Consider the following 112460-nt stretch of genomic DNA (forward strand, 5'->3'; position numbering starts at 1 on the left):
CATCCTCAACGCAATCGCCAAAAAAGATCCAGCGTTCCAAAGCTGATCCACGGTTGCTTGACCCGAGGGCCTCTGTCCACGTGCAGGAAACCCGGGTTTCGGGGCGCCCAGGCCGGCCCTCGGGTCAAGCCCGAGGGCAGCGAAGTGCTTGCGTGGGCAACAAAAATCAATCCAGGAAGGTCCAAAGTAAACACTCCCCGTCCTGTGGGAGAGGGTTCTCCCCGCGCAGAGGGTGCCTGTATCAGGCGGCGGGGTCCTTGCCCTTATAGGTGGCGGGGAAGGTGAAGAAGTGCGAGGGAATCTGCACGTCCTTTTCGACGTCGTAGAGCGAGAAGGTCAGCTCCGAGCCATTGGGCTCGATGAGGCTCCACTGCGCCAGGTCCTTGGTGTCGGTATCGAAGATCAGCGAGACCTGCACCGTGCCGGCCACGGTATTGTCGATCACCGTGATGCTGAGATAGCCGTCGCTGGTGGTGACGTCGAGCACATTGGCGTTGAGCAGGTCGATCTGCTCGCCGAGGAACTGCCGCAGCGGAATGGAATCCTGCGGATAGGCGTAATAGGTCTCCTCGCGCCGGTCGATCACATAGAAGCCGCGGCCGATCGAGACGATCTCCTCGCGGCTGGGCGGGGCGTAGCGGAAGGCGATCTTGTTGGGCCGCTCGAGGAAGAACGTGCCCTCGGTGCGCCCGCCCTGGGTGTCGATCTGCAGGAACCGCCCCACCATGGAGCGGATGGCCGAGTTGTGGGCGTTGATCTGGGCGATGAGCTGCTGCTCCTCCGGCGTCAGCGCCCGGTCGAGCGACAGCGCCGGCAAGGCGGGCGTCAGGGCGGCGGCAAGGCCGAGCAGCAATGCGTGGCGGCGAATCATCGGCGGCGTTCCTCGCTTCTTTCTGGCCTAAATCTAGCCTAGGCGGGAATTGCGGCAAGAGCTGGAAGGTTCCGTCCCGGCCGGCCTCACCATTGCGCGAGCCGGGGCCGGAGGGCCCCGGACGCCTCAATAGCCGTCGGCATTGTCCCCCACGAGGATTTCGCGCTTGCCCGCATGGTTGGCGGGGCTGATGACGCCCTCGGCCTCCATGCGCTCGATCAGCGTCGCCGCCTTGTTGTAGCCCACGCCCAGGCGCCGCTGCACATAGGAGGTGGAGGCCTTCTTGTCGGTGAGCACGATGTGCACCGCCTTGTCGTAGAGCTCGTCGCCCGAGCCCCCGCCATAGCCCTCGCCGGCATCGGCGCCGAACTCGCCGCCTTCATCGCCCTCCTCGGTGACCGATTCGAGATAGTCGGGCGCACCCTGGCTCTTGAGATGGGTCACCACCGCCTCGACCTCGGCGTCGGAGACGAAGGCGCCGTGCAGCCGCTTGGTGCGCCCGCCCGAGGCCATGTAGAGCATGTCGCCATTGCCCAGCAGCTGCTCGGCCCCCTGCTCGCCCAGAATGGTGCGGCTGTCGATCTTGGAGGTCACCATGAAGGAAATGCGGGTGGGGAAATTGGCCTTTATGGTGCCGGTGATGACGTCGACCGAGGGCCGCTGGGTGGCGGTGACCATGTGGATGCCGGCCGCCCGCGCCATCTGCGCCAGGCGCTGGATGGCCCCCTCGATATCCTTGCCGGCCACCATCATCAGGTCGGCCATCTCATCGACGATGATGACGATATAGGGCAAGGGCTCGAGATCGAATTCCTCGCTCTCGAAGATCGCCTCGCCGGTTTCGCGGTCAAAGCCGGTCTGCACCGTGCGGGTGATGGTCTTGCCCTCGGCGGCGGCCTCGGTGACGCGCTGGTTGAAGCCGTCGATATTGCGCACGCCGATCTTGCTCATCTTGCGATAGCGGTCCTCCATCTCCCGGACCGCCCATTTGAGCGCCACCACCGCCTTTTGCGGATCGGTGACCACCGGGGTCAGCAGGTGCGGGATGCCGTCATAGATCGACAGTTCCAGCATTTTGGGGTCGATCATGATCATGCGGCACTGCTCGGGCGTCATCTGGTAGAGCAGCGAGAGGATGAAGGTGTTGATGCCCACCGACTTGCCCGAGCCGGTGGTGCCGGCGATCAGCAGATGCGGCATGCGCGCCAGGTCGGCGATGACCGGCTCCCCGCCAATGGTCTTGCCTAGGCAGATGGGCAGCTTGCCCTTCATCTTCTCGAAGTCGGACGAGGCCAGCATTTCGCGGAAATAGACGGTCTCGCGGCTCTTGTTGGGCAGTTCGATGCCGATGGCGTTGCGGCCCGGCACCACCGCCACGCGGGCCGAGATGGCGCTCATCGAGCGGGCGATGTCGTCGGCCAGCGAGATGACGCGGCTCGATTTGATGCCCGGGGCGGGCTCGAGCTCGAACAGCGTCACCACCGGTCCGGGACGCACATTGATGATGTCGCCCTTGACGCCGAAATCCTGCAGCACCGCTTCGAGCTGGCGGGCCATTTCCTCCAGCCTTTCGGGCGCGTGCTCGGGCGAGGGGCCGGTGCGGCGCGGCTCGGAGAGCAGGCTCAGCTCGGGCAGCTCGAACCCCGCCGGCTCGTCCAGCAGCGAGCCCTGCGCCTCGCGGAAGACGCGCTGGCCCGGGGCCGGGCGCGGCGCCGGCGCCGTCACCCGCGGCGCGGCATGGTCGACCGGATGGAAGCGCGAATCGCCGCGCTGGGTGCGGGGGGGCTGGCGCACGTCCGGGGTGAAGGGGATGTCGTCGTCCTCGTCGGGATAGTCGATGGCGGTGTCGTCATAGCCGGCCTCCTCCACGCCGCGCGGCGCCGGGGCGAAGGACGGCTCGACCGGCACATGGATGCGCCGCTGCGGCGCCATCGGCGGCGCGGCGCTCTCATGGGTGGGAGCGCCGTCGAGGCTGGGTTCGGCGAAGCGCTCCTCGTGCTCGGCTTCCCGGCGTGCCAGATAGTCGGCGCGGGCCCGGCGGAAGGCGGTGCGCAGGGAATAGCCGGCATGCACCAGCGCCCCCAGCGCCACCTCGACGAGCGGATTGGGCTCGCGCTCGTCCGCCGGCTCCCCGCCCGCGGCCTCCCGGCGGCCGGCGGCGGTTTTTGGCGGGCCGGCCGGCACGGCGGTGCCCAGGCCCATGGCGATCCAGAGCAGCGCCAGCGCGGGCGCGGCCAGGATGATGGCGAACAGCGTCGAGGTGACCGGCTGCGGGTCGTCCCCGGCGATGAGGGCGGCGAGATTGGCGAACAGCATGCCCGCCAGCCCGCCCAGCCCGGTCGGCAGCGGCCAGCTTGCCGGCATGGCGATGAAGGCGAAGACGCCGGCGAACAGCACGGTGGCGCCGAGCCAGCACAGCAGCCGCAGCCCGGTGCGGCTCACCCGGAAGCGGCGCGCCATCGCCCAGCCCCACAGCACCGGCGGCACCGCCATGACCAGGCCGGCGAGGCCGAGGAACTGGAACGCCAGGTCGGCGATGACCGCGCCGGGATAGCCCAGCCAGTTGGCGGGGGATTTTTCCGTGGCCAGCGACAGCGAGGGGTCGTCCACCGACCAGGAGGCCAGCGACACCAGCAGCACCGCGCACAGGCCCAGCAGCAGCATGCCCGCGAGGCGCAGCGGGATGCGGATGGCGATGGCGGGCGGAGGAACCGGCGCGGAGGCTCGGCGCCCCGGGCTGCGGCCGGCGCGGCTGGGCACGGGACGGACTTCGTCGAGCACGGGAACAGGATGGCTGGACATGGATACGCATACTCGTTGCCGGCCCGCAAACCATCAGACGGGGCCGAAGTGCCGCCATGCTAGCCCGGTGTGGTTAATCGGGTGCTAACCATGGGGCAGGTGGCGGCCGGCGCGCGGCCGCCCGCCACCGGCGCGGTCAGTTATAGGCGCGCTCGCCATGGGTGGTGAGATCGAGCCCGTCGCTCTCGCCCGCGGGGGCGATGCGGGCGCCGCCGAACAGCGCCTTGACGATCATCATGGCGATGAAGGCCACCACGCCCGACCACAGGATCGCCACCAGCACCGCCAGTAGCTGGATCAGCAGTTGCGCATCGAGGGCGTAGCCCGCCTCCCCGAAGCCGCCCAGCGCAGGATGGGCGACGATGGCGGTGCCCAGCGCGCCCACGATGCCGCCTACGCCGTGGATGCCGAAGACGTCGAGGCTGTCGTCATAGCCGAGCAGGGGCCGCAGCGACACCACCGCCCACAGGCAGACGATTCCGGCGATGGCGCCCAGCCCGATCGCCCCGATAGTGCCGGAGAAGCCGGCGGCCGGGGTGATGGCGACGAGGCCCGCGACGGCGCCGGAAAAGGCGCCCAGCGCCGAGGCGTGGCCGCGGGCGATCCTCTCGGCCAGCGCCCAGGCCAGGGCCGCCGCGGCCGGGGCGGTGATGGTGTTGAGGAAGGCCTGGGCGGCGGCGCCGTCGGCGGCGAGGGCCGAGCCGGCATTGAAGCCGAACCAGCCCACCCAGAGCAGGCAGGCGCCGACGAAGACGAAGACCAGGTTGTGCGGCGCGATCGGCTCCCTGAGATAGCCCAGGCGCGGCCCCAGCACGATGGCGGCCACCAGCGCCGCGACGCCGGAATTGATGTGCACCACCGTGCCCCCGGCGAAGTCGAGCGCGCCCATGGTGAACAGCAGCCCCGCCTCCGACCAGACCATATGGGCGATGGGCAGGTAGGAGAAGGTGAACCAGATGGCGAGGAAAGCCAGCACCGCGCCGAATTTCATCCGCTCGGCGATGCCCCCCACCACCAGGGTGGCGGTGATGCAGGCGAAGGTGAGCTGGAAGCAGACGAAGACCAGCTCGGGCAGGTTCCCGGCGATGGCGTCGGGGCCGACCGCGCCCAGGAAGAGATTGGAGAAATCCCCGATAAAGGCGGACAGCCCCCCCGCCGCCGGGCCGGAAAAGGCCAGCGAATAACCATAGGCGACCCAGAGCAGGGCGATCAGGCAGAACCCGGCGAACACCTGGGTGAGGACGGAGAGGATGTTCTTGGCGCGGACCAGCCCGCCATAGAACAGGGCCAGCCCCGGTATGGTCATCAGGATGACGAGGATGGTGGAGACCAGCATCCAGGCGGTGTCGCCGCTGTCGATGGCGGCAGGGATCGGCCCGGCGCCGGGCAGGACAATGTCGAGGGGAGGGGTTTCCTGGCCGAAGGCCGGCAGCAGGGGCAGCAGGAAGGCCAGCGCGGCGCTCCTTGGAAGTGTTGCGATCTTCATCTCGTGTTTCTCCTGGGGATGCCTGGAGCATCGGACCGGAAACCGCACGCGCGGTTTTCAGGGCGTCCGATGCGCAAGCAATGGGCTAAAGCGCCGAAAGGCCGGTCTCGCCGGTGCGGATGCGGGTGATGGCCAAAAGCTCGAGCACGAAAACCTTGCCGTCGCCGATGCGCCCGGTATGGGCAGCATCCCTGATGGCCGTGGCGACCTGGTCGACGAGTTCGTCGTCGAGGGCGATCTCGAGCTTGAGCTTGGGCAGGAAATGCACCGCATATTCGGTGCCGCGATAGATTTCCGAATGGCCCTTCTGCCGCCCGTAACCCTTCACCTCGGTGACGGTCATGCCGTGCACGTCGAGCGAATTGAGCGCCTGCCGGACCTCCTCGAGCCGGGATGGCTTGATGATGGCAACCACGAGTTTCATGTGACCCCCTTTGGCGCCGCGATGGCGCATTGTGGATGCAGGAGAGGACTCAAGCGCCGTGCCAGACCGGGGCGCGAGAAAAACCACTTGTTTTTCAAGGGATTGGCAGGGCGCCGCCGGACGGCGTTCGCGGGATGGTCAGGTTTTGCCTAATTCATCGCCATCTGGGTCGGCCTGTGGTCAAATTTTATGCATTGCACCGATGGCCCGCCTTGCGGCGTCCGGCGCCCTTGCCTCGGCGCCGCCATCGGCCGAAAATGGGCCGGACGACAGGAGCGACGCATGACCGGGCCAGGCGAGCAGAGATATGACGTGATCATCGTTGGCGCCGGCCCGGTGGGGCTGACGCTGGCGCTGGCGCTGGTGCGTTCGGCGCCCCAGCTCGCCGTGGCACTGGTCGACCGGCGCAGGCTCAGCGTGCCGCGCGACAACCGCGCCTCGGCCATCGCCGCCGGCGTGCGCCGCGTGTTCGAGGCGCTGGGCGTCTGGGACGAGATGGCCGGCCGGGCGCAGCCGATCACCGCGATGCGCATCACCGATTCGGGCCGGGCGGATCTGGCCCGTCCCGTCTTCCTGCAATTCGACGGCGACGTGGCTCCGAGCGAGCCCTTCGCCCATATGGTGCCCAACCAGGCCAGCGGCGCGGCCCTGCTCGCCGCCGCCGAAGGGGCCATCACCGTGGTGGCGCCGGCGGAAATCGCCGCCTGGAGCGGGGAGGGGGCGCGGGCGCGTCTCACCCTGGCCGATGGCGTGGTGCTGGCGGCGCCGCTCGTCGTCGCCGCCGATGGCGCCCGCTCCGGGCTGCGCCAGCGCGCCGGCATCGGCACCATCGGCCATGACTATCGCCAGACCGGGCTGGTCGCCACCATCGGGCACGAGCTGGCCCATGAAGGGGTGGCCTATGAGCATTTCCGCCCCGCCGGCCCCTTTGCCAGCCTGCCGCTGCCGGGCAATCGCTCGTCCCTCGTCTGGACCGAGGCCGATGCGGACGCGCCGCGCTTTCTCGCCATGGGCGCCGAACAGCTCGCCGGCGAGATCGAGGCGGTCATGGGCTCCTCGCTCGGCGCCGTCACGGTGGAGGACGAGCTGATGAGCTTTCCGCTGCGCCTGCAACTGGCCCGCAGCTTCATCGGCCCCCGGCTGGCGCTGGTGGGGGATGCGGCCCATGTCATCCATCCCATCGCCGGGCAGGGGCTCAATCTGGGCCTCAAGGACGTGGCGGCTTTGGCCGAAGTGGTGGTGGAGGCCATGCGGCTGGGGCTCGACCACGGCGCCGCCGACACCCTCCGGCGCTACCAGGCCTGGCGCCGGTTCGACACCGCCTCCATGGCCATGGTCACCGACGGGATGAACCGGCTGTTCTCCAACGACATCGCCCCGATCAGAGCCCTGCGCGATTTCGGCCTCGGCCTCGTGGACCGCTCCGGCCCGATCAAATCCGCCCTGATCCGCACCGCCTCCGGCTTCGACGGCCACGGCCCCCGCCTGCTGAGCGGCCTGCCGATCTAGAGCGGATCAGCGCTTTCTTGCTCCCCTCCCCCTTGAGGGGAGGGGTCGGGGGTGGGGGTCCTTCGGTGCTCCGCTAAACTCACCCCCTCCCCAACCCTCCCCCTTGAGGGGGAGTGTTTACTTTGGACGCTTCTGGTTCGATCGTTGTTGTCCACACCAACGCTGTGCTGCCCTCGGGCTCGACCCGAGGGCCGGCCTGGGCGTCCCGAAACCCGGATTTCCTGCACGTGGACAGAGGCCCTCGGGTCACGCCCGAGGGCAGCCCCGTGTGGGGGATAAATTGTGCCAGCAGTCCGAAATGAACACTTCCTCCCCTCAGGGGGGAGGGGAACGCAACAGCGACCATTGCTTCATCAGGCTCATATGCAGTTCCCCTCCCCTTGAGGGGAAAGGAGCGCCTGCGCCGGAATGAGCCGGTGCAAGCGGCCCCGCCCCCTTTTCCTCTCCTTTCGCCGCGGAGCGGACGAATCCGGCATTGCCGTGCTTGCGCAGCGCCGCCCAAACCCGTTATGTGCCTTCAGGTGTACCCACCAGTACGGCGAGGAGTGTTTTCCCACATGGCCACCCATTCCCTTTTCCTTCTGCCCGGCGACGGCATCGGCACCGAGATCATGCTCGAGGTGGAAAAACTCGTCGCCTGGACCAATGCGGAAGGGCTGACCGATTTCTCCACCGATCGGGGGCTGGCCGGCGGCAGCGCCTATGACGCCCATGGCGTGGCCATCACCGACGAGGACGTGGAGAAGGCCAAGGCGGCCGATGCGGTGATCTTCGGGGCGGTGGGCGGCCCCAAATGGGACGACGTGCCCTATGAGCAGCGTCCCGAGGCGGCCTTGCTGCGCCTGCGCAAGGAGCTCGCCGTCTTCGCCAATCTGCGGCCCGCCATCTGCTATCCGGCGCTGGCCGAGGCCTCCTCGCTCAAGCGCGAGCTGGTGGAGGGGCTCGACATCCTCATCGTGCGCGAATTGACCGGCGGGGTCTATTTCGGCGAGCCCAAGACCATCACCGATCTGGGCAACGGCCAGAAGCGCGCCATCGATACCCAGGTCTATGAGAGCTACGAGATCGACCGCATCGCCCGCGTCGCCTTCGACCTCGCCCGCACCCGCCGCGGGCTGGTGCATTCGGCCGACAAGAAGAACGTCATGAAGTCCGGCGTGCTCTGGGACGAGGTGGTCAAGGGCGTGGCCGCCGACTATCCCGATGTCGAGCTGCACCACATCCTGGCCGACAACGCCGCCATGCAGTTGGTGCGCACCCCCAAGCAGTTCGACGTCATGGTCACCGACAATCTGTTCGGCGACATTCTCTCGGACGTCGCGGCCATGCTCACCGGCTCGCTGGGCATGCTGCCCTCCGCCTCGCTCGGCGCGCCCGATCCGGCCACCGGCAAGCGCAAGGCGTTTTACGAGCCGGTGCACGGCTCGGCCCCCGACATCGCCGGCCAGGGCATCGCCAATCCCATCGCCATGATCGCTTCCTTCGCCATGGCGCTGCGCTATTCGTTCAACCTGCTCGAGCTGGCCGACAGGGTCGAAGCCGCCATCGCCGCCGTCCTCGCCGACGGCCTGCGCACCGGCGACATCGCCCAGGACAACCGCAAGACCGTCGGCACCGAGGAAATGGGCGCCGCCATCCTCGCCAGGCTCAAGGCCTGAGACGAGCCCTCCACGTCCACTGTGTCATTCCCGCATGCGCGGGAATGACCCGGTGGGAGAGCCAGCCCGAGCCGGTGCGGATGTGAAGCCAATTCAGGCCAGCCGGCCCCCCCGGGCGGGCGCAACGCCGGCCGCCCGCAAGGGGAACCGGCGAACCCTTCACCTCCACGATGTCATTCCCGCGCATGCGGGAATCCCTGTTCAATTGCAGAAAAGGAAACGGAGATTCCCGCATGCGCGGGAATGACCCGGTGGGAGAGCCAGCCCGAGGCGGTGCGGATGTGAAACCAATCCAGGCCAGCCGATCCCCCCGGCCGGTGCAACGCCGCCGCCCCTCCCCACCCCCGCCGAAATGCGCTAAAGACCCGCCATCCATTCGCTGAAAGCCCCTCCGGTGCGGCCCCCATCCGTTTTCCTTCCCGTTTTTCTCATTACTCTGGGCATGGCCGCCACCCAGACCGGGGCGAGCTTTGCCAAGATGCTGTTTCCGCTGGTGGGGGCCAACGGCGCCACCGCCCTGCGGCTGGTGCTGGCGGCGCTGGTGCTGATGGCGGTGTTCCGCCCCTGGCGGTATCGTCTGGACCGGGGCCAGTGGCGCGCCGTGCTGCTCTATGGCGGCGCCATGGGGGCGATGAACCTGTTCTTTTACGCGGCGCTCGAGCATATCCCGCTCGGCATCGCCGTGGCGCTGGAATTCACCGGCCCGCTGGCCGTGGCCCTGTTCGGGGCGCGGCGGCCCCTGGACGTGCTCTGGATCGTCCTGGCGTTGGGGGGCTTTGCGCTGCTGCTGCCCTGGGGGCCGGCGGAGGGCGCCATCTCGCCGCTCGGCGTGGTGCTGGCGCTGTGCGCCGGGGCCTGCTGGGCCGGCTATATCGTCTTCGGCCAGCGCGCCGGCACCGGCGGGGGGCCGCATATCGCGGCGCTGGGGGTGGGCATGGCGGCGCTGCTGGCCCTGCCGTTCGGGCTTGCCGGGGCCGGGACCGCCCTCCTCGATCCCGCCATCCTGCCGCTGGGCCTCGCCGTGGCGCTGCTCTCGAGCGCCATTCCCTATGCGCTCGACATGGTGGCGCTGCCCCATGTTCCGGCGCGGCTGTTCGGCATATTGATGAGCGGCCAGCCCGCTTTCGCGGCGCTTTCGGGCCTGCTCATCCTGCATGAAACCCTCGCCGCCTTCCATGTCGCGGGCATTGCCGCCATCATCGCCGCCTCCATCGGCGCGACCCTCACCATCGCCCGCAGCAGCGGGCCGCCGGTGGCGTGACCGCCGCCGGTTCCGCGCCGATCCGTCTTGGCATCGGCCCGGGCGCGCTTCATAGTCCCCGCCTCGCTTCGGAGGAGATATCCATGCTCTATGCCATTTTGTGCTATAATGACGAAAAGGAGGTCGCCGCCTGGACCTTGGAGGAGGACGAGGCCTGCATGGCGCGGCTGGGCGAGGTTCAGGCCGGGATGAGCGCGGAAGGCCGGCTGGGCCCGGTGGTGCGCCTGTGGAACACCGACGAGGCCATGACCCTGCGCAAGACCGGCGGCGATCCGGTGGTGCTGGACGGGCCCTTCGCCGAAACCAAGGAGCAGTTCCTCGGTTTTTACGTGGCCGATTGCGCTTCCATGGACGAGGCGCTCGATTTTGCGCACAAGCTGGCGGCGGCCAATCCCGGCAGCGGCGCTTACGAAATCCGACCCCTGCGCTATTTCGGCGACAACCGGCTGAAGCCGGCCTGACGTGCAGCGCGCGCGCCTTCGTGCAGCCCCTTTTGCTAACGATGTGCTGACATTGGCGCCGGGGTCGCTAAAGCGGGGCGCTAAAGGACGAGATTGTCGATCAGCCGCGTCGTGCCCAGCCGGGCGGCGACCGCCACCAGCGCCCCGCGTCCGCCCACCGTGGTGATGGCCCCGAGGCTTTCGGGGTCGCGCACCTCGAAATAGTCCGGCACGATCCGCTCGGATTTCGCCAGCACGGCCAGGCCGACCGCCGCGAGCCTGCCGGCGTCGTGCTCCCCGGCCCGATAGGCCGCCTCCACCGCCTTAAGCCCTTGATGGATAAGGGGAGCGGCGGCGCGATCGGCCGGCGCGAGATAGGCGTTGCGCGAGCTGAGGGCCAGCCCGTCCGCCTCGCGCACGATGGGGGCGCGCCGGATCTCCACCGGCAGGTCGAGATCGCGCACCATGCGCTCGATCACCGCGCATTGCTGGGCGTCCTTCTGCCCGAACACCGCCAGATGTGGCGCGACGAGGTTGAACAGCTTGAGCACCACCGTGGCCACGCCCCGGAAATGCCCCGGCCGCCCCTCGCCGCACAAAGGCAGCGAAACCATTGATTCTTCTACGAAAGTCGAGGCGCCTTCGGGATACATTTCCGCGACCGATGGCAGGAACAGCGCCGCCACGCCGGCCTGTTCGAGCTTGTCCACATCCGCCTCGATGGGGCGGGGGTAGCGCTCGAGATCCTCGTTGGGGCCGAATTGCAGCGGGTTGACGAAGATGGAAGCGATCACCGTGTCGCTGTGCCGCCCTGCCTCTTCCACGAGGCTCATATGGCCGGCATGGAGCGCTCCCATGGTCGGCACGAAGCCCAGCCGCCGTCCGGGGGGCAGCGCCGCGCGCCAGGCGCGAAGAGAGGATTTATCCCGCAAAATCAATGTCATGCGATGAGGTTCCAGATCTGGCGGGCGATATCCTGCTTGCTGCCCAGCGCCAGTTCGTGCCGGTCGCCCCGCGCCGAGAGCAGCACGCCGGCATTGGTCTTGACGGCAAAGCCGGTCGCGCCCCCGGCCCCGAGCCGGGCCACCTGGTTGGCGAACAGATAGTCCAGTTTCTTGGCCTCGAGCTTGCCGCGCCCATGGGCCTCGACCTCGTCGGTTTCCGCCGCAAAGCCCAGGAACCACTGGTCCGTCGCCGCATCGCGCAGGGTGGCCAGGACATCGGCGGAGGGCACCAGGTCGAGCGTCGCGGCTTCGGTGCTGCGCTTGAGCTTGCCCGCGACGGGAGCCGCCACGGCGTAATCCATCACCGCCGCCGTGGCCACAACCCCTTGTGCCAGCGGCAGTTTTTCGAGCGCCGCCGCCGCCATCTCCTCGGCGGTCCGCACCTCGACGAGATGCAGGCGCTCCTCGGCGCCGCGCGGGGCGACGGGGCGGACCACGCCCTTGTCGAGGCCCAGCACATAGTCCACCACCGCGCCGCGCCGCAGCGCTTCCTCGGCCATGGCCGCGCCCATGCGGCCGGTCGAGTGGTTGGTGATATAGCGCACGGCGTCGATGGGGGTGGTGGTCGGGCCGGCGGTGATGAGGATGCGGCGGCCCGCCAGGTCGGCGCTTGCCGGCATGAGCGCCGCTTCGATCGCTGCCGCCAGCGCCGGGACCGGCGCCAGCCTGCCCATGCCCACTTCGCCGCAGGCCAGCAGCCCCGAGGCGGGCGGCACCAGCTGCGCGCCGCGCTCCAGCAGCGTTGCAAGGTGCTGCTGCACAATGGGTTTTTCCCACATCACCGTATTCATCGCTGGCGCGATGAGCAGTGGTGCGGTGGTCGCCAGCGCCACGGTGGAAGGTAGGTCGTCGGCCAGGCCCAGCGCCAGCCGCGCCAGCATGTTGGCGCTGGCCGGGGCGAAGACCATGAGGTCCGCCCAGCGCGCCAGCTCGATATGCTCCGTGCCCGAGACCCCCGGGCCGAACAGCGCCGAGAGCGCCGGGCGGCCGCTCAGCGTCTCCAGCACCAGCGGGCTGACGAACTGGCCGGCGCTGGCGGTCAGGATGCATTGCGCCTGGTGCCCGGCCTTGCCCAGTTCGGACACCAGGTCGGCGATCTTGTAGGCCGAGATCGAGCCCGATATGGCGATGAGGATATTGGCCATTTTCACTCGGCCCGGCGCGGCAGTGTGATGGGCTGGCGCGCTGCCTTGGTCTCGGCGACATAGTCGCCCACCGCCTGGCGGATGATGGCGGCGACGTCGGCCCGGGGCCTGGCAAAGGCCGGCGGCTTGCTGGTGTTGAGCCCGATGAGATCGTTGACCACCAGCACCTGGCCGGCGCAATCCTTGCCCGAGCCGATGCCGATGGTGGGAATGGACAGCGAGCGGGTGATTTCGGCCGCCAGCGCCGGCTCGACGCATTCCAGCACGATGGCGAAGGCGCCGGCTGCCTCCAATGCCTTTGCTTCCTCGCGCAGCCGCGCCGCCGAGGCGTCGTCCTTGCCATGCATGTAATAGCCGCCCATCTGGTGCACCGCCTGCGGCGTCAGCCCGATATGGGCCATGACCGCGATGCCATGGGCGGTGAGCCGCTCCACGGTCGGTGCCATGGCGAGGCCTCCTTCGAGCTTGACCGCCTCGACCCCGGTTTCCTTGAGGATACGCATGGCGTTGCGCAGGGTCGCGTCGGGATCGGTCACCGAGCCGAAGGGCATGTCGCAGACGATCAGGGCCCGGCCGGAGCCGCGTTTCACCGCCGCGGCGTGGCGGATCATGTCGTCCAGCGTCACCGGCAGGGTGGTGTCATATCCTAAAACGACATTGCCCAGGCTGTCGCCCACCAGGATCATGTCCACCCCGGCCATCTCGACCAGCGCCGCGGTCACGGCGTCATAGGCGGTCAGCATGGCGATGGCTTCGCCCTGCTGGCGCATCAGGGCGATGTCGCGCGTGGTCCGGCGCTTGCCGGGAATCTGGGCTGACATGGCACGTCCTCCAACCCGGCCGGATCCGAGTTGTCCGGCTCGCGGTGGAGATAGGGCAAAGCACCGGCCGATGCCACCCCTTCATTGGTGCCATGGGGAAGGCCGGCCCGTCAGGACCGGGGTTCGGCCAGCCGCTGCCCGCTCGCGGGATCGAAAAAATGCGGCGCCCGGCCACCCAGGCCAATGGTGACCTGCTGTCCGACCACGCTGTCGAGACGTATCCGGTCGATGACGACGATTTGCGAGCCGCCGATATCGATGAACAGATGCTGCTCGGCGCCCATGGGGTCGATCTGCACCACGGTGCCGGCCAGCCCCGTATCGGCGAGGACGAAATCTTCGGGACGGACGCCCAGTTCGAGCGGCCGGCCGGCATGGGCGGCCGCCTCGGGCGGCAGGGGCAGGGTCCCTGCACCGGTCCGGAACCGTGTCCGGTCCGCTTCGGCCACCACCTCGCCGCCGATCAGGTTCATGGCGGGAGAGCCGATGAAGGTGGCGACGAAACGGTTGGCCGGCCTTTCATAAAGCTCCTGGGGCGTTCCGAGCTGCTCCAGCACGCCGCCATGCATGACGGCGATGCGGTCGGCCATGGTCATGGCCTCGACCTGGTCGTGCGTCACATAGACGATGGTGCTGCCCAGTCGCCGATGCAGTTGCTTGATCTCGGAGCGCATGGTGACGCGCAGCTTGGCGTCGAGATTGGACAGGGGCTCGTCGAACAGGAACACCTTGGGATCGCGCACGATGGCGCGGCCCATGGCGACGCGCTGGCGCTGGCCGCCCGAGAGCTGGCGCGGATAGCGCCCGAGCAGGTCGGTGAGGCCGAGGATTTCGGCGGCCTTGCGGACGGCGGCCTCCCGCTCGGCGCGCGAAGCACGCTTGAGTTCGAGCGAGAAGCCCATGTTCCGCGCCACCGTCATATGCGGATAGAGCGCGTAGTTCTGAAACACCATGGCGACGTCCCGCCCCTTGGGCGGACGGTCGGTCACGTCCTCGTCGCCGATGCGGATGCGGCCGCCGGAAATGCCTTCGAGCCCGGCAATCGAGCGCAGCAGCGTGGATTTTCCGCAGCCCGAAGGCCCCACGAGGACGAGGAACTCCCCGTCCTCGATGGCGATGTCGATATTCTTGAGAACTTCGACATCGCCGAAGAACTTGCGGACGGCATCGATATGAACCTTCGCCATGGCGTTTCTCCGGTTTCGATCAGGCGACGGCGAGCAGCTTGCCGGGCTCGGCCCAGAACGGCGCGTAGCAGAGCGGCGTCGAGGACAGCGGCAGGATGCAGTCCTTGAGCGGCACGCCGATCACGTCGCGCATGAAATCCCGGCGGGCCTGCATGCGGGCATAGACCTCGGGGTGCTTGCGGGCGATTTCGGCCCGCAGCGCCTCGTCGGCGATGACGACGCCATCCTCGCAATTGAGCGCTTCGCCGCCGCCCATGGGAGCGGGAATGATATCGACCTGGAACGCCATGCCCGATCTGATGACCTCGTCGGAGTCCGGGCGGACCGGCGTGTTCATCCATTCGTCGTGGCTGATGAGGTGGCCCGGATTGAGCGCGGGCCGCAGTCCGGCGGGCGCCAGCGCCGCCGCGACGGCGCCGAACAGCGTCTTGCCGGAGACGCCGATATCGGCGGTCTCGTACCAGGTCCGCAAGCCGTCGAAATAGGTGCTCGCCTTTTTGAGGAAGGCCTCGTCCCGGTCGGTCATCAGCCCGGCACGGCACGACAGGCCGCCCCAATAACCGACGGCGGTGGTGACGCCCTCGCCCTCGCCGATCCGGCGGGCCGACGGGCTGCGCAGGCCGATGACCATGTCGGGGGCGGCGGCAGCGGACATCATCACGTGGCAATTGAGCGGCTCGCCGGCATAGCCCATCAGCGCCGCGGCTTCGAATTCGCTCATGCCGGGCTTGGTGCCCTGCATGATGCGCCAGACGGCGGCCGAGCTGCGGGCCGAACCCCATTCGAGCTGGGCGATCTCGTCGGCATCGACGATGGCGCGCAACCCGTCCACCGGGTTCATCAGGATCGGCGTCGCATCGGAGATCGTGCCATTGTCCCCGATCGCGGCGCGCAGGCTGTCCACGACGAAGGAAGGCACGAAGAAGCTGGGGGCGCTGCCGCTCCATTCATTGCTGTCGAGATATTTCCAACCGGCGAGGGCCACCGACTGCCCGGCGGCGACGCCGCACTCGCGCAGCACGGCGCTCAGATCCGCCGCCCTGCTGCGATCCTGCCCCATGAGGCTGAAACACTGGGTCAGCACGCCGCGCGTCTGCGGCAGGCGGGAAACCGGCACGTAATCGATGCTTTCATTGCCGGTGAGAATAAGGCGCTCGCCCTTGCGGCCGAGCAGCAGCAGCGCTTCCTCGAAACGCGGCTCGAAGCCGGTGAGGAAGGCGATATTGGCCAGATGCTCCCTGTCGGCATAAACGACCACCCAATCGCTGCCGGCGCGCTCGGTCAGGGCCGTCACGCGCGCTTCATAGGTGGCGGCAGGCACCACAGGCCGCGCCTCGGGCACACCGAACTGGGGAACGGTGATGTCTTTGAGGACTACAGTCATATCGAACCTTTTTCAAAAGAGAGACGAGGGAGAGGATCAGCCGGCATAGCTCGAGGCCTCCGGCGTCCAGGGGAAGTCGGGATCTGCGGGCAGGGCAGGCCGGGTGACATGGCGCCAGTCCCTGTTTTCGAGGTCGAGCGATACCGTGCCTTCGCTCAGCAGCAGGATGTGACGCCGGGCCACATCCTCGAGGCGAGGATGCAGATAGCCCAGCTTTAGCACGAATACCGTGAAGGCGGACCTGTCCAGGCCCATGGAGTCGAAATGCTCGGGCGTGGTGATGCCGATGGGGCGGGCGTGGAAGGTGGCGACGACGGTGCCGAAGCGGATGGCGACCCAGGCCGCCTCGACGCTGCGATAGGGCTGGAAGCCGGACAGCCGCAATTCCTCTCCGCCCCCGACGATCACGCCGGTTACGGTTTTTTTCGTGCCGGGCCGGCTGATGTGCTCCTGGCCCAGCGTCACCTCGATGTGCGCGCCGGTGCCGGCCGCCAGCGCCGCCTGCACCAGTTCTGGCGCGGTGATGCCGGCCACTACGGCATGAGGCGGATCGGAAAGCGCGAGCAGGGCCTGCAGCACGCCCGTCTGGTCGCCGGGGGCGCCGGCGGTGGTGTTGTCGCCCGAATCGCTGACGAAGACCGGCCCCTCGGTCGCCGCGGCGGCCCGCTGCAGGCCATCGGTCACCGTCGCGGTCTCCATGCGCAGGACGAAATCATGCCGCCTTGCCCAGATATCCCGGGCCAGGTCCCGGGCGCCGCGTTCCGCCAGCGCCGAATCGCCGTCGCTGGTGACGATGGCGGTCATGCCGCCCCAGGGCACGTCGTTGAAGGCGAAGCCGACGAGGATATTGGCTTCCATGATCCCCTCGCGGGCGTCGTAATCGGGCAGGCTCGCATAGAGGCCGGCCCCCGGCTCGGTGGTGGTGACGGCGGCTTCCCCGGCGATGAGGATCGGAATCCGTACCGCGACGGTGCGGGGGGCGAGCCCCTCGCGCAACACGCGCAGCAACTGGTCGGCGGCGCGGTAGCCCGTCTCCCGGTCGTCGCGATGGGGCGCGGTGCGCAGGGCACTGATGACGGTCGCCAGTTCGAGGAAACGCTGGCTCATATGGCCGTGCAGGTCGAGCGAGGCGGCCAGCGGGATTTCTGGGCCCACCGCCTCGCGCACCGCTTCGAGGAAATCCGCGTCCGGATGGATGTCGAGGCCGTCTACTTCGAGCGCGCCGTGATTGGCGACGACGACGCCATCGAACGGGCCGTATTGCCGCAGCAGGTCGATGGTTTCCCGGCGCAGCGCGGCGTAGTTGTCCGCCGTCAGCGAGCCGCCCGGCAACGCGGTGGACCACATCAGGGGCACGGGCTGTATGCCGGCCTCCTCGTCCAGCCGCTGCAATATGCCCCGGATCATCCACAGATCGCCCTCGACCATTTGCTGGCCGCGATAGATCTGCATGTCCGCCTGCTCGGTCTTGAGCGGCGAGCCGATCAGGCACTCCACGGACAGGCCGACGATGGCGATTCTCAAACTGGTCATGAGGATGTTCCTGGAATAGAGGCGTTCACCACGGGAAGGGCCCGTCGCCATTGAGTTGGGAAAGCCCCTGCAGCGCGACGGCCAGCGGCCCGCGCGAATGCGGTTTCTGGGACAATTCCGAAATGAGAATGGTGCAATGCTCGAGCGCTTCGGGCAGGGCGTGGCGCCGCAGCACGCGTTCGGCCGGCGGCATCAGATGCGGCGCCAGCACGGCGAGCCCTCCCCCGATGACGATATTGGGCGGGTTGAGCAGATTGATGAAATTGGACAGGGCGAGGCCCAGTATCTCGCCGGCCTCGTCCAGCACGCCCAGGGCTCCCTCGACGCCTTCATCCGCCATGGCCTTCATTTCCACGAAGGATCCGGCGACCAGCCCCGAGCCACGGAAGCTGTCGCGTAGCGCGGGGCCGGAGATATAGGCCGAGAGACACCCGCCATCGCCGCATTGGCAGATGCGCCCATGCGGTACGATCTTGGTGTGCCCGATCTCGCCGGCGATGCCCAGCGATCCGGCATAGATCGCGCCTTCCAGATAGAGCGCGCCGCCGACGCCGGAATGGGAATCGATGAACACGTAATCATAGACGTCGACGCAGCAGCCGAAGAGCCTTTCGGCAAGCCCGGCACCCCGCGCGTCATTGTCGACCCAGACGGGCTGGCCCAGCCGGGTGGACAATTCCCCGGCAACGTCGAGCGACCCCCAGCGGAAGTTGGATGAGGAGATCAGCCTGCCACTGCGATCGACCAGGCCCGGAAGGCAGGCCCCGACGCTGCGGACCTGCTCGAGCGAATGGCCCGCCGCCGCGAGATGCGCCGCCACGGCGCCGGCCACGCCGTCGCCGAAATCCGCCTCGCTGCGGATGGGGGAATGCTCGCTGACATGCAGGGGCTCGCCGTCGAGGCCGGCAGACATCACCACCAGCCGCTCCGGATCGATGTCGATGCCGAGCATCAGGCCGGCATCGCTGTTGAGCACGAAGCCTTCGGAGGGGCGGCCGCGCCCCTTGCGGACCTCGCCCGGCTCGCGGCGGAGCAGGCCGAGATCGTCGAACTGCTTGATGATCGCCGAGATCGTGGACTTGTCGATGCCGGTGCGGTCGCCGATCTCGCGCTGGGAAATCCCGCTATGCAGCCGGATGGCGTGAAAAATCTCGATGGAATTGGCCCGCCTCAGCACTGACGAATGCGAGCCGGCGACGCCCCTGCTGTCTCTTATCATTTTAATCCGATGATCGCATTAATATGGCCAGGCTAGGGTTTTTCATGTGAACTGTAACAGGCATAATCTTACGAAGATCAAGATCGGTTTCTAGTACCCATATTAATTTACTGCGCTCGTTCAGAAAATATATTAAATATACAAGGAAAGTGAGGTCGCAGGCGATGGGAATGTATTGTTTTCCTATAGAAATGCGGGCCATCTGAATTTCACAAGCGCCATATACACTGTGTATTCTTGGTTGTCCGGCCCTCTGCCCTTTGGTGTATTGACTTTTTTCGAAGTGCATAGCTATATTTTTTCCTAGGATCAGAAAAAAATGATCCCAAGTCAAGGGAGATTTATCGATGAGGAAATTCGGAGTTGCGCTGGCGTTGTCGGGGCTGATGGTCTCGAGCGCCCACGCCCAGGACGCCAGCCAGGTCTGGCACTATTGGGGCGGCGGCGCCGAGCTCGCGGCCGTCGAGGCTTTGCTGGCCGTTGCCAATGAACAGTCCCCGCAAACGCCCATCGTCGGGCAGGACTTCCCCGGCAACGCCATCGAGCTGCGCCGGCAATTGCAGACGGCGCTGCTGGGCGGGACGCCGCCGGCCGCCTATCAGAGCTCCATGGGTTACGAGCTCAAGACCTTCGCCGATGCCGAGCAGCTGCGCGACATTTCTGCACTCTGGGATGAATTCGGCGGCGACCGGATCTTTCCCGTCGGCCTGCAGCGGGTAATGAAGGTGGACGGCGTCCCCTATGCGGTGCCGCTGAACATGCATTCGATCAGCAACATCTTCTACAACAAGGCGCTGGTGGACGAACTCGGCATTGCCTTGCCCACCACGTTCGAGGAATTGCAGGCCGCCTGCGAAGCGATCGAGGCAGCCGGCAAGGGGTGCCTGGCCAATGCAGGCGGGCCGTTCTGGAGCCTTTACAATTTTTACGTGCCCCTGATCGCGGCCATCGGGCCGGAGGGCTATTTCGAACTCGGCTCGGGCGACATGTCCTTCGACAGCGACGGGTTCCGCGCGGCTTTGGCCAATTTCCGCGACAGCTACGCCAACCACTATATCGACAACTGGTCGGGCAAGAGCTGGCCGCAGGGCGCCGATGACGTCGTCGCCGGCCGGGCAGTCTTCTACCAGATGGGCGATTGGGCCTCGGGCTACTTCAAGGATGTCGGCCTGACGCCGGGCGAGGATTACGACTTCTTCCCCGCGCCGGGCGTGGGCGGTGCGGTCGTCATCCAGGTGGACGCCATCGCTACCCCCAACGGCACCGAGGTTTCCAACGCCGCCGCCGATGCACTGCTGCGGGCCGCCGCCAGCCCTGCGGGGCAGGCCGCCTTCAACCGGCACAAGGGTTCGGTCGCCGCCAATCTGGAAACCCCTACCGACATTTATGACGAGATCGGCGAGAAGACCTATCAGACCATGATGACGGCGGAAGCGAACGGGGCGGTGCTGCCCAATCTCTTCTTCCTGCTGCCGACCGAGCTCGGCTCCGAACTGGGCGTCCAGATCGAGCGCTTCGCCGCCGACCCATCCGACCAGATCATGGAATCGGTCGTCTCGACGCTGGAGAATCTGCGTCTCGAGGCAAAGGACCAGAACCTGTTCGTGACCTGGTAAGACCCACGGCCTCCCGCGTGGGTCCATCGGCGGCCGCCCCTTCGGGCGACCGCCAGCTCGCCGGCTCCGAAGCCGGCTCCTGTCTATTGGAGCGACCGAATGGCGAACAATACCGCGGCACCTTGGCAAAAAGGCTCGGCACTGGTCTATGCGCTCTTCCTGGCCCTGCCGGTGGGGCTGTTCTGCCTGTTCTACATCTATCCGGTACTGGAGACCTTCGTTTTGGCGTTCCAGCGCTGGGACGGGCTTTCGCCCCGGCGCGTCGATGTCGGGCTGGGTAATTTCATGGCGCTGCTGCGCGATGGCCGCTTTCACCATTCGCTCCTCAACAATTTGCGCTGGCTGGTGTTCTACGTGCTGGCCCCGACCGGGCTGGGCCTGGCGCTGGCGCTGCTGGCCAATTCCTTGCTGTTCGGACGGGGGCTCGCCAAATTCGTCTACTTCCTGCCCTATACGCTGCCGCCCGTGGCCGTGGCCGCCATCTGGCGCTGGCTCTACGAGCCCAGCGCCGGGCTGATCACGCGCGTTCTCGATGAAATCGGCTTGGGCTTTCTGGCGCAGAACTGGATCGGCGATCCGGCCATCGTCACCTATTCACTGATGGTCTCGGCCGCCTGGTGGTCGGTCGGCTTTTCCTTCATCGTCTTTTTCGCCGGCCTGCAGAACCTGCCGCGCGAATGCCTGGAGGCGGCGCGTATCGACGGCGCCAGCTCCTGGCAGACCTTCACCAAGGTGACTTTTCCCCTTCTCTGGCCCTCGACCGCCGTTGCCCTGGGCATGTCGAGCGTCGATGCCATGCGCCTGTTCGACATCGTCTGGGCGATGACCGCCGGCGGTCCCGCCTATGCTTCCGACGTGCTGGCGACGCAGATGTTCGACGTGGCTTTCGGCCGGCTGAAAATGGGCGAGGCGAGCGCGATCGCGGTATGCATGCTGTTCGTCTCGGCTGCGGTGATCCTGCCGTTCATCGTCTATATGGCCCGCCGGGTCGAGGAGGCTTCCAATGACCAGTGATCGCGCTTCGTATTTGCGGCACGGGCTGGCCCTGCTGATCGGCCTCCTGATGGCGGTGCCCATCCTGGTGGCGATCAACACCTCTCTGAAGACGCCGGCCGAGGTGCTCGACGTGCTTTCGCTGCCCGCCGCGCCCACTTTCGACAATTACGCGGAAGCCTGGCGCCGGCTGGGGGCGACCTTCGCCAACAGCCTGATGATCACCGTTCCGGGCGTGGCGCTTTCGGTGCTGGTGGGCGCCATAGCCGCCTATCCGCTGGCGCAGATCCGGGGCCGGGTCGGCTTCGTGATCTACATGTTCCTGCTCACCGGCATGCTGGTGCCCTATCAGATCGTGCAGATCCCGCTGTTTTCGCTCATGCGCAATCTGGGGCTCTACAACAGCATTCCGGGCATGTGGCTGGTTCATGTCGCCTATGGCGTGCCGATCTGCACGTTTTTCCTGCGTAATTTCTTCGCCTCGGTGCCTCGCTCCATGTTCGAGGCGGCGCTGCTCGACGGATGCGGCCACGGCCAGTATTTCTTCAAGGTGCTGCTGCCTGCCTCGGGATCGGGGCTGGCCGCCCTCAACGTCATCCAGAGCCGCGCCATCTGGAACGACCTGCTGTTCGCCATGACGTTGACCAATAATGACAGCGCCCGGCCGGTGACCGTCGCCCTCAACGCGCTCACCAGCGGGTTTCAGGTGCAGCACGGGACGCTCATGGCCGCCACCATCATCACCATCGGCCCGATTCTCCTGGCCTATTTGCTGTTCCAGCGCGCCTTCGTTGCCGGAGTCCTGGGTGGAAGCTCGAAATGACCGGGACGCCGAACGGTTTTTGGCGGTGGCGACTTCGGCGAACGACGCCGGCATGATAGGGGATCGATAACGGGACCCCGCATTTCCAGGTTAGCTCAATTGACCGCCACGGCCGATGCATCGGCAAGCAGCATCGCAGGAAAAACCACGCTTTCGATCATCGTTGCGGTGAGCGTCTGCCACCTCATCAACGATGTGATGCAGTCGCTGCTTTCGGCGATCTATCCCATCCTCAAGGATAATTACGGGCTCGACTATGTACAGATCGGGCTGCTCACGCTGACCTTCCAGTTCGTCGCCTCGCTGCTGCAGCCGGCGATCGGCATGTACACCGACAAGCGGCCGCTGCCCTATTCCCTGCCGGTCGGCATGGCGTCGAGCCTGGTGGGCCTCATCATCCTGGGGTTTGCGCAGAGCTATTGGCTGCTGTTGGTCGGCTCCGCCTTTGTCGGGCTGGGGTCGGCGGTCTTCCATCCTGAATCGAGCCGGGTGGCGCGGCTGGCCTCGGGCGGGCGGCACGGGTTGGCGCAATCGCTGTTCCAGGTCGGGGGCAATGTCGGCTCGGCCATCGGCCCGCTCATGGCCGCCTTCATCGTGCTACGGCTCGGCCAGTGGAGCGTCAGCCTGTTTGCGGTGGGATCGCTGATCGGTATTTTCATCCTCTGGCGGGTCGGGCGCTGGTATGCCGAACACCGGCGGGCCAATGCAGGCAGGGCGCCGGCCAGCACCACCCTCATCTTCGACAAGCGCACCACACTGATCGCGCTCGCCGTCCTGACCGTACTCACCCTCACCAAGAATGCCTATACGGCCAGCTTTTCGAGCTATTACACTTTCTACCTGATCGACAAATTCCAGGTCGCGGTTCAGGACGCGCAATTGCTGCTTTTCGTGTTCCTGGGCGCCTCCGCTCTGGGGGTGTTTCTGGGCGGCCCGATCGGCGACCGGTTCGGCGCCAAATTCGTGATCTGGTTCTCGATCCTGGGCGTCCTGCCCTTCACGCTGGCGCTGCCCTATGCCGACCTTAACTGGACGGTGATCCTCACCATCCTCATCGGGCTCATCTTCTCCTCGGCCTTCTCGGCTATCGTGGTCTTCGCCCAGGAGTTGATGCCGGGCCGGATCGGCATGATCGCCGGCATCTTCTTCGGCTTCGCCTTCGGGGCCGGCGGCATCGCCGCGGCGGCGCTCGGGGCGCTCGCCGACACGACCAGCATCGAATACGTCTTCTGGCTGTGCTCGTTCCTGCCCCTGGCAGGACTGCTGACCATCTTCCTGCCCGACATGGGCAAGATAAGGTAGGCAGGCCGGCGATCCGGCTGGTTCAGCGGATCGCCATGCCCTGGGCGTCGAACAGATGCACCTTCTGGGGATCGACATAGACTTCGATGGTGGCGCCCAGCTCGACGCCGCGCTGGCCTTCGAGCACCATGGTCAGGGCCTGGCCGTCCCCGGCGGTGGCGTAAACCACCGTCTGCCCGCCCAGGTTTTCCACCAGATCGACCCGCACATCGGCGAATTTGAGACCTGATCCTCCCACGATGGTGATGTGCTCGGGCCTGATGCCCAGCGTCACGGCGCCGGCGACGTCGCGATCCAGCGACAGGCTGTTGCCGCCGCTGCGCAGCGCGCCATTCTCCTCGGTGACGGTGAGGAAATTCATCTTGGGCGACCCGATGAAGCCGGCCACGAACAGATTGTTGGGGGTGTTGTAGAGCTCCAGCGGCGCGCCGGCCTGCTCGATGATGCCGTTGCGCAGCACCACGATCTTGTCGGCCATGGTCATGGCCTCTACCTGATCGTGGGTCACGTAGATCATGGTGTTCCCCAGATCGTTGTGCAGTTTGGCGATCTCGACCCGCATGGCCACGCGCAGCTCGGCGTCGAGATTGGACAACGGCTCGTCGAAGAGGAAGATCTTGGGCTCGCGCACGATGGCACGGCCGATGGCGACACGCTGGCGCTGGCCGCCCGAAAGCTGCTTGGGCTTGCGCTTGAGCAGCGGCTCGATCTTGAGGATTTCGGCGGCCCGTTGCACGCGGGTCGCGATCTCGGCCCGGGGCATGCGCGCCGTTTCGAGCCCGAAGGCCAGGTTCTGGTAGACGTTCATATGCGGGTAGAGCGCATAGGACTGGAACACCATGGCGATGCCGCGCTTTGCCGCCGGCACCTCGTTCATGCGCTGACCGTCGATCAGCAGGTCGCCCCCGGTGATCGGCTCAAGCCCGGCAATCATGCGCAAAAGCGTGGACTTGCCGCAGCCGGAAGGGCCGACGAAGACGGTGAAATCCCCCGGCTCGATGGTCAGGTCCACCCCGTGGATGACCGGAACGTCGCCATAGGCCTTGTGAATCTGCCGCAGTTCAATGCTGGTCGCCATGGATTTGGTCTCCTGCTGCTTACCGGAATTCGACCGGAACCCAGCTCTGGTAGAGCGGGTGGTCCGGACCGAGCGGCAGCACGACTTCGGTATGGGTGGAGGAGGAGTGGTAGAAGGCCGTCACCAGTTCCAGGGCGCGGCGGGAATCGGCGCTGGTCACCGGCAACTCGCCCTTGCCGTTGATGGCGTCGTGGAAGCGGGCCATCTGGGTCTGGAAACGCGAGGGCACGTGGCGCCAATTGGCCAGCAGCTTGTCGATCCTGGCCTTGATCTCGTCATTGCGCGGCAGGATTTTCCACAATTCCCGGCCGGGATTGTAAGGGGAATGGTCGCTTTCGATGGTGACGTTCTCGAATTGGAGCCGGATGCGGGTGATCTCGTCCACCGAACCCAGGGTCGCGGTCAGGCTGGCCAGCGCTCCGCTCCGCATTTCGAGCGAGGCCGAGATGGTGTCCTCCACCTCGATGGGGTTCACGCGTGTCGCTACCCGGCCGAAGATCCGGGCGACATCGCCCATCAGATAGGTGAAGATATCGTGCGGGTGGATGGCGTGGCCCATCAGCACGCCGCCCAGCTCGGTCTTCCATTTGCCGCGCCAGGGCACGGCGTAATAGGGCGCTTCGCGGCGCCACATGGTTTCCACCGTGCCGCAATAGGGTTTCCCGGCAATGCCCGCGTCGATGATGGTCTTGGCTTGTTCGATGCCGTCGCCGAACCGGTACTGGAATACCGGCATCAGCAGCCCCTTGGCGCTCTTTTCCAGCGCCATGATGGCATCGACTTCCTCGAGCGAGCCGACCAGAGGCTTTTCGCATACCACATGCTTGCCGGCACGCAGTGCCTCGGTGACCATGGCGTAGTGGACGCCCGGCGGGGTGCAGATATCGATGACGTCGATATCGTCCATGGCGAGCAGGTCGTCGAAATCGACCACGCGGCGCTCGACGCCGAATTCCTCGCCGAGCCGGTCGAGGCGGGCCTCATCGAGATCGCATAGCGCCACGACCCGGAACTTGTCGGTATTGGGCAGATAGCCTTCGACGATATGGCTGCGGCCGATGCCGCAGCCGACCACGGCGACATTCAGCACCCGGCTCATTGCTGCCACTCCGTGCCCTTTTCGGCCATGGCCTGCGCCGTCAGCGCCATCTTCATGGCATTGTAGCAGCGCTCCTGCGGCATGGCCGTTTCGGTGCGATTGCGCACGTCATCGAGAAACTGCCGCCCGAAAGGCATGTCGACCGCCGAGCAATCGACATGCCGCACGCCCTTCTTGTCCACGAGGAAGAGGTGGTTTTCGCCGGGGCGGCCGGCGATATCGACATATTTCCGCAGTTCGATATAGCCCTCGGTGCCCAGAATGGTCAGGCGCCCATCGCCCCAGGTCGGCAGGCCTTCGGGCGTGAACCAGTCGACGCGGACATAGCCGGTGGTCCGTTCTGTGCGGATATGGGCGTCGCCCACATCCTGCAGGCCCGGCCGGTGGGGGTTGCCGCGATTATGAACGCTGGCGGAGACCACCTCGCCGTCCATCGCATCCGAGAAGAACAGGAATTGCTCGAACTGGTGGCTGGCAATGTCGCACAGGATGCCGCCATAGCGGTTGCGGGTGAAGAACCAGTCCGGGCGATTGTTGAGGCGCAGCGAATGGGGGCCGAGGCCCACCGTGTTGACCACCTGGCCGATGGCTCCCTTGGCGATGAGATTGCCGGCCTCGACCGCCGCCGGAACCTCGAAATGCTCGGAATAGAGCACCGAGAAGATGCGCCCGGTCTCCTGCTGCACCCGCTTGATCTCGTCGAGCTGGGCGAAGGTGGTCATGCCGGGTTTGTCGGTGAGGACGTCCTTGCCGTGGCGCATCGCCTCGAGCGCGATCGCGGCCCGGTCGCCGGGAATAGCGGCGGTAACGACGATGGCGATGGACGGGTCCTCGAGGATGGCGCGCGGATCGGCGAGGCGCTTGGCCTCGGGATAGCGCTCGGCGAAGACCTTTGCCAGGTCGTCTTCCGGTGCGTGGAAGGCCACGAACCGGGCGCCGGCGCGCTTGAGGCAGTCCACCTGGCCATAGATATGGGCGTGGTTGATGCCGATGGCGGCGAAGTTCAACTCGGACATGGCGTTAACGTTTCATACCGGTGGTGGCGATCCCCTCGATCAGCAGGCGCTGGAAGATGAGGAAGAACAGGAAGATGGGGACGATCGACAGGACGCTCATGGCGAACAGGCCGCCATAATCGCTTTGCGCGGTCGAATCGACGAAGGTCCGGAGGCCCAGCATCACCGTGTAGTTCTGCATCCGGTTGAGATAGATCAGCGGGGCGAAGAAATCGTCCCAGGTCCAGATGAAGGTGAAGATCGCCGTCGTGACCAGGGCCGGGATGCTGAGCGGCAGCATGATCTTCCAGTAGATGCGCCAGGGCGAGCAGCCGTCCATCATCGCCGCCTCGTCCAGTTCGCGCGGTATGCCGCGGAAGAACTGCACCATGAGGAAAATGAAGAAGGCGTCGACGGCGAGGAATTTGGGCACTACCAGCGGCAGGAAGGTGTCGATCCAGCCCAATTCGCGGAACAGCACATATTGGGGGATGAGGACGACATGATAGGGCAGCATCAGCGTCATCAGCATCATGGCGAACCAGAAATTGCGGCCCCTGAAGCGGAGGCGCGCAAAGGCGTAGGCAGCCATGGAGCAGGTGATCAGATTCCCCATCACCGAGAGAAAGGCGATGATGAAGGAGTTGACGAAGAAGACCGAGAAGCTGACCCGCAGCCCGTTCCAGCCGCGGAAATAGGAGTCGATGCTCCACTCGAAGCTCGGCCAGATGCCCGAACTGAAAATCTGGTTCTCTGGCTTGAACGAGGCCGCCAGCAGCCAGAGCAGCGGATAGAGCATTAGGATGGAGGCGCCGATCAGCGCCGCATGCGCCAGGATCGAGAGCACCCGCCGGCGGGTCCGGGCGGCCTGGTCGCCCTCCTGGCCGGTCACCACGGTCAGCCGGTGCACATCAGTCGTCATAATGCACCCAATATTTCGAGGTCAGGAATGAGAAGGCGGTGAAGCAGGCGATCAGCGCCAGGAGGAACCAGGCCAGCGCCGAGGCATAGCCCATGCGGAAGAAGCTGAACGCCTCGTTGTAGAGATAGAGCGTGTAGAACAGCGTCGAGTTGATCGGCCCGCCCGTGCCCGCCGAGATGATGAAGGCCGGGGTGAAGCTCTTGAAGGCGTCGATGGTCTGGATGACCAGGTTGAAGAACACCACCGGGGTAAGCAGGGGCAGGGTGATTTTCCAGAACTGCCGCCAGCGCGAGGCGCCGTCGAGCGAGGCGGCCTCGTACATGTCCTGGGGGATCTGCCGCAGGCCCGCCAGGAAGATGATCATGGGCGAGCCGAACTGCCAGACCGACAGGACGATCAGCGTCCAGAGCGAATAATTGGGGTTGGACAGCCAGCTTGGCGCGGTCATGCCGGTCAGCGAATCCGGCCCGAATATGCCGATATAGGTCAGGAACTGGTTGACCAGCCCGTTGCCGGCGAAAATTTGGCGCCACAGGATGGCGATGGCCACCGACGCGCCGAGCAGGGAGGGCAGGTAGAACAGCGCCCGGTAGAGCGGCAGGCCCTTCATGCCGCGATTGAGCATCAGCGCGACGCAGAGCGCGAAGGCAAGCTTGAGCGGCACCGAGAACAGTACGAAGAAGAAGGTGACCCGCATCGCCGCCGCGAAGCGCGGATCGTTGGTGAACATGCGCACGTAATTGTCGGCGCCAGTCCATTGCGGGGGGGTGAGCAGGTCGAAATTGGTGAAGCTGAGATAGAGCGAATACAGGATCGGCCCGATGGTCAGGCCGAAAAAGCCGATGAACCAGGGCACGAGGAACATGTAGCCGGGGGCGTGGTTGGACCACGCCCGCGACCAGATCGAGCCGGTGGCGGCGCGCCCGCCGGGGGCGGCACCCTCTGCAAGACGCGCCGTCATCGGGGTCAGCTCGCGGCGCGCGCGAGGATGGCCTGCGCTTCTTCCACGAAGTACCGTCCGGCATCTTCGGGCGACCGGGCGCCGAAGGCCACTTCCTGGGCGATCACGCGCAGCAGCGAGACGTCGATCTCGCCGGCCGCATTGGGCGGAGAGGGCGGCAGCGGCCCGAGCAGGTCGCCGAGATTGGCCACGAAGTTGAGCGCGATCTGATCCTGCTCGCTCAATTCCGGGGTGATCGCTTCGCGCACGCCGGCCGAGCATGGAATGCCCCGCTCGACGCCGAGAATGCGGCCCGCCTCGATGTCGTTGACGAAGTAGCTGAGGAAGGCGGCGGCCTCTTCCTTGTGGGCGGAGGAGGATGCCATCGACCAGAACTGGCTCGGCTTGCGGTAATGCCCGCCACCCACGCCCGGCGCCAGGCGCGGATAGGAGGTGATGGTCAGGTTGTCGGGGTTGATCGACTGGTGGATGATGAGCTGGTTGGAGTTGGTCGGCATCAGCGCCGACTTCTGCAGCGCCACCGCCGAAACTTCCGGCGCCCCGGTATCGAGGGCGTCGTCCTCGGCGCTGATGATGTAGCCGGCCTGGCGGAAGTCGTTCCACATGGTGAACCAATCGACCATGTCGTCCACATCGGGACCGAGCTGGCCGTCGGCGGTATAGAGCGCCTTGCCGCGCTGGCGGATCCAGTTGTCGAGCATCGGCTCGACACGGGAGCCGTCGGCGAAGGCGCGCATGCCGCCGCGGATATTGGCCTCCTTGAAGGCCTCGCCATAGCGCTCGATATCGGCATAGGTCCAGCTCAGATCGGGCGGCTCGATGCCGGCTTCCTCGAAGGCGGCGGTATTGACCAGGGTGGCCACCGAATTGGCGCCCAGGCTCAGCCCGTAGAGCTGGCCGTTGACGCGCCCGCCCTCGATCTGGTCCTCGTCGAAATCGTCGAGGTTCAGCACACCGGATTCGACGAATTCATCGAGCGGCACGATGGCATTGCGGGTGGCGTATTCGACGATGAAGCGATAATCCATCTGGTAGATGTCCGGCGCATTGCCGCCCGCCACCTGTGTCGCCAGGCGCGTCCAATAGTCGTCCCAGGCGAGGAATTCGCCCTGCAGCGGCGGTGCGCCGGTGGTTTCGGAATAGAGGTCGGCAACCCCCAGCGTACGGTCGGCACGGGCCTGGCCGCCCCACCAGAACAGGCGCAATCCGGCGGATTGCGCGCGGGCAGGGCCGAGCCCGAAGGCGCCGGCGGCCAGCAATGCCGAAGAACCCATCAGGAACTGACGGCGTCCGAATCGAAGTGTCATGCGTATTTCCTCCCATGAACAGTTGCCGTTCCGCTTGGCGGAACCGGAAGAGCCTAGCGACCTCCCCGTCGCTAAATCACCAACTGGTTACTACGTTAAGCCCTCTGATGAGCTTGTCAATCATCCAAGGCCTCGCGCGCCGCGCGGTGAGCGACAAATTTTTGCTCCCGCGCATAACCCGCCGGTCACGCCCCTTACCATACAAGAACTGCCGGCGGCAATAATCTTGTATGGAAGTTCTGAGGACACCCGGAGGCCGGCTTCCTGCCACCGGTTTCCGGCGGAAATCAGCCGGCTCCGATGCCACAAGCGCTCCTTGGCCACGATAAGGGAGTGTCTGGGCCAGGTTCGCTCGACAGGAGAGTGGCGTAAAAAAAGCAATTGGAAAACTACGAATTTTCGCCAATATTATAGATACAATCTATATCTGAACTAAGAGAGGATCGATGGACAAGCTGCTGACCCAGTTCCTCGCCATTGCCGATGCCGGCTCGTTCAGTCGCGCGGCCACGGCGCTGTTCATCACCCAGCCGACGCTGAGCTTCAATATGCGCAAGCTGGAGGAAACCATCGGCGCACCGCTATTGGAGCGCTCCTCCCGCGGCGTGCGGCTGACGCGCTATGGCGAGACGCTTTACGAAAATGCCAAGCTGATGCGCCGGCTCTACACCAATTCGCTCAGCGCCATCGCCGACCAGCAGCGCGGTACCGAGCGGGGCCTGTCCATCGGCTCGGGCTATTCCTGGTGGAACTTGTTCCTGCGAGACATGGTGATCGCCTATCAGGACGAATTTCCCGGCTCGCCGGTGCAGGCGAGCCTGGGCAACCAGCTTCGCCTTATGGACCAGATGCTCTCGGGGGACATTTCGCTGTTCCTCGCTCACGAGATCGACGGGCTCAGCCCCTCCATCGGGTGCGATTTCGTGCCGATCACGCGCGTCTACAATGCCTTTTTCGTCCGCGCGGATCATCCCCTGCTCGGGGCGCCGCGCAGCCATGCGCAGATCGACCTTTATCCGCGCATCGACAGCTCGCTGACCGAGAGCCGGCACGAGCGCTTCTTCGACCAGTCCCGGCGGCGCAAGCGGGTGGAAACCGTGTTCGACGGTCGCCATTCCGCCTTTTGCAGCAATTCTCTGGCGGCCTGCATAGACTATGCGCTGGCGACCGAGGCGGTGCTGGCGCACACCCATGTGATCCGTGACGATTTCGTCCGGCGCGGCCTTTACGAGGTCGAACAGGCCGACGCCCCGCGGCAATCCGTCGCTGGCATCTATGTGCTCAAGGAAAGGCGCGGGGAAGAACGCATCGAGGACCTGATCGAGCGCATCGTCACCGCCGCCCGCACCGTGCTGCCGCCTTGGCCTCCGAGCGAAAATACGCCCGCGGACGAGCAAAACCTCTCCCCAGCGCTACCGTAACATGTTAGTGCTGCGTCATGCAGCAAGCCCTCTCCACCTCCGTCCAGCCCAAGGCGCCGTCCCCCGACCGGCTCGCCGCGGGCGAACGCGTCGCCGCCCGGCTCCGTGACCAGATCCGTGGCGCCATCCACACCGATCCGCTGATGACCTATGCCTGGAGCGGCGATGCCAGCTCTTACCGGCTGATCCCGGCCGTGGTGGTCTTCGTCAACAGCGAGGATGAGGTGCGCGCCGTGTTCCGGGCCGCCCGCGCCGAGAGCCTGCCGGTCACCTTCCGGGCGGCGGGAACCTCGCTGTCGGGCCAGGCGGTGACCGACGGGGTGCTGGCAGTGCTGGGCGATGGCTGGCGCAAGCTCCACATCCACCCCGGGGCCGACCAGATCACCCTGGGCCCGGCCATCATCGTGGCCGAAGCCAACCGGGCGCTGAAACCCTTCGACCGCAAGATCGGGCCCGATCCGGCCAGCCAGGCCACCTGCAAGATCGGCGGTGTAGTCAACAACAATTCCTCCGGCATGTGCTGCGGGGTGGCGCAGAACACCTATCATACCATGGCCCGGCTACGGCTGGTGCTGACCGACGGCACCATGCTCGACAGCGGCGACGAGGAGAGCCGCGCCGCGTTCCGCGCCAGCCATTCGGCCATGCTCGAGGAGCTGCATCGCCTGCATCACGAGATCATGGCGGACGAGGAACTGACGGCGCTGATCCGAAAGAAATACCGGATCAAGAACACGGTGGGCTATTCGCTCAACGCGCTGGTCGACCATCACGACCCGCTCGACATCCTCGTTCGTCTCATCGTCGGCTCGGAGGGCACGCTCGGCTTCGTCTCCGAGGTGACCTACAATACCGTGCCCGAGCACCCGTTCAAATCTACCGCGCTGGTGCCTTTCCCCGATCCACAGGCGGCGGGCCGGGCCATCATCGAGATGGCCAATGGCGGCATCCAGGTCACCACCGGGGTGACCGCCGCCGAATATATCGAGCGCCGGGCCCTGGCCACGGTCGAGCATCTGGCGCCCATGGCGCCGCTCCTGCCCTGGTTGACCGAGAATTCCCCGGCCGTGCTCATCGACGTCACCGCCCCCGACGCGCAGACGCTTGCCGCGGAAGTGGCCAAGGCCGAAGCCCTGCTCGCCCGGCACGGCGCCGCCCATGTCGATTTTTCCACCGACGAGGCCCGCAGCCACGCCTTGTGGGATATCCGCAAGGGGTTTTTCGCCTCGGCCGGCGCCGCCCGCCCCCAAGGCAGCACCATGCTGACCGAGGACGTCGCCGCGCCCATCGAGCGGCTCGCCGATTTCGTCGTCGAGCTGCGCGCCATGCTGGACGAGCACGGCTATGAGGATGCGGTGATCTTCGGCCATGCCCTGGCTGGCAACCTGCATTTCCAGATGGGCGACGATTTCTCCCAGCCCCATTCGGCGGCCAAGTTCGACGCCTTCTCGCGTGCTCTGTCCGAACTGGTCTCGGTGCGCTATGGCGGCTCGCTCAAGGCCGAGCACGGCACCGGCCGCGCCATCGCTCCCTTTGTCGAGGCGGAATGGGGCGCCAAGGCCTATGCGATCATGCATCGCATCAAGGCCATCTTCGATCCCGAGGGATTGCTCAATCCTGGCGTCCTGCTCAACCCGGACCCCTTCGTGCACGTCAAGGATCTTAAGCTCATGCCCCAGGCGGACGAGCTGATCGATCTGTGCATCGAATGCGGCTTCTGCGAACCGGCCTGTCCCAGCCACCATATGACGTTGACGCCGCGCCAGCGCATCGCCGTCACCCGCGAGCGGGCGCGGCTGCGCGCCACCGGAGAGGACCCGGCGCGGCTGGCCCGCTTCGAGGCGGATTTCCAATATGCCGGCATGGACACCTGCGCGGTGTGCAATCTGTGTTCGCTGCGTTGCCCGGTGGGCATCGAGACCGGCACCATGATCCTGGGCGAGCGGGCGCGGCGACGCGGCGGCGTCGCCCATTCGGTGGCGCGCTTCGCCGCCGATCATCGCGGCGCGGTGGAATCGATGATGCGCGGCGGGGTTGGCCTGGCCGAAACCGCCCGCACCGTTTTGCCGGGCCCGGCCATGGAAGCGGTCACCGAAACCGCAAGGCGGCTGAGCGGCGGCCGGGTGCCACGGATTTCTAGGGTCCTGCATCGCGGTCCCGGCGCACCGCGCCTTCGCGAGGACCGGCAGGACCCGCGCCGGACCGGCTTTCCGGTGCCCATCGCGCAAAGCGGGCGCGCCCCCATCGTCTATTTCCCCGCCTGCCCCAGCCGCATGTTCGGCGCGCCGAAGACCAGTCACGGCCTGTTGCCGACGCCCGATGCCATGGTGGCGCTGCTCGAGCGAGCCGGTTTTGACGTGCGCATTCCCGACCAGCTCAACGGCCAGTGCTGCGGCCAGCCTTTCCTGTCCAAGGGGTTCCCGGAAGAGGCCGTCAAGGTGGGCGACGCTCTGAGGCAGGAGCTTTCGGCACTCAGCGAAAACGGCCGGCTTTCCGTCGTCACCGACGCCTCGACCTGTGCCAAGCATTTGCCGGAATTTCCCGGCGACGCCGTGGTTGCCGATTCTGCGGAATTCCTGCTCACCCATGTGCTGCCCAAGCTGACGATCACGCAGAAGCTGCCAGTGGTGGCGGTGCATCACAACTGCTCGGCGCAGCGCCTCGCCGAACAGCCGGCGACCGAGGCGGTCGCGGGCGCCTGCGCCGAAAGGATCGCGGTGCTGACCTCGATCACCTGTTGCGGCTATGCTGGGGACAAGGGGCTGTTCGTTCCCGAGCTCAACGCCCATGCCACGCGGCGGGTCGGCAACGATATTCCCGAGGGGTGCGAACTGGGCGTCTCCACCGTTTCCACCTGCGCCTCGGGCCTGACCGAGCATGCAGGCCTGCCCTTTGTGGGCCTTGCCAGCCTGCTCGAATGGGCAAGCCGGTAAGAGCACAGGATTTCGGGCGCATCCAGGCCGGATGCGCCCCTTCCTTCGCCATTGTCCGGTTGTCCGGCGTGAGTCGCCCGAATGAGCCGGGTGGCTTCAGCGTGTGGCGGCGCTACTCTGCTGCCTGCTTTTCGATGGCGCTGCGCTGGTCGGTGATGGCCAGCGGCTCGGGCGGCGTGTCGCCGCGCTGGCGGCGGATGCGCAGGCGCTTGATGCGGCGGCTGTCGGCCGCCAGCACCTCGAATTCGAAACCATCCAGACCATTGATGCGCTCGCCGCGTTTGGGCACGTGCCCGGCAAGGTCGAAGACCAGTCCGCCGATCGTGTCCACTTCCTCGGCATGGGCACCGGGATCGAAATCGGGGCCGATCAGCGCCTGCACTTCTTCGAGCTCGGCGCGGGCGCTGGCGACATAGGTGTCCTCGCCGACCTTGCGGATCAGCGCCACCTCGGCCTCGTCGTGCTCATCCTCGATCTCGCCCACCACCGCCTCGAGCAGGTCCTCGATGGTGACGAGCCCGTCGGTGCCGCCATATTCGTCCACCACGATGGCCATATGGGTGCGGCTGGCGCGCATCTGCTGCAGGAGATCGGCGGCCGGCATCACCGTGGGCACGAACATGGCACGGCGCATGATGCCCAGCTTGCCGACCTTCTGCCGGAGCACGGGCGTCAGCAGCCGTACCGGCACTTCTTTTTCTGGATCGGTCACCGGCTCGGTGATCCGGGCCAGGGCGTCCTTGATGTGGATGAAGCCTTTAATGTCGTCCAGTTCGTCGTCATAGACGGGCAGGCGGGAATGGCCCACCTGCCGGAACCGGGCGAGCAGCGCCCCCAGATTGATGCTGGAGGGCACCGCCTTGATGTCGGAGCGCTCCACCATGACGTCTTCCACCGACACCTGGGAGAGCTTGAGCACGTTTTGCAGGATGGCCCGCTCGCTCTCGGAAAAATCCGCGGTCTCGGCGCTGCCGGTTTCCTCCAGCGCCACCTGCAGATCGTCGCGCAGGGATACCGTTCTCAGGCTCAAAAGACCCTTGAGACGGTTCCACAGGCTCGGCCCCCGCGCCGCGGCGGGGGCGGGACTAGAGGGAGGGTCGGGGTTTTCGGCCACCCGCGGGGCGCTGATATCGCTATCGTTCATTCATCTCGCGCCGCGCAACGGCGGCTCTGGTTGTCCATCGGACGAAAAGGCATGCATGATCGGGGTTCGCCCGCCCCGATGTCAATCGGCATAGGGATCATCGATGCCCAGCTCGTGCAATATCTGGGTTTCTAGACCTTCCATTTGAAGGGCCTCTTGCTCATCAAGGTGATCATACCCCAAAATGTGAAGAAAGCCATGCACGATCAGATGGGTGAAATGGTCTTCGAGGCTCTTTCCCAGCTCTTCCGCCTCGCGCTCCAGCGTCTCGCGCGCCAGGGTAATGTCGCCCAGCAGCCCCGCTACCGGCGCAAAAGGCTCGATCTGTGGAAAGCTCAGCACATTGGTCGGCGCCTGTTTTCCGCGCCATTGGGCGTTGAGCCGGGCCTGCTCGTCATCGTCGGTCAGAAGCACCGACAGTTCGGCGGCGCCGGCCAGCCGCGCGCCCGAGCCCTTGAGGGCCGCCAGCACCGCTGCTTCCGCCAGGGCGTCGAAATGGTCCGGCCAGCCTTCCGCATCGTGCAGGACGGCGATCTCGAGCGGCAAGGCGGTCAGTTGGCGTTCCCTTCGGCGGCGTTCTGCCGGGCGAGGCGCCGGACAGCGGCCTGCTCATAGGCCCGGACGATGCGTCCCACAAGGGCGTGGCGCACCACGTCCTTGTCGCCGAAGCGGGAGACATGCACGCCCTCCACGCCATCGAGCAGGCCTACCGCCTCGACGAGCCCCGATCTTTCTCCGCGCGGCAGGTCGACCTGGGTGGGATCGCCGGTGACGATCATCTTGGAATTCTCCCCCAGCCGCGTCAGGAACATCTTCATCTGCATCGAGGTGGTGTTCTGCGCCTCGTCTAGGATGACCACGGCATTGGAGAGCGTGCGCCCACGCATGAAGGCCAGCGGGGCGACCTCGATGATGCCCGAAGTGATGCAGCGCTCGACATTTTCGGGCTTCATCATGTCATAGAGCGCGTCGTAGAGCGGCCGCAGATAGGGGTCGACCTTCTCCTTCATGTCCCCGGGCAGGAAGCCGAGGCGCTCACCGGCCTCGACCGCCGGACGGGAGAGGACGATGCGGTTGATATCGCCGCGCTCGAGCAGCGAGGCGGCGTGGGCTACTGCCAGATAAGTCTTGCCGGTGCCGGCGGGGCCGATGCCGAAGACCAGTTCGCTACGCTCCATGGCGCGCATATAGGCGTCCTGGGCGGGGGTGCGGGCCAATATGGTGGATTTGCGCGTGGCGATCTGGGCCATGCGCACCTTGCCGCGCCGCTCCAGCGTGGGCAAAGTGAGCTGGCTGTCCTCGGTTTCGACCATGCGGATCACCGCATCGACGTCGGCGATATCGGCGGAGCGGCCTTCCTCCAGGCCGGCATAGAGCGATTCGAGTACCCGTCGCGCCTGGTCGATCTTGGAGGCCGCGCCCTTCAGCAGCACGTGATTGCCGCGCGGCGTGGCCGAAACGGAGAGGCGCTGTTCGATGAGGGCGAGGTTCTGGTCGAAATCGCCATAGAGCTGGGCAGCGAGGCGATTGTCTTCAAAAGCGAGTTCGAGTTGCGATGCAAGGGCGTTGTCTGCGGTGGGTGGCAAGTGCCTGCTCAAACTTTCTCGGCTCCGGAAAAGGGTGACGGCGCACCACGCGCCATCCATGCGATAACGACGCTAGGACGATTTGGGTGCCATGTCTGTAGATATTTTGTGACTATTATCCCCGACGCCAAGGCGGCTCCGATGGCGTTCCTTATGCTTCGGCCGCGCTCAAGGTGGGGCTCCATCGGCATTCACTCAGGCGGCCACCGACCCGGCCAGCCGGCCCTCGAGCGAATTGGTGCTGATACCGACGATCTCGACCGGATGGATGGCGCCGATCAGTTCGGCCGGGCCATCGAAATGCACCGCCTGCAGATAGGGCGAGCGTCCGCCCAATTGCCCCGGTTCGCGGCCGGGACGCTCGATCAGCACCGGTAGGGTCCTGCCCACCATCGAGGCGTTGAAGGCCTGCATCTGGCCGGCAACCAGGTCCTGCAGGCGATGCAGGCGCTCGGTCTTGACCGCCTCGTCCACCTGCCCGTCCAAGCTGGCGCCCGGCGTGCCCGGGCGGGTCGAATATTTGAACGAGTAGGCCGAGGCATAGCCCACCTCGCGGATGATCGCGAGCGTGTCCTCGAAATCCGCGTCGGTCTCGCCGGGAAAGCCGACGATGAAATCGCCGGACAACGCCATGTCCGGCCGCGCCGTCCTGATGCGCTCGATCAGCGCCAGGTACTGGGCGCGCGTATGCTTGCGGTTCATGGCCTTGAGGATGCGATCGGAGCCGGATTGCACCGGCAGGTGCAGATAGGGCATCAGCAGGGGCAGGTCGCGATGAGCCGCGATCAGCGCGTCGTCCATGTCGCGGGGGTGGCTGGTGGTGTAGCGCAGCCGTTCGAGCCCGGAAATCTCGGCGAGCAGATGGGCCAGCTCCCCCAGCCCCACGTCGCGGCCGGCGGCGTCGAGGCCGTGATAGGCGTTGACGTTCTGGCCCAGCAGGGTGATTTCCCTGACGCCCGCATCGACGAGGCGCCGCGCTTCGTCCAGCACCTGGGCGACCGGACGGCTCACCTCGGCTCCGCGCGTATAGGGCACGACGCAGAAGGAGCAGAACTTGTCGCAGCCCTCCTGCACGGTGAGGAAGGCGGTCAGCCCCCGCGCCAGCGTGACCTCGCGCCGCGCCGCCGGGAGATGGGCGAACTTGTCTTCCTCGGGGAAGTCGGTGTCCACCACCGCCCGCTTGAGGCTGGGATGCAGATGCCGCCGCGCCGCCGCTTGCTCCAGCATGACGGGCAGGCGATGATAGGCCTGCGGTCCGAACACCAGGTCGACCACCGGGGCCCGGCGGGCGATCTCCTCGCCCTCGGCCTGGGCAACGCAGCCGGCTACCCCGATCATCAGGTCGCCGCCCATGGCGCGTTTTTCGCCCTGCAATTCCTTGAGCCGGCCGAGTTCGGAAAAGACCTTTTCGGACGCCTTCTCGCGGATATGGCAGGTATTGAGCAGCACTAGGTCCGCATCCGCGATCTGCTGGGTCGGCGCGTAGCCGTGCGGGGCCAGGGCGTCGGCCATGCGGTCGCTGTCATAGACGTTCATCTGACAGCCATAGGTTTTGATGAACACCCGCTTGGACGGGGTCTGGGGCTTGGTGTCGATCCGGCTCATGGGCGGCTGTTTAGCAGAGCTTGAAGCGCCGCGCCATGGTCTGCAACCGCTGCGGCGCTGGTGTGTTGTAGCTGCAGCGCCCAACGGTCCGCCGGAACCGGACCGGGCGTGAGCGGTCTTTGGCGCAGCGATCCGTCCAGGCTTGGGCCGGAATCCGGCGGGAGGGATGACGACTATGAGGAGACAGGGATACACGCATTGGGAAGCGGCCGCCTTGCGCGACGGGCGCAAACCCGGCCCCATCGAAGCGCCGGTACAGGTGCGCAATGCGGGGCCGGAGGCGATGGCTACCGATCCGGGGCCTTGGGACAAGGTCGACCAGGCCGTAGACGAAAGCTTTCCGGCCAGTGATGCCGGCGCCAAGTATTGAGTAACGTAACGCTGCTAGGGTGGCGGGAGTTCTGAAGGGAAACGGGGCATGGCGGACGATATGGTCCGAGACGAAGCCGCGCCAGCGGGGCAAGCGCGCGGCCGGCCGGTGGCATTCTATCTGATTGCGCTGATGCTGGCGATCCTCATCCCGGCGCTGGCGGTGGCGCTGGTGCTGCTCAATCGCGCCAACGATGCCCAGCAGGGAGTGCTGAGCGCGCTCACCCACGCCACGGTGCAGGCCATGGGACAGTCGGTAGACCGCGAGATCGCGGGCATGGCCACGACATTGCGCGTGCTCTCCACCACCCAGGCGCTGCATGACGGCGACATGTCGCTGTTCCATCTGCGCTCGCTTGTCGCCCTGGCGGGCACCGGCTCCTATCTCATCGCCGTCGATGACCGGATGCAGCAATTGCTCAATACCAGGGTGGATTACGGCACGCCGCTTGGCCTCACCTCAGACACCGCAACCGCCAGCCGGGCGCTGGAGCGGCGCATGGTGACGGTTTCCCCGCTGTTTTTCGGCCAGACGGCGCGGACCTATGTATTCAATGTCTGGTTGCCGGTGGAGGGGGTCGAGCCGGTGCGGCTGCTGGCGCTGACGCAGAATTCGCGCAACCTCGTGCCGGCCCTGCAATCGCAGCAATTGCCATCCGGCTGGTATGCCGCCCTGGTCGACCCCGACAATATGGTCATCGCCGCGACCGACGCGGAGCTGGAGATCGGCGAGGTGCTGCCGCTCCGCCAGGACGTTCAGCACATCTCCGACACGGAATGGGTACAGGAACGGCTGGAGGGCGAGGCGGTGATCACCGCCGAATGGCGGTCCAGCCTCACCGGCTGGCGGGTCGTCGCCTGGGCCTCGGCGGCGCAGGTGCAGCGGCCCTTGCAGGAATCGGTCGTCCAGCTCGCCGCCTGGGGCATAGTGATCGCCTTGCTGGCTACCGGGGTGGCGCTGCTGATTGCCCAGCGCATCGGCGGCTCGGTCATGGGCCTCAGGCGCGACGCCAAGCGCCTCGGGCGCGGCGAGGCGGTCTATCCGCGCACCTACCCGGTGGTGGAGATCGCCGAGGTGTCGCAGGCCCTGGCCGAAGCCTCCGTGCAGCGCCAGACCGCCGAGCGCGACATTCGCTTTCTGATGCGCGAACTGGCGCACCGCTCCAAGAACCAGATGGCGGTGATCGCCGCCATGGCCAAGCAGACGGCGCGCGGCGCGCCCGACCTGCCGGCCTATGTGGAGGCGTTGGAGCGGCGCATCATGGGTCTTGCACGCTCCACCGACCTGCTGCTGGCCCATGGCCGCGCCGGCGCGAGCCTGCGCGAGCTCATCGAGCATCAGCTAGGGCCCTTCCGCCCGGCCGACGAGGGCCGGGTGCGGCTGGAGGGGCCGGATCTCAGGATCAACCCGCAGGGGGCGCAGATTCTGGGCATGGCGCTACATGAACTGGCCACCAATGCCACGCGTTACGGGGCCTTCGCCGCGCCCGAAGGGCGGCTGGCGCTCACCTGGTCGGCCGATATGGATACGCTTTCCATGCGCTGGCGCGAGACGCTGGGCCGGAAATTGATCGATACCGACCGCTCGGGCTTCGGCACCATCGTGCTGCGCACCATGGTCGGGGGCGCGCTGGGCGCGCAGGTGGACCGGACGGCGCATGAGGATGGGGTGGAGTGGCTGTTCCAGATTCCGTTGACGGCGCTCGACCCGGCCTTTGCCGCCACGCGGCCGGACGAGGAACCGCAAGTCCAATAAATTCTGGCGTTATGACGCGGTTTGCACTATAGCAGCGCCAGCCGGCGCCACGGCCTTGCCATTTCCGGCGCCTGCCCCCGGGCTGGTCCACGTTTCGCTCGAGACGCCGAACCGGCCACGGGTCCAACTTAGTTGCGCTCTCGAGCCGGAAAAGCGGTCCCCGCCTTTCCCGAAGCGCTTCCCGGCCCCACCTGGACGACATCCCGGCTGGGGCGGCCACCATCCTCGTTTTCGAAAGGATATGCCCGATGTCGATTACCGCCGAACGCAAGAGCGAACTCATCAGGGAATACGCCACCAAGGCCAACGATACCGGCTCGCCGGAAGTCCAGGTGGCGATCCTGTCCGAGCGCATTGCCAATCTCACCGAGCACTTCAAGGGCCACAACAAGGACAACCACTCCCGCCGTGGCCTTTTGAAGCTGGTTTCGACCCGCCGCAGCCTTCTCGACTACCTCAAAAGGGTGGACGAGCAGCGTTACCGGACGCTGATCGAAAAGCTCGGTCTGCGCCGCTAAGGCGAGATGTTTTTCCGGCGCGGGGGATACCTTCCGCGCCGGTTGCCCTTTTAGGGCGACAGGCCGGTGTGCCGGAGCATGGCAGGATCATCGGCCTCTTCCGTGGGGAGAGGCTCATCGTCTTGCCCATGTTCTGTCCCGCCAGACATGAACCCGTGCCTGATTTTGAGCCGGCGCGCACATGGAGTGCGATGCCGGTGCGGGCACACCGGAAGAGTTCGCGGGCGTAGCCTCGCCCGCGTTCCCGCTCTCCGGCAGAATGGAAAGACGAACAAATGTCGATCAATTTCGATCACCACAAGGTCGAGCTCAACTGGGGCGGCCAGCCCCTGACGCTCGAGACCGGCAAGATCGCCCGCCAGGCCGATGGCGCCGTGCTCGCCACTTTGGGCGAGACAGTCGTGCTCGCCACCGTGGTCAGCGCCAAGACGCCCAAGCCGGGCCAGGATTTTTTCCCCCTGACCGTCAACTATCAGGAAAAATACTTCGCCGCCGGCAAGATTCCGGGCGGCTATTTCAAGCGCGAAGGCCGCCCCTCCGAGAACGAGACCCTGGTGTCGCGCCTCATCGACCGGCCGATCCGCCCACTCTTTCCCGATGGCTACAAGAACGAAACCCAGGTCATCATCACCGTTCTCCAGCATGACATGGAGAACAATCCCGACGTGCTGGCCATGGTCGCAGCCTCCGCGGCGCTGACCATTTCGGGCGTGCCCTTCATGGGGCCGATCGGGGCGGCCCGCGTCGCCTATATCGACGGCGCATATGTCCTCAACCCCTCGATCGACCGCCGCGCCGACTCCAAGCTCGACCTGGTGATGGCCGGCACCACCGATGCGGTGCTGATGGTGGAATCGGAAGCCAAGGAACTTTCCGAGGAAGTCATGCTGGGCGCCGTCATGTTCGGCCATGCCGAAAGCGCCAAGGTCATCGAGGCCATCATCAAGCTGGCCGAGCTCGCCGCCAAGGAGCCCCGCGATTTCGTCCCGCCCGATTTCTCGGCGCTGGAAAAGGACGTGCTGGACCTGGCCGAGGCTGATCTGCGCGCCGCCTACAAGCTCACTGACAAGCAGCAGCGCTATGCCGCCGTCGACGCCGCCAACGCCAAGGTCAAGGAAGCCTTCGCCGCGCGGATCGAGGCGGGCACCGTCTCCGCCGAGGAGCTGGGCGAGGTCGTCCATGGCCTCCAGGCCAAGATCGTGCGCTGGAACATCCTCGACACCGGCACCCGCATCGACGGGCGCGATCTCAAGACCGTCCGCCCGATCCTGGCGGAAGTGGGCGTGCTGCCACGCACCCACGGCTCGGCCATCTTCACCCGCGGGGAGACCCAGGCGCTGGTGGTGGCGACGCTGGGCACCGGCGAGGACGAGCAGTTCGTCGACAGCCTCGAGGGCACGCGCAAGGAAAATTTCCTCCTGCACTACAACTTCCCGCCCTATTCGGTGGGTGAGGCCGGCCGCATGGGCTCGCCGGGCCGGCGCGAGATCGGTCACGGCAAGCTGGCGTGGCGCGCCATCAACCCGATCCGGCCCTCGGTGGAGGAATTCCCCTACACCATCCGCGTCGTCTCCGAGATCACCGAATCCAACGGCTCGTCCTCGATGGCGACCGTGTGCGGCACCTCGCTGGCGCTGATGGATGCGGGCGTGCCGATGCAGCGACCGGTGGCCGGCATCGCCATGGGCCTGATCATGGAAGGCGAGAAGTTCGCGGTGCTCTCCGACATCCTGGGTGACGAGGATCATTTGGGCGACATGGACTTCAAGGTGGCCGGCACCGAACAGGGCGTCACCTCCTTGCAGATGGACATCAAGATCGCCGGCATCACCGAGCAGATCATGAAGATCGCCCTGGCCCAGGCCAAGGAAGGCCGCGTGCATATCCTGGGCGAGATGGCCAAGGCGCTCTCGGCCAGCCGCGGCGAAGTGGGTGAGTTCGCCCCGCGCATCGAAACGATGAAGATCCCCACCGACAAGATCCGCGACGTGATCGGCACCGGCGGCAAGATCATCCGCGAGATCGTGGAAAAGACCGGCGCCAAGATCAATATCGAGGATGACGGCACCATCAAGATCGCCTCCTCGGACGGCTCCCAGATCGAGGCTGCCATCAAGTGGATCCGCTCGATCACCGACGAGCCGGAAGTGGGTGGCATCTATCAGGGCACCGTGGTCAAGACCGCCGATTTCGGCGCCTTCGTCAACTTCTTCGGTGCCAAGGACGGCCTGGTGCACATCTCCCAGCTTGCCGACCAGCGCGTTGCCAAGACCACCGACGTGGTCAAGGAAGGCGACAAGGTCTGGGTCAAGCTCCTGGGCTTCGACGAGCGCGGCAAGGTCCGCCTGTCGATGAAGGTGCTGGATCAGGAAACTGGCAAGGAAATCGCCCGGGACGGCAAGGAAGACGCGGCCGAATAAGGCGCCGCCGCCTCAAATCCGAAAGGGCCGGGTGCGATCCCGGCCCTTTTTTGTGTGTTGCCAGACCCGGTGTGGAGGTCGTGCAACACTTGCTTCCTCCATCACATTGTGGCGAGGAACTGCCTCATTCGTACCACGTTAAGGATAGCATGGGTAAAACCGTGTGTTATGGCGGGCTTGGTACCGCTCAGCATTTCCCCGTCCCGCCTGCCGAGGTTCGCCTGTTGATTTCCCGCCGCCTGTTCCTGATCGGCCTGTCCGCCACGGCCCTTTCCGCCTGTTCGTCCACGCGCCAGCCCCGAGTGCAGGAGCCGGTGATCGATCCGTACTATCTGCGCATGTACGGTGCGATCCACACCGAGCCCTATCCCATCGCCGCCATGGATCTGCGTCACGTCGATCCGAAGTGGTGGCGCCAGGAGGTGCCCTATTTCACCAATGAGCGCCCCGGTACCCTGGTCGTCGACACGCCCGCCCATTTCCTTTACCTCGTGCTCGAGAACGGTCGCGCCCTGCGCTACGGCATCGGCGTGGGCAAGGACGAGGCGCTGGTGTTCCGCGGCAACGCCACCGTCGGGCGCAAGGCAGAATGGCCGCGCTGGACCCCGACCCGGTCCATGATCGCCCGCGAGCCCGAACGCTATGGCCCCTGGGCCGGCGGCATGCCTCCCGGTCCCGAGAATCCCCTGGGTCCCCGCGCGCTCTATCTCTACAAGAACGGCGCCGACACGCTGTTCCGCATCCACGGCACCACCGAGCCCTATACGATCGGCACCAATGTCTCCTCGGGCTGCATTCGCCTGATGAACCAGGACATTCTCGATCTCTATGCCCGCGTCCCGGTCGGCGCCCGAGTGACGGTGATCAACTGAACCATCAAGGATGATGTTGAAGAGCTTTTTCGAACATCCGCGATGCCTACCACCCTACCAGTGATATTCTATCCCAGTTGATTTTGAAGTGAGTTAAGACCGAGTTGGTCGATCAGGTCCATGCCCGCTGACCAATGCACCGCTTGCCAGCCAAAGGCGCGTGCGGCCATGACATTGGCCTCAGTATCATCAATCAGCACTGTCCGCTTGGGCGGCGTCTCCACCGCAGCGGCGACATATCGGTAAAACTCTTCATCCGGTTTGCGGTAACCGATCGCGGCTGAGTAGAACATTCCGTCCACGTGCCGCTCCAAACCCATCTCCTTCATGAGATAAGTGGCGCGCATATGTTCCTGATTGGTGGCCAGATAGACACGCCGGCCCTGCCTGCGTAGGGCAACGATGGCGGCGAGTACGGAGCGGTCGATGCGGGAATCATTGCGGAACCAGTAATCGATCAGGGTTTCCGCGCTGACCGCCGGCGCTAGGGTTGCCAGCACTTCAGTCAGCTCGGGCAGAAGCGGCTTCCGCCCGGTGACAATGGCTGGCCAGCGCAGTGCGAAGAATTCGCTTTGTAGCCTAGCGAGTGGAATGCCCAGATCACGCTCCAGATCGGTGAACAGGTGCGCCCCGTCCTGCGGCCGTCCCGAGACCAGCACACCGTCAATATCGACTAGGATCGTTTCCATTTCGGCTTCCTTTGCCGGACACTGCTCCACAATAGAGCCTTATGGCGACGAAATGAAAAGGGGCGCGGTCGGTTACCGCGCCCCTGGAATTGCCCTGGCGACAAAGCCTACAGTGACCGCTGCACCGTCTCGACGCGGAAGCATTCGATGACGTCGCCGGCGCGGATGTCCTCGTAATTCTCGAAGGCCATGCCGCATTCCTGGCCGACGGCCACTTCCTTGACCTCGTCCTTGAAGCGCTTGAGCGTCTTGAGCTTGCCTTCGTGGATGACGACGTCGTCGCGCAGCAGGCGCACGCCGGCACCGCGTTCGACGATGCCCTCGGTGACCCGGCAGCCCGCGACCTTGCCGACCTTGGTGATCTGGAACACTTCCAGGATTTCGGCATAGCCGATGAAGGTCTCGCGGCGCTCGGGGGCGAGAAGGCCGCTCATGGCGCCCTTCACGTCATCGATGAGGTCGTAGATGATGTTGTAGTAGCGGATCTCGATGCCGTCGCGGGCGGCCAATTCGGTGGCCTGCTTGTTGGCGCGGACGTTGAAGCCGATGATGATGGCATCGGATGCCGAGGCCAGGGTGACGTCGCTTTCGGTGATGCCGCCCACACCCGAAAAGAGGATCTGGGCCGACACTTCGTCGGTCGAGAGCTTGTTGAGGCTGGCCACGATGGCTTCGACCGAGCCCTGCACGTCGCCCTTGATCACCAGCGGGAACTTGGAGATGCCCGAGGCCTTGAGCTGGTTCATCATCTGCTCGAGGCTGGTGGCGCCGCCCCCGGCGGTCTTCTCGCGGATGGCGCGCTGGCGATATTCGGTCACCTCGCGGGCCCTGGCCTCGGTCTCGACCACCGAGAAGCGGTCGCCGGCGCTGGGCACGCCATTGAAGCCAAGGACTTCCACCGGCACCGAAGGGCCGGCTTCCTTGACCTGTTCGCCCTTGTCGTTGATCAGGGCGCGGACGCGGGCCATTTCGGTGCCCGCCACCACGATGTCGCCGACCTTGAGCGTGCCGCGCTGCACCAGCACGGTCGCCACCGGACCCCGGCCGCGATCGAGCTTGGCTTCGATGACCAGGCCCTCGGCGCGCCCGTCATGGGGCGCCTTGAGCTCGAGCACTTCGGCCTGCAGCAGGATGGTCTCGAGCAGCTTGTCGAGGCCGGCGCCGGTCTTGGCCGCGACTTCCACGTCGAGCACTTCGCCGCCCATGGATTCCACGAACACCTCGTGCTGCAGCAATTCCGTGCGCACCCGGGTGGGGTTGGCCTCGGGCTTGTCCATCTTGGTGATGGCCACGATGATCGGAACCTCTGCCGCCTTGGCGTGCTTGATGGATTCGATGGTCTGGGGCATCACCCCGTCATCGGAGGCCACGACCAGTACCGCGATATCGGTTGCCTGGGCGCCGCGGGCGCGCATGGCGGTGAAAGCCTCGTGGCCCGGCGTGTCGAGGAAGGTGATCCTGCTGCCGTTCTTCTCGACCTGATAGGCGCCGATATGCTGGGTGATGCCGCCCGCTTCCCCCGAAACCACATTGGCTTCGCGGATGGCGTCGAGCAGCGAGGTCTTGCCGTGGTCGACATGGCCCATGATGGTCACGACCGGGGCACGCATCGCCAGGTCCTCGGCCCTGTCGTCGGAGGGAATGTCGAAAAGGCCTTCTTCCACGTCGGCTTCCGAGACGCGCTTGACGGTGTGGCCCAGCTCGATGGCGATGAGCTCGGCCGTGTCGGCGTCGATGACGTCGTTGATCTTGGCCATCTGGCCCTGCGTCATCAGCACCTTGATCACGTCGACGGCGCGCTCGGCCATGCGGTTGGCCAGCTCCTGCACGGTGATCGCCTCGGGGATGGTCACCTCGCGGCTGAGCTTGGGCGCGGCCTGCTGGTTGCGGCCCATCTTCTTGTCGCGGCGGCGGCGCATGGCGGCCAGCGACGGACCGCGATCGCGATCGCTTTCGGTGGTGGCGCTGGCCACGGTCAGGCGGCCGCGCGGAGCCTCGTTGCCGCTACGGCGCGAGGGCCGCTCCGGCTGGGCGCGCGAGGCGCGGCGGGCATTTTCGAGCTCGGCTTCCGTCGTCGGCCGCTGCTGGGGCGCGCCGGTGCGGATGCGGCGGCCATCGGCCTCGCTGGGCGGAGCGGGAGGCACATTGCCGATCGGCGCCATGCCACCGGGGCGGCGGTCGCCGGCAGGGCGGCCCGCAGCGCCGGCCGGACGGCGTTCCCCGGTCGGCCGCGCTCCCGCGGCGCCATCGCGGGTCGCCGGACGTTCGGCGCGCGCCGGGCGACCGGCCTGGCCGGGACGACCGGCAACGACGCGGACGCTGGAAGGGCCGGGATTGCGCTGGCTGGCCGGCACGAATTCCTCGTCCGCGGCTTCCGGTTCGGGAGCGGAGGCGGTTTCCTCCTCGGTGCGACGGGCTTCCTCGGCCTGGCGGCGCTCCTCTTCCTGGCGCGCGGCTTCCTCGCGGATCTGCCGGCGGCGATTGTCTTCCTCGATGCGGCGGGCCTCTTCGGCCGCGAAGCGCTGGCTGTCCTCGGCCTGGCGGGCGCCGGCCTGCGCCAGGGCGCGGCGGCGGGCCTCGGCCTCGGCGGCGCTGAGCCCCAGCGGAGCCCTTGATTGCTGCTGCATGGACCGGCCCTGGCCGGGGCGGCCGCCGGGCGCGCCGGGGCGGCCGGGCTGGGCGCCGGGCTTAGGCACCACGCGCGTCCGCTTTTCCACGACTACGGTAGAGCGCGACGGGCCGCGCGACATCCCGCCGGGCCGATTGCCCAGCCCGGCGCCACCCTTGAGGGTCAGAGTCTTCTTGGCGCCGGTGTCGTCGGAACGCTTGTCGTCGTTGTCAGCCATACTTCCTATCGTCTTTCGTCCTGTTCCGCGGGCAAAGCCACACCCTGCACCGTCGTGCGGTCGGTGTGTTCATCCATCGGTTGGGCGTTGTATCGGGCCAGTCTCATGGCCTTTTCCACCGCCGATTGGGCTGCTGCCCCGGTCGTGAGGGCAGCATGTATCACATTTTCAAGTCCAAGTGCCAAACCCATTTGCGCACTTGCGAGCAATTCGAAATGCGGCACGTCCGGACCGGTCGAACCGGCCTCGCGCCGCGCGTGGTTGAGGGCTCTCAGCGCCCCCAGCATCTTGTTGCGCCCATCCGGGGCGGCGTCGGTCGCGGTCACCAGCGCGATGGCCGTGCCGCTCTCGATGGCACCCCTCACCCGGGTCGCCCCCGAAACGAACTGTCCGGCCTTGCGGGCCATGCCCAGGGCCGAGAGCAGGCGCTGTTCGAGGCGCAGTCGCGTCAGGTCGGCCAAATCCGCCGGCACCGTCACCGGCGCCTTGAGGCTGCGGGCGAAAGCTTTCTTCTTCACCGCCTCCGCCACCGCCTCATGGCTGAGCGTGATCCACACGCCGCGGCCCTCGGCCCGGGCCTCGACATCGGGCACCAGCACGCCGTCGGGTCCTACCACGAAACGCACCAGCGCCTCGACCGGCTTTTCCGTCCGGGTCAAGGCACAGGTCCTTGCCATGTCCGCGCGCCGGGCCAAAGCCGGGTGCTCCCCAGGAAGGCGGTCCTTAGACCGCCTCCTCCTCGGCATGGCCTTCGCCGTCATCTTCGGTCAGCTCCTCGGCGCTGATCCAGCCGGCCCGGATGCGGGCCTGCATGATCATGTCCTCGGCCTCCTCGCGCGAGACGGGGAAGTCCTTGAAAGTGCCGTCATAGCGCCGCGTCTCGCCATCCTTGCGTTCGGTCCAGCCCACCAGGTCGTCGGCGGCACAGCCGGCGAAATCCTCGACGGTCTTGACGCCCTCCCGGCCCAGCGCCGCCAGCATGGCGGCATTGAGCCCGGCAATCTCGTAAAGCTCTTCCTCGACCCCGAGGGCCTGGCGCTCCTCGTCGTATTTGCGGTCGATCTCGGCCAGGTATTCGGCGGCGCGGTTCTGGATCTCGGCGGCGGTTTCCTCGTCGAAGCCTTCGATCGAGGAGATTTCGTCGCTTTCGATATAGGCCAGTTCCTCGACCGAGGAAAAGCCCTCCGAAGCCAATAGCTGGGCAACCATCTCGTCGACGTCAAGGGCCTGCATGAACAGGCCGGAGCGTTCGGTGAACTCCTTCTGGCGGCGTTCGCTCTCTTCCTGCTCGGTCAGGATGTCGATATCCCAGCCGATGAGCTGGCTGGCGAGCCGCACGTTCTGGCCACGCCGGCCGATGGCCAGCGAGAGCTGCTCGTCGGGCACCACCACCTCGATGCGCTCGGCCTGTTCGTCCAGAACCACCTTGGCGACGTCCGCCGGCTGCAGGGCCGAGACCACCAGATCGGCGATATTGTCGGTCCAGGGGATGATGTCGATCTTCTCGCCCTGGAGCTCGGCCACCACCGCCTGCACGCGCGAGCCGCGCATGCCCACGCAGGCGCCCACCGGATCGATGGAGCTGTCGTTGGAAGTGACGGCGATCTTGGCGCGCGAGCCGGGATCGCGGGCGATGGAGCGGATGGTGATGACGCCATCGTAGATTTCCGGCACTTCCTGCATGAACAGCTTGGCCATGAATTGCGGATGGGTGCGCGAGAGGAAGATCTGCGGGCCGCGCTGCTCGCGGCGCACGTCGTAGATATAGGCGCGCACGCGGTCGCCATAGCGGAACAGTTCGCGCGGAATCAGCTCGTCGCGGCGGATGATGGCCTCGCCCCGGCCCAGATCGACGATGACATTGCCGTATTCGACGCGCTTGACGGAACCGTTGACGATCTCCCCGATCCGGCCCTGATATTCCTCATACATGCGGTCGCGCTCGGCGTCGCGCACCTTCTGCACGATGACCTGCTTGGCCGACTGCGCGGCGATGCGGCCAAATTCCATGGGCGGCAGCGGCTCGGTGAGGAAGTCGCCAACCTTGGCCTGGGGCGATTTGGCGCGGGCCAGCTCGAGGCTCACCTGGCGGGAGGGCTCCTCGACGGTCTCGACGATTTCCAGCAGGCGCCACATGCGGGTTTCGCCCGAACGCGGATTGATCTCCACCTTGATTTCGGTCTCGGCGCCATAGCGGCCCTTGGCGGCCTTTTCCATGGCATCCTGCATCGCCTCGATCACCACCATGCGGTCGATGGACTTTTCGCGGGCGACAGCGTCGGCAATCTGCAGCAGCTCAAGGCGGTTCGCGCTAACGGCCATTTCAGTTCGTCTCCTTGGAGTCGTCGTCGGTTTCGGCGTCGGCATATTCGACCGTTTCGGTCTCGTCGTCGTCGATGGGGTGCTGCTCCTGGTCGGCGCGCGCCATGTCCATGAGCCTGTCGGTCATGACCAGCTTGGCCTCGGCGATATTGGCCAGGTCCAGCCGGTGGTTAGGATCGGTCCCGCCCGGAGCGTCGGGCAGGGTGATGGTGACGCTCTCCTCGCCGGTCGCGGCGATCAGGCCGCGAAAGCGTTTGCGGCCATTGATCATGTCGGCCAGCTCCACCTTGGCCTCATGGCCGATGAAGCGCTCGAAATCGCGCCGGCGCACCAGTGGCCGGTCGATGCCGGGCGAGGAGACCTCGAGATGATATTCCCGGTCGATGGGATCTTCCACGTCGAGAACGGGAGAGAGATCCTTGGACAGGGCCTCGCAATCGGCGATGGTGAACCGTCCCTGCCTGTCCTCGGCCATGATCTGCAGGGTGCAGCCGTTTTCCGGCGTGACCTTGACCCGCACCAGCGCGAAACCCAGATCGTTGGCCACCGGCTCGACGATGCGGGCGATGCGGGCCTCGAGGCCCGTTTCCCTGATATAGCGCTTTTCGGTCGGATCGAAAACCATTCACGTCCCGGATAAACAAAAAGAGCGGGGGCCGTTCGCGGCACCCACTCTCGATAAGAGAGCAATGATGTTGGCTTCATATAGACCCCGAAGCCGACCATGGCAAGGGGAGCGGGCGCGGGACCTTCGGTAGACCCTGTCTTTTGCGAAGGCCCTCGGGGTATCAGCCGGCGAGGCTTGCCGGCAGTTCGGGGCCGAGCGGCACGATGCCGGTGGGGTTGAGGGCCCTCACCGAATAATAGCCGGTCTTGATGTGGTCGATATTGACCGTCTCCCGGATCCCCGGAATGGCGAGGATGCGATCGAGATAGCGGCTCAGCCCGGCATAATCGGCGATGCGGCGCAGATTGCACTTGAACAGGTCATGATAGGCGACGTCGAAGCGCACCAGCGTCACGAAGAGCCTGATATCGGCCTCCGTGAAGCGGTCGCCCGCAAGGAAGCTGCGGCCGTCGGCCAGGCGCTCCTCCAATTCGTCGAGCATGGAAAAGACCTCGTGGAAGGCTTCTTCATAGGCGATCTGCGTGGTGGCGAAGCCGGCCCGGTAGACGCCATTGTTGAGGCGCGGATAGATACGGGCGTTGAGCGCATCGATCTGTTCGCGCAGATCGGCGGGATAGAGGTCGACCGTCTCGTCGGCCAGACCCCCGAAACCCGAGTTCATCATCCGCAGAATATCGGCCGACTCGTTGTTGACGATGGTGCCGCGTTTCCTGTCCCAGAGCACCGGTACCGTCGCCCGGCCGGAAATCTCAGGATCGGCGCGCGTATAAAGTTCGTGCAGATAGGTGGCACCATTGACCTCGTCGCGGTTCGCGCCGGGATAGTCGCCGAAGTGCCAGCCCTCGTCGGTCAGGGCCGGTTCCACCACCGAGAGCGAAATGACGTTTTCCAGCTTCTTGAGCTTGCGCCCGATCAGCGTGCGCGAGGCCCAGGGACAGATCAGCGCCACGTAGAGGTGGTAACGATCCGGTTCGGCGGCAAAGCCGCTCTCACCGGTGGGGCCGGCGCTGCCATCGGGCGTCACCCAGTTGCGGAAGCTCGAGGTCTGGCGCACGAAGCCGCCTTTTTCGTCCTTGGCCTGCACTGGCTGCCAGTTGGCCATCCATTTTCCATTGACCAGCATTTCGGTCTCCTCAATGTCTCAGCGTGATGGCGATGCCCCAGGGATCGCGCAGGAGCGTGCCTTCGGCACCGGCCTCGGGCTCCATGCCCGCCTGTCGGGCGCGCGCCACGATAGTCTCGATGTCGGCGGCGTTTCGGGCGATGATCTCTACCGCGTCGAGCCCGGCCATGCCCTCGGGCCGACGCGCGGCGCCGCGGCTGTTCCAGATATTGCCGGCCAGTTGGTGGTGATAACCGCCGCTGCCGTAGAAGCTGGCGCCCGGATAGTCGGCGGCGATGTCGAAGCCCAGGACGTCGCGATAGAAGCGATCCGCCGCCGCCGTGTCGCCGACCTGCAGATGGACATGGCCGATGCTGCCGTTTTCGGGAAAGCCCGCCCAGCCCCCGCTCTGGGCGGCGGCGAGCAGGTCCTGCACGTCGAGCGGCTCGGTGGCCATCCGGATATCGCCTCTGGCATCGCGCCAGCGCGACACGGGACGGTCGGCATAGACTTCGATGCCGTTGCCTTCCGGGTCCGCGAGATAGAAGGCCTCGCTGACGATATGGTCGGACGCGCCCTGAAGCCGTACGCCTCCCTCGGCGATGTAGCGGACCCAATGGGCCAGATCGGCGCGGGTGGGCATGAGGAAGGCGGTGTGGAACAGGCCCGCCTGCCGCCGGTCGCCGGAGACAAGGGCGGGATCGGCCTCGAGGACGAGCAGGGGCGTACGGTCCTGACCCAGCACGGCGCGGCGATCGTCGCGTTCGATTTGGGTCAGCCCCAGAATGCTCCGGTAAAAGCTCGAGACGGCATCGAGATCGCGGACCTTCAGCCGGACCCTGCCGACCCGCAGCGGGGCCGTGCTCATGTCGAAGAAATCGGTGCTATTGGTCATGGTGGTTGCTCCCGGGAAAGAGGCGGCCGCGATCAGGCTCCGCGGCCGTGCGAAATGTCAGGCGCGGTTGCGCTTGAGGGCGAAGGCGCCGTTTCCGAGCAGGGCCTGGGCGATCAGGACGATGGCCCAGAAAGCGGGGAATTCCCAGCCGCCGCCCTGGCTGTCGAAATAGAAACCGGCGGCGCCGTGGGGGGCGTAGATCGAGCCGAGCAGGATCGGCACGAGGGCGAGCGAGGCCCAGCGGGTCCTGACGCCGGCGATCAGCGCGACGCCGCCCACCAGTTCTGCCGCGATGACGAGATAGGCGAGAAAGCCAGGAAAGCCGAGGCTCTCGAAGAAGCCGACCGTGCCGGCGGGCGTGTAGATTACCAGCTTGAGCCAGGCATGGGCGAGAAACAGCCCGCCCGTCGAGACCCGAAGCAGCGTCGCGGCGAGATCGGCACTGGAGACGCCGGTCCCGAGGGCAAAGCGGGCAGCAAGATCCTGAGCCGTATTGCCGGTGCCGAAAGTGGAAATGTTCATGTCCGTTCTCCTGTTGAATGACGCTTGCTTTGCGTTCCGAGGAGAAGATGGATCGGTCGGATGGAAATGATAATCCCACGGAATGGAAGAGGATCGCTTCCACTCCGGAAGCAATCTAGCGCTGCGCTCCGCGATAACGCTCGACGAGGAAGTCGACCAGCACGCGGACCTTGGCGGCCAGATGCCGGCTGTGCGGATAAAGCGCGTGGATCGGATAGGGGGGCGGCTCGAACGCCTCCAACACGCGGCGGACTCGGCCCGCAGCGAGGGCCGAAGCGGCGATGAATTCGGGTATGCAGGCCAGGCCCAGCCCGGCCTCGGCGGCCATCAGGCAGGCTTCGGCATTGGAATAGCGGATGCGGCCTTCGACCTGGGCGCTGGATGGCGCCCCGTAAAGGTCGCGGAAGGGCCAGCGGCCCGGATCCTTGAAATTGGTGTCGATGATGCAGTCGAAGTCCGGCAGGGTATCGGGATGCAGCGGCTCCCCGCTGCGTTCGAGATAGGCCGGCGCGCCCACCACGACGATGCGCGCATCGTGGAATTTTCGTGCGATGACGCTGGAATCGTTGGGATTGCCGACCCTTATGGCCAGGTCGAATCCTTCATCGACGATATTCACCAGCCGATCGGAAAAATTGACATCCAGCTCGATCTCGGGGAATTGCGCCGCGAATTCGTTCAGCGCCGGGGCGAGTTCCACAGTCCCGAAGGTGAGGGGAGCCGTGAGGCGCAGCCGACCTCGCGGCGTATGCGAGGCATCCCGGATCACCGCGTCGAGATTGTCGAACTCCTCCAGAAGCGGGCGCAGGCGGTCGAAATAGGCCTGGCCCGCCTCGGTGGGCGACACGGCGCGGGTGGTGCGGCTGAGAAGGCGCACGCCCAATTCGCTTTCGAGCCGCGACACCAGCTTCGAGGCCTGGCCCGAGCTCGTGCCCTGGCGCCCGGCGGCGGCGGTGAAGCTGCCGGTCTCCATCACCGCCACGAACATCCTGTCCGCTTCCAGCCTGTCCATCCGTCCTCCGGGTGAAGCCCTCGGTTTTCCCGCTTCTAGCATTGCCGCCCCCGGATCGGAACCACGTCGCTCAGCGCGGGCCGGGATCCATCAGCGCGTGGATGCGGTCGGCGCCCATGCGGGCGAGCTTGAGCAGCAGCGCCTTGCGGCGGGCCGGTGCCAGCGGCGTATCGGGACTGTCGCGCAGGATCGCCCCGTCATGCCCGTCGGCGACGATCAACCCCTCGGTGAGGGGAAAGATGGCGGGGTCGAGCTCGGGCGGGCCGGCAAAGAAGAATTTGTCGGAAAACTCCCGGTATTCGGGCCATTTCCGGTCCACCTGGAAATCAATGAGGCTCGACTTGATCTCGACGATCCAGATCTCACCCTTGGGCCCCACGGCCAATATGTCGGCGCGCCGACCATTGGCAAGGGGCACTTCGGCATAGCAGGCCATGTCGTGCCGCTCGCGCAGCATGCGCATGGCCCCACGCTGCACGCGCAGGGCCGTGGCCGATTGCCGGAGATCGACGATGGGCGGCGGCTCCTCAGCCATTGGACCGCGCCGGCGCGGGCTTGGTTGCGGCGGGCGCCGCCGGCTTGTCGGTCCCCAGGGCGAAGCTCGAGGCCCACAGCCCCGCCAGCAGCAGCGGCAGGCACACCAGATAGGAGGCGCGGATATCGATGAATTCGGCCACCAGGCCCAGCAGGGGCGGGGCCAGGAAGAACACCACGAAGCTCACCTGGCCCAGCGCCGCCACATTGACGGCGGACGGTCGGTCGGTGCGCTGCGCCGCCGCCGAGACCGCCAGAGGATAAACCGCCGAGCAGCCCGCCCCCATCAGCGCGAAGCCCAGCAGCGCCAGTTCGGGCAGGGGCGCCACGCCCACCAGCAGCGCGCCCAGGCTGGCCAGGGTCAGCATGACCATGGCGACGTTGCGGGGCCCGTAACGGGTGACGATGGGATCGGCGAACAGCCGCACTGCCGCCATGCAGAAGGCGAACAGCGTCAGCCCCATGCCGCCCACGAAGGGCTCGGAGGAAAACACGTTGCGCATATAGATGGCCGACCAGTCGATCCCGGCGCCCTCGACGAGGAAGGCGGCAAAGCCGATGAGGCAGAGCGGCAGCAGGCCCCGGTGGGGGAAGGCGATGCGATGGCCGCCGGTCTCGTCATGGGCGCGGACCGGCTTGGGCGCGGCGGTGGCGCCGTGGATGAGATAACCGCCGACGAGGACGACGATGGCGGCGATGATCGCCATATGCATCCCCGCCGAGAGCCCCGACTGGCGGATCATGGCGCCGAACAGGGCGGTGACGAAAAAGCCCACGCTCCAGAAGCCGTGGGCGCGGTTCATGTAGCGCTTGCCGCTCTGCACCTCGAGCCGGTCGATCTCGACATTGAGGTTGATTTCCAGCGCCCCCGACAGCAGCCCGACGCAGAACAGCACGCCGAACATGGCCGGCGCGGTAGGCATGTGCGGCACCGTGGCGAACAGCACGGCCGGGCCGAGCGTCGTCACGAAGGCGGTGGCGCGAAAACCGAAGCGTTCGATGAGCGGGGCGCCGAAGGTGAGCGAGATCAGCGAGCCGATCGACATGCCGATCATGGTGAGGCCCAGCTGGCCCTCGCTGACGCCCAGGTGGGTCTGGATGTCGGGGAGCCTCGCCATCAGCGCGCCGGTGGTGAGGGCGAAGAAGAAGAAGCAGGCGTAGACCCGGTGCTGGGAGGCGATCATGGCGCCACCTCCCGCGTGACGGGCCGGGGAGCCAGCATATGGACCGTGGCGAGGCCCAGCAGCACCAGCGGGATGCCGGCTCCGAAGGCCCAGCGTATGCCAAAATGCTCAGCGACATAGCCCAGCAGGGGCGGGCCGAACAGGAAGGCGCTGAAGGAGATTTGGGCCAGCGCCGCCACGTTGATGGCGGCGGGCCGGTCGGTCTGCTGCGCGGCGGCCGACATGGCGAGCGGGAACAGCGCGCTCGAGCCCACCCCCAGCAGCGTAAAGCCCGCATAGGCGGCCCAGCCCCACGGCGCGAACAGGATGATCAGCGTACCGATTCCCAGCACCACGAGCAGGAAGCGGGCGACCAGCACCGGACTGAAGCGCTCGACGAAGCCATCGGCGAAGAACCGCGTCACCGCCATGGAGCCGGCAACGATCGCCACCGCGAAGCCCGACCAGAACGGCTCGGCGACGAACACGTCGCGCATGTAAATCGCCGACCAGTCGATACCCGCGCCCTCCAGCACCATGGCGGGCAGGCAGACCGCCACCAGGCCCAATATGGGCAGGGTGGGCCGCACGAAGCCTGACGGCTTGGCAGTGCTGCTGCCGGCGCGGTGCGGGGCCGGCTGGTATTGCCCCAGCACCGCCAGCGTCGCCAGCAGGACGAGCGGGATCATCAGCGTCAAATGCCATTGCGGCGACACGCCCATCTGGGCCATCAGCGCCCCCATCATGCCGGCGGTGAAAAAGCCCAGGCTCCAGAAGGCGTGCGCGCGGCTCATGATGCGTCGGCCAATGACCTGTTCCACCCGGTCGGCCTCGATATTGATGATGATCTCGATGGCGCCGATGGCGAGTCCCACCGGCACCAGCGCCAGAAAAAGCGTCAGCGGACCCGTGGTCCACATCGCCAGCGCGTAAAGCGCCGAGAGCAGCGGAATGGCGCCCAGCAGCACGCGCCGATAACCCACCGCCTCAAGGAAGCGCCCGACAAAGGTCAGCGAGATCAGCGTGCCGACGGCGGAGCCGATCAGCGCCAGCCCCAGCTGGCCTTCCGCAACGCCCATGGCAGTCTGGATGTCGGGAAGGCGCGGATACATGCTTCCCATGCAGAACGAATAAATGAAGAAGGCCCCGAAGATCTTGATCTGGGGCGGCAGCGCAAGGCCGAATCGCATGGCGGGGAAGAACTCGAAAAAGTCGGACTGGCCTAGGCTAGGCTATTTGCGCCGTCCTGAGAATAGGCTCGGGCCGCGTGTGGAACGGTTTATTGCAACGTTGCATTCCAGTCACATCCGATGTCCGGCATCGCCGCGGAAGAGGGCGGCGTTTTCGTGCATCAACCCGGCAATGCGCTCGGTGACCGCGCGCACGGCCGGCGTATGGCGCTCCTCGTGGTGGCAGACCAGCCATTGCTCGGTTTCGAGTTCGGGCAGTGGCGCGGCCATGCGCGCCAGGCGCGAATCCGCGTCGCCCACGAAGCAGGGGAAGACCGAGATGCCCGCCCCCGCGGCTACCAGTTCGAGCACGCTCATGGCATCGTTGCCGCGTACCGCGATGCGGTCGCCGTGATGGGCGTGGAGCCAGCGGGCCGAATGGGTCTGCCCGTGCTCCCCGGCGACGCCGACAAAGTAGCCGGCCGCCACGCCGTGGACCAGCCGGGGAAGGCAATAGAGCCCATAGGCGACCCGGCCCAGAAGGCGGCCAGCCAGCCATTGCTCGGTGGGACGCTGGTTGCGGATGCCGATATCGGCGTGGCGCCGGCCGATATCGACCTTCTGGCTGGCAGTCACCAGTTCGAGCCCGAACCGGTCCTTCACGGTCCAGAGCCGGTCGATATTTCGGGCGAGGAATGCCGAAGTCCAGGGGCCGGCCGAAACCCGCACCATCCGCTCCCCCAGCGCCCCTTCCTGCCATCGCCTGAGCGAGCGCATGGCCGCCTCCACCTCCTCGGCGCGGGCCAGTAATTCCTCCCCGGCCGGGGTCAGCCGGTAGCCGCTTCGGCTGCGCACGAAAAGCGGCTCGCCCACCTGTCGCTCCAGCGTGGTGACCCGACGGCCCAACGTCGCTGCCGAAAGCCCGGTCGTGGCCGTGGCGGCGCTGAGTCCACCCAGCCGCGCCACATCCAGAAACAGCCGCAGATCGTCCCAGGAAAAATCCATGTTCGACCTAGTTTTTCATTTTTGAAAATCGTGTTGCGTTTCCTCTTATAGCGAAAACCCAGGTCAGTATGCAATTTTTCGGAGCAACAGGCCGGCATGGTCGGCCTTCTCCCAAAGTCATAACGCCGAAACTGAAACGCCAACTGCTGTCTCACGCGGCCGGGCTTTGGGCTCTTTCACAGGAGACGAAAAATGTTCGAAACCATTGGCCGGCGTTTCCGCGCCTGGCGACTATTTTCCGTGACCTATCGCCGGTTGGTCCTGCTGGACGACCGGCTTCTCGCCGATATCGGCGCCGAGCGCGCCGCCATCGCTGAGTTCATCGCGGGGAAGCTGGAAGGTCAGCAGAAGGATTGAGGAGAGACATCATGACCATCACCCCCACATTGGGCTCGGCGTGCTGGACAAGAGGCCGCTGCCCGCCGCCATCATGGCGGAAGATCGAGACGGTGCTGAAACGGGAGCTGGATCCGGTCTAAGCCCTGCGCACCGGCTATTTTCTCCCGTTCCGGGCCTATCGCAGCCAGCCCTGCGGGCGGGGATGCAATTCCATCTGCCCGTCCCTGGTCGCCGCGTCGATGGCGGCGACCTCTTCATCGCTCAGCGTCAGGTTGTTGAGAACGCCCAGATTGTTCTTGAGCTGGTCGAGCGTGCGCACCCCGATCAGCGCCGAGGTCATCTCCTTGCGGCGCAGCACCCAGCTCAGCGCCAACTGCACCATGGACTGGCCGCGGGCCCGGGCGATTTCGGCGAGCCGGTCGACTGCCGTCAACACGCGCGGCTCGATATGGCTGGCGCGCAACGAGCCTTCGGGATTGGCGCCGCGCGTGCCCTCGGTCCTGCCGGAGGAATATTTCCCCGACAGCACGCCCTGGGCCAGGGGCGAAAAGGCGATCATCCCGATGCCCAGCTCGCCGCACGCCTCGATGGTGCCGTCCTTCTCGATCCAGCGATTGATCATGGAATAGCTGGGCTGGTGGATGGTGGTGGCGACGCCCATCTCCTTGAGAATCCGGTGCGCCTCGCGCGTCTGCTGCTCGGGATAGGAGGAAATGCCCGCATAGAGCGCCTTGCCGGATTTCACCGCATGGGCCAGCGCCCCCATGGTTTCCTCGAGTGGCGTCTCCGGGTCGAAGCGGTGGGAATAGAAGATGTCGACATAGTCCAGCCCCATGCGCCCGAGGCTCTGGTCGAGGCTGGCCAGCAGATATTTGCGGCTCCCCCATTCGCCATAGGGACCCGGCCACATATTGTAGCCGGCCTTGGTGGAGATGATCAGCTCGTCCCGATAGGGGCGGAAATCGCGCGCCAGCACCTGGCCGAACAATTCCTCCGACGAGCCGGCCGGCGGGCCGTAATTATTGGCGAGGTCGAAATGGGTGATGCCCTGGTCGAAGGCATGTCCGAGGATTTCCATGGCGGCGGGATAGTCGCGCGTCCCCCCGAAATTCTGCCACAGGCCCAGGCTCACGACCGGCAGCTTGAGGCCAGAGGCGCCCGAGCGGCGATATTGCATGGTGTCGTAGCGCGCCGGATCGGCCCGATAGGTCATGTCCTTCCCCCGATATCGTGGTTGCGGCCCTCGTGACGCCGGGGCCGGCCGGTGATATGAGCGGCGCGATGACCACGCCACGTTCCAGATCGACCGCCAGTGTGCCGCAAGCCCAGCATCCGTACAAGGTGATGGCGCTGTACAAATTCGCCGCCCTGCCCGATGCGGAAAGCCTGGTTGCGCCGCTCGGCGCCTTCTGCCGGGAGCGGGGGATCAAGGGCACGCTGATCCTCGCGCCCGAAGGCGTCAACGGCACCGTCGCCGGCGCTCCCGCCGCCATCGACGCCCTTGCCGACCATCTTTTCGCTACCGGTCCCTTCGGCACCCGCCTTGCGGGCGCGGAGGTGAAATATTCCTCCGCCGCGACGGCGCCGTTCCTGCGGATGAAGGTGCGCCTCAAGCCCGAGATCGTCACCTTGCGCGCGCCCGAGGCCGATCCCTCGCAGCGCGTCGGCACCTATGTGGAGCCGCAGGACTGGAACGCGCTGATCTCGCGCAACGACGTGGTGCTGGTCGATACCCGCAACGATTACGAGGTGGGGCTGGGCACCTTCCGGCGCGCCCTCGATCCTTCGACGTCCAGCTTCGTCGACTTCAAGAATTACGTGGCGCGCCATCTCGATCCCGGGCGCGACAGGAAGATCGCCATGTTCTGCACCGGCGGCATACGGTGCGAGAAGGCCTCGAGCTATCTTCTGAGCCAGGGCTTCGAGGAAGTGTTCCATCTCAAGGGCGGCATCCTCAAATATCTCGAAGTGATCCCGCCCGGGCAGAGTCGCTTTGAGGGGGAGTGCTTCGTCTTCGACGAGCGCGTCTCGGTCATCCATGGGCTGGAGCCCGGCACGGCGACGCTCTGCCGCGCCTGCCGCCATCCGCTGACCGAAGCCGATCGCAGCCATGCCGATTTTGCCGAGGGCGTTTCCTGTTCCCACTGCGCCCATGACGCGGCCAAGAGCCATGCTGCGGCCGAGCGGCAGCGGCAGATGACACTGGCGAGGGAGCGGGGCGGCGCGCATCTGGGCGATGCGGCGGCGCTGGAGGCGGAACGGGGCCGGCGGCGCAAGGCCCTGCGAGCCGAACGGTCGCGCCGCCTCGCCTCCCGCCTTTTCAAGGGGGAAGCGGCGGGTTAGAAGGCCGGGCGCAAGGGGACGGACATGGCCACCTATACCGACATCGCCCGCCGGGTCTACAACCACACTTTCAAGCTCGATCCGATCGTGCGGAGCTTGCTCGACACCGACTTCTACAAGCTGCTCATGCTGCAGATGGTGTGGGGGCTCTATCCCAGGATCGACGCCACCTTCTCGCTGATCAACCGGACCAGTTCGGTGCGGCTGGCCGACGAGATCGACATCGAGGAATTGCGGGCCCAGCTCGACCATTGCCGGACGCTGCGCTTCTCGAAAAAAGAGATGATCTGGCTGGCTGGCAACACCTTCTACGGCTCGCGGCAGATCTTTCAGCCGGGCTTTCTGCGCTGGCTGGAAAATTTCCGGCTCCCCGAATACCGGCTGGAACAGCGCGATGGACAGTTTGTGCTCGAATTTCCCGGCCGCTGGGTGGAAACCACGATGTGGGAGATCCCGGCGCTGGCCATCATCAACGAATTGCGCAGCCGCGCGGCGATGAAGCATTACGGCCCCTTCACGCTCGACGTGCTCTATGCCAGGGCCAAGGCGCGCATGTGGGAGAAGGTGGAACGGCTGGCCCGGCTCCCCGACCTCAAGATTTCCGATTTCGGCACGCGCCGGCGCCATTCCTTCCTCTGGCAGCGCTGGTGCGTGGAGGCACTCAAGGAAGGGATCGGAGAGAACTTCACCGGCACCTCCAATGTCAAGCTGGCCATGGACACCGATCTGGAGGCGCTGGGCACCAACGCCCACGAGCTGCCCATGGTGCTGGCGGCGCTGGCGCGTTCGGATGAGGAACTGCGCGAGGCGCCCTACCGGGTGCTGCAGGACTGGAAGAGCTATTACGGGGGCAATCTGCTCATCGTGCTGCCGGACGCCTTCGGCACCGATGCCTTCCTGCGCGACGCTCCCGACTGGGTGGCCGATTGGACCGGCTTCCGGCCCGATAGTGCCCCGGCCATCGAAGGGGGCGAGAAGATCATCGATTTCTGGCGTTCCCGTGGGCGCGACCCCAGGGAGAAGCTCCTCATCTTCTCGGACGGGCTCGATGTCGACATGATCGAGGAGGCCTATCTGCATTTCGACGGCAGGGTGCGCATGAGCTTCGGCTGGGGCACCAACCTGACCAATGATTTCGAGGACTGTGCCCCCGAGCCCAATCCGGGCCTGAGGCCCATCTCCATCGTCGCCAAGGTGAGCGAGGCCAATGGACGTCCCGCCGTCAAGCTTTCGGACAATCCGGCCAAGGCGACGGGTGACAGTGCGGAAATTGCGCGTTATCTGCGGGTCTTCGGTGATGCGGGTCGGGTGGAATACGCCGTCCGGGTCTGAGCGCGAACCGATGTAAATTTACACCATTGGCTGATGCGGTCCGTCCTGTGGAGAACCGGGCGGAGCCAGCCTGCGTTAATGCCGCGTGAACCATCGTCCGCCAGTTTGGCCGGCGGGGGCTCCGCGGAGCCGGAAATGAGTCTTGAACTGATCGATATCGCGCTGGCCGAACGCCAGAACCATCCCATTCTTCCCCAGCGCGTCACCGGCAAGGTCCGCGCCGTCCTCACCGAAACCATCGGCGGGAAGGAAATCCGCCACGAAATCATGGTGCCCGTCTGGCTGGACCTGCGCGAGGGCATGAGCGAGGAGGACATCGAACTGGGCCTGATGGTGAAGGCGGCAGACATCGTCGGCCGGCTCAAGCAGCATATGGTCCTGCCCGGAGGCTGACCCGGCTCAGCCGCGGGAGCGGTGCCGGAAGGCCGGGGCGGTGGCGAAATGGCGCGCCCGCCGCTCCAGCATCGCAAGACGCCGCCGGCGCTCGTCGCGCATGAACCAGACCAGGCTCGCCGCAACGATGATCCAGATTGCCAGGACCTGCCAGGCCATCGCGGCCTCCCCGTATTGTCTAAAGCGGGCCTTTATAGCTAACGCTTCGTTAATCCCGAAGCCCCTTCCGCCATTAGCCTTAACGGCCGCGCCGTTCTATTCCGGCTTCGGCAGGGCACCGCCGCGATTGAGCGCTACCAGCATGGCGCGCACCTGCTGCTCGGCTGCCCGGGTGACTTGTTTGCGGTTGTCGCCCTCGTTGAGGGCGAGAGGAGTGCCGAAGGCGACGGTTACGTCCTTGACCGGGCCGGCCAAAATCTCGCGGATGTTCTGCCCCACCGATTTGGACTTGATCCAGGCGATCAGCGAACGCTCGTTGCGGCTGACGGGCAGGCCCTGCAATTTGGTATAGGCGATGGTGAGAGGCTGGATCAGCACGTCGCTGGCGCCGGCCTCGATCATGGCATGCTGGGCTGCCCCGATCAGCGCCGAACGGAACGGCAGGACGTGGGTGCCGATATCGCTCTGGCCCTCCGCGAACAGCAGCACCGCATTGCCCCCGGCCATGTGCCGCCCCATGGCCTGTGCGGTGCGGCCGGCATCGGAGCGGCGGGTGCGGTCGACATAGATGGTGCGCTGGAGATTGGCCATCATGCCCACGAAGAACCATTCGCTCACTTCACGCTTGGCGACGAAGGTGACGTCGGCCACCGAGCCGATGGCGACGATATCGGTCCACGAGATGTGGTTGGAAACCAGCAAGGTGGGCCGGCCGGTGAAGGGTTCGCCGATGGTGGTGACGCGCAGGCCCAGAAATGTGCAGCCGATGCGGTGGAAGAGCCGCGGCAGCAGGTTCCAGAACGGCAGGCGCAGGGCGAGGACAATTGCCTGGAGCGGGATCACCACGATCAGGAAGGGCACGAAGACGAACAGGAAGAAGACGATCCTGAAGATCATTGCTCGGATGGGTCCCGTGCTGTCTTTGCGTCCGCCAGCGGCACGGCATAGAGCTCGAGCCGGTGATCGACCAGCCGGTAGCCGAGCCGCTTGGCGATCACTTCCTGGATGGCCTCGATTTCCTCGTTGCGGAATTCGATGACCCGCCCGCTGCGGATGTCGATGAGATGGTCGTGATGTTCGTCCGGAATCAGCTCGAAGCGGGCGCGGCCATCCTTGAAATCGTGCTTGGTGACCAGCCCTGCCTCCTCGAACAGATTGACCGTGCGATAGACCGTCGAGAGGGAAATGCGCTGGTCGAGGGCCGCGGCGCGGCGATGCAACTCCTCCACATCGGGATGGTCGGTGCTGTCCTCGATGACGCGGGCGATGGTGCGGCGCTGATCGGTCATGCGCATGCCGCGCGCGACGCACGCCTCTTCCAGCGTGGGATCGGAAGGTTTGCTGTTCACGCCATCGCTCCCTGCCGGGTTCCGGATGTGATGGGGTTAGCCAAGATCGCGCGCCATGACAAGCGCGGTGGCGGCTTCGCCGTCGGGCCTGCTATAATAGCCTCGTCGCTGCGAAATGGTGGCGAAGCCCAGTTTTTCGTAAAGCCGGATCGCCGCCTGGTTGTGTTCGTCGACCTCGAGGAACATGCGCCTGGCCGGAGACAGCATGAGATCGGCAAAGACCGCCTCCATCAGCGCGCGACCCACGCCCCGGCCCCGCCAGCGGGGGTCCACGGCGATGGTGAGCAGTTCCGCCTCGTCGGCGGCGATGCGGATGAGCGCGAAGCCGGCGATGCGCCGCCGCGCGTCGCAGGCGATATAGGCCGGCGTCGCGGCATCGCCGAGCAAGCCGGCGAATTCGTGGGCCGGCCAGCCGCGATAAAAGCTCTGGGCGTGGATGCGCGCCAACTCGGGCGCGTCACCGGTCTCGGCCGGCTCGATATGGAGCCCTCCCGGCGCCATCCACAATTTCATCATGGCAGGCGCCTCGGTATGCGGGCCGCGTCCTGCGGCTTGGCGTCGGCGTCGCGCACATAGGTGGCGCGGGGCGGAAAGTCCGCCTGGTTGGCATCGGCGGCGAAGCGCGCCAGCGCCGCGATGTCGACAAAGGGCGAGGTAATGATCGCAACGTCCTCGGGGATTTCCGAGCGGGCCGCCACCATGGGCAGGAGGCGCGGTCCATCTCCTCTGATGCCAGGCCCGGGGAAGATCTCGAAATAGGCCTCGTCCCGGCGCGCGTCGAGCAATACGGCAACGGGACCGGCCTTCGCCGAAAGCGCAATGGCAAACAGGCTCGGCACGCCCAGCACCGGCACATTGCGCGCCAGCCCCAGCCCCCGTGCCGCCGAAAGCCCGATCCGTAGCCCGGTAAACGAGCCCGGCCCGGTGGTGACGGCGACGCGCCCGATCGCCGCATAGTCCAGCCCGTTGCGCGCCAGCAGCGCCGCGATGCGCTCGAAGAGAATTTCCGCGTGGCCCCTGGCGATATCCTCCACCAGCACATCGACCCGCCCATCGGGCAGGGCCAGCGCCAGTTGCAGGCGCGGGGCGGCGGTGTCGATGGCAAGGGTCGGTGTTTGCGTCATGGAGCAGATTACCCCTCATTCGCCCTTCGGGCCCCTTCTTCCTCCAAGAAGAAGGGGGCATGGCGATCATCGATGCACCGAAACGGGTAAGGCGTGCCGGGCGCTTCGCCGCACTCCTATCGCCGCCCTTGGCGCAAGTCCATGCAAAACCATCGTCTTGACGCCCCTGTCGGGGGCGACCACCTTGCGCGCATGCTTGCTGATTCGCCCAAACGCAGCAGATGACCTGGCTGGCCGAAACCGCCATGCTGAGCCATGGCTGGCGCCGTTTCCTGTTGCTTGTCGTCGCGGGCGTCGTGGCCGGGCTGTCGGTGCCGCCGTTTTTCCTGCTGCCGGCGCTGTTCCTGGCCATGCCGGTCTGGGTCTGGGCGCTGGATGGCGCCGAACGGGGCCGGGGCTGGCGGCGCCTGTTCGGGCCGGCCTTCACCATCGGCTTCGGTTTCGGCCTCGGCTATTTCCTCATTGCCTTCCACTGGCTGGGCGCCGCCTTCTTCGTCGATGGCGGCTGGGTGCTCGCCGCCATGCCGCCCGCCATTCTCGGCCTTGCCGCGCTCATCGCGCTGTTCTGGGGGCTGGCCAGCGCCCTGGCCCATCTCACCTGGAGCCATGGCTGGACCCGCATCGTCACGCTCTCGGCCTGGCTGGCGGCGGCAGAATTCGCACGCGGGCATCTGTTTACCGGCTTTCCCTTCGATCTTCTGGGCTACAGCCTGACCGGCACGGACGAGATGATGCAGCTCGCCTCGGTGATCGGCGTTTACGGGCTTACCTTCCTCGCTCCGCTGCTGGCCATGACGCCCGCCCTGATCTGGCCCGCCGATGGCCGGCCTCTCAGCCGTCGGCTGGCGCCACTCTTTCTCGCTCTGGCGGTGATCGCCGCCCAACTGGGCTATGGCTGGAACCGGCTTGCGGGCACTATCGCCACCGAGCGGCAGGACATGGCGCTGCGGCTGGTGCAGCCGCTGGTCCATGAGCACGCCGATTTCGGCAATGTCGATCCGGTGGCGCTGGTCGACCGTCTGGTCATGCTCTCGGATATGCGCATGGACCCGCAGGACCAGGGGCTGGCGGACATCACTCATCTGGTCTGGCCCGAATCGAGTCTGCCGTTTTTCCTCGAGACCTATCCCGAGGCGCTGGCGCGGATCGCCCGGTTGCTGCCCGAGGGCGCGACGCTGCTGGCGGGGGTGCCGCGCCGGCCCTATGGACTCGATGCCTCCGGATCGTCGGCCCCGCCCTATAATTCCGTGCTCGCCATCGACAGCGGCGGCGAGGTGGTAGCCAGCTACGACAAGGCGCATCTGGTGCCGTTCGGGGAATATCTGCCCTTTGCCGGTACTTTCGCCCGGCTGGGCATCACCCAGTTCGTGCCCGGCGCCGAGGGCTGGTCGGCGGGCGATGCGCGGCGGCGGCTGATGAACTTGCCCGGCGCGCCGGCGCCGCTGGTACTGGTGTGCTACGAGATCATCTTTTCAGGCGATCTGGGCGATACCGGGCAGGCCCAGTTCCTGCTCAACCTGACCAATGACGCCTGGTTTGACGCTTCTATCGGTCCCGAGCAGCATGCCCATCACGCGCGCATCCGGGCGGTGGAGGAAGGGATGAGCCTGGTCCGCGCCGCCAATACGGGCCTCACCTTCGCCACCGATCCGCTGGGGCGAATCAGCGGCCAACTGGTCAGGGGGCAGATGGCGGCGCTCGACGTACGGCCGCATCAGAAGTTGGAAGGCACGGTCTTCGCCCGAGTGCGGCATTGGCCCTTCCTCATCGCCGTCGCCGCCGGCATGCTGATCGGCCTGGTCGCCGCGCGCCGTCCCCGCCGCAGCCTGCCCGAATAGAAAACGCCGGCCGCGATTTCTCGCGGCCGGCGTTTTCCGAAACTGGTGCCCAGAAGAAGACTCGAACTTCCACGCCTCGCGGCACACGGACCTGAACCGTGCGCGTCTACCAATTCCGCCATCTGGGCGACGGGCGAGTAACTAGGGCGGCGGCCGGGCATTGTCAATGCGCTTGTGGCCGCTTTCAGAACTTAGCGCCGTCCCAGTGCCGGATCGCATTGCGATCTACCGCCGGCGCGTCCTCCAGGCATCCCACATTGACCATCACCATCCGATTGCCTTGCCCGTCGCTGCCACGGGCGAAGGACTCGATGCCGCAGGTGCGGCAGAACAGATGGTCGATCTTTTCCGTGTTGAAGCGATAGAGCGTCAGATTGTCCTCGCCCGCGAGCAGCCGGAAATCCTCTGCGGGCATCGATTGCATGACCCATCCAAGGCGCCGGCAGCGCGAGCAATTGCAGTCCCCCATGGAAGCAAGCCCGGTGCGGGCGGTGAAGCGGACGGCGCCGCAATGGCACTGGCCCTGATATTCGCGCATTTCAGTCATAGTCTGGCTCCTTTGCTGGAACAAAAAAAGAACGTATTTTCCCGGCGAGTCAACCCGTTTCCGCGCTGGGGGATGTGCCGGAGGCTCGACAGAGGCGCAGCCCGTGGGCTAGAAGCGGTCTCAATTCTTCTGCGTGTCCGGGAGCCCTCAAATGGATCGTAATGCGCCCAAGCTCGTCACCGTGTTCGGCGGGTCGGGATTCGTCGGCACGCAGCTGGTGCAATTGCTGGCGCGGCGCGGCTATCGCATCCGCGTCGCGGTGCGTCGCCCGGACCTGGCCGGTACGGTGCGCATGTTCGGCGGCGTGGGACAGGTGGTCCCCGTGCAGGCCAATCTGCGCAACGAAAATTCGATCCGGCGGGCCGTTGCCGGGGCGGATATCGTCATCAACCTGGTGGGCATCGGCTTCGAGCGCGGCAAGCAGCGTTTCGCAGCCGTGCATGTCGATGGCGCCGCCGCTATCGCCCGCGCCGCGGCGGCGGCAGGTGCCGGGTCGCTGGTGCAGATGTCGGCACTGGGTGTCGACGCCGCCGCCGAGGTCAGCGCCTATGCGCGCTCCAAGCTGGACGGGGAAGCGGCGGTGCTGGACGCCTATCCGCAGGCCGTCATCATCCGGCCATCGATCATGTTCGGGCAGGACGACGGCTTCTTCAATCTGATGGGCACGCTGGCGCGGCTGCTGCCGGTAATGCCGCTGATCCATGCAGGGACGCGTTTCCAGCCCGTCTATGTGGGCGACGTCGCCGAGGCGCTGCTCAAGGCCGCCGAGGGCGAGGTCAAGCCCGGCCGCGTCTACGAGCTGGGCGGCCCGGACGTCGAGACGCACAGGGACCTACTGCGGCGCATCCTGCGCGAGGCCGGACGCAACCGGCCGCTACTGCCGGTGCCGCCGGGGCTGGCCCGGTTCGGGGCCGCGCTGCTGGGCCTGCTGCCGTTCAAGCCACTCATCACCGCCGACCAGGTGGCGCTTCTGGGCGTCGACAACGTGGTATCGGACGCCGCCATTAAGGAGAAGCGGACGCTGGCCGGTTTCGGCATCGTCCCCACCGGCATGGACAGCATCCTGCCCACCTATATGTGGCGCTTCCGCCGCAACGGGCAGTTTGACCGGGAAAACGGCGCCGGCGACGGCGTCGCCGCCTGATCCCTTCCCATTCCTTGGTTGCTTACGCCCCGGAGGCTCCCTCCGGGGCGTTGTCGTCTGCACGTCCGGGCGATCGGCAAAATAGTCCGCGATATATCTTGAAACCGGCTCGAAACGCCCCGATCTGCGGCAATAGGGCTTTTCAAGATATATCTGGAGATACGATCATGAGTTCCTATTGGAAGAACGGCGAACCCAACTGGCGGCGCCTCGAGGCGATGGCGCGGCGCGGCTGGGGCCGGATGCAGCGGATGGCGGACGACGAATTTGGGCAGGTCGGGGGCAATTTCCGCATCGGGCGGATGCTGGCCTCGGGCGACCTGCGGCTGGTGGCGCTCTATCTTATCGAGCAGCAGCCGCGCCACGGCTACGATCTGATCAAGGCGGTGGAGGAGCGCTCCAATGGCGTCTATTCCCCCAGCCCCGGCGTGGTCTATCCGGCGCTGACCTATCTGGAGGAAGCCGGTTTCGTCACCTCGGCGGCGGACGGCAACAAGAATCTCTACACCATCACCGCGGAGGGGCGGACCCATCTCAGCGAGAACCGCGAGGCGATCGAATCGACGCTGGATTTCCTCGCCCGCACTGGCGAGCAGATGAACCGGTTCCGCGAATTCGTGCGGGCCGACTGGCCCTTCGGCGGCGAAGGCCGGCCCGAGGACGGCAACGTCCCGCCCCATTGGGGCGAGCGTCCGCGCCCTGACGACCGGCCCATGCACGATGCCCTGCCCGAGCTTGAAGCCTCCCGCAAGGCCCTCAAGGCCGCGCTCAAAAAGGCCCGCCGCGGCAGTGAGGAGCAGCAGCGCCGGGCGGCCGACATCCTGCGCCGCGCCGCCGCCGAGGTCGATGGCCTCGGCGATGACGAGGTGGATCTGTAAGGATTTCATCCCCGCTCCCTCTTCTGCATGGGGGAGGGAGCGGGGAGCCGGCGTCAGCCGGCGAAGAAGGATTGGGTGCCGTGCGCCTCGATGGCGGTAGCGAGGCGTCCCAGGGCGTGGATATAGGCGGCGGAACGCACCGAAACGTCGCGTTTGCAGGCGATGTCCCAGATGGCGCGGCCCTCGCGCTCGACGATCTTGAGCAGGCGGGCGTGTATCTCCTCGAGGTCCCAGTAATAGCCCTGCCGGTTCTGCACCCATTCGAAATAGGAGACGGTGACACCCCCCGCATTGGCCAGGATGTCGGGTAGGACGATGACGCCCTTGCCGTTGAGGACCGTGTCGGCCTCCGGCGTGATCGGGCCATTGGCCAATTCGAGTACCACTTTGGCCTTGATGGCGTCGGCATTGTGCCGCGTGATCATGTCTTCGAGCGCCGCCGGCACCAGCAGATCGGCCTCCACCGCCAGCAATTCGTCCGGCGCGATGACCGTGGCGCCCAGCTCCGAGGCCATGTCGGCCACGTGGCAGCCGGAATTCTTGCCCGCGATCAGCTTTTCGACGTCGAGCCCGCCCGGCCGGTAGATGGCGCCAGCCGAATCGGAGACCGCCACCACCGTGTTGCGGTCGGCGGCGCTGAGGCGAGCATAGAACTGGCCGGCATTGCCGAAACCCTGGATGGCGACGGAATGGTCCTTGTCGAGGCCCAGTTCGGACGCCAGATGCCGCACGAGATAGAAGCCGCCGCGCGCGGTGGCGTCGGTGCGTCCCAGCGAGCCGCCCAGCGCGATGGGCTTGCCGGTGATGACGGCGGGGGAGACCTGGCCGGTGATCTGGTTATATTCGTCGGCCATCCAGCCCATGATCATGGCATTGGTGTAGACGTCGGGCGCGGGGATGTCGCGGTCCGGGCCGATGATATTGGCGAAGGCCTGCACATAGGCGCGCGACAGGCGCTCCAGCTCGGCCCGGGACAGCTTGTGCGGATCGACGCGGATCGCGCCCTTGCCCCCGCCATAGGGCAGGTTCATCACGGCGCATTTGAAGGTCATCCAGAAGGCCAGCGTCTCCACTTCCTCGATATTGGACTCGGGATGGAAGCGGATGCCGCCCTTGGTGGGGCCGCGCGTATCGTCATAGCGGCAGCGCCAGGCCAGGAAGGATTTGCGCGACCCGTCGTCCATGCGGATGGTCAGGCGCGTCTTGGTGGTCTCGCGCGGATATTTGAGTTTCTCGGTCACGTCCGCATCGATCTGGAGATGATTGGCGGCTTCTTCCAGGCGGATGAGCGCGCGGTCGAGCAGGGTATCGTCGGACATGGTTGACCCTCATGGACGGGAGTTATGCGGGGACGCATAAAAATGGGGCCTGTACTGCCACGGGCACCGCGTTAGGTCAATAATCCTGACACATATAGCGGCGAAATATTCTACCCCGGTCATTGACGGGGCGCGGCGAGGCGTCGACATATCGGCGATGAGCGCCATTCGAGGTCACGCCGTGCTATTGTCCGCGACGCTGCCGGATATTGTGGTCAAATCGGACGATTATCACCGCGTCATGCTGCTGGCGGAACGTGCCCATAAGGCCATGCCGGACGTGTCGGCCTATCTCGAACGCGAATTGCGCCGCGCCGCGATCTGCCATCCCTGGGACCGGGCCGGCGTCTCCATGGGCCAGCGAGTGCTGTTCCGGCTCGATAACGAACCGCGCCTGCGGCTGGGAACGCTGAGCTATCCCGACCGTCCCTTCGGGGAAAGGGGCAATGTACCCATTCTGGGCCCGGTGGGCGCGGCGCTGATCGGCATGCGCCGCGACGCGGCGATCGAATGGGTGGATGGGAAGCGGGTGCGGACGCTGACCGTGCTGGATTACGGCTGGTAGGCGCCCGATACGAACAGATTGCGGTCGAATAACACCCAGAAGGCCAGCACATTGGTAAGCATGTGCGCGAGGGATACGTAGAACACCGAGCCCGTGCGCCAGGCGATCCAGCTCCAGAACAGCCCTAGCGCCGCCGTCCCTCCGACCAGCGCCGCCGCGCCGCCGTCGAAGACCACGCCATGACTGAGCGCCAGCGGCACGTGCCAGGCGGTGAACAGCGCCCAGCCCAGCCAGAAGCCCAGCGCCGGACGGTCGCGGAAGCTGGAGAGGAACCCGCCGCGCCAGGCGATCTCCTCCAGCGGCGCGTTGATGCAGGCGATCAGCATGGCCAGCCACATGCCGCCGCTGGTCAGGATGGCGGTATTGGGCACGAAAGTGACCAGCGACACCAGCAGCACCTGGAGCAGCAGCAGAGGCAGCAGCCACCAGTCGCGCCAGGCCAGCCGCTCGGATAGCAGCCGCCCGTCATTGCCGGGCAGGGCGTAAAGCCCGATTGCCGGCAGGCAGAAGCCCAGCCAATAGGCGGTGAGCGAGAAGAGGAATCCCGCCCTGGAGTCCCGGGCGGTCAGGGCCGGCACCAGAAGCGCCATCGCTCCCACGAGCAGGATTGCGTGGAGGCAAAGCGCGATCTGGCGCCGCGTCATCCTCCGTTCAGAGCCAGGGGCGGTCGGACGCCATCCTGCCTTCGAAGGCGGAAATGGCGGGATCGGATTTCAGCGTGCCGGCGATGTCGTCGAGCCCTTCGAGCAGCACGTGCTTGCGCGCCGGGTCGATGTCGAAATGCAGCGTGCCGCCATCAGGCCCCTTGATGGTCTGGCTCTCCAGGTCGATGGTGAGCGTGGCGTTGGAGCCGCGCTCTGCATCGTCCAGCAAAAGCTTGAGCTGCTCGGGCGTCACCACCAGCGGTAGGATGCCGTTCTTGAAGCAGTTATTATAGAAGATGTCGGCGAAGCTGGTGGAGATCACGCAGCGAATGCCGAAATCGGCCAGCGCCCAGGGGGCATGCTCGCGCGAGGAGCCGCAGCCGAAATTGTCGCCGGCGATGATGATCTTCGCCTCGCGATAGGCGGGCTGGTTGAGCACGAATTCGGCGTTTTCCGAGCCGTCCTCATTATAGCGCATCTCCGAGAACAGCGCGGTTCCCAGACCGGTGCGCTTGATGGTCTTCAGATATTGCTTGGGGATGATCATGTCGGTGTCGATATTGATGATCGGCAGGGGCGCCGCGACACCGGTGAGGGTGGTGAATTTTTCCATTGGGGCAAACCTCGCTATTGGCAAGGGTCTTTGCGCAAAAGCGCCGTTGCGGTCAAGGCTGGAGCGGGCGAAAGCGTCAGGCGAGCAGGCTTTCGCGCGGATCGACGCCTAGCATGATATTCAGGTTCTGCACCGCCGCGCCCGAGGCGCCCTTGCCCAGATTGTCGTAGACGGCGCAGATCACTGCCTGGCCGGCTCCGTCATTGGCGAAGACGTGCAGGGTCAGCGTATTGGTGCCGTTATGCGCTTCGGGGTCGAGCGTGGCGGTCCTGCCCAGCTCTGGCTCGTAGGGCGCGACCCGCACAAAGCCGCCGGGAATGGCGGCGAAATGATCGGCGAGCGCCGCGTGCAGTTCCTTGCCCGACGGCATCGAGGCGACCATGTCCAGATGCAGCGGAATGGCGGTGCTCATGCCCTGGGCGAAATCGCCCACCACCGGCAGGAAGAGCGGCGCCCGCCCGAGCCGGCCATAGAGCGTCATCTCCGGCAGGTGCTTGTGGGCGAGGGTGAGGGCATAGGGCATGTAGTGGCTGGCCGCCGTGCCGGCCCGTTCGTAATCCTCGATCATCTGCCGCCCGCCGCCCGAATAGCCCGAAATGCCGTGATAGGTGAGGGGATAGTCCTGCGGCAGCAGGCGGGCCGCGACCAGCGGACGGAGAGCGGCGATCAGCCCCTGCGGCCAGCAGCCCGGATTGGTGACATGGCGCGCCGCCGCGATGGCCTCGGTCTGGCCCGCCTCCATTTCGGCAAAGCCGTAGACCCAGCCCTCTTCGGTGCGGTGGGCGGTGGAGGCGTCGATGACCCTGGTGGTGCCGTTCTCGATCAGCCGCACGCTCTCGCGCGCCGCGTCGTCGGGCAGGCATAGAATGGCGATATCGGCGGCGTTGAGCAGGCGCTTGCGCTCGTCCTCGTCCTTGCGCTTGTCGGCGGCGATGGAGAGGATTTCGAGGTCGCGCCTGCCGGCCAGGCGCTCGCGGATCTGGAGGCCCGTAGTGCCGGCTTCCCCGTCGATGAACACTTTGGCGACCATTGGTTCCGTCTCCTTGTCTGGCGAGGGGTAAATGGGCCGGGCCGGACGCCGCGTCAAGCCATGGGCGAGGGCGCCGGGATTGTCTTCACCCGCCGCCGGTGGCAATGATCCGGTGACGGAGCGGGGGAGGAGACCTGAAGATGACCACGCCGCACAACCATGCGGAACCGGGCGACTATGCCGAGGCGGTGCTGCTGCCGGGCGATCCGCTGCGCGCCAAATGGATCGCCGAGACCTTCCTGGCCGATGCCCGGCAGGTCAATGCGGTGCGCAATTGCCTGGGCTATACCGGAAGCTGGAAGGGCCGGCCGGTTTCGGTGCAGGCCTCGGGCATGGGCCAGCCCTCGCTGGCGATCTATGTGCACGAACTGATCCATGTCTATGGAGCCAAGACCCTCATCCGCGTCGGCACCTGCGGCGGGCTCAACGCTGCGGTCAAGGTGCGCGACGTGGTGTTGGCCCAGGGCGCCACTACCGATTCGGCCATCGTGCGCGGCCGCTTCGGTCCTTATGATTTCGCGCCCCTGGCCGATTTCGGCCTGCTGCGCCTGGCCGCCGACAAGGCTGAGGCGCGCGGGCTGCGCGTCCATGCCGGCAATATGCTGTCCTCGGACGTTTTCTATCACGAGGACGGTTTCGCCGGCTATGGAAAGCTCCCCGGACATGGCGTGCTCGCTGTCGAGATGGAGGCGGCGGCGCTCTATACGCTGGCGGCGCGTTTCTCGGTCCGGGCGCTGGCCATCTGTACCATGACCGACTGCCTCGTCACCGGTGAGGAAATCGACGCCCAGGCGCGCCAGACCTCCCTCCGCGACATGGTGGAACTGGCGCTGGACGTGGCGGTGGAGGGGTAGGGCGCCTATTCCGCCAGCGCGCCCATCACGCGGACCCAGGACCGGATACCGCGGTGGAAGCTCTCGAGGTCGTATTTCTCGTTGGGGGAATGGATCTGGTCGTCGACCTGGGCGAAGCCGATGAGCAGCGTGTCGAGATCGAGGATCGACTTGAATTCGCCCACCACCGGGATGGAGCCGCCCGAGCCGGTGATCACCGCCTGTCGGCCCCATTCGGCGGTGAGCCCGGACAGTGCCCGGCGCAGATGGATGCCGTCCGCCGGCACGGTGATGGCCGGCGAGCCGCCATGCGGGGTGAATTTTACCGTGCAGTCGGCGGGCAGCAGGCTTTCGACATGGGTGCGGAAGGCGGCGCGAATCTTGTCCGGGTCCTGTCCCGACACCAGGCGGAAGGAAATCTTGGCGCTGGCCCTGGCGGGGATGACGGTCTTGAAGCCGTCCCCGGTATAGCCCCCGCTCATGCCGTTGATCTCGCAGGTGGGGCGGGCCCAGAGCATTTCGAGGACGCTGCGGCCCGCTTCACCGGCGGGCACGGAAAGGCCCACGGCACCCAGAAAAGCCTGTTCGTCGAAGCCCAGCCCCTCCCATTGCGCCTTCAATTCCGGGCCGATCTCGGCCACGTCATCGTAAAAGCCCGGCAGGGTGACCGAGCCGTCCGGCGCGCGCAGGCTGGCGATGATCCCGGCCAGCACCTGGTTGGGATTGTGCGCCGCATTGCCGAACATGCCCGAATGCAGGTCCTTGTCGGCGGCGGCGATCTCCACCTCCTCGGCCACCAGCCCGCGCAGCATGGTGGTGATGGAAGGGGTCTGGCGGTCCCACATGTCGGTGTCGCAGACCAGCGCGATATCGGCCCGCAATTCCTCCGCGTGCTCGCGCATGAAGGGGGGCAGGTTCTTGCCGCCCGATTCCTCCTCGCCCTCCAGCAGCAGCGAGATGCGCAGCGGCAGGGCGCCGGTCGCCGTCTTCCAGGCGCGGCAGGCCTCGATGAAAGTCAGCATCTGGCCCTTGTCGTCCGAGGCGCCGCGCGCCACGATGATCTTGTGCCCGTCCTTTTCGCGGATGACCGGCGCGAACGGATCGGTGTCCCACAAATCCAGCGGGTCGACCGGCTGCACGTCGTAATGGGCGTAGAACAAAACGTGCGGGCCGGCCTGCTCGGGGCCATGGGCGACCACCACCGGATGGCCTGGCGTGGGGCGGGCAGAGGCGGCAAAGCCCAGTTCCGTCAGTTCGGCGGCGAGCCAGTCGGCGGCCTTGCGGCATTCCCCGGCATAGGCCGGGTCGGTGGAGATCGACTTGATGCGCAACAGCTCGAACAGCCGCTCGAGGCTCCGCTCGAGGCCGGAATCGACCTGGGCGAGAACATTGTCGATGGCGGCGGAAGAGGTCATGTGAGCGGTCCTTGTCAGCGAATCCGGTTAGGCCGGCTCACTCTGCGCGGCGCGTCGGGCGCTGTCCAGTCCGCCTCCAGAGCTCGACCGCCGTTATTGTCATACTAATGCGCCTGTGGTTAGGTCGCGGCAAAAGCGTGGAGAACGGCATTCATGGACAGGTCCGCAGGACGCGCGCGGCATTCGGGCGATCTCATTGCCGCGCTGTCCGGCCGCAGTCCGGCCCGCAACCTGCATGCGGACGTGCTCTGGGTGCTGGGGCTGGCCATCGTCTCGGGCGAATATGCGGAAGGCTCGATCCTGCCGCCCGACGGGGAGTTGCTGGAACGGTTCGGGGTATCGCGCACCGTGCTGCGCGAGGCGCTCAAGACGCTCGCGGCCAAGGGCATGATCGAGGCGCGCGCCCGCATCGGCACGCGGGTGCTGCCGCGCAATCGCTGGAACCTGTTCGATGCGGACGTGCTCGCCTGGTTTTTCGAGCTGGGCCCGGAGGTTGCGTTCCTGCGCAGCCTCGCCGAGGTGCGCATCGGCATCGAGATCGAGGCGGCGGCGCTGGCTGCCGAACGCTGCCGGCCTGAGGACGCGGCGGCGCTGCTGGCGCAGGTGGAGCGGATGGCGGCAGCCGAAACTCCGGCCGAATTCGCCCGCCACGATCTCGATTTCCACAAGGCCGTGGCCGCGGCCTCGGGCAATCCCTTCATGGCCTCGATCAGTGCGCTGGTGGAATTGGCCCTGACCGCCGCCTTCACCATCTCCTCCCCGGTGAACGATCCCGCGGCGCTGGCGGTGACCGTCGAAGTGCACCGACGCATCGCCCGGGCGATCAGCGAGCGCAACCCGGCCGAGGCGCGGCAGGCCATGCGCGAAGCCATCGCCCAGGGTTTCGAACGCGCCGCCGGGCGCATGGAGGGGAAGGACTGAGGCAGGCGGCCTCGGCCGGCACGGCTGCGGAATTTCCAACGATGTGGCGGAATGGTGGAGCCAAGCGGGATCGAACCGCTGACCTCTTGCATGCCATGCAAGCGCTCTCCCAGCTGAGCTATGGCCCCATTCACGGGTTCGCCGGGCGATGCCCGGGCGAAGCGAGGCGGAACCTAGTGAATCATTCCGCTCTGTGCAAGTGCTTAAATGACACTTTTTCGTCCGCCCGGGCAGTTATCCCGCCCGGGCGGAAAAATTCAATGGAATCAGCGGTCTTCGTCGTCGTCGACGTCAAAGTCCAGATTGTCGGCCTCGTCCTCGTCGTCTTCGAGGAAGGCGTCCTCCTCGTCCTCGCCCAGGTCCTCGTCGACCTCGACATCCTCGACCTCGGGAATGTCCTCGTCGCCGGCTTCCTCGGCGTCGGCTTCCTCGAGGCTGACGATCTCGGGCCCGGTGGTTTCGGCCTCGTCCTCATCTTCCTGCTCGTCCTCGTCGTCGACCTTGCGGGCCGTCGCCGGGCCGGGCTTGCCCGGAAGCTGTTCGAAGAAGGACCGCGGATAGCTCTTGCCGGTATAGGGCGAGACGATCGGATCCATGTTGAGGTCGTAGAATTTCTTGCCGGTATCGGGGTCGGTCCGCTTGGTGCCGCGTTCGGAGTTGGCCATGTCCCATGCCTCAAACGAAATGAAGGGAATTGCGGGCGCGCCCAAAGCCGCTCACGCCCGTTTCGGTCAGTCCGGTTATGGGCAAAGCCCCGCCCTGTCAAACCCAAAATGTGCCGGCGCGGGCGGGGAGCGTCCGCGCCGCTTCCCCCTTGCCCTTGCGGTCCGGCCCCGCTATCGCCGATCCTGCCGCGGGACCGGAAGGGAAACAACTCATGATCATCGCCGTCGACGGCCCGGCCGCCTCGGGCAAGGGCACGCTCGCATCGGGCCTCGCCCGGCACTACGACCTGCCCCACCTCGATACCGGCCTGCTCTATCGCGCCGTGGGCCTCGCCGTGGAGGGCCGGGAGGGCGCGCCCGACTTCGAGGACGCCGCCATCGCCGCCGCCCGGGCACTGGATGCAGCGCAACTGACCGATCTCGACCGGCTGACCGCCGCCCAAACCGGCGTGCTGGCCAGCAAGGTGGCGGTGATCGCCCAGGTGCGGGCGGCGCTTTACGATTTCCAGCGCGATTTCGCGCTCCGGCCCGGCGGCGCCGTGCTCGACGGACGCGACATCGGCACCAGAATCTGCCCCGACGCCGATGTGAAACTGTTCATCCAGGCCGACAGCAAGGCACGCATGGAACGCCGGGCCCGGCAATTGGAGGCGCGCGGCGTCGAAGTCGACCGCTATGCGCTCTATCACCAGATCGAGGAGCGCGACGCCCGCGACATGCTCAATCCCCATGGAGGCTTCTACAAAGCCGACGACGCACACTTGCTCGACACGACGCTTCTGGGTATAGAGGCCGCACTCCGCGCTGCCATCGAGATCGTCGATAGGACCATGGCGCTCAAGGCAGGAGGGCCGCAGCCCTCCTAATTTCCTCCTTGGGGCCGGGAACGGGACGGTCTTTTCAACGTTGGCCCGGAAGCTGAACTAACGAAATCATCCTGTCGCAGAACCGGTGCTCCGTGCGCCGGCTTCGGCATTTGGCCGAGGCGGACCCGCGTTCGGGCAGGATGCAAAACCCCCAACCACCGGCGCACCGGAGAACAGATTTGGCACAGCAGACTGTGACGAAAGAAGATTTTGAAGCGATGCTCCTCGACTCCTTTGTCGATAACGAGCCCCTGGAGGGTACGGTCGTCAAGGGCCGGGTCGTCGCCATCGAGAAGGACCTGGCCATCGTCGATGTCGGTCTCAAGACCGAAGGCCGCGTGGCGCTGAAGGAGTTCGGCCAGGCCGGCCGCGACGGCACCATCGACGTGGGCTCGGAAGTCGAGGTCTATGTCGACCGCGTCGAGAACGCCATGGGCGAGGCCGTGCTCAGCCGCGAAAAGGCCCGCCGCGAGGAGAGCTGGGTCAAGCTCGAGGAAAAGTACAACGCCAACGAGCGCGTCGAAGGCACCATCTTCAACCAGGTCAAGGGCGGTTTCACCGTCGACCTGGAAGGCGCCGTGGCCTTCCTGCCCCGTTCGCAGGTCGATATCCGCCCGATCCGCGACATCGCCCCGCTGATGAACGTTCCGCAGCCCTTCCAGATCCTCAAGATGGACAAGCGCCGCGGCAATATCGTCGTCTCGCGCCGCGCCATTCTCGAGGAATCGCGCGCCGAGCAGCGTTCGGAAATCGTTCAGCAGCTCGAAGAGGGCCAGGTCGTGGACGGCGTGGTCAAGAACATCACCGATTACGGCGCCTTCGTGGACCTGGGCGGGATCGATGGCCTGCTGCACGTCACCGATATCGCTTGGCGCCGGGTCAACCACCCCTCCGAAGTGCTCACCATCGGCGAGACCATCAAGGTCCAGATCGTGCGCATCAACCACGAATCGCACCGCATCAGCCTCGGCATGAAGCAGCTGCAGGCCGATCCGTGGGAGGGCATCGAGGCCAAGTACCCCGTCGGGGCCAAGTTCTCGGGCCGCGTGACCAACATCACCGATTACGGTGCCTTCGTCGAGCTGGAGCCGGGCATCGAAGGCCTGATCCACGTCTCGGAGATGAGCTGGACCAAGAAGAACGTGCACCCGGGCAAGATCGTCTCGACCTCCCAGGAAGTCGACGTGGTCGTGCTCGAGGTCGATCCGGACAAGCGCCGCATCTCGCTGGGGCTCAAGCAGACCCTGCAGAACCCGTGGGAAGCCTTCGCCGAGAAGTTCCCGGTGGGCGCCACCATCGAGGGCGAGGTCAAGAACAAGACCGAATTCGGCCTGTTCATCGGCCTCGAAGGCGATGTGGACGGCATGGTGCACCTGTCCGACCTGGACTGGCAGAAGTCGGGTGAAATCGCGCTCGACGACTACAATCGCGGCGACATCGTCAAGGCCAAGGTCCTCGACGTCGACGTGGAAAAGGAGCGCATCAGCCTCGGCATTAAGCAACTCGCCGCCGACGAACTGGCCGATGCCGGTTCCGCTGACGGTTCGGGCCTGCGCAAGAACGCCGTGGTCACCACCGAAGTGGTCGACGTCAACGATGGCGGCATCGAGGTGCGCATCGCCGACAGCGATGTGACCGCCTTCATTCGCCGCGCCGACCTCTCCAGGGACCGCAACGACCAGCGCCCCGAGCGCTTCGCCAAGGGCGACAAGGTCGATGCCCGCGTCACCCAGTACGACCGCAAGACCGGCCGCATCCAGCTCTCCATCAAGGCGCTCGAAATCGCCGAGGAGAAGGAAGCCGTGGCCCAGTATGGCTCGTCCGATTCGGGCGCCTCGCTCGGCGATATCCTGGGCGCCGCCCTCAAGGGCCGCGACGAGAAGTAAGCCGCGCGGCGCCGTTCCAAGCCTTCGACCCGCGCCTTCCGGCGCGGGTCGTTCTGTTTCGAGGACAGGACCATGTTCCAGTTTCGCGACCTCGCCTGGCGGGCCATGACCGGCTACGACCTCGACGCGGTCTTTGCCATCGCCGGCGCGGTCCATCCCGGTTTCTTCGAGGCCCGGGCGGTCCTCGCTGAGAAATTCACCCTTTACCGCAATGGCTGCTACCTGCTGGAAGTCGCCGAACGGCCCGCCGGCTACGTGCTGAGCCATCCCTGGCGGCAGGGCGAGGCGCCTCCGCTCGACACGCTTTTGGGCGCCATTCCCGACGATGCCGACAGCTATTACATCCACGATCTGGCCTTGCTGCCGCTGACCCGCGGGGTGGGCGCCGCAGGCCGGATCATGGCCGCGCTGACCAAGCATGCCATGGCCATGGATTTTCCCCGCATGAGTCTCGTGGCCGTCAACGGATCGCGCGGCTTCTGGGAGCGGCAGGGCTTCGGCGTGGAAAACCGTTCCGGCCTCGCCGGCTATGGCCCGGAGGCTCACTATATGGTCAAGGCGCTCTTGCCGTCCTGAGAGGCGGGCCGGCTTGCCAGGCGGGCGCCGAAAGCGTACCGGAAGGCAGCAAGACGAGGAGCCGCAATGACCGACCCCAATCCGGCATCGGACGCCCACCCGATCGTCGCCGCCGAACGCTTCCGGCGCTCCCGCGCGCTCTGGCGCGTCCTTGCCCTCGTCGCCGCCGTCATCGCCGTCCTGGCACTGGCCGGGCGCTTCGCTCTCGAGCGGCCCGCCGGCGACCGGATCGCGCGCCTCACCATCGCCGGCACCATCACCACGGACCGCCAGCGGCTCGCGGCCATCGACGAACTCATGGAGGACGACGCCGTCAAGGCGGTGATCGTCTCCATCAATTCCCCCGGCGGCACCACCGCCGGCGGCGAGGAGCTCTATGAGAGCCTGCGGCGCCTGGCCCAGGCCAAGCCCACCGTCGCCACCATCGACGAGCTGGGCGCCTCGGCCGCCTATATGACCGCGCTGGCCACCGACCGCATCTTCGCCCGGCGCCTGTCCATCGTGGGCTCGATCGGCGTGCTCTATCAGCACGTCAATGCCGGCAAGCTGCTCGACACCATCGGGATCGATCTCGACAAGGTGGCCTCGGGGCCCCTCAAGGCCGAGCCGGACTACGACGAGCCGATGAGCGCTCAGGTGCGCGCCTCGATCGGCGAGCTGGTCGAGGACAGCTTCGCCTGGTTCGTGGACATCGTGGCGGAACGCCGCAGCCTGGCGCGGCCGCAGGCGCTGGCGCTGGCCGACGGCCGGATCGTCACCGGCCGGATCGGCGTCGAGACCGGTCTCGTGGATGCTATCGGGGGCGAATACGAGGCGCTGGACTGGCTGGCCTCCACCCACGGGCTCGATCCGGAGCTCGAGGTGGTATCGGCCTGGCCGCTGCCCCGGAGCGAGTTTTCCTGGCTGGCGGACCTGCTGGGCGGCTCGGCGCGTTCCGCCCTCGGCCTGCCCGCTCAGGGCCCTCTCGTGCTTGACGGCTTGGTCTCGCTTTGGCAGGTTGACCGGACCCCCTGAGCATGGGGGAGCAGCGTGGAAGCCGGAGCCTTTGATGATCAAGTCCGAACTTGTCGAAAAGCTCGCCGCGGAGAACCCGCACCTGTTCCAGCGTGATATCGAGAACATCGTCAATGCGATCCTCGATGAGATCGGGGATGCGATGGCGCGGGGCGACCGCGTCGAATTGCGCGGATTCGGAGCGTTCTCGGTCAAGAACCGCCCCGCCAGGGTGGGACGCAATCCGCGCACCGGCGAACAGGTCGATGTGGGTGAGAAATATGTGCCGCAATTCAAGGCGGGCAAGGAAATCCGCGAGCGGCTCAACCGCTCCTAGCCCTGGGCGAGCCTGCCCGCCGCGCCGCAGGGCGGCATGAAGGCCGGCCCGCGCGGCACGGCAAGCAGAGATGGAAGCCCCTCGGCTTCACTGGAATTCCGCATGGTCAACAAAATCGTCGGCTGGCTGGTCCTGGTGCCCCTGTGCGGGCTGTTCATCGCCTTCGCCCTGGCCAATCGGCAATTGGTCGCCGTCAACCTCAATCCCTTCGCGGCCCCGCTCGACGCTGGCGCCGCCGGCTACGGCATTCCGCTTTTCGTGGTGCTCTACGCCGTGCTGCTGGTGGGCGTGCTGCTGGGCGGCATCGCCTCCTGGTTCGCGCAGGGGCCGCACCGCCGCCGCGAGCGGCACTGGCGGCGCGAGGCCCGGCAATTGAGCGCCGAGCTCGAGACGCTCCGCCGCCGCGGCGGGCCCGGCGCCGCTCCGCCCCCCAATGAAGTCGATGACCTGCTGGAACTGCGATGATGGACGGCGCAGCTCCGCTTCCCGTTTCTCTCCCGTCCCCTTGAGCCGACCACCCCCATGGCCCAGTCCAGAATCGTCAAAATCTGCGGGATCAAGAGCGAGGACCTGCTCGAAGCCGCCATCGTCGCGGGCGCCGACATGGTCGGCTTCATGCATTTCCAGCGCTCGCCCCGCCACGTCTCCATCGAGGATCTGGCCGAGCTGATCTCGGCGGCGCGCGGGCGGGTGGAAAGCTGCGTGGTGCTGGTCAATCCCGACAATAGCTGCGTGGCCGAGGTGAGCGCCCTGGGGCCCGACTGGATCCAGCTCCATGGGCCCGAAACCCCGCATCGGGTGGAGGCCATCCGTGCCGGGGCCGGGGTCGAGATCATGAAGGCCCTGCCCATCGGCGCGGCGGCGGATGTGGCCCTCGTGACCGACTATGTCGGAGCCGCCGACCGCATCCTGCTCGACGCCAAGCCGCCCAAGGGTGCCGACCGGCCCGGCGGGCTGGGGACCAGCTTCGACTGGAGCCTGCTCGAAACCCTTGACCCGTCCATCCCCTTCATGCTTTCGGGTGGCCTGACGCCGGACAATGTCGCCGCGGCCATCGGAACGGTGAAGCCCCTGGGGGTGGATGTCTCTTCCGGGGTGGAGACGGCGCCCGGCGTCAAGGACAAAAGGCTGATCGAGGCGTTCATCCGCAACGCCCGGGCGGCCGGATGAACTGAATTATCGTGAGGCCTCTGGCGAGCTTGTCGAAGATGAAGTCCGAGGAAGAGCGCTGAGCAAGTTAGGACTTCCTTGATGGACCGCACCAATTCCCTGCGCAACGGCCCGGACCAGCATGGCCGTTTCGGCATCCATGGCGGGCGGTTCGTCGCCGAAACGCTGATGCCGCTGATCCTCGACCTCGAGCGGCACTATCGCGAGGCCCGGGCCGACCCGCTTTTCGGGGAGGAACTGGCGCATCTGGGAACCCATTATGTGGGCCGGCCCAGCCCGCTCTATTTCGCCGAACGGCTGAGCGCCCATCTGGGCGGGGCGAAGGTGTGGTTCAAGCGCGAGGAGCTCAACCATACCGGCTCGCACAAGATCAACAATTGCGTGGGCCAGATCCTGCTGGCCAAACGCATGGGCAAGACCCGCATCATCGCCGAGACCGGCGCCGGCCAGCACGGGGTGGCGGCGGCGACCGTCTGCGCCCGCTTCGATCTGCCCTGCACCGTCTTTATGGGCGCCACCGACGTCGAGCGTCAGATGCCCAACGTCCTGCGCATGAAGATGCTGGGGGCCGAAGTGCGGGCCGTCACCGCCGGCGCCGGCACGCTCAAGGACGCCATGAACGAGGCGCTGCGCGACTGGGTGACCAATGTGGACACTACCTATTACCTGATCGGCACTGCCGCGGGCCCGCATCCCTATCCGGAAATGGTGCGCGACTTCCAGTCGGTGATCGGCACCGAGATCAAGCAGCAGTTCGAGGCGCTGGAAGGCGGGCTTCCCGATGCGGTGGTGGCTTGCGTCGGCGGTGGCTCCAACGCCATCGGCGCCTTTCACGCCTTTCTCGACGATCCCGGCGTCGCCCTTTACGGCGCCGAGGCCGGCGGGCATGGCATCGAGACCCAGAACGGCCATGCCGCCTCGCTGACCGGCGGCCGCCCCGGCGTGCTGCACGGCAACCGCACCTATCTGCTGCAGGACGGGGACGGGCAGATTCTCGAGGGCCATTCCATCTCGGCCGGGCTCGATTATCCCGGCGTCGGCCCCGAACACGCCTTCCTGCACGATGCGCGGCGCGTCACCTACGCGCCGGTGACCGATGACGAGGCGCTGGAGGCCTTCCAGCTCTGCACCCGGCTCGAGGGCATCATCCCGGCGCTGGAATCGGCCCATGGGCTGGCGCAGGTGATGAAGATCGCGCCCCGCATGGGCAAGGACCAGTCCGTGGTGCTGTGCCTGTCCGGCCGTGGCGACAAGGACGTGGAAAGCGTCGGCAAATATCTGGGAATGCTGCCATCATGACCTCCCGCATCGACCGGCGCTTCGCCGAACTCAAGCAGGCCGGCCGTCCGGCGCTCGTCACCTTCGTCATGGCCGGCGATCCGGATCTGGCGACTGGCCAGGCCATTCTCGAGGCGCTGCCGCAGGCCGGGGCCGACATCATCGAGCTGGGCATGCCCTTTTCCGATCCCATGGCCGATGGCGTCGCCATCCAGATGGGCGGACGGCGGGCGCTGGCCGCGGGCCAGACCCTGACCGGCGTGCTCGACATGGTCGAAACCTTCCGCCGCAAGGACGAGGCCACCCCCATCGTGCTGATGGGCTATTACAATCCCATCTACAGCTTCGGGGTCGAGCGCTTCCTCGAGACGGCCAGGCAGGCCGGCGTCGACGGGCTCATCGTGGTCGATTTGCCGCCCGAGGAGGACGAGGAACTTTGCCTGCCCGCGCTGCGCGCCGGGATCAACTTCATCCGCCTCACCACCCCCACCACCGACGAGCATCGCCTGCCTTCCGTGCTCGCCAATACCTCGGGCTTCGTCTATTACGTCTCCATGACCGGCATTACCGGCGCCGCCATCAAGTCGCGCGGCGCGGTGGGCGAGGCGGTGGATCGCATCAAGAGCCATACCGAGCTGCCGGTGGCGGTGGGGTTCGGGATCAAGACCGCCGAGGACGCCGCCGAGATCGGCCGCCATGCCGATGGCATCGTGGTGGGCTCGGTGCTGGTGGACGCCATCGCCCGGTCGCTGGCCGAGGGCAGGCCGGCGCCGGAGGTCATCGCGGCGGTGCGCGACATCGTGGCTGATCTCGCCGCCGGGGTGAAGCGGGCGCGGAACTGAACTTTTCCTCACCTTCGCACCCTGATAATTATCGCCATAATTGACGACTAGTGATCGCCGAGATCACGGGAAAGGCCGCGCCATGAACTGGATCGACAATTTCGTCCGCCCCAAAATCCGTTCCTTCCTCTCCAACAAGCGCGAGACGCCGGAGAATCTCTGGGTCAAGGACCCCGAGTCGGGGGAGATGGTGTTTTACCGCGACCTCGAGGCCAATCAGTGGGTGGTGCCCAATTCCGGCTACCACATGAAGATCAAGCCCGCCGACCGGCTGGCCACCTTCCTCGACGAGGGCAAGTACGATCTGGTGCCGGTGCCGCCCGTGCCCATCGATCCGCTGAAATTCCGCGACCAGAAGCGCTATACCGACCGATTGCGCGAGAACCGCGCCAAGACCGGCCATGACGACAGCGTAATCGTCGCCACCGGCCAGCTCTACGAGCGCGCCGTGACCGTGGCCATCCAGGACTTCGACTTCATGGGCGGCTCGCTCGGCATGGCGGCGGGGCAGGGCATCATCACCGGGCTCGAAACCGCCATCCGTCTCAAGACCCCCTTCATCCTCTTCGTCTCCTCGGGCGGCGCCCGCATGCAGGAGGGCGTGCTCTCGCTCATGCAGATGCCGCGCACCACGGTGGCGGTGCTGCGCCTGCGCGAGGCGGGGCTGCCCTTCTTCGTGGTGCTGACCAATCCCACCACCGGCGGCGTCACCGCCTCCTACGCCATGCTGGGCGACGTGCACCTGGCCGAGCCGGGGGCGCTGATCGGCTTTGCCGGCCAACGGGTCATCGAGCAGACCATCCGCGAGAAACTGCCCAAGGGCTTCCAGCGCTCCGAATATCTCTACAGCCACGGCATGGTGGACATGGTGGTGCACCGGCACAATCTGCGCTCCACCATCGGCTCGCTCGCCGCCATCCTCACCAATGCCCCGCCCAACGAGGCCATCACCGCCAGCGGCACCAGGGCCATCGCCGCCCAGGCGAGCCTGCGCGAAGCGGCGGTGGCGGCCGAGGGAGAAGGCGAGGACGACATCGATCCGCCCGCCGCCGCCGCCCACGCCGAATAGCGGCCGGAGGCCGCGCTTGCGGGCCGGCTGGACAGGAGCAGGCGGCGCGGCTCTTATCCTCCCATGGACCGACAAGCCCGATTCCCCGACGTGATGCTGCTGGCCGCAGGGCTGGGTACGCGCCTGCGCCCGCTCACCGACACCATGCCCAAGCCGCTGATCGAGGTGGCCGGCACACCGCTGATCGAGCGGGTCATGGCCGGTGCAAGGCATGAGGGAGCGACGCGCTTTCTCGCCAATGGCCATTACCGCGCCGAACAGTTGCTGGCCCATTTCGGCGGCCTGCTCAAGGTCAACCGCGAGCCCGAATTGCTGGGGACCGGCGGGGGCGTGCGCGCCGTGCTGCCCATGCTGGCCTCCGACCCCTTCTTCGTCATGAACGCCGACGCCTTTTGGCCGGCGGGGGCGGACCGGCCGCTCGAACGCATGCGCGCCCGCCATGACGGGGCCGACCGGATCGTGCTGCTCTGCGTCCCCCCCGCCCGCGCCACCGGCTTTGCCCGCAGCCATGATTTCTGCCTCGACCCGCATGGCAGGGTGACGCGCGACTATGGCGCCCCGGTCATCTATGCCGGCGTGGCGCTGCTGGGCCGCGCGCCCTTCGCCCAGGCGCCCGAGGGCGCCTTCTCGCTCAACCTGCTGTTCGAGGCGGCACTCGAGCGCGAGGACCTGCTCGGCGTCATGCTCGATGCGCCCTGGTTCCATGTCGGCACTCCCGAGGCGCTGATCGCGGCGGAACGGGCGCTGGGCGCATGAAGCTCTATTCCATTGCCCCGCATACCCCTTTCCTGCCCTGCCTCGCCCAGGCGGTGATGGAGGGGCCCCTGCTCGACGGCTGGGACCGCAGCCGGCCCTTCTGGCTGAGCGACGTCACCATCGTCGTGCCGACCCGGCGAGCGCGCGACACGCTGGCCGAGGCCTTTGCCGTTCGGCCCGATTTTTCCGGGCTGCTGCCCGATATCCGTACTTTCGGCGGCGAGGAGGCCGACGAGGAACCCTTCCTGCCGCCCTTCGACGCCCCGGCGCTGCCCCGGGCGGCCAGCGGGCTCAGGCGGCGCCTGGTGCTGTCGCGGCTGGTAGCGGCCTGGGCCCACAGTTCGGATGGGCGGCTGGCCTTTTCCACCCCGCCCACGGCGGCGGAAATCTTCTCCATGGCCGAATCGCTGGGGCGGCTGATCGACGATCTCATCATCGAGGAGCGCAGCCCCGCCGATATCCGCGCGCTGGGCGAGCAGATGACGCAGGAACTGGGCGCCTATTGGCAGCAGACCCTGGCCTTTCTCGATATCGCGCTGACCACCTGGCCGCAAATGCTGGCGCTGGAGGGCCTCGGCGACCCGGCGGCGCTGCGTGGAGCGCGGCTCGACCGCCAGGCCATGGCCGCACCCCATTTGTTCGGAGACCGCCCGGTCATCGCCGCCGGCTCTACCGGTTCCATCCCGGCGACCGCCCGCCTGCTGGGCGCCATTGCCCGGCTGAAGCGCGGCGCCGTGGTGCTGCCGGGGCTGGACATGGACATGAGCGCCGCGACCCATGCCCTGCTGTTCAGCAACGAGGCCAATCCGCACGGCCACCCCCAGTACGGCCTCATGCACCTGCTGCGCCGGCTCGGCGCGGCGCCGGCGGACGTGGTGGAGCTCTGCCCCGAGCCGCATCCGCGCACGCGGCTGGTCAATCTGGCCTTGGCCCCGACCCAGACTACCGCCCTGTGGTCGGAGCAGCGTTTCGAAAAGGCCGATCTCAATCGCGCGCTGGCGGGCGTCGCCATCATTGCGGCTCGCAACGAGGACGAGGAGGCGCGGGCCATCGCGCTGGCCGCGCGGGCGGCGCTGGCCGGGGGCAGGAGCGTCGGCATCGTCACCCCCGACCGCAACCTGGCGCGCCGCATCGCCGCCGAGCTCCGGCGCTTCGCCATCCGCGTCGACGACGCCGCCGGCGCGCCGCTCTTTCACGCCCCCGCCGGGCGGCTGGCGCGGCAATTGCTGGCGCTGGTCTCGGGCCGCTATGCGCCCGTCGACCTCGTCGCCCTGCTGCGCAACCGGGCGGTGCTGCTGGGCCGCGACCGCGTCCGGGTCGCGAGGCTGGCTGACCATATCGATCTGGGATTGCTGCGCGGCCAGCGTCCGGCGCCCGGCCTTGCCGGCCTTCGCGCCCTGCTCGAAGCGCAGCTTGCGGGCGATTTGCCGCGCCAGCGACGGCGCCTCGATGCGGAAGACGGCGCCGCCATCGCGGTCCTCCTCGATGAGTTGGAGGCGGCCCTGGCCCCGCTCGCGGCGGTGCTGGAGGACAATGTCACCAGCGCTTCCGCCCTCGCCTCGGCCCTGTGGTCCGCGATTGAGACCATCAGCGCCGGGGCGCCGCTGCATGGCCGCGATGAACTGGCCGGCTGGGCCGAGGAAATGGCGGGTCTGGCCGGGGAAGGCCATCGCTTCGCGCCGCGCGGGCTCGAGGCGGTGCTGGCGGCGCTGATGGCCGGCTTCGAGGTGCGCAATCGCGAGGAGAGGCGGCGCGACATCGCCATCTGGGGCCAGCTCGACGCGCGGCTGATGAGCCCCGACCTGATGATCCTGGGGGCGCTCAACGAGGACAAATGGCCCGGCCCCGCCGATCCCGGCCCCTGGCTCAGCCGGGGCATGCGGCTGGCCGCCGGGCTGGAACCGCCCGAGCGCATGCAGGGCCTCGCCGCGCACGATTTCGCCGCCGCCATGGGCAATGGCGAGGTGATCCTCGCCTTCGCCGACCGCATCGGCTCGAGCCCGGCCCTGCCGTCGCGGCTGGTGCAACGGCTCGACGCCTTTGTCGGTCGCGACGCGGCGGACGAGTTGCGCGTCCGAGGCGGGGAGTGGCTCGCTGCCGCGAGGCAGGTCGACGCGGTGGAGACGGTGCGCCCGGCGGCGCGCCCTCTGCCCAATCCGCCGCCCGCCAGCCGCCCGCGCCGGCTTTCGGTCACCGAGATCGAGACGCTGATGCGCTCGCCCTACGACCTTTATGCGCGCCACGTGTTGCGGTTGCTTCCGCTCGATGCGCTGGGGGAGGACCCCGATGCGCGCGAGCGCGGCACCATCATCCACGCCATCCTCGCCCGCTTTGTGCGCGAGGGGCATGATCCGGAAGCGTCCGGCGCGCTCGAGACGCTGCTGGCGCTGGCGGAGGCGGAATTCTCCGGGCTGGACGCCATTGGCGAGCGCCGCGATATCTGGCTGCGCCGTTTTGCGACGACGGCGCGCCAATTCCTCGATTTCGAACGCGAACGGGCGCCCTCGGTGCTCAAGCGCCACGCCGAGATCCGGGGGCGGTTCACGCTGCAACTGGCCGGGGGCTTCACCATTTCCGGCCAGGCCGACCGGGTCGACCAGATGCGGGACGGCACGCTGGAAATCCTCGATTTCAAGACCGGCTCGCCGCCCGGCCCGGGCAGCATGAGGGCGTTCGAGGCGCCGCAATTGCCGCTCGAGGCGTTGATGGCGGCCTCGGGCGGCATGGAGAACATCGCGGCGGCGCCCGCCGGCGCGCTCACCTATATCAAGATCGGGCTGGGCCCCGAGGCGTTCCGGCCCAGCGCCTTCGCCACGCCCCAGGGCATGACGGTGATGGAGGCGGCCGCCGAGGTGGGCCGGCTGGCGCAGGGTCATATCGACTTCTTCCTGCTGCGCGAAACCCCGATGCCCTCGCGCCTGCTGCCGCTGAAGGGCCAGAGGTTTCCGGGGCCTTACGACCATCTCTCGCGCATGGCCGAATGGACCGCGGTGGACGGGGAGGAGGAGGCATGAGCGAGCGCGGCGAGCTTCGTATTCCCTTCGACACCCTCTCGAGCCAGGCCCGGGCCAGCGACCCCGACTTTTCCATCTGGGTGGAGGCCAATGCCGGCTCGGGCAAGACCTTCGTGCTGACCCACCGGGTGCTGCGGTTATTGCTGGCCGGGGTGCGGCCCCAGTCCATCCTCTGCCTCACCTATACCAAGGCGGCGGCGGCCGAGATGCGCAAGCGCGTCGGGGCGCGGCTGGCGCAATGGGCGGTGGCGGGGCAAGGGGAGCTCCTGGCGGATATCGAGCGCCTGACCGGAGCGGCGCCATCGGCGGAACTGCTGGACGAAGCGCGGACCCTGTTCGCCCGGGCGCTGGAAACGCCGGGCGGCCTGCGCATCCTGACCATCCACGCCTTTTGCGAGGCGGTGCTGCACCGCTTCCCCATCGAGGCCGGCGTGCCCTTCGACTTCGCCGTGATCGAGGAGGACCGGCAGGTCCAGATGGTGCAGGCGGCGCGCGAAAGCGTGCTGGCTGAAGGACTTGCCGGGGGCGCCCATGCGGAGGCGGTGGAGACCCTGTTCGGGCTGATGAGCGACGAGACCATCGGCCAGGCCATCCAGGCGGCGCTGGCGGAAGGGGCGCGCCTCAAGCCCGTGCTCGCCGATATCGCCGGCGCCAAGGCGCGGCTGCGGCGTTTCGTCGGGCACGAGCATGGCGCTTCCCCCGACGTCATCGAATCCCGGATCAACGCCAGCACATCGTTAACGCCCGATGTCACACGCAGTATCGTTTCGCGGCTCAATGGCAATCCGGAAGGCAATTCCCGCTGCATCGACCTGCTCGCCCGGCTCGATCCCGACAATCCCACCATCGAGGGGTTGCGCGCCGCCTTCTTCACCGCCAAGGGCGAGCCGCGTTCCAGATTGATGGCGAAGAAGGAAATAGAGGCCCATCCCGACCTTCATGAATTGCTGCTGGCCGAGCAGCAGCGGCTGATCGGCATCGAGGCCCAGCTCAATGCGGCGCGGCTGGTGGCGCGCAGCGAGGCGGTGCTGGAAGTGGTGGCGGCCATCGCCGCGCGCTACGAGGCGGAAAAGCGCCGCCATGCCCTGCTCGACTTCGACGACCTCATCGAAAGGCTGGGGGACCTGTTCGCCGACCGGGCGCTGGGCCCCTGGGTGCAGTACAAGCTCGATGCCGGGATCGACCATATATTGGTGGACGAGAGCCAGGACACCAACGAGCCGCAATGGCGGGTGGTGCGGGCGCTGGCCGACGAGTTCTTCGCCGGCGAGGGGGCGGTGACGCGGCCGCGCTCGATCTTCGCGGTGGGCGACCAGAAGCAGTCGATCTATTCCTTCCAGGGCGCAAGGCCGGTGCTGTTCGGCCGCACCGGGCGCGAGATGCGGCGCCGGGCCGCCCAGGCGGAAAAGAACTTTGCCGAGGTGCGCCTGCATGCCAGCTTCCGCACCCTGCGCGGCATCCTCGCCGCCGTGGACCGCGTCTGCGCCCGCGAGGACATCCGCGCCGCGCTGCTGTCGTCCGAAGCCATCGGCCACGAGGCGGCGCGCCTCCAGGCCGGCGGCACGGTGACGCTGTGGCCGCCGGTGCAGGAGACGAGGGCCGAGCGCGCCGGCAGCGGCTGGCCCCGCGAGCCGGTGGACGCCGAGCCGGGTGCCGACCGGCAGGTGGCGCAGCACATCGCCCGGCAGATCCGGGACTGGATCGGGCAGGGCCGCCTGCTGGGCGAGCGCGGACGCCCCGTCGCCGCCGACGACGTGCTTATCCTGGTGCAGAAGCGCGGCCCGCTGTTCCAGGAGATCATCCGGGCGCTGCGGGCCGAAAACCTGCCCACGCCCGGCGCCGACCGGCTGGCGGTGACCGGCCATATCGCCGTGCTCGACCTCCTGGCGCTGATCGACGTGCTGCTCAACCCCGCCGACGACCTGCAACTGGCCAGCGTCCTGCGCTCGCCGCTCTTCGACGTCACCGAGGACGAATTGTTCGGGATCGCCCATGGCCGGGCCGAGGGGGAGAGCCTGTGGACGGCGCTGTTCGCCTCGTCCCTTGCCTCGGCCCGCGAGGCTGCCGAGCGGCTGGGACGCTGGCGCGGCGGGCTCGACATGGACCGCAGCTTCGAATTCCTCGCTTCGGTGCTCTATGCGGATGGCGGGCTGCGGCGCTTCCACCGGCGGCTCGGCCCCGAGGTCGACGAAGTGCTCTCCGAACTGCTCGAGCTGGCGCTGGCCCACGAACAGGGCGAGCAGCCCTCGCTGCAGGGTTTCGTCGCCCAGATGCGCCGGCGCTCGGTGACCATCAAGCGCGAGCTGGCCGAAAGCGGCGGCGGGGTGCGGGTGATGACCGTGCACGGGGCCAAGGGGCTGGAGGCGCCCATCGTCATCCTCGCCGACGCCACCGCCAAACCCGCCCCGCGCCAGACCGGCAAGCCGGTCTATGTGCTGGACGAGGCGCCCGGGCCGCTGCTCGTCCACGCCTCGGCGGCGTCCCAGCATGTGGAAGCGAGCGGCGCGCTCAAGCAGCGTCTCGACGCGACCCTGGCCGAGGAATATTGGCGCCGGCTCTACGTCGCCATGACGCGGGCCGAGGACGAGCTTTACGTGACCGGCCCGCTGCGCGCCGCCGCGACGGCGGAAACCCAGTTGGAGGGGAGCTGGTACGAGGCTATCCGGACCGCGCTCGAACCCGAACTGTCCCCCGTCACGGGCGCGGACGGCGCGCCGGTCGCCTGGACCTATCCCGGCCCGGCGGCGCCGCGCTTTGCCGGGGCGCCAGCGCAGCCGGCAGGACCCGTCCCGGCGGCGGCGGTACCGCCCCCCGTCCCCGAGCCGGCCTCCATACGGCTGGTGCAGCCCTCGGGCGCCGTCGCCTCCACCGCGCCCGCCCGGCCGCTCGAAAGCCTCGCCGAACTTGTGCGCGACGCCGAGGCGGCACGCAAGGAAGGGCTGGCGCTGCATGCGCTGTTGCAGCATCTGGGCCGGGTAGGGCGGCAGGATCGGGAACGCGTGGCCCCCCGGGCGCTCGAAACCCTGCTGCCCGATGCCGGAGACCGGCACCTGCCGCTGGCGCGCAAGGCCATCTCCATCCTGGAGCGGCCCGAACTGGCGCATCTGTTCGGCCCGTTCAGCCGCGCCGAGGTGCCGTTCCTCGTTCCGGCGCGGCAGCGCGGCGAGCGGGTGCGGCTGTCCGGGCGCATCGACCGGGTGGTGGTCGAGGACGCGGGCGTGCTGGTGGTCGACTACAAATCCGATGCGGCGGTGCCCGGGCAGGCGGCCGGGGTCAGCCAGGCCTATCTCGCCCAACTGGGCCTTTACGCGCTGGTGGCGCAAAGACTGTTCCCGGGACGGCCGGTGCGCGCCGCCATATTGTGGACCGGGCCGGAATCGCTGATGCTGCTGCCGCCCGACCTGCTGGAGCGGGCGCGCGCGGATTTCACCTTGGGGTGACAGGGGCTTGTCTAACGGCCGGACTCACCCCAGCTATAGGGGCGAACACGCCCCGTTTTCCAACTTCGAAGGCACGAACCATGACCAAACCCGTTTCCGAAGCCAATTTCGGCGAGGAAGTCCTCAAGTCCAACGAGCCCGTCCTGGTGGATTTCTGGGCGGAATGGTGCGGGCCTTGCCGGGCGATCGCCCCGGTGCTCGAAGAGCTGTCCACCGAGCTGGAAGGCAAGGTGAAGATCGTCAAGCTCAATGTCGACGAGAATCCGGGCCTCGCCGCCCAATATGGCGTGCGCTCCATTCCCACCATGATCCTGTTCAAGAACGGCGAAGCCGCCGACATGAAGGTCGGCGCCGGCACCCCCAAGGCGGGCCTGAGCAAATGGCTCGAGGGCCACGCCGCCTGATCGCCGACCGATCCTCGTGACTTGCGCCGCCGGAGCGATCCGGCGGCGCCTGCTTTTTGCGCGCCGCATTCGCCGCAATACCACCGCGCCGCCATGCTCAATGCCGGTGCGGCTGCCGGGCTTTCATTGTCAGCCGGAATCGGTGCCTTTGCTCCCCCTCAAGGAGAGTGTTTACTCTGGACGCTTTTGGTTTGGTCGTTGTTGTCCACCCAAACGCAGCCCGGTGTGGGGGATAAATTGGGCCAGGAGCCCGAAATGAACACTTCCCACAAGGGGAGGGTTGGGAGGGGGTGGACTCGTGAGCCACCAAGAGGACCCCCACCCCCGACCCCACCCCTCAAGGGGGAGGGGAGCAAGGCACCGATTCCGCCTGATAATGAAAGGGTTTGGAGCGCCGGACGATCCGATGGAACCGGATCGAGCGCGCTATGCTGTTGATCATCGCATCGGATTCGTCCGAAAACCGCTTCGCACTTTTCGGTCCGATGCTCTAAACCTTCGCTCCGGAAACGACATCTGAGAGGAGCCCGTCCCTTGGCCCATATCGATCTCGCCGCCGCCCCGTTCCATCTCGATGAGGCGGCCATGGCCTGGGTACACGAAACCCGCGACAGCCTCAGCCCGCGCGACCGGCTGGCGCAATTGTTCGTGCTGCTCTCGCGCGACGGGCCGGAAACGGCGGCCGAGCCGCTGCGTAGCTTTCGGCCGGGCGGCATCACCCGCATCCACTCGCCCGATCTCGGCGCCGAAATCGCGCTGATGCGCGCGCTCGACGAGGTGGGGCCGGTGCCCATGCTGGTCAGCGCCGATCTCGAGGGCAGCCGCATGAGCCTGCCCTTCGGCACCGAAGTGCCCAACCCGCTGGGCCTGGCGGCGGTGGACGACGTCGAGGCCACCGGCGCCATCGCCACGCTGATGGCCGAGGAAGCCCGCGCCGTGGGGCTCAACTGGAGTTTTACGCCGGTCATCGACATCAATTCGGCCTGGCGCAGCGCCATCGTGGGCACACGCTCGTTCGGCTCGGATGTCGAGCGCATCGAGCGCCATGCCCTCGCCCAGATCGCCGCCTTCCAGAAACGGGGCGTCGCCGCCACGGTCAAGCACTGGCCCGGCGAGGGTTTCGACGACCGCGACCAGCATCTGGTCACCACGGTCATTCCGCTGACGCTGGAGGAATGGGAAACCAGTTTCGGCCGCCTCTACCGCGCCGCCATCGGGGCGGGCGTGCTGAGCGTCATGTCGGCCCATATCGCCTTCCCGGCCTTCGTGCGCGCGCTCGATCCGGAGGCGGGCGCGGAAGCCTTCCGGCCGGCGACGCTGAGCCCGCTGCTCAACCAGACATTGCTGCGCGAGCGGCTGGGCTTCAATGGCCTCATCGTTTCGGACGCCACGCCCATGGCCGGCTTCGGCGATTGGGGCCCGCGCGAGCAGACCGTGCCCCAATGCATCATCGCCGGCTGCGACGTGATCCTGTTCTCCGACGATCCCAATGCCGACCTGATGTATCTGGTCAAGGCGGTGGCCGACGGGCGGCTGAGCCAGGAGCGGGTGGACGCGGCGGTGACGCGGGTGCTGGCGCTCAAGGCGGCGCTGGGCCTGCACCGGCCCGACCGGCCCGAGCTCTCGCCCATGCAGGCCGAGGTGATCTTCAAGCGCTCCGAGAGCCGCGCCACCGCCAGAAGCGTGACGGCGCGCGTGCCCACGCTGGTCAAGGACGTCAAGGGCCTGCTGCCGCTCTCCCCGACCCGGAACCGGCGCGTGCTGGTGTTCTCCACCGGCGCGGTCCTGCCCTTCGCGCCCGCCCCGCTGCCGCTCTCGATCCCCGACCTGCTGCGCCAGGAAGGGTTCGAGGTGACCGAATTCACCCCCGATCTCGCGGTCGATCCCAGGGATTACGACCTGGTGCTCTATCTGCTGGCCGAGGAGACGCTGCTGACGCGCGGCCGCATCTTCCTCGACTGGCGGGAGCTGACCGGCTCGGTCTTCGGCGCCATGAAGCGCTATTGGCACGATTTGCCCACGCTGATGGTGTCGCTGGGCTTTCCCTATTACCTCCACGATGCGCCGCGCGTACCCGCCTATGTCAACGCCTATGGCTCCAACCAGGACATGCAGGCGGCGGTGGTGGAATGCCTGATGGGCAGGGCGGAATTTTCCGGCAGGAGCCCGGTCGATCCGTTCTGCGGCAGCGAGCAGGGGAAGTATTGAGCCGAAGGGGCGGGAGAAAAGCGGCGCCGGTTCACGCCCCCGTTTCGACCAGCCTGACCCCGGCCTCGGCGCAGAGGTCGCGGATGGAGGGCAGGGGACAGCGGTCGGTGATGAAGCTGTGGGCCTGGCCCAGATGGCCGATGCGCACCGGGGCGGTGCGGGTGAACTTGGTGGAATCGGCCACCACCACCACGTGGCGGGCATTGGCGATGATGGCCTGCGCCGCCTTCACCTCGCGATAGTCGAAATCGAGCAGGGCGCCGTCGGCGTCGATGGCGGAAGCGCCGATCACGGCGAAATCCACCTTGAACTGGCGGATGAAATCCACCGCCGCCTCGCCCACGATGCCGCCATCGGAGGCGCGCACCACGCCGCCGGCGATCACCACCTCGATGAAGGGGGCGGCGCGCAGATTGTTGGCGACGTTGATATTGTTGGTGATGACCATCAGGCCGCGATGGCCGGCCAGCGCCTGGCTGACCGCCTCGGTGGTGGTGCCGATATTGACGAACAGCGAGGCATGGTCGGGGATGAGCGCGGCGGCGGCACGGCCGATGGCGCGCTTTTCGGCCGGCGCGATCTGCCGGCGCGCCTCATATTCGACATTCTCCACCCCTGAGGGATGCATGGCCCCGCCATGGGTGCGCTTGAGCGCCCCGCGCGCGCAAAGGGCGTTGAGATCCTTGCGGATGGTCTGCGGGGTGACGGCGAAGGCGGCGACCAGCTCGTCCACGCTCACCTCGCCCCGCTGCCGGGCCAGTTCGGCGATTTTCGCCTGTCGCATGGAAGGGGTCATGAACGGTCCTGCTTTCGTTTCGTGCATAAACGAAAGCGCTCCGCGGGGAAAGCGCAAGCCCGGCCGCGGCGATGATGCACGTTCATCATTTTTGTTCCAAATTTTCAACCGCACAGAATCTGCCCGGCGCCTTGAAAGAGGCCACATGGATACCAATTGCCCCGCGCCGGTGCGCGCCGGCAGCTTCTCCCCGCCAGGCGCCGCCGGGGTGCAATCGATAATATCATGGAAAACTGCCGGATTCGGCGATTTTCCACCACTGGCCCAGGTGGCTTAAATTGGTATTGTAACGGTGCCGATTGTGTGTTGACATCGGCGCGGGAAGACGCCTAGTCTTGAAAATCGTTTACACGAACGTCACCGGCCCGGAAGAGGCCGGCGGTCTAATAAAACAGGGACGGAGCGCTCATGCGGGTGGGGATTGTCGGCCTCGGCTATCGTCTGGCTTATCTGGCGCGCGTGTTCTCGGCGGCCAGCGACGATTTCGAGATCGTCGGCCATGTCGATCCGGCGCCCGCCGGCCTGCCCTATGTCCGCGAGCACGGCGTCTCGGTGGGCCGGGCCTATGCTGACATGGACGCGCTGATCGAGGATGGCGAGCTCGACCTGCTCATGATCGGCTCGCCCAACCACCTGCATCTGGACCATATCCGCACCGGCCTCGAGCGCGGGCTGAAGATCTTTGCCGAAAAGCCGGTGGTGACCTCGGTGGAGGACACCATGGCGCTGGCCGAGCTGATCGGCCGGCACGGCTCCGACCGGGTCATGGTGGGGCTGGTGCTGCGCTACGCCCCGCTCTATGTCGATCTGCGCAAGGCCCAGCAAGAGGGGCGGCTGGGCGACATCGCCTCCATCGAGGCCTCCGAGCACATCCCGCCCTATCACGGCGCCTTCTTCATGCGCGACTGGCGCCGCTACCAGAAATATGCCGGCAGCTTCATGCTGGAGAAATGCTGCCACGACCTCGATCTCTATAACGGCGTCATGGGCTGCCGCCCGCGCCTGGTCGCCAGCTTCGGCGGCCGCCGCAGCTTCGTGCCCGAGAACGCGCCCCAGGGCGGGGGCGCCAACGATCTCGAGGTCTATCACCGCAAGCCCTCGGGCTGGCAGGGCGCCGACAAGGTCTTCGACAGCGACGGCGACATCATCGATTTCCAGACCGCCATCGTGCAGTACGAGAACGGCGCGGCCCTGACCTTCCACACCAATCTCAACGTGCCCGACGATTTCCGCCGCTTCGCGGTGATCGGCGCCAGGGGCATGGCGGAAGGCGATTTCGTGCGCAATTATTTCCGCGTCACCGACAGCCGCACCGCCGAGCGCATCGAGGACAAGACCTACAAGGCCAGCCCGCTTTCCGACCACTACGGCGCCGACGAGCAGATGGCCGCCGATATCCTGCGGCATCTCGTCGAGGGCGCGGCCCTGCCGGTCTCGGTCACCGACGCGCTGGAGGCGGGGCTGCTGGCGCTGGCCATGGACGAGGCGATGCGCGCCGGCGCGGTGGTGGACATGACGCCCATCTGGCGGCGCTTCGACGCCGCCCTGGGCCGCGGCGCATAGGAGGCGGGGCGATGACCGGGACCAGAAGCGCCACTCTCTTCGCCCTCGCCCTATTGGCTCCGGCCCTGGTCTATATCCTGGCCATCGTCGCCTATCCGCTGGTCGACACGCTCATCCTCAGCTTCACCAACGCCTCGCTCCGGCCCGACTACGATTTCGTCGGCTGGGCCAATTACCAGCGTATCTTCACCGCCGGCAATTTCACCGAGATCATCCTGCGCACGCTGATCTGGACGTTCTTTTCGGTCAGCCTCAAAATGATCATCGGCATGTTCGGCGCCGTGCTGCTCAATGCCGCCGTGCCCGGCCAGATCCTGTTCCGCGTGCTCACCATGCCGCCCTGGATCGTGCCCATGGCCATCGGCATCTTCATGTGGGGCTGGATGTATAACGGCCAGTTCGGCATGATTTCGGGGCTGCTGCAGAATTTCGGGCTGATCTCGCGGCCCTTCCCGTTCCTCGCCTATGGCGACAGCGCCTTCTGGGCCACCATCGTCACCGATGTGTGGATCGGCGTGCCCATGGTGACCATCTATTTCCTGGCGGCGATGCAGTCGATCCCGCGCGACCTGCACGAGGCCGCCTGGACCGACGGGGCGGGGCGCTTCTACCGCTTCCGCCGCATCACCCTGCCGCTGATGGTGCCGGCGGTGATCACCATGAGCCTGCTCTCGCTCATCGCCACCTTCAATTCCTTCGACATCATCTGGATCCTGACCCAGGGCGGCCCGTCCGGATCCACCACCACCATGATCATCGACACCTACCGGACCGCCATGGGCAGCCGCAAATACGGCGAGGGCGCCGCCCGCGCCGTGGTGATCTGCATCTTCGTGACGCTGTTCTGCCTCGTCTATTTCCGCGCCGTGCGCAAGCTGGGCCAGGGAGAAGCCAAATGACCGATATCGCCCGCGCCCAGGAAGCCGCCAGCGCCCATGAGGCCCCGGCCCGGAACCCCGCCCTCGCCCGGCCGGCGCGGCCCGCCCGCGCCATGATCGACCGCTACAAATGGTACGAGGTCGCGGCCATCTATGCCGGCATCGCGCTGTTCCTGTTTTTCGTGCTGGCGCCGTTCATCGAGGGCTTCCTGGTCTCGCTCAAGCCGCTGAGCCAGCTCTTCTCGACGCCCTACAGCTTCATTCCCGTGAACGGCTCCTTCGACGCCTATGTCACCATGTGGAGCTCGGTGCCCATGCTGGGGCTCTACATCTTCAACTCCTTCTTCATCTCCATCGTGGTGACGCTGATCGTCATCGCCGTGGTGGTGCCCGCCGCCTATGCCTTCGCCCGCTTCAACTTCGCCGGCGCCGGGCTGATGCTGGGCGGGTTCCTGGCCGTCAACATGTTCTCGGGCGCGGTGCTGCTGATCCCGCTGTTCCGGCTGATGCGCACCATGGGCCTGCTCAACACCTATTGGGCGATGATCGTGCCCGGCGCCGCCTTCCTCATTCCCTCCTCCATCTGGCTGCTGCGCACCTATATGCTGCGCATTCCGCGCGAGCTGGACGAGGCCGCCTGGGCGGACGGCGCCTCGCGCCTCTACACGCTGCGCCGGGTCATCCTGCCGCTTTCCATGCCGGGCATCGTGGTGGTCGCCATCATGACCTTCATCGGCGCCTACGCCCAGCAGTTCATCTTCGCGCTGACCTTCAATTCCAAATCCGAATTCATGCCGCTGCCGATCGGGCTGTTCGCCTTTTTCGGCAAGCAGGAGGTGATCTGGAACGAGCTGATGGCGGCGTCCTTCGTCGGAATCCTGCCGGTCATGATCGTCATCGTGGTCCTGCAGCGCTATCTCGTCGCCGGCCTCACCGCCGGCGCCGTGAAGCAGTAAGGAGGGCCCGAGGGGCCACATCAAGGGAGACTGTGAAATGAAAAGGACTATCGGTTTGATGGCGGTGTCGGCGCTGGCCCTGGCCGGCGCGATGCCGGCGGCCATGGCGCAGGACGTGAAGGAAATCTCCTTCATCAATTGCGGGGACGAGCTGACCGAGGGCTATGCCGACTATTTCGCCGAATGGGAAGCAGCCAATCCCGGCTTCAAGGTGGCGCCCGAAGTCGTGGGCTGGGGGCAGTGCCAGGACAAGGTGACGACGCTGGCCGCCGCCGGCAATCCGGTGGCGCTGGCCTATGTCGGCTCGCGCACCCTCAAGCAGTTCGCCCAGAACGACCTCATCGTGCCCGTGCCGATGTCGGACGAGGAAAAGGCCGCCTATTACAATTACGTGCCCGAGACGGTGACCTTCGACGGCACCCAGTGGGGCGTGCCGGTGGCCTTCTCCACCAAGGCGCTCTACTGGAACAAGGACCTGTTCGAGGCCGCCGGTCTCGATCCGGACACCCCGCCCACCACCTGGGAGGAAAAGATCGCCTTCGCCAGGCAGATCTCGGAAAATACCGACGCGGCCGGCTATGGCCTCGTGGCCAAGACCTTCGACAACACCATGCACCAGTTCCTGCACTGGGTGTACACCAATGACGGCCTGGTCATCGACGCCGACGACAACATCGTCATCGACTCGCCCCAGGTGCTGGCGGCGCTGACCGCGCTGCGGGACATCGTGCCCTATTCCGAGGAGGGGCCGACCGCCTACGAGCAGAACGAGGTGCGCGCCATCTGGCTCGATGGCGGCGTCGCCATGATCGAGGCCTCGCCGGGCGCCGCCATCCTGGCCGAGGAAGCCGGGATGAACTGGGGTGTCGCCGACCTGCCGCGCGGGCCGGACGCCAAGGGCCCGGGCACGCTGCTCATCACCGACGCGCTGGCCGTGTTCAAGGGCAGCGGCGTGGAGGAGCAGGCGATCAGCCTCGCCAAGTTCCTCACCGATGGCGAGCGCCAGTGGAACGCCGAGATGGCCCAGGGCCTGACCCCGCTGCGCCCGCTCGAGCCGCAAACTTCGGAACTGGTGGCCGAAAAGCCCTATTGGAAGCCGTTCCTCGACGGCATCGAGTTCGGCGGGCCCGAGCCGCTGTTCACCGACTATGTCGGCCTGCAGAACGTCATGATCGAGATGGTCCAGTCGGTGGTGACGGGCGCTGCCGAGCCGGCCGATGCGCTGACCCGCGCCGCCGCCGAGCTCGAGCAGTACAAGTAAGGGTCCTCCAACCCTGCCGCCGCCCTTCGGGGGCGGCGGCACCCCCGCATCGTCATTCGCCGGAGACGCGAACCCATGTCGCAGCTAAGCCTCAAGCGCCTCGAGAAATCCTTCAACGAAGCCCGCGTCATCAAGGGCATCGACCTGGAAGTGGCCGAGGGCGAGTTCGTGGTTTTCGTCGGCCCCTCCGGATGCGGCAAGTCCACCCTGTTGCGCATGATCGCCGGGCTCGAGGAGGTCAGCGCCGGCCAGATCGAGATCGGCGGCCGCGTGGTCAACGAACTGCCGCCGGTGCAGCGCGGCATCGCCATGGTGTTCCAGTCCTACGCGCTCTATCCGCACATGACCGTCTATGAGAACATCGCCTTTCCGCTACGCGTCGAAAAACTGCCCCAGGCCGAGGTGGATGCGCGCGTCCTCGCCGCCGCCAGGGTGCTCCAGCTCGAAAGCCGCTTGCAGCACCGCCCCGGCCAATTGTCCGGCGGCCAGCGCCAGCGCGTCGCCATCGGCCGCGCCATCGTGCGCCAGCCCAAGATCTTCCTGTTCGACGAGCCCCTCTCCAATCTCGACGCCGCCCTGCGCTCGGAAATGCGCATCGAGCTGATGGAGCTGCACAAGCGCCTGGGCTCGACCATGATCTACGTGACCCACGACCAGATCGAGGCCATGACCATGGCCGACAAGATCGTGGTGCTCGATGCCGGCCAGATCAGCCAGACCGGCTCCCCGCTCCAGCTCTACCACAAGCCCGACAACCTGTTCGTCGCCGGCTTCATCGGCTCGCCCAAGATGAACTTCATCAACGGCCGGGCGCGCATCGCCGACGGCAGCAGGATCGTGGTCGACCTGGGCAGCCTGGGCTCGCTCGAATTGCCGCGCACCAGCACCGCGGTGGCCGGGCAGGAGGTGACGCTGGGCATCCGCCCGGAGCACCTGACGCTGGGCGGGGACGGCGCCTTCGCCATCGAGACCACGCCCAATATCGTCGAGCAATTGGGCATTCACACCATCACCTATTCCACCCTGCCGGGCGGGGAGAGCTTCACCGGCCTGTTCGAGGGCAATCCCGAACTCGAGGACGGCAGGCCCATCCGGCTCGGCTTCGACGTCGAGGCGGCGCATCTGTTCGACGCCAGGGGCCTGGCCGTCTATTAGGCGATCCGAGGCGGAGGCGGGGCAATGCTCGATATCGTGGGATTGCTGCAGACCGAAAAGCATGCCTTCACCCGCTCCGAGCGGGCGCTGACCGAGATCGTGCTCGCCGATGTCGAAGGCGTGCTCAAGCTGAGCATTGTCGACCTGGCGGCGCAGGCCGAGGTGTCCCCGCCCACCGTCACCCGCTTCTGCCGCCGGCTGGGCTGCGCCTCCTACGCCGACTTCAAGGTGCGGCTGGCCCAGTCGCGCTTCGTCGGCCAGCGCTATTTCGCCCCTTCCTCGGGTCCCTCCAGCGTGCGCGAGATCGCCCAGGGCGTCGTCAACGGCATCCAGTCCACCATCTACGACGCCTTCGACCGGCTGGATTTCGACGCCATCGAGCGGGCGGCCGAATCGCTGGTCAAGTCCAGCTTCGTGCTCTCCTTCGGCTCGGGCGGCTCCTCCTCCATGATGGCGGCGGAGGCCGAGGTGCGGCTGTTCCGGCTGGGGCTCAAGGTCTCCTCCTCGACCGACCACCAGATGCAGATGATGCGCGCCGCCTCCGCCCCCGCCAATGCGGCGGTCCTGGCCTTTTCGCTCTCGGGCAATAATTTCCCGCTGGTCCGGGCGCTGTCGGTGGCCGGCGAATACGGGCTCACCCGTATCGTAGTCACCCGTTCGGGATCGGCCATGGCCGGGCAGGCCGATATCCTGCTGCCGGTGAGCTGGCGCGAGAACCAGGACATCTTGCGCCCCACGCCGGGCCGCTACGCCTTCCTCGCCACGCTCGACGTGCTGGCCCAGACCATCGCGGCGCGCCTGGGGCCGGCGGCGGTGGCCAGCATGCGCCGCATCAAGCATCAGCTCGTCGTCAACCGCGACGGCGACGACGCCCAGCCGCTGGGGGATTGACGTGCTGCAGCCTCGATCTGTTCCCTCCCCCTTGAGGGGAGGGGTAGGGTGGGGGGTCCACATCCTCCCCCCGCTCCACCCTCAGAACCCCCACCCCCATCCCCTCCCCTCAAGGGGGAGGAGAGCTTAGCTTCGGACCAAGCCAATGACCCTCTCCTTCTCCCTCGTCACCACCTGGACGCCCGCCACCGATGCGGAGCCGCTGGGCTATGGCATCGAGCTGACCAATGAGGGCGATGCGCCCATCGCCAATTTCCAGCTCGGCTTTTCCGGCCCGGCGCGCATCGATCCCCAGGCCACGCTGGAAAACGGCACGCTGGTCCGGCGTCTCTCCAACCATACGCTGATCGCCCCGCCCGCGGGCTTCGTGCTCGAGCCCGGCCAAACCTGGACGGCGACGGCGCGCGGCCTGTCCTATGGCCTGCGCCATTGGAGCGACGGGGCCAATTCGGCCTATCTGGTGCTCGAGGACGGCGGCACTGTCGCCATTCCCACCGCCCCGACCAGGGGCAAGGGGCACAATTCGCCCCTGCTCAAGGGCGCCGCCCGCTTCCCGGTTCCGGCCCGGGCGCCCGCGCCCTATTCCATCATTCCCTGGCCGCGCACCGTGGCCGCCAGCGGCAGCCGCACCGCCCCTGCCGGCCTCGACCTGCAGCCCGTGGGGCCGGTCGCGGCCCGCGCCGCCCGGGCCTTTGCGGCGCTGACCGCCGAATTGTTCCCGGTGGAGGCCATCGTCCGTCCCGCCGCCGAGGCGGGCATGGCGGTGCATGTGGTGGAAAAGCCCGGCATGGCGCCCGAAGCCTATGAGCTGGATTTCGCCGAGAACAGCGCCACCGTTGCCGCCGGCACGCGCCAGGGCCTGTTCTACGGCCTCGTCACTCTGGGCCAGATGCTGCGCGGGGCGCGGCAATATCCCGCCACCTTCAGCTTCCCCACCGGCGGCCGCATCAGCGACGCGCCGGGCTTCGGCTTTCGCGGCTGCCATCTCGACGTGGCGCGGCAATTCTACACCGGGGCCGAGGTGAGCCGGCTGCTGCGCATCCTCGCCTGGAACAAGATGAACCGCTTCCACTGGCACCTGACCGAGGACGAGGCCTGGCGGCTGGAGATCGACGCCTTTCCGGCCCTGACCGAGATCGCCGCCTGGCGCGGCCACGGCAAGGCGCTGCCGCCGCTGCTCGGCTCGGGCCCGCAGCCGACCGGAGGCTATTACAGCAAGCAGGCGGTGCGCGACATCGTGGCGCTGGCCGACGAGTTGGGCATCGCCGTCATTCCCGAAATCGACATGCCGGGCCATTTCTACGCCGCCCTGCAGGCGCTGCCGGACCTGCGCGACCCCGATGAGCGGGGGGAATACCAGTCGGTGCAGGGCTTTCCCAACAACAGCCTCAACCCGGCCCACGAGCCGGTCTATGACTTCGTCGAAAAAGTGGTCGACGAGGTGCTGGAACTGTTCCCGGCGGGCATCTTCCACCTGGGGGCCGACGAGGTGCCGCTGGCCGCCTGGTCCGGCTCGCCGCTCGCCCTCGACATGCTGGAGGACTTGGCCGGCCCGGCCATGCGCAAGAAGCACGAGGCGCAGTTCAACCAGCTCGGCAATCATCACGGCGCCGACGAGATCGAGGGCTCGCCCACCGCGATCCTGCAAGCCGCCTTCATCCGGCGCGTGCATGACTATATCGCCGGCAAGGGGGCGATCACCGGCGGCTGGGAAGAGGCGGCCCATGGCGACGCGGTGGACCGGGACAAGGCCTATGTCATCGGCTGGCGCAATGTCGAGATCAACGCGGCGCTCGCCGAACGCGGCTTCGACATCGTCGTCTCGCCCGGCCAGCGCTATTACCTCGACATGGCCAATTCCGCCGCCTGGGCGGAGCCGGGCGCCGGCTGGGCCGGCTGGTCGGGACCGCGGGAAACCTATGAGTTCGAGGCGCGCGCCGGGTTTTCCGAACAGGGGCTGAAGCACCTGCTGGGGGTGCAGAGCTGCATCTGGTCCGAGAGCATGACCGACCGCGCCATCTTCGACCGCCTGGTCTTCCCGCGCCTTTCCGCCGTCGCCGAAGCCGGCTGGACCCTGCCCGAGCGCAAGAGCTGGGAGCGGTTCCAGTCCATGGCCGGCCTCATGCCCATCATGTACGGCCACTGGGCGGAGTAGGCGCCTGACCCCAGGGATCGTCCAGCATGGGCCAGATGTCGCGCGGGGCCTTGCGGTAGTCGGTTTCGGCCGGGCGGTTGGGATAGGGCTTGCCGGCGGCGCAATAGACGATCCGGGCGGCGATGCGGGAGAACGAGTCGTAGAAGTGATTGGTCGATTTGACGAGCAGGATCTTGCGCCGCGCCGGGTCGATGCCCAGCGCCGTAAAGAGGCTGGGATCGAACCCCTGGGCGCGGGTGGAATTGAGGATGACGTCGATACCCTCGAAATGCACCCATGCGGCATCGCCGAAGGGCACGACGCTGTCGCCGAAAGCCATCTCGGCGCCGCGCCGCAGCGCCTTGACGGTCACCCGCCGGTCGATGGGATCGCCGGTGAAGGGCGCGGACTTGGCCCCGAAGCGCAGCGGGATCTGCGCGCCCTCCCCGGCGGCGAAGCAGATCTGCACCGCGATGGGGTCCCAGATGGTGCCCACGGCGACGCCGCCGGCGCCGCGCGCCATCAACTCGGCCAGGATCACCGTGGCGTCGCCCGCCGTGCCGCCGCCCGGATTGTCCCAGACATCGGCAATGACCACCGGACCCCGGGGCGCGGCGAGGGCGATATCCACCGCCTGCTTCTCGTCCACCTGCGGCACCATGAAAGTGCCGCGCAGGGCAAAGAGCTCGCGCCCCAGCCTTTCGGCCAGCGCGGCGCCCAGCTCCGGCCTGCCATCGGTGACCGCCACCATTTTCGTGCCCATTTCCGGCACGTCGCCGGCCATGAAGCCGTGCACCACCGAGAGCGAGAGCAGCCCCAGCTCGGATTTTTCCAGCGCCAGCAGCCGGTCGACGAAGCCGCGCATGGGCTGGCGGGAGGTGGGGAAGATATCGATCATCCGGCAGTCGAAAACGCTCATCACCGGCTTTACCCGGCCCTTGAGGGCGTCCACGGCGATGGCCCACAGATCGCCTGCCCGCTCGACGAAATCGGTATGAGGGAATTCCTTGAAATAGACGAAGAAATCCGCCGCCGCGGCGCGTTTTGCGGTGAGATGGCTATGGGGGTCGAGTTCGGCGCAGACGAGGATTTCGGGGCCGACGATGGCGCGGATGCGGCTGAGCAGGTCCCCCTCGGGATCGTCATAGCCCTGCGCCACCATGGCGCCGTGCAGGCCCAGCACCACCGCATCGACCGGCATGGCGGCATGAAGCTGGCCGACGATCTCGTCGCGCAGTTCCTCATAGGTGGCGCGGGCGACCAGGCCCGCCGGATCGGCCCAGCTCGCCGTGCCCTCGATCAGCGTCCAGCCCTCGCGGGCGCACACCTCGCGCCCCACGGTGATCGGCGCGGTGCACAGGGTCGGCGTTGCCGGATGCTGGCCGGGCTTGGCGTGCAGCGAGGCCTCGAAGGCCCGCTTGTCGATGGCTATGGGTGAAAACGTGTTGGTTTCGGTGGCAAGGGCGGCGGTGAAGATGCGCAAGGCTCTCGGGTCCGGACGGCGGCGGAAACGGGCGGAAACGCCCGGGGCGAGGCTACACCAAGGCCGAAGCCGGTTCACCCGTGAAATTTCCTTTCCCGATGCCCTTGGCCGGGCCGGGGGAAATGGGGCTATACATTGGCCTCGAACATGAAACGCAATGTCAACGAAGCGGGAGGATTGCATGCCGATCAAGCGTTATGGTGCGGAAAAGTCCGGGGCCGGCGGCCAGAACCTGCCTTTCGCCCGGGCCGTCGAGGCCGGCGGCTGGCTCTATGTCTCGGGGCAGGTGGCGATGAAGGACGGCGAGATCGTCGGCAATGGCATCGTCGAGCAGACGCATCTGACGATCAGGAACGTCATCGCCATCCTGGAGGAGGCCGGCTACGGGCTCGAGCACGTGGTGCGCTGCGGCGTCTGGCTCGACGACCCGCGCGACTTCTGGAGCTTCAACGCCGTCTATAAGAGCTATTTCGGCGAGCATCCCCCCGCCCGCGCCTGCGTGCAGAGCCACATGATGGTGGACTGCAAGGTGGAGATCGAATGCGTGGCCTATAAGGGGCCCTGAAGCCGCCGGCGGGAGGACGACAGATGAGCCAATCCTTCCTGCGCCTCGAGGGCCGGACGGTGCTGGTTTCGGGGGCCGGCGGCGGCATCGGCCGGGCGCTGGTGGAGCGCTTCCACCAGGCCGGCGCCCATGTCGTCGGCGCCGATCGGGAGGCGAGCCTGCTCGCGGGCCTGCCGCTCGTCCGGCAGGTGCTGTTCGACCAGGCGGACGCCGCGGCGACACGGGTGGCGATCGATGCGGACATCGCCGCCCATGGCGCCCCCGATGCCGCCATCGCCAATGCCGGCTTCACCCGCGCCGAACATCTCGATCATCTCGATGACGCGGTCTGGGCCAGCGAGGTGGCGGTCAATCTCAACGGCGCCTATGCGCTGGCCGATCCCCTGGTCGCGGCCATGGCGGCGCGCGGGGCCGGCAGCCTGGTCTTCGTCTCCTCGGTCAATGCGCTGGGCCATTACGGCAATCCGGCCTATGCCGCGGCCAAGGCCGGGCTCCTCGCCTATGCCAGGGCCATCGCCCTCGAGCGCGGCGACCGGGGCGTGCGCGCCAATGTGGTGGCGCCCGGCTCGGTGCGCACCCCGGCCTGGGACCACCGGCTGGAAGCCGACCCGACCCTGCTCGACAAGGTGCTGCCCCATTATCCGCTGGGGCGGCTGGTGAACCCCCGGGAGGTGGCCGATGCCGTGCTGTTCCTCGCCTCGGACGCCGCCTCGGGCATTACCGGGGCGGTGCTGCCGGTCGATGCCGGGCTCACCGCCGGCAATCTGCGTTTCGTCAATGAGGTGCTGAGGGCAAGATGACCGCTTTTTTTGAACTCGACACGCCTTGTGTGCTGATTGATCTCGACCGCGTCGAGGCCAATCTGCAAAAGGCGCAGCAGGCGGCCGACCGGGCCGGCATCGCCTTGCGCCCCCATATCAAGACCCACAAATTGCCGCGCTTCGCCAAACGGCAGGTGGAGCTGGGCGCGGTGGGGATCACGGTGCAGAAGCTGGGCGAGGCCGAGGTGATGGCCGATGCCGGGCTCGCCGACATGCTGCTTACCTTCAACATCATCGGCGCGGCCAAGCTGCGGCGGCTCGCAGCCCTGCACGACCGCGTGACCATAAGGGTGGTCGCCGACAGCGCCGACTGCGTCGCCGGGCTGTCCCGGACTTTCGCCGGGACGGCGCGCCCGCTCGGCGTCTTCGTCGAATGCGATACCGGCATGGGGCGCTGCGGCGTGCAGTCGCCCGAAGCGGCGCTGGAGCTGGCCCGGCGGATCGCCGCGCCGGGGCTCGTCTTTGCCGGGCTGATGACCTATCCGGCCGCCGGAAAATATCGCGAGGCGGACGCATGGCTGGCCCGCGCCAAGGCGCTGCTGGAGGAGGAGGGCGTCGCCGTGCCCGCCATCACCACCGGCGGCACCCCCGATATCTGGCATATGGACCAGGCCGGCGCCGCCACCGAATACCGGCCCGGCACCTATATCTACATGGACCGCTCGCAGGTCGCCGCCGGCGCCGCCAGCTATGCGGATTGCGCGCTGACGGTGCTGGCGACGGTGGTGTCGCGCCCCACCGAGACCCGCGCCATCATCGATGCCGGCTCCAAGGCGCTGACCAGCGACCTGCTGGGGCTGGAGGGGCACGGCCACGTGCTGGACTATCCCGAGGCCAGGATCGTAGGGCTCAGCGAGGAGCACGGCACGCTCGATCTCTCGGCCTGCGCGCGAAAGCCGGAGATCGGCGAGGCCATCCGCATCGTCCCCAATCACTGCTGCCCGGTGAGCAATCTGTTCGACCGGGTGAACCTGGTGCGCGACGGCAAACTGGTGGAAAGCGTCGCGGTGGCGGCGCGCGGCCGGGTGGATTGAGGCGGGGCGGCCGGGGCAAGCCTTGTCAGGCCGCCCGGGCCGTGGAAATCTCCTTTTGCTGGAAGAGGAGACATAAATGGCCGATCCGAACCGCCGCATCGCCGTATCCACCTGGTCGCTGCACCGCCTGCTCGGCACCACCTATCCGCACGACCCCGCCACCGATGCGGTGGGGGAGATGGAGGAGACCTATGGCGAGGGCAGCGAGTCGCTGCTGGGCCTGCCCTCGGTGCTCGCCAATCACGGCTATCACCGGCTCGAAATCGTCTCCTTCCACCTGCGCAGCCGCGACCCGGTCTATCTGGGAGAGCTGCGCGACCAGCTCCGCGTCTCCGGCGTCGCCCTGCAAACCCTGCTGATCGATGCCGGCGACATGACCGACCCGGTCCATGGCCAGCGCGACACGCGCTGGATCGCCGGCTGGGTGGACGTGGCCAATGCGCTGGGGGCCGAACATGCCCGCGTCATCGCCGGCAAGCACAAGCCCACCCCGGAAACCATGGCGCGCTCGGTGGCGGGGTTTCGGCATTTGCTGGCCGTCAATGCCGGCTCGCCGCTGCGGCTGGTGACCGAAAACTGGTCCGAGCTGCTCTCCACCCCCGAGGCGGTGCATGAATTGCTCGACCGGCTGGATGGAGAAGTGGGCTTCCTTGCCGATTTCGGCAACTGGACGGGCCCGGACAAGTATGAGGCGCTGAAATCGGTGTTCCCGCGCGCGCAATTGTGCCACGCCAAGGCGGATTTCGCTTCCGGCCGGCTCGACGAGGCCGATTACGGGCTCTGCCTCGAGGCGGCCGAGCAGGCGGGCTATGCCGGGCCCTATACGCTGATCTTCGACGCGGACGCGCCGGGGGAATGGGCCGGGCTCGCCGAGGAGCGCGATTTCATCCTCAGCCGGCTGGGATGAGGCGGACTGCCGGGACCGGATTGCCCGGATAAACCGGACAACCTGGATCGTTCAGCGTTTGACGGAAGCGGCGCCTTCGCCTCCCTCGGGCTTGGGGGAGGGTTTGCCTATGAGCCTGACGGTGCAATGGCCGCTATTGCGTTCCCCTCCCCCTTGTGGGGAGGGGTTAGGGGCTTTCACGTTTTGACGGAATCGGCGACCAGTGCTCCCTCCCCCTTGAGGGGAGGGTTGGGGAGGGGGTGGGTTTGGCGGAGCACCGAAGGACCCCCACCCCCGACCCCTCCCCTCAAGGGGGAGGGGAGCAAGAAAGCGCTGATCCGCTTGACAGTGAAAGGCTCTAGGGGTGGGGGTTCCGCGCCATCGATTTTCTCGATGAATTGATCGGACTCCCGGACAATCCCGAACCCCCACCCTGGCCCAGCCATTCGAGCATAGCTCTCATGGCCTTCTCACCTTCAATCGCTCCACCGGAGCGATTGACCCTACGGGACAGTTCGAAGCCCTCAAGGGGGAGGGAGGCGAAGGGGCCGATTCCGTCGGGATCAAACACCTAGCCGTAATAGACGCTGATGAGCTGGCCGCCGATCTCGTGGACCTTGATCTCCATCTCGTAGATGTCGGAGAGCACTTCGGGGCGGATCATTTCGGCGGACGGGCCCTGGGCCGCGACCTTGCCCAGTTTCATCGCCACGATATGGTCGGAATACCAGGAGGCGAAATTGATGTCGTGCAGGACCAGAACCACGGTCTTGCCCAGATCGTTCGCCGCCCGGCGCAGCAGCTTCATCATGCTCATGGCATGTTTCATGTCGAGATTGTTGAGCGGCTCGTCGAGCAGCACATAGTCGGTGTCCTGCGCCAGCACCATGGCGACGAAGGCGCGCTGGCGCTGCCCGCCCGAGAGTTCGTCGAGGAACCGGTCGGCCAGCGCGCCCAGGTCGAGATAGCCGATGGCGCGCTCGATATGGTCCTTGTCCTCCAGCGTCGGGCGCCCCTTGGAATGGGGATAGCGGCCGAAGGAGACGAGATCGCGCACGGTGAGGCGCGCGGTCATGTGGTTGTCCTGGCGCAGGATCGACAGGCGCCGGGCCAGTTCGTCGCTGGGCGTCCGGGTGACGTCGAGCCCGCCCACGGTGACGGTGCCCCGGTCCATGGCCATCAGGCGGCTGACGATGGAGAGCAGGGTGGACTTGCCGGCGCCGTTGGGGCCGATGATGGAGGTGATGCCGCCCTTGGGCAGCTCCAGCGAAACCCCGTCGACCACGCAGCTTTCGCCATAGCTCTTGGTGACGTTGGCGGTGACGATCATCGGGCCGATCTCCTCAGCACGAGCAGGATGAAGACGATGCCGCCCAGAAATTCGATGATGATCGAC

The 112460-nt window shown here is 66.7% G+C and carries 102 protein-coding genes and 2 tRNA genes (1 of these 104 running past the window's edge); 51 read left to right on the forward strand and 53 right to left on the reverse strand.

Features of this window, described 5'->3' with window-relative positions; translation table 11 throughout:
* Positions 1 to 241: 241 nt before the first annotated feature.
* From ACFOOL_RS08945 to ACFOOL_RS08960, 4 genes are all read right to left on the reverse strand, one after another.
* Positions 242 to 871, reverse strand: a complete 630-nt coding sequence (locus ACFOOL_RS08945; protein WP_380096619.1) for a LolA family protein — start codon at positions 869 to 871, stop codon at positions 242 to 244.
* Positions 872 to 997: 126 nt separating this feature from the next.
* Complete coding sequence (locus tag ACFOOL_RS08950) at positions 998 to 3673, reverse strand: FtsK/SpoIIIE family DNA translocase (RefSeq protein WP_380096620.1); 2676 nt, start codon at positions 3671 to 3673, stop codon at positions 998 to 1000.
* A gap of 136 nt (positions 3674 to 3809) precedes the next feature.
* On the reverse strand, positions 3810 to 5159 hold the full coding sequence (locus tag ACFOOL_RS08955) for an ammonium transporter (RefSeq protein WP_380096621.1): 1350 nt from the start codon (positions 5157 to 5159) through the stop codon (positions 3810 to 3812).
* A gap of 85 nt (positions 5160 to 5244) precedes the next feature.
* Positions 5245 to 5583, reverse strand: coding sequence for a P-II family nitrogen regulator (locus ACFOOL_RS08960; protein WP_380096622.1), 339 nt, complete (start codon positions 5581 to 5583; stop codon positions 5245 to 5247).
* A gap of 282 nt (positions 5584 to 5865) precedes the next feature.
* Here ACFOOL_RS08960 and ACFOOL_RS08965 point away from each other — a divergent pair, with 282 nt between their 5' ends.
* The 4 genes from ACFOOL_RS08965 to ACFOOL_RS08980 all read left to right on the forward strand — a co-directional run bounded on the left by ACFOOL_RS08965 (position 5866) and on the right by ACFOOL_RS08980 (position 10472).
* Positions 5866 to 7092 (forward strand): FAD-dependent monooxygenase, encoded by a 1227-nt coding sequence (locus ACFOOL_RS08965; RefSeq protein ID WP_380096623.1) that lies wholly within the window; start codon positions 5866 to 5868, stop codon positions 7090 to 7092.
* A gap of 557 nt (positions 7093 to 7649) precedes the next feature.
* The gene (gene leuB, locus ACFOOL_RS08970; RefSeq protein WP_380096624.1) at positions 7650 to 8750 is read left to right on the forward strand and encodes a 3-isopropylmalate dehydrogenase; all 1101 of its coding nucleotides are present in this window, start codon (positions 7650 to 7652) and stop codon (positions 8748 to 8750) included.
* 442 nt (positions 8751 to 9192) lie between these two features.
* Positions 9193 to 10011: an EamA family transporter gene (locus ACFOOL_RS08975; protein ID WP_380096625.1), complete on the forward strand. Its 819-nt coding sequence runs from the start codon at positions 9193 to 9195 to the stop codon at positions 10009 to 10011.
* 83 nt (positions 10012 to 10094) lie between these two features.
* Positions 10095 to 10472, forward strand: coding sequence for a YciI family protein (locus ACFOOL_RS08980; RefSeq protein ID WP_380096626.1), 378 nt, complete (start codon positions 10095 to 10097; stop codon positions 10470 to 10472).
* 80 nt (positions 10473 to 10552) lie between these two features.
* On the opposite strand, the gene panC is transcribed toward ACFOOL_RS08980, so the two are convergent.
* The 7 genes from panC to ACFOOL_RS09015 form a co-directional block, all read right to left on the reverse strand.
* Entirely contained in the window at positions 10553 to 11395 is an 843-nt protein-coding gene (gene panC / locus ACFOOL_RS08985) for a pantoate--beta-alanine ligase (protein ID WP_380096627.1), read from the reverse strand.
* Complete coding sequence (coaBC, locus tag ACFOOL_RS08990; RefSeq protein ID WP_380096628.1) at positions 11392 to 12600, reverse strand: bifunctional phosphopantothenoylcysteine decarboxylase/phosphopantothenate--cysteine ligase CoaBC; 1209 nt, start codon at positions 12598 to 12600, stop codon at positions 11392 to 11394. Before coaBC ends, panC begins: the two co-directional genes overlap by 4 nt.
* Positions 12601 to 12602: 2 nt before the next feature.
* Positions 12603 to 13421: a 3-methyl-2-oxobutanoate hydroxymethyltransferase gene (gene panB, locus ACFOOL_RS08995; protein ID WP_380096629.1), complete on the reverse strand. Its 819-nt coding sequence runs from the start codon at positions 13419 to 13421 to the stop codon at positions 12603 to 12605.
* A gap of 110 nt (positions 13422 to 13531) precedes the next feature.
* Positions 13532 to 14608: an ABC transporter ATP-binding protein gene (locus tag ACFOOL_RS09000; protein WP_380096630.1), complete on the reverse strand. Its 1077-nt coding sequence runs from the start codon at positions 14606 to 14608 to the stop codon at positions 13532 to 13534.
* 19 nt (positions 14609 to 14627) lie between these two features.
* On the reverse strand, positions 14628 to 15992 hold the full coding sequence (locus tag ACFOOL_RS09005; RefSeq protein ID WP_380096631.1) for a Xaa-Pro aminopeptidase: 1365 nt from the start codon (positions 15990 to 15992) through the stop codon (positions 14628 to 14630).
* A gap of 36 nt (positions 15993 to 16028) precedes the next feature.
* A complete protein-coding gene (locus ACFOOL_RS09010) occupies positions 16029 to 17525 on the reverse strand; it encodes a M81 family metallopeptidase (RefSeq protein ID WP_380096632.1) in 1497 nt (498 codons plus the stop codon).
* 25 nt (positions 17526 to 17550) lie between these two features.
* On the reverse strand, positions 17551 to 18744 hold the full coding sequence (locus ACFOOL_RS09015) for an ROK family transcriptional regulator (protein ID WP_380096633.1): 1194 nt from the start codon (positions 18742 to 18744) through the stop codon (positions 17551 to 17553).
* A 347-nt stretch (positions 18745 to 19091) separates the two neighbouring features.
* Here ACFOOL_RS09015 and ACFOOL_RS09020 point away from each other — a divergent pair, with 347 nt between their 5' ends.
* From ACFOOL_RS09020 to ACFOOL_RS09035, 4 genes are all read left to right on the forward strand, one after another.
* The gene (locus ACFOOL_RS09020) at positions 19092 to 20360 is read left to right on the forward strand and encodes an ABC transporter substrate-binding protein (protein ID WP_380096634.1); all 1269 of its coding nucleotides are present in this window, start codon (positions 19092 to 19094) and stop codon (positions 20358 to 20360) included.
* 99 nt (positions 20361 to 20459) lie between these two features.
* Complete coding sequence (locus tag ACFOOL_RS09025; protein WP_380096635.1) at positions 20460 to 21374, forward strand: carbohydrate ABC transporter permease; 915 nt, start codon at positions 20460 to 20462, stop codon at positions 21372 to 21374.
* Positions 21364 to 22176, forward strand: a complete 813-nt coding sequence (locus ACFOOL_RS09030; protein ID WP_380096636.1) for a carbohydrate ABC transporter permease — start codon at positions 21364 to 21366, stop codon at positions 22174 to 22176. The genes ACFOOL_RS09025 and ACFOOL_RS09030 overlap by 11 nt, the downstream gene beginning before the upstream one ends.
* A gap of 99 nt (positions 22177 to 22275) precedes the next feature.
* On the forward strand, positions 22276 to 23478 hold the full coding sequence (locus ACFOOL_RS09035; RefSeq protein WP_380096637.1) for an MFS transporter: 1203 nt from the start codon (positions 22276 to 22278) through the stop codon (positions 23476 to 23478).
* Between the two features lie 22 nt (positions 23479 to 23500).
* Here ACFOOL_RS09035 and ACFOOL_RS09040 read toward each other — a convergent pair whose 3' ends face one another.
* The 6 genes from ACFOOL_RS09040 to ACFOOL_RS09065 form a co-directional block, all read right to left on the reverse strand.
* On the reverse strand, positions 23501 to 24556 hold the full coding sequence (locus ACFOOL_RS09040; protein ID WP_380096638.1) for an ABC transporter ATP-binding protein: 1056 nt from the start codon (positions 24554 to 24556) through the stop codon (positions 23501 to 23503).
* A gap of 19 nt (positions 24557 to 24575) precedes the next feature.
* Positions 24576 to 25655 carry a Gfo/Idh/MocA family protein gene (locus tag ACFOOL_RS09045; protein WP_380096639.1) on the reverse strand — a complete coding sequence of 360 codons (1080 nt, stop codon included), beginning with the start codon at positions 25653 to 25655 and terminating at the stop codon, positions 24576 to 24578.
* The gene (locus tag ACFOOL_RS09050; RefSeq protein WP_380096640.1) at positions 25652 to 26671 is read right to left on the reverse strand and encodes a Gfo/Idh/MocA family protein; all 1020 of its coding nucleotides are present in this window, start codon (positions 26669 to 26671) and stop codon (positions 25652 to 25654) included. Before ACFOOL_RS09050 ends, ACFOOL_RS09045 begins: the two co-directional genes overlap by 4 nt.
* A 4-nt stretch (positions 26672 to 26675) precedes the next feature.
* Entirely contained in the window at positions 26676 to 27449 is a 774-nt protein-coding gene (locus ACFOOL_RS09055) for a carbohydrate ABC transporter permease (protein ID WP_380096923.1), read from the reverse strand.
* Positions 27450 to 27561: 112 nt separating this feature from the next.
* Positions 27562 to 28533 (reverse strand): carbohydrate ABC transporter permease, encoded by a 972-nt coding sequence (locus ACFOOL_RS09060; protein ID WP_380096641.1) that lies wholly within the window; start codon positions 28531 to 28533, stop codon positions 27562 to 27564.
* A 5-nt stretch (positions 28534 to 28538) separates the two neighbouring features.
* Entirely contained in the window at positions 28539 to 29840 is a 1302-nt protein-coding gene (locus ACFOOL_RS09065) for an ABC transporter substrate-binding protein (RefSeq protein WP_380096642.1), read from the reverse strand.
* Positions 29841 to 30286: 446 nt separating this feature from the next.
* On the opposite strand from ACFOOL_RS09065, the gene ACFOOL_RS09070 reads away from it, so the two are divergent.
* Positions 30287 to 31261 carry a LysR family transcriptional regulator gene (locus tag ACFOOL_RS09070; RefSeq protein WP_380096643.1) on the forward strand — a complete coding sequence of 325 codons (975 nt, stop codon included), beginning with the start codon at positions 30287 to 30289 and terminating at the stop codon, positions 31259 to 31261.
* Between the two features lie 17 nt (positions 31262 to 31278).
* A complete protein-coding gene (locus tag ACFOOL_RS09075) occupies positions 31279 to 34194 on the forward strand; it encodes an FAD-binding and (Fe-S)-binding domain-containing protein (RefSeq protein ID WP_380096644.1) in 2916 nt (971 codons plus the stop codon).
* Between the two features lie 112 nt (positions 34195 to 34306).
* Here ACFOOL_RS09075 and ACFOOL_RS09080 read toward each other — a convergent pair whose 3' ends face one another.
* The 4 genes from ACFOOL_RS09080 to miaB form a co-directional block, all read right to left on the reverse strand.
* On the reverse strand, positions 34307 to 35338 hold the full coding sequence (locus tag ACFOOL_RS09080) for a hemolysin family protein (protein ID WP_380096645.1): 1032 nt from the start codon (positions 35336 to 35338) through the stop codon (positions 34307 to 34309).
* An 81-nt stretch (positions 35339 to 35419) separates the two neighbouring features.
* Complete coding sequence (gene ybeY / locus ACFOOL_RS09085; RefSeq protein ID WP_380096924.1) at positions 35420 to 35893, reverse strand: rRNA maturation RNase YbeY; 474 nt, start codon at positions 35891 to 35893, stop codon at positions 35420 to 35422.
* Positions 35890 to 36984 carry a PhoH family protein gene (locus ACFOOL_RS09090; RefSeq protein ID WP_380096646.1) on the reverse strand — a complete coding sequence of 365 codons (1095 nt, stop codon included), beginning with the start codon at positions 36982 to 36984 and terminating at the stop codon, positions 35890 to 35892. The genes ybeY and ACFOOL_RS09090 overlap by 4 nt, the downstream gene beginning before the upstream one ends.
* 135 nt (positions 36985 to 37119) lie before the next feature.
* Entirely contained in the window at positions 37120 to 38529 is a 1410-nt protein-coding gene (miaB, locus tag ACFOOL_RS09095) for a tRNA (N6-isopentenyl adenosine(37)-C2)-methylthiotransferase MiaB (RefSeq protein ID WP_380096647.1), read from the reverse strand.
* Between the two features lie 175 nt (positions 38530 to 38704).
* On the opposite strand from miaB, the gene ACFOOL_RS09100 reads away from it, so the two are divergent.
* The 5 genes from ACFOOL_RS09100 (at position 38705) to ACFOOL_RS09120 (ending at position 44464) form a co-directional block, all read left to right on the forward strand.
* The gene (locus ACFOOL_RS09100; protein WP_380096648.1) at positions 38705 to 38899 is read left to right on the forward strand and encodes a hypothetical protein; all 195 of its coding nucleotides are present in this window, start codon (positions 38705 to 38707) and stop codon (positions 38897 to 38899) included.
* Between the two features lie 108 nt (positions 38900 to 39007).
* On the forward strand, positions 39008 to 40654 hold the full coding sequence (locus ACFOOL_RS09105) for a sensor histidine kinase (RefSeq protein ID WP_380096649.1): 1647 nt from the start codon (positions 39008 to 39010) through the stop codon (positions 40652 to 40654).
* Between the two features lie 248 nt (positions 40655 to 40902).
* Positions 40903 to 41172, forward strand: coding sequence for a 30S ribosomal protein S15 (gene rpsO / locus ACFOOL_RS09110; protein WP_380096650.1), 270 nt, complete (start codon positions 40903 to 40905; stop codon positions 41170 to 41172).
* 275 nt (positions 41173 to 41447) lie between these two features.
* Positions 41448 to 43592 carry a polyribonucleotide nucleotidyltransferase gene (pnp, locus tag ACFOOL_RS09115; RefSeq protein ID WP_380096651.1) on the forward strand — a complete coding sequence of 715 codons (2145 nt, stop codon included), beginning with the start codon at positions 41448 to 41450 and terminating at the stop codon, positions 43590 to 43592.
* Between the two features lie 221 nt (positions 43593 to 43813).
* The gene (locus tag ACFOOL_RS09120; protein WP_380096925.1) at positions 43814 to 44464 is read left to right on the forward strand and encodes a L,D-transpeptidase; all 651 of its coding nucleotides are present in this window, start codon (positions 43814 to 43816) and stop codon (positions 44462 to 44464) included.
* A gap of 68 nt (positions 44465 to 44532) precedes the next feature.
* On the opposite strand, the gene ACFOOL_RS09125 is transcribed toward ACFOOL_RS09120, so the two are convergent.
* The 13 genes from ACFOOL_RS09125 to ACFOOL_RS09185 form a co-directional block, all read right to left on the reverse strand.
* On the reverse strand, positions 44533 to 45153 hold the full coding sequence (locus tag ACFOOL_RS09125) for an HAD family hydrolase (protein ID WP_380096652.1): 621 nt from the start codon (positions 45151 to 45153) through the stop codon (positions 44533 to 44535).
* Between the two features lie 107 nt (positions 45154 to 45260).
* Complete coding sequence (gene infB / locus ACFOOL_RS09130) at positions 45261 to 47999, reverse strand: translation initiation factor IF-2 (protein ID WP_380096653.1); 2739 nt, start codon at positions 47997 to 47999, stop codon at positions 45261 to 45263.
* Positions 48000 to 48004: 5 nt separating this feature from the next.
* Positions 48005 to 48760 carry an RNA-binding protein gene (locus ACFOOL_RS09135; protein WP_380096654.1) on the reverse strand — a complete coding sequence of 252 codons (756 nt, stop codon included), beginning with the start codon at positions 48758 to 48760 and terminating at the stop codon, positions 48005 to 48007.
* The gene (gene nusA, locus ACFOOL_RS09140; protein ID WP_380096655.1) at positions 48723 to 50321 is read right to left on the reverse strand and encodes a transcription termination factor NusA; all 1599 of its coding nucleotides are present in this window, start codon (positions 50319 to 50321) and stop codon (positions 48723 to 48725) included. The genes ACFOOL_RS09135 and nusA overlap by 38 nt, the downstream gene beginning before the upstream one ends.
* A gap of 1 nt (position 50322) precedes the next feature.
* The gene (gene rimP / locus ACFOOL_RS09145; protein ID WP_380096656.1) at positions 50323 to 50946 is read right to left on the reverse strand and encodes a ribosome maturation factor RimP; all 624 of its coding nucleotides are present in this window, start codon (positions 50944 to 50946) and stop codon (positions 50323 to 50325) included.
* A gap of 163 nt (positions 50947 to 51109) precedes the next feature.
* Positions 51110 to 52072 (reverse strand): glutathione S-transferase family protein, encoded by a 963-nt coding sequence (locus tag ACFOOL_RS09150; protein ID WP_380096657.1) that lies wholly within the window; start codon positions 52070 to 52072, stop codon positions 51110 to 51112.
* Between the two features lie 10 nt (positions 52073 to 52082).
* Positions 52083 to 52946 carry a VOC family protein gene (locus ACFOOL_RS09155; RefSeq protein WP_380096658.1) on the reverse strand — a complete coding sequence of 288 codons (864 nt, stop codon included), beginning with the start codon at positions 52944 to 52946 and terminating at the stop codon, positions 52083 to 52085.
* Between the two features lie 57 nt (positions 52947 to 53003).
* On the reverse strand, positions 53004 to 53468 hold the full coding sequence (locus ACFOOL_RS09160; RefSeq protein ID WP_380096659.1) for a DoxX family protein: 465 nt from the start codon (positions 53466 to 53468) through the stop codon (positions 53004 to 53006).
* A 115-nt stretch (positions 53469 to 53583) separates the two neighbouring features.
* Positions 53584 to 54480, reverse strand: a complete 897-nt coding sequence (locus ACFOOL_RS09165) for a LysR family transcriptional regulator (protein ID WP_380096660.1) — start codon at positions 54478 to 54480, stop codon at positions 53584 to 53586.
* 70 nt (positions 54481 to 54550) lie between these two features.
* Positions 54551 to 55015: an MmcB family DNA repair protein gene (locus ACFOOL_RS09170; RefSeq protein WP_380096661.1), complete on the reverse strand. Its 465-nt coding sequence runs from the start codon at positions 55013 to 55015 to the stop codon at positions 54551 to 54553.
* Positions 55008 to 56198 (reverse strand): MFS transporter, encoded by a 1191-nt coding sequence (locus tag ACFOOL_RS09175; RefSeq protein WP_380096662.1) that lies wholly within the window; start codon positions 56196 to 56198, stop codon positions 55008 to 55010. The genes ACFOOL_RS09170 and ACFOOL_RS09175 overlap by 8 nt, the downstream gene beginning before the upstream one ends.
* The gene (locus ACFOOL_RS09180) at positions 56195 to 57367 is read right to left on the reverse strand and encodes an MFS transporter (protein ID WP_380096663.1); all 1173 of its coding nucleotides are present in this window, start codon (positions 57365 to 57367) and stop codon (positions 56195 to 56197) included. The genes ACFOOL_RS09175 and ACFOOL_RS09180 overlap by 4 nt, the downstream gene beginning before the upstream one ends.
* Positions 57368 to 57478: 111 nt before the next feature.
* Complete coding sequence (locus ACFOOL_RS09185; RefSeq protein WP_380096664.1) at positions 57479 to 58351, reverse strand: LysR family transcriptional regulator; 873 nt, start codon at positions 58349 to 58351, stop codon at positions 57479 to 57481.
* A 192-nt stretch (positions 58352 to 58543) separates the two neighbouring features.
* On the opposite strand from ACFOOL_RS09185, the gene ACFOOL_RS09190 reads away from it, so the two are divergent.
* Positions 58544 to 58708, forward strand: a complete 165-nt coding sequence (locus ACFOOL_RS09190) for a DUF1127 domain-containing protein (protein WP_380096665.1) — start codon at positions 58544 to 58546, stop codon at positions 58706 to 58708.
* A 157-nt stretch (positions 58709 to 58865) separates the two neighbouring features.
* Here the strand turns inward: ACFOOL_RS09190 and ACFOOL_RS09195 are convergent, their stop codons facing one another.
* Entirely contained in the window at positions 58866 to 59903 is a 1038-nt protein-coding gene (locus ACFOOL_RS09195) for an aldo/keto reductase (RefSeq protein WP_380096666.1), read from the reverse strand.
* Between the two features lie 68 nt (positions 59904 to 59971).
* Here ACFOOL_RS09195 and trhO point away from each other — a divergent pair, with 68 nt between their 5' ends.
* The 3 genes from trhO to ACFOOL_RS09210 all read left to right on the forward strand — a co-directional run bounded on the left by trhO (position 59972) and on the right by ACFOOL_RS09210 (position 62758).
* Positions 59972 to 61033 (forward strand): oxygen-dependent tRNA uridine(34) hydroxylase TrhO, encoded by a 1062-nt coding sequence (gene trhO, locus ACFOOL_RS09200; protein ID WP_380096667.1) that lies wholly within the window; start codon positions 59972 to 59974, stop codon positions 61031 to 61033.
* Positions 61034 to 61057: 24 nt separating this feature from the next.
* Positions 61058 to 62365, forward strand: coding sequence for a nicotinate phosphoribosyltransferase (pncB, locus tag ACFOOL_RS09205; protein WP_380096668.1), 1308 nt, complete (start codon positions 61058 to 61060; stop codon positions 62363 to 62365).
* 135 nt (positions 62366 to 62500) lie between these two features.
* On the forward strand, positions 62501 to 62758 hold the full coding sequence (locus ACFOOL_RS09210) for a hypothetical protein (protein WP_380096669.1): 258 nt from the start codon (positions 62501 to 62503) through the stop codon (positions 62756 to 62758).
* Between the two features lie 6 nt (positions 62759 to 62764).
* Here ACFOOL_RS09210 and ACFOOL_RS09215 read toward each other — a convergent pair whose 3' ends face one another.
* From ACFOOL_RS09215 to tsaB, 5 genes are all read right to left on the reverse strand, one after another.
* Complete coding sequence (locus tag ACFOOL_RS09215; RefSeq protein ID WP_380096670.1) at positions 62765 to 62917, reverse strand: hypothetical protein; 153 nt, start codon at positions 62915 to 62917, stop codon at positions 62765 to 62767.
* A gap of 96 nt (positions 62918 to 63013) precedes the next feature.
* A complete protein-coding gene (locus ACFOOL_RS09220; RefSeq protein WP_380096671.1) occupies positions 63014 to 63814 on the reverse strand; it encodes a lysophospholipid acyltransferase family protein in 801 nt (266 codons plus the stop codon).
* Complete coding sequence (locus ACFOOL_RS09225; protein ID WP_380096926.1) at positions 63811 to 64212, reverse strand: Fur family transcriptional regulator; 402 nt, start codon at positions 64210 to 64212, stop codon at positions 63811 to 63813. Before ACFOOL_RS09225 ends, ACFOOL_RS09220 begins: the two co-directional genes overlap by 4 nt.
* Before the next feature lie 90 nt (positions 64213 to 64302).
* A complete protein-coding gene (rimI, locus tag ACFOOL_RS09230) occupies positions 64303 to 64782 on the reverse strand; it encodes a ribosomal protein S18-alanine N-acetyltransferase (protein WP_380096672.1) in 480 nt (159 codons plus the stop codon).
* Positions 64779 to 65390, reverse strand: coding sequence for a tRNA (adenosine(37)-N6)-threonylcarbamoyltransferase complex dimerization subunit type 1 TsaB (gene tsaB / locus ACFOOL_RS09235; protein ID WP_380096673.1), 612 nt, complete (start codon positions 65388 to 65390; stop codon positions 64779 to 64781). The genes rimI and tsaB overlap by 4 nt, the downstream gene beginning before the upstream one ends.
* A gap of 221 nt (positions 65391 to 65611) precedes the next feature.
* On the opposite strand from tsaB, the gene lnt reads away from it, so the two are divergent.
* Complete coding sequence (lnt, locus tag ACFOOL_RS09240) at positions 65612 to 67228, forward strand: apolipoprotein N-acyltransferase (RefSeq protein WP_380096674.1); 1617 nt, start codon at positions 65612 to 65614, stop codon at positions 67226 to 67228.
* A gap of 43 nt (positions 67229 to 67271) precedes the next feature.
* On the opposite strand, the gene ACFOOL_RS09245 is transcribed toward lnt, so the two are convergent.
* Both ACFOOL_RS09245 and ACFOOL_RS09250 read right to left on the reverse strand, forming a co-directional pair.
* A tRNA-Leu gene (locus tag ACFOOL_RS09245) sits at positions 67272 to 67356 on the reverse strand.
* Between the two features lie 56 nt (positions 67357 to 67412).
* Positions 67413 to 67775: a GFA family protein gene (locus ACFOOL_RS09250; protein WP_380096675.1), complete on the reverse strand. Its 363-nt coding sequence runs from the start codon at positions 67773 to 67775 to the stop codon at positions 67413 to 67415.
* Positions 67776 to 67926: 151 nt separating this feature from the next.
* Here ACFOOL_RS09250 and ACFOOL_RS09255 point away from each other — a divergent pair, with 151 nt between their 5' ends.
* Positions 67927 to 68919: a complex I NDUFA9 subunit family protein gene (locus ACFOOL_RS09255; protein WP_380096676.1), complete on the forward strand. Its 993-nt coding sequence runs from the start codon at positions 67927 to 67929 to the stop codon at positions 68917 to 68919.
* Between the two features lie 167 nt (positions 68920 to 69086).
* A complete protein-coding gene (locus tag ACFOOL_RS09260) occupies positions 69087 to 69797 on the forward strand; it encodes a PadR family transcriptional regulator (protein ID WP_380096677.1) in 711 nt (236 codons plus the stop codon).
* A 53-nt stretch (positions 69798 to 69850) separates the two neighbouring features.
* Here the strand turns inward: ACFOOL_RS09260 and ACFOOL_RS09265 are convergent, their stop codons facing one another.
* On the reverse strand, positions 69851 to 71116 hold the full coding sequence (locus tag ACFOOL_RS09265) for a Glu/Leu/Phe/Val family dehydrogenase (protein ID WP_380096678.1): 1266 nt from the start codon (positions 71114 to 71116) through the stop codon (positions 69851 to 69853).
* A 157-nt stretch (positions 71117 to 71273) separates the two neighbouring features.
* Here ACFOOL_RS09265 and ACFOOL_RS09270 point away from each other — a divergent pair, with 157 nt between their 5' ends.
* Positions 71274 to 71681, forward strand: coding sequence for a nucleoside diphosphate kinase regulator (locus ACFOOL_RS09270; protein ID WP_380096679.1), 408 nt, complete (start codon positions 71274 to 71276; stop codon positions 71679 to 71681).
* On the opposite strand, the gene ACFOOL_RS09275 is transcribed toward ACFOOL_RS09270, so the two are convergent.
* The 3 genes from ACFOOL_RS09275 to argC form a co-directional block, all read right to left on the reverse strand.
* Positions 71669 to 72325, reverse strand: a complete 657-nt coding sequence (locus ACFOOL_RS09275) for a CPBP family intramembrane glutamic endopeptidase (protein WP_380096680.1) — start codon at positions 72323 to 72325, stop codon at positions 71669 to 71671. The genes ACFOOL_RS09270 and ACFOOL_RS09275 overlap by 13 nt on opposite strands.
* A 7-nt stretch (positions 72326 to 72332) precedes the next feature.
* On the reverse strand, positions 72333 to 72938 hold the full coding sequence (gene leuD, locus ACFOOL_RS09280; RefSeq protein ID WP_380096681.1) for a 3-isopropylmalate dehydratase small subunit: 606 nt from the start codon (positions 72936 to 72938) through the stop codon (positions 72333 to 72335).
* Positions 72939 to 73014: 76 nt separating this feature from the next.
* Positions 73015 to 73968 (reverse strand): N-acetyl-gamma-glutamyl-phosphate reductase, encoded by a 954-nt coding sequence (gene argC, locus ACFOOL_RS09285; protein ID WP_380096682.1) that lies wholly within the window; start codon positions 73966 to 73968, stop codon positions 73015 to 73017.
* A gap of 140 nt (positions 73969 to 74108) precedes the next feature.
* Between argC and deoD the strand changes: the two genes are divergently transcribed.
* Entirely contained in the window at positions 74109 to 74822 is a 714-nt protein-coding gene (gene deoD / locus ACFOOL_RS09290; RefSeq protein WP_380096683.1) for a purine-nucleoside phosphorylase, read from the forward strand.
* Positions 74823 to 74827: 5 nt separating this feature from the next.
* On the opposite strand, the gene ACFOOL_RS09295 is transcribed toward deoD, so the two are convergent.
* The gene (locus ACFOOL_RS09295) at positions 74828 to 76216 is read right to left on the reverse strand and encodes a M20/M25/M40 family metallo-hydrolase (RefSeq protein ID WP_380096684.1); all 1389 of its coding nucleotides are present in this window, start codon (positions 76214 to 76216) and stop codon (positions 74828 to 74830) included.
* A gap of 153 nt (positions 76217 to 76369) precedes the next feature.
* Here ACFOOL_RS09295 and ACFOOL_RS09300 point away from each other — a divergent pair, with 153 nt between their 5' ends.
* Entirely contained in the window at positions 76370 to 77137 is a 768-nt protein-coding gene (locus tag ACFOOL_RS09300) for a FadR/GntR family transcriptional regulator (RefSeq protein WP_380096685.1), read from the forward strand.
* Between the two features lie 52 nt (positions 77138 to 77189).
* Here the strand turns inward: ACFOOL_RS09300 and ACFOOL_RS09305 are convergent.
* Together ACFOOL_RS09305 and ACFOOL_RS09310 are read right to left on the reverse strand one after the other, a co-directional pair.
* Positions 77190 to 77265 (reverse strand) — tRNA-Ala (locus ACFOOL_RS09305).
* Between the two features lie 138 nt (positions 77266 to 77403).
* A complete protein-coding gene (locus ACFOOL_RS09310; protein WP_380096686.1) occupies positions 77404 to 77802 on the reverse strand; it encodes a TIGR02300 family protein in 399 nt (132 codons plus the stop codon).
* A gap of 212 nt (positions 77803 to 78014) precedes the next feature.
* On the opposite strand from ACFOOL_RS09310, the gene ACFOOL_RS09315 reads away from it, so the two are divergent.
* From ACFOOL_RS09315 to ACFOOL_RS09385, 15 genes are all read left to right on the forward strand, one after another.
* Entirely contained in the window at positions 78015 to 78668 is a 654-nt protein-coding gene (locus tag ACFOOL_RS09315) for a (d)CMP kinase (RefSeq protein ID WP_380096687.1), read from the forward strand.
* 140 nt (positions 78669 to 78808) lie between these two features.
* Positions 78809 to 80554, forward strand: a complete 1746-nt coding sequence (rpsA, locus tag ACFOOL_RS09320; RefSeq protein ID WP_380096688.1) for a 30S ribosomal protein S1 — start codon at positions 78809 to 78811, stop codon at positions 80552 to 80554.
* Between the two features lie 72 nt (positions 80555 to 80626).
* Positions 80627 to 81130, forward strand: coding sequence for a GNAT family N-acetyltransferase (locus ACFOOL_RS09325; protein WP_380096689.1), 504 nt, complete (start codon positions 80627 to 80629; stop codon positions 81128 to 81130).
* 66 nt (positions 81131 to 81196) lie between these two features.
* On the forward strand, positions 81197 to 82144 hold the full coding sequence (sppA, locus tag ACFOOL_RS09330) for a signal peptide peptidase SppA (RefSeq protein ID WP_380096690.1): 948 nt from the start codon (positions 81197 to 81199) through the stop codon (positions 82142 to 82144).
* A gap of 34 nt (positions 82145 to 82178) precedes the next feature.
* Positions 82179 to 82460, forward strand: coding sequence for an integration host factor subunit beta (locus ACFOOL_RS09335; protein ID WP_035099264.1), 282 nt, complete (start codon positions 82179 to 82181; stop codon positions 82458 to 82460).
* A 102-nt stretch (positions 82461 to 82562) separates the two neighbouring features.
* A complete protein-coding gene (locus ACFOOL_RS09340; RefSeq protein WP_380096691.1) occupies positions 82563 to 82925 on the forward strand; it encodes a lipopolysaccharide assembly protein LapA domain-containing protein in 363 nt (120 codons plus the stop codon).
* Positions 82926 to 82982: 57 nt separating this feature from the next.
* Positions 82983 to 83630 (forward strand): phosphoribosylanthranilate isomerase, encoded by a 648-nt coding sequence (locus tag ACFOOL_RS09345; RefSeq protein WP_380096692.1) that lies wholly within the window; start codon positions 82983 to 82985, stop codon positions 83628 to 83630.
* An 81-nt stretch (positions 83631 to 83711) separates the two neighbouring features.
* Positions 83712 to 84929, forward strand: a complete 1218-nt coding sequence (gene trpB, locus ACFOOL_RS09350) for a tryptophan synthase subunit beta (protein ID WP_380096693.1) — start codon at positions 83712 to 83714, stop codon at positions 84927 to 84929.
* On the forward strand, positions 84926 to 85750 hold the full coding sequence (gene trpA / locus ACFOOL_RS09355) for a tryptophan synthase subunit alpha (protein ID WP_380096694.1): 825 nt from the start codon (positions 84926 to 84928) through the stop codon (positions 85748 to 85750). Before trpB ends, trpA begins: the two co-directional genes overlap by 4 nt.
* An 82-nt stretch (positions 85751 to 85832) precedes the next feature.
* Positions 85833 to 86819, forward strand: a complete 987-nt coding sequence (accD, locus tag ACFOOL_RS09360; protein WP_380096695.1) for an acetyl-CoA carboxylase, carboxyltransferase subunit beta — start codon at positions 85833 to 85835, stop codon at positions 86817 to 86819.
* A 63-nt stretch (positions 86820 to 86882) separates the two neighbouring features.
* Entirely contained in the window at positions 86883 to 87575 is a 693-nt protein-coding gene (locus tag ACFOOL_RS09365; protein ID WP_380096696.1) for a nucleotidyltransferase family protein, read from the forward strand.
* Positions 87572 to 90589: a double-strand break repair protein AddB gene (gene addB / locus ACFOOL_RS09370; RefSeq protein WP_380096697.1), complete on the forward strand. Its 3018-nt coding sequence runs from the start codon at positions 87572 to 87574 to the stop codon at positions 90587 to 90589. The genes ACFOOL_RS09365 and addB overlap by 4 nt, the downstream gene beginning before the upstream one ends.
* Positions 90586 to 94029, forward strand: a complete 3444-nt coding sequence (gene addA / locus ACFOOL_RS09375; RefSeq protein WP_380096698.1) for a double-strand break repair helicase AddA — start codon at positions 90586 to 90588, stop codon at positions 94027 to 94029. The genes addB and addA overlap by 4 nt, the downstream gene beginning before the upstream one ends.
* An 80-nt stretch (positions 94030 to 94109) precedes the next feature.
* Positions 94110 to 94433 (forward strand): thioredoxin, encoded by a 324-nt coding sequence (trxA, locus tag ACFOOL_RS09380; protein WP_380096699.1) that lies wholly within the window; start codon positions 94110 to 94112, stop codon positions 94431 to 94433.
* A 585-nt stretch (positions 94434 to 95018) separates the two neighbouring features.
* Complete coding sequence (locus ACFOOL_RS09385) at positions 95019 to 96641, forward strand: glycoside hydrolase family 3 protein (RefSeq protein ID WP_380096927.1); 1623 nt, start codon at positions 95019 to 95021, stop codon at positions 96639 to 96641.
* A gap of 31 nt (positions 96642 to 96672) precedes the next feature.
* Here ACFOOL_RS09385 and ACFOOL_RS09390 read toward each other — a convergent pair whose 3' ends face one another.
* On the reverse strand, positions 96673 to 97437 hold the full coding sequence (locus tag ACFOOL_RS09390; protein WP_380096700.1) for a DeoR/GlpR family DNA-binding transcription regulator: 765 nt from the start codon (positions 97435 to 97437) through the stop codon (positions 96673 to 96675).
* 408 nt (positions 97438 to 97845) lie between these two features.
* On the opposite strand from ACFOOL_RS09390, the gene ACFOOL_RS09395 reads away from it, so the two are divergent.
* The 7 genes from ACFOOL_RS09395 (at position 97846) to ACFOOL_RS09425 (ending at position 106296) form a co-directional block, all read left to right on the forward strand.
* Positions 97846 to 99000 (forward strand): Gfo/Idh/MocA family protein, encoded by a 1155-nt coding sequence (locus tag ACFOOL_RS09395; protein ID WP_380096701.1) that lies wholly within the window; start codon positions 97846 to 97848, stop codon positions 98998 to 99000.
* Between the two features lie 11 nt (positions 99001 to 99011).
* Entirely contained in the window at positions 99012 to 99899 is an 888-nt protein-coding gene (locus ACFOOL_RS09400) for a carbohydrate ABC transporter permease (protein WP_380096702.1), read from the forward strand.
* Between the two features lie 92 nt (positions 99900 to 99991).
* Positions 99992 to 100834, forward strand: a complete 843-nt coding sequence (locus tag ACFOOL_RS09405) for a carbohydrate ABC transporter permease (protein WP_380096928.1) — start codon at positions 99992 to 99994, stop codon at positions 100832 to 100834.
* 37 nt (positions 100835 to 100871) lie between these two features.
* Complete coding sequence (locus ACFOOL_RS09410) at positions 100872 to 102095, forward strand: ABC transporter substrate-binding protein (protein WP_380096703.1); 1224 nt, start codon at positions 100872 to 100874, stop codon at positions 102093 to 102095.
* Positions 102096 to 102170: 75 nt separating this feature from the next.
* Complete coding sequence (locus ACFOOL_RS09415) at positions 102171 to 103250, forward strand: ABC transporter ATP-binding protein (RefSeq protein ID WP_380096704.1); 1080 nt, start codon at positions 102171 to 102173, stop codon at positions 103248 to 103250.
* A gap of 24 nt (positions 103251 to 103274) precedes the next feature.
* Positions 103275 to 104141, forward strand: a complete 867-nt coding sequence (locus ACFOOL_RS09420; protein WP_380096705.1) for a MurR/RpiR family transcriptional regulator — start codon at positions 103275 to 103277, stop codon at positions 104139 to 104141.
* 145 nt (positions 104142 to 104286) lie between these two features.
* Positions 104287 to 106296 (forward strand): beta-N-acetylhexosaminidase, encoded by a 2010-nt coding sequence (locus ACFOOL_RS09425; protein WP_380096706.1) that lies wholly within the window; start codon positions 104287 to 104289, stop codon positions 106294 to 106296.
* Here ACFOOL_RS09425 and ACFOOL_RS09430 read toward each other — a convergent pair.
* Positions 106271 to 107758, reverse strand: coding sequence for a M81 family metallopeptidase (locus tag ACFOOL_RS09430; protein WP_380096707.1), 1488 nt, complete (start codon positions 107756 to 107758; stop codon positions 106271 to 106273). The genes ACFOOL_RS09425 and ACFOOL_RS09430 overlap by 26 nt on opposite strands.
* A gap of 181 nt (positions 107759 to 107939) precedes the next feature.
* On the opposite strand from ACFOOL_RS09430, the gene ACFOOL_RS09435 reads away from it, so the two are divergent.
* The 4 genes from ACFOOL_RS09435 to ACFOOL_RS09450 all read left to right on the forward strand — a co-directional run bounded on the left by ACFOOL_RS09435 (position 107940) and on the right by ACFOOL_RS09450 (position 111085).
* Positions 107940 to 108323: a RidA family protein gene (locus ACFOOL_RS09435; protein ID WP_380096708.1), complete on the forward strand. Its 384-nt coding sequence runs from the start codon at positions 107940 to 107942 to the stop codon at positions 108321 to 108323.
* Positions 108324 to 108346: 23 nt separating this feature from the next.
* Positions 108347 to 109123 (forward strand): SDR family oxidoreductase, encoded by a 777-nt coding sequence (locus ACFOOL_RS09440; RefSeq protein ID WP_380096709.1) that lies wholly within the window; start codon positions 108347 to 108349, stop codon positions 109121 to 109123.
* A complete protein-coding gene (locus ACFOOL_RS09445; RefSeq protein ID WP_380096710.1) occupies positions 109120 to 110178 on the forward strand; it encodes a D-TA family PLP-dependent enzyme in 1059 nt (352 codons plus the stop codon). Before ACFOOL_RS09440 ends, ACFOOL_RS09445 begins: the two co-directional genes overlap by 4 nt.
* Positions 110179 to 110254: 76 nt before the next feature.
* The gene (locus ACFOOL_RS09450; protein WP_380096711.1) at positions 110255 to 111085 is read left to right on the forward strand and encodes a sugar phosphate isomerase/epimerase family protein; all 831 of its coding nucleotides are present in this window, start codon (positions 110255 to 110257) and stop codon (positions 111083 to 111085) included.
* Positions 111086 to 111635: 550 nt separating this feature from the next.
* Here ACFOOL_RS09450 and ACFOOL_RS09455 read toward each other — a convergent pair.
* Positions 111636 to 112394 carry an iron ABC transporter ATP-binding protein gene (locus ACFOOL_RS09455; RefSeq protein WP_380096712.1) on the reverse strand — a complete coding sequence of 253 codons (759 nt, stop codon included), beginning with the start codon at positions 112392 to 112394 and terminating at the stop codon, positions 111636 to 111638.
* A protein-coding gene (locus ACFOOL_RS09460) for an iron chelate uptake ABC transporter family permease subunit (RefSeq protein WP_380096713.1) crosses the window boundary here: on the reverse strand, positions 112391 to 112460 show its 3' end. 923 nt of this gene lie beyond the right edge of the window; 70 of the gene's 993 nt are visible here — the last part of the coding sequence; its start codon lies beyond the right edge, outside the window; it ends in the stop codon at positions 112391 to 112393. The genes ACFOOL_RS09455 and ACFOOL_RS09460 overlap by 4 nt, the downstream gene beginning before the upstream one ends.

Origin of the sequence: Devosia honganensis, assembly GCF_042648785.1 — a bacterium.
In the GTDB taxonomy this organism is placed as follows: Bacteria; Pseudomonadota; Alphaproteobacteria; order Rhizobiales; family Devosiaceae; genus Devosia; species Devosia honganensis.

What these genes read in the sequence shown, in the direction of transcription:
- ACFOOL_RS09025 (WP_380096635.1), top strand. Translation starts at nt 20,460, where the DNA reads ATGGCGAACAATACCGCGGCACCTTGGCAAAAAGGCTCGGCACTGGTC.
- ACFOOL_RS09390 (WP_380096700.1), bottom strand. Translation starts at nt 97,437, where the DNA reads ATGACCCCTTCCATGCGACAGGCGAAAATCGCCGAACTGGCCCGGCAG.
- rpsA (WP_380096688.1), top strand. Translation starts at nt 78,809, where the DNA reads ATGCAAAACCCCCAACCACCGGCGCACCGGAGAACAGATTTGGCACAG.
- ACFOOL_RS09400 (WP_380096702.1), top strand. Translation starts at nt 99,012, where the DNA reads ATGACCGGGACCAGAAGCGCCACTCTCTTCGCCCTCGCCCTATTGGCT.
- ACFOOL_RS09030 (WP_380096636.1), top strand. Translation starts at nt 21,364, where the DNA reads ATGACCAGTGATCGCGCTTCGTATTTGCGGCACGGGCTGGCCCTGCTG.
- ACFOOL_RS09340 (WP_380096691.1), top strand. Translation starts at nt 82,563, where the DNA reads ATGGTCAACAAAATCGTCGGCTGGCTGGTCCTGGTGCCCCTGTGCGGG.
- ACFOOL_RS09415 (WP_380096704.1), top strand. Translation starts at nt 102,171, where the DNA reads ATGTCGCAGCTAAGCCTCAAGCGCCTCGAGAAATCCTTCAACGAAGCC.
- panC (WP_380096627.1), bottom strand. Translation starts at nt 11,395, where the DNA reads ATGACATTGATTTTGCGGGATAAATCCTCTCTTCGCGCCTGGCGCGCG.
- rimP (WP_380096656.1), bottom strand. Translation starts at nt 50,946, where the DNA reads ATGGTTTTCGATCCGACCGAAAAGCGCTATATCAGGGAAACGGGCCTC.
- ACFOOL_RS09175 (WP_380096662.1), bottom strand. Translation starts at nt 56,198, where the DNA reads ATGATCGCCTCCCAGCACCGGGTCTACGCCTGCTTCTTCTTCTTCGCC.
- rpsO (WP_380096650.1), top strand. Translation starts at nt 40,903, where the DNA reads ATGTCGATTACCGCCGAACGCAAGAGCGAACTCATCAGGGAATACGCC.
- ACFOOL_RS08980 (WP_380096626.1), top strand. Translation starts at nt 10,095, where the DNA reads ATGCTCTATGCCATTTTGTGCTATAATGACGAAAAGGAGGTCGCCGCC.
- ACFOOL_RS09425 (WP_380096706.1), top strand. Translation starts at nt 104,287, where the DNA reads ATGACCCTCTCCTTCTCCCTCGTCACCACCTGGACGCCCGCCACCGAT.
- ACFOOL_RS09080 (WP_380096645.1), bottom strand. Translation starts at nt 35,338, where the DNA reads ATGAACGATAGCGATATCAGCGCCCCGCGGGTGGCCGAAAACCCCGAC.
- sppA (WP_380096690.1), top strand. Translation starts at nt 81,197, where the DNA reads ATGACCGACCCCAATCCGGCATCGGACGCCCACCCGATCGTCGCCGCC.
- ACFOOL_RS09005 (WP_380096631.1), bottom strand. Translation starts at nt 15,992, where the DNA reads ATGACTGTAGTCCTCAAAGACATCACCGTTCCCCAGTTCGGTGTGCCC.
- addA (WP_380096698.1), top strand. Translation starts at nt 90,586, where the DNA reads ATGAGCGAGCGCGGCGAGCTTCGTATTCCCTTCGACACCCTCTCGAGC.
- ACFOOL_RS09170 (WP_380096661.1), bottom strand. Translation starts at nt 55,015, where the DNA reads ATGGCTGAGGAGCCGCCGCCCATCGTCGATCTCCGGCAATCGGCCACG.
- ACFOOL_RS09250 (WP_380096675.1), bottom strand. Translation starts at nt 67,775, where the DNA reads ATGACTGAAATGCGCGAATATCAGGGCCAGTGCCATTGCGGCGCCGTC.
- ACFOOL_RS09455 (WP_380096712.1), bottom strand. Translation starts at nt 112,394, where the DNA reads ATGATCGTCACCGCCAACGTCACCAAGAGCTATGGCGAAAGCTGCGTG.
- ACFOOL_RS09325 (WP_380096689.1), top strand. Translation starts at nt 80,627, where the DNA reads ATGTTCCAGTTTCGCGACCTCGCCTGGCGGGCCATGACCGGCTACGAC.
- ACFOOL_RS08945 (WP_380096619.1), bottom strand. Translation starts at nt 871, where the DNA reads ATGATTCGCCGCCACGCATTGCTGCTCGGCCTTGCCGCCGCCCTGACG.
- ACFOOL_RS09070 (WP_380096643.1), top strand. Translation starts at nt 30,287, where the DNA reads ATGGACAAGCTGCTGACCCAGTTCCTCGCCATTGCCGATGCCGGCTCG.
- ACFOOL_RS09100 (WP_380096648.1), top strand. Translation starts at nt 38,705, where the DNA reads ATGAGGAGACAGGGATACACGCATTGGGAAGCGGCCGCCTTGCGCGAC.
- ACFOOL_RS09050 (WP_380096640.1), bottom strand. Translation starts at nt 26,671, where the DNA reads ATGTCCGAGTTGAACTTCGCCGCCATCGGCATCAACCACGCCCATATC.
- ACFOOL_RS09020 (WP_380096634.1), top strand. Translation starts at nt 19,092, where the DNA reads ATGAGGAAATTCGGAGTTGCGCTGGCGTTGTCGGGGCTGATGGTCTCG.
- ACFOOL_RS09395 (WP_380096701.1), top strand. Translation starts at nt 97,846, where the DNA reads ATGCGGGTGGGGATTGTCGGCCTCGGCTATCGTCTGGCTTATCTGGCG.
- ACFOOL_RS09295 (WP_380096684.1), bottom strand. Translation starts at nt 76,216, where the DNA reads ATGACCTCTTCCGCCGCCATCGACAATGTTCTCGCCCAGGTCGATTCC.
- ACFOOL_RS09160 (WP_380096659.1), bottom strand. Translation starts at nt 53,468, where the DNA reads ATGAACATTTCCACTTTCGGCACCGGCAATACGGCTCAGGATCTTGCT.
- ACFOOL_RS09275 (WP_380096680.1), bottom strand. Translation starts at nt 72,325, where the DNA reads ATGACGCGGCGCCAGATCGCGCTTTGCCTCCACGCAATCCTGCTCGTG.
- addB (WP_380096697.1), top strand. Translation starts at nt 87,572, where the DNA reads ATGAAGCTCTATTCCATTGCCCCGCATACCCCTTTCCTGCCCTGCCTC.
- ACFOOL_RS08950 (WP_380096620.1), bottom strand. Translation starts at nt 3,673, where the DNA reads ATGTCCAGCCATCCTGTTCCCGTGCTCGACGAAGTCCGTCCCGTGCCC.
- ACFOOL_RS09300 (WP_380096685.1), top strand. Translation starts at nt 76,370, where the DNA reads ATGGACAGGTCCGCAGGACGCGCGCGGCATTCGGGCGATCTCATTGCC.
- ACFOOL_RS09060 (WP_380096641.1), bottom strand. Translation starts at nt 28,533, where the DNA reads ATGACGGCGCGTCTTGCAGAGGGTGCCGCCCCCGGCGGGCGCGCCGCC.
- trpB (WP_380096693.1), top strand. Translation starts at nt 83,712, where the DNA reads ATGGACCGCACCAATTCCCTGCGCAACGGCCCGGACCAGCATGGCCGT.
- ACFOOL_RS09310 (WP_380096686.1), bottom strand. Translation starts at nt 77,802, where the DNA reads ATGGCCAACTCCGAACGCGGCACCAAGCGGACCGACCCCGATACCGGC.
- tsaB (WP_380096673.1), bottom strand. Translation starts at nt 65,390, where the DNA reads ATGACGCAAACACCGACCCTTGCCATCGACACCGCCGCCCCGCGCCTG.
- ACFOOL_RS09185 (WP_380096664.1), bottom strand. Translation starts at nt 58,351, where the DNA reads ATGGATTTTTCCTGGGACGATCTGCGGCTGTTTCTGGATGTGGCGCGG.
- infB (WP_380096653.1), bottom strand. Translation starts at nt 47,999, where the DNA reads ATGGCTGACAACGACGACAAGCGTTCCGACGACACCGGCGCCAAGAAG.
- ACFOOL_RS09260 (WP_380096677.1), top strand. Translation starts at nt 69,087, where the DNA reads ATGAGTTCCTATTGGAAGAACGGCGAACCCAACTGGCGGCGCCTCGAG.
- ACFOOL_RS09075 (WP_380096644.1), top strand. Translation starts at nt 31,279, where the DNA reads ATGCAGCAAGCCCTCTCCACCTCCGTCCAGCCCAAGGCGCCGTCCCCC.
- ACFOOL_RS09410 (WP_380096703.1), top strand. Translation starts at nt 100,872, where the DNA reads ATGAAAAGGACTATCGGTTTGATGGCGGTGTCGGCGCTGGCCCTGGCC.
- trpA (WP_380096694.1), top strand. Translation starts at nt 84,926, where the DNA reads ATGACCTCCCGCATCGACCGGCGCTTCGCCGAACTCAAGCAGGCCGGC.
- ACFOOL_RS08965 (WP_380096623.1), top strand. Translation starts at nt 5,866, where the DNA reads ATGACCGGGCCAGGCGAGCAGAGATATGACGTGATCATCGTTGGCGCC.
- ACFOOL_RS09210 (WP_380096669.1), top strand. Translation starts at nt 62,501, where the DNA reads ATGAGTCTTGAACTGATCGATATCGCGCTGGCCGAACGCCAGAACCAT.
- ACFOOL_RS09165 (WP_380096660.1), bottom strand. Translation starts at nt 54,480, where the DNA reads ATGGACAGGCTGGAAGCGGACAGGATGTTCGTGGCGGTGATGGAGACC.
- ACFOOL_RS08955 (WP_380096621.1), bottom strand. Translation starts at nt 5,159, where the DNA reads ATGAAGATCGCAACACTTCCAAGGAGCGCCGCGCTGGCCTTCCTGCTG.
- ACFOOL_RS09450 (WP_380096711.1), top strand. Translation starts at nt 110,255, where the DNA reads ATGGCCGATCCGAACCGCCGCATCGCCGTATCCACCTGGTCGCTGCAC.
- ACFOOL_RS09155 (WP_380096658.1), bottom strand. Translation starts at nt 52,946, where the DNA reads ATGACCAATAGCACCGATTTCTTCGACATGAGCACGGCCCCGCTGCGG.
- ACFOOL_RS09055 (WP_380096923.1), bottom strand. Translation starts at nt 27,449, where the DNA reads ATGCTCTATCCGCTGCTCTGGCTGCTGGCGGCCTCGTTCAAGCCAGAG.
- leuD (WP_380096681.1), bottom strand. Translation starts at nt 72,938, where the DNA reads ATGGAAAAATTCACCACCCTCACCGGTGTCGCGGCGCCCCTGCCGATC.
- ACFOOL_RS09385 (WP_380096927.1), top strand. Translation starts at nt 95,019, where the DNA reads ATGGCCTGGGTACACGAAACCCGCGACAGCCTCAGCCCGCGCGACCGG.
- ACFOOL_RS08960 (WP_380096622.1), bottom strand. Translation starts at nt 5,583, where the DNA reads ATGAAACTCGTGGTTGCCATCATCAAGCCATCCCGGCTCGAGGAGGTC.
- coaBC (WP_380096628.1), bottom strand. Translation starts at nt 12,600, where the DNA reads ATGGCCAATATCCTCATCGCCATATCGGGCTCGATCTCGGCCTACAAG.
- ACFOOL_RS09420 (WP_380096705.1), top strand. Translation starts at nt 103,275, where the DNA reads ATGCTCGATATCGTGGGATTGCTGCAGACCGAAAAGCATGCCTTCACC.
- ACFOOL_RS09440 (WP_380096709.1), top strand. Translation starts at nt 108,347, where the DNA reads ATGAGCCAATCCTTCCTGCGCCTCGAGGGCCGGACGGTGCTGGTTTCG.
- pnp (WP_380096651.1), top strand. Translation starts at nt 41,448, where the DNA reads ATGTCGATCAATTTCGATCACCACAAGGTCGAGCTCAACTGGGGCGGC.
- deoD (WP_380096683.1), top strand. Translation starts at nt 74,109, where the DNA reads ATGACCACGCCGCACAACCATGCGGAACCGGGCGACTATGCCGAGGCG.
- ACFOOL_RS09180 (WP_380096663.1), bottom strand. Translation starts at nt 57,367, where the DNA reads ATGCGATTCGGCCTTGCGCTGCCGCCCCAGATCAAGATCTTCGGGGCC.
- ACFOOL_RS09150 (WP_380096657.1), bottom strand. Translation starts at nt 52,072, where the DNA reads ATGCTGGTCAATGGAAAATGGATGGCCAACTGGCAGCCAGTGCAGGCC.
- ACFOOL_RS09010 (WP_380096632.1), bottom strand. Translation starts at nt 17,525, where the DNA reads ATGACCAGTTTGAGAATCGCCATCGTCGGCCTGTCCGTGGAGTGCCTG.
- ACFOOL_RS09255 (WP_380096676.1), top strand. Translation starts at nt 67,927, where the DNA reads ATGGATCGTAATGCGCCCAAGCTCGTCACCGTGTTCGGCGGGTCGGGA.
- ACFOOL_RS09125 (WP_380096652.1), bottom strand. Translation starts at nt 45,153, where the DNA reads ATGGAAACGATCCTAGTCGATATTGACGGTGTGCTGGTCTCGGGACGG.
- ACFOOL_RS09270 (WP_380096679.1), top strand. Translation starts at nt 71,274, where the DNA reads ATGAGCGCCATTCGAGGTCACGCCGTGCTATTGTCCGCGACGCTGCCG.
- ACFOOL_RS09090 (WP_380096646.1), bottom strand. Translation starts at nt 36,984, where the DNA reads ATGGATGGCGCGTGGTGCGCCGTCACCCTTTTCCGGAGCCGAGAAAGT.
- lnt (WP_380096674.1), top strand. Translation starts at nt 65,612, where the DNA reads ATGACCTGGCTGGCCGAAACCGCCATGCTGAGCCATGGCTGGCGCCGT.
- ACFOOL_RS09405 (WP_380096928.1), top strand. Translation starts at nt 99,992, where the DNA reads ATGATCGACCGCTACAAATGGTACGAGGTCGCGGCCATCTATGCCGGC.
- miaB (WP_380096647.1), bottom strand. Translation starts at nt 38,529, where the DNA reads ATGAGCCGGATCGACACCAAGCCCCAGACCCCGTCCAAGCGGGTGTTC.
- ACFOOL_RS09365 (WP_380096696.1), top strand. Translation starts at nt 86,883, where the DNA reads ATGGACCGACAAGCCCGATTCCCCGACGTGATGCTGCTGGCCGCAGGG.
- ACFOOL_RS09225 (WP_380096926.1), bottom strand. Translation starts at nt 64,212, where the DNA reads ATGCGCATGACCGATCAGCGCCGCACCATCGCCCGCGTCATCGAGGAC.
- rimI (WP_380096672.1), bottom strand. Translation starts at nt 64,782, where the DNA reads ATGATGAAATTGTGGATGGCGCCGGGAGGGCTCCATATCGAGCCGGCC.
- ACFOOL_RS09040 (WP_380096638.1), bottom strand. Translation starts at nt 24,556, where the DNA reads ATGGCGACCAGCATTGAACTGCGGCAGATTCACAAGGCCTATGGCGAC.
- ACFOOL_RS09215 (WP_380096670.1), bottom strand. Translation starts at nt 62,917, where the DNA reads ATGGCCTGGCAGGTCCTGGCAATCTGGATCATCGTTGCGGCGAGCCTG.
- ACFOOL_RS09195 (WP_380096666.1), bottom strand. Translation starts at nt 59,903, where the DNA reads ATGACCTATCGGGCCGATCCGGCGCGCTACGACACCATGCAATATCGC.
- ACFOOL_RS09190 (WP_380096665.1), top strand. Translation starts at nt 58,544, where the DNA reads ATGTTCGAAACCATTGGCCGGCGTTTCCGCGCCTGGCGACTATTTTCC.
- trxA (WP_380096699.1), top strand. Translation starts at nt 94,110, where the DNA reads ATGACCAAACCCGTTTCCGAAGCCAATTTCGGCGAGGAAGTCCTCAAG.
- ACFOOL_RS09445 (WP_380096710.1), top strand. Translation starts at nt 109,120, where the DNA reads ATGACCGCTTTTTTTGAACTCGACACGCCTTGTGTGCTGATTGATCTC.
- ACFOOL_RS09315 (WP_380096687.1), top strand. Translation starts at nt 78,015, where the DNA reads ATGATCATCGCCGTCGACGGCCCGGCCGCCTCGGGCAAGGGCACGCTC.
- ACFOOL_RS09335 (WP_035099264.1), top strand. Translation starts at nt 82,179, where the DNA reads ATGATCAAGTCCGAACTTGTCGAAAAGCTCGCCGCGGAGAACCCGCAC.
- ACFOOL_RS09435 (WP_380096708.1), top strand. Translation starts at nt 107,940, where the DNA reads ATGCCGATCAAGCGTTATGGTGCGGAAAAGTCCGGGGCCGGCGGCCAG.
- ACFOOL_RS09045 (WP_380096639.1), bottom strand. Translation starts at nt 25,655, where the DNA reads ATGAGCCGGGTGCTGAATGTCGCCGTGGTCGGCTGCGGCATCGGCCGC.
- argC (WP_380096682.1), bottom strand. Translation starts at nt 73,968, where the DNA reads ATGGTCGCCAAAGTGTTCATCGACGGGGAAGCCGGCACTACGGGCCTC.
- ACFOOL_RS09265 (WP_380096678.1), bottom strand. Translation starts at nt 71,116, where the DNA reads ATGTCCGACGATACCCTGCTCGACCGCGCGCTCATCCGCCTGGAAGAA.
- ACFOOL_RS09065 (WP_380096642.1), bottom strand. Translation starts at nt 29,840, where the DNA reads ATGACACTTCGATTCGGACGCCGTCAGTTCCTGATGGGTTCTTCGGCA.
- ACFOOL_RS09135 (WP_380096654.1), bottom strand. Translation starts at nt 48,760, where the DNA reads ATGACGGCGAAGGCCATGCCGAGGAGGAGGCGGTCTAAGGACCGCCTT.
- ACFOOL_RS08975 (WP_380096625.1), top strand. Translation starts at nt 9,193, where the DNA reads ATGGCCGCCACCCAGACCGGGGCGAGCTTTGCCAAGATGCTGTTTCCG.
- accD (WP_380096695.1), top strand. Translation starts at nt 85,833, where the DNA reads ATGAACTGGATCGACAATTTCGTCCGCCCCAAAATCCGTTCCTTCCTC.
- leuB (WP_380096624.1), top strand. Translation starts at nt 7,650, where the DNA reads ATGGCCACCCATTCCCTTTTCCTTCTGCCCGGCGACGGCATCGGCACC.
- ACFOOL_RS09015 (WP_380096633.1), bottom strand. Translation starts at nt 18,744, where the DNA reads ATGATAAGAGACAGCAGGGGCGTCGCCGGCTCGCATTCGTCAGTGCTG.
- ACFOOL_RS09220 (WP_380096671.1), bottom strand. Translation starts at nt 63,814, where the DNA reads ATGATCTTCAGGATCGTCTTCTTCCTGTTCGTCTTCGTGCCCTTCCTG.
- panB (WP_380096629.1), bottom strand. Translation starts at nt 13,421, where the DNA reads ATGTCAGCCCAGATTCCCGGCAAGCGCCGGACCACGCGCGACATCGCC.
- nusA (WP_380096655.1), bottom strand. Translation starts at nt 50,321, where the DNA reads ATGGCCGTTAGCGCGAACCGCCTTGAGCTGCTGCAGATTGCCGACGCT.
- trhO (WP_380096667.1), top strand. Translation starts at nt 59,972, where the DNA reads ATGACCACGCCACGTTCCAGATCGACCGCCAGTGTGCCGCAAGCCCAG.
- ACFOOL_RS09345 (WP_380096692.1), top strand. Translation starts at nt 82,983, where the DNA reads ATGGCCCAGTCCAGAATCGTCAAAATCTGCGGGATCAAGAGCGAGGAC.
- pncB (WP_380096668.1), top strand. Translation starts at nt 61,058, where the DNA reads ATGGCCACCTATACCGACATCGCCCGCCGGGTCTACAACCACACTTTC.
- ACFOOL_RS09000 (WP_380096630.1), bottom strand. Translation starts at nt 14,608, where the DNA reads ATGGCGAAGGTTCATATCGATGCCGTCCGCAAGTTCTTCGGCGATGTC.